Annotated in this window: 89 protein-coding genes, 1 tRNA gene and 3 pseudogenes (2 of these 93 cut by a window edge); 52 read left to right on the top strand and 41 right to left on the bottom strand. The window is 41.2% G+C overall.

Annotated elements, in window-relative coordinates; translation table 11 throughout:
* The 3 genes from QUB80_RS26660 to QUB80_RS26650 all read left to right on the top strand — a co-directional run.
* On the top strand, positions 1 to 222 hold the 3' portion of the coding sequence (locus QUB80_RS26660) for a hypothetical protein (RefSeq protein ID WP_289792499.1). Its footprint begins 219 nt before the window's first position; the window shows 222 of its 441 coding nt (coding positions 220–441); its start codon lies beyond the left edge, outside the window; the stop codon is at positions 220 to 222.
* Between the two features lie 84 nt (positions 223 to 306).
* Positions 307 to 486 carry a 50S ribosomal protein L32 gene (rpmF, locus tag QUB80_RS26655; protein ID WP_289792498.1) on the top strand — a complete coding sequence of 60 codons (180 nt, stop codon included), beginning with the start codon at positions 307 to 309 and terminating at the stop codon, positions 484 to 486.
* A 138-nt stretch (positions 487 to 624) separates the two neighbouring features.
* The gene (locus QUB80_RS26650; RefSeq protein ID WP_289792497.1) at positions 625 to 1,221 is read left to right on the top strand and encodes a sulfite oxidase-like oxidoreductase; all 597 of its coding nucleotides are present in this window, start codon (positions 625 to 627) and stop codon (positions 1,219 to 1,221) included.
* 145 nt (positions 1,222 to 1,366) lie between these two features.
* Here the strand turns inward: QUB80_RS26650 and QUB80_RS26645 are convergent, their stop codons facing one another.
* The 5 genes from QUB80_RS26645 to QUB80_RS26625 all read right to left on the bottom strand — a co-directional run bounded on the left by QUB80_RS26645 (position 1,367) and on the right by QUB80_RS26625 (position 9,355).
* Positions 1,367 to 1,501 carry a hypothetical protein gene (locus QUB80_RS26645; protein WP_289792496.1) on the bottom strand — a complete coding sequence of 45 codons (135 nt, stop codon included), beginning with the start codon at positions 1,499 to 1,501 and terminating at the stop codon, positions 1,367 to 1,369.
* Between the two features lie 47 nt (positions 1,502 to 1,548).
* A complete protein-coding gene (locus QUB80_RS26640; protein ID WP_289792495.1) occupies positions 1,549 to 5,145 on the bottom strand; it encodes a GAF domain-containing sensor histidine kinase in 3,597 nt (1,198 codons plus the stop codon).
* A gap of 423 nt (positions 5,146 to 5,568) precedes the next feature.
* A complete protein-coding gene (locus QUB80_RS26635; protein ID WP_289792494.1) occupies positions 5,569 to 5,997 on the bottom strand; it encodes an FKBP-type peptidyl-prolyl cis-trans isomerase in 429 nt (142 codons plus the stop codon).
* A 701-nt stretch (positions 5,998 to 6,698) separates the two neighbouring features.
* Positions 6,699 to 8,426 carry an NAD(P)H-hydrate dehydratase gene (locus QUB80_RS26630; protein WP_289792493.1) on the bottom strand — a complete coding sequence of 576 codons (1,728 nt, stop codon included), beginning with the start codon at positions 8,424 to 8,426 and terminating at the stop codon, positions 6,699 to 6,701.
* Positions 8,427 to 8,503: 77 nt separating this feature from the next.
* Positions 8,504 to 9,355, bottom strand: coding sequence for an SPOR domain-containing protein (locus tag QUB80_RS26625; RefSeq protein ID WP_289792492.1), 852 nt, complete (start codon positions 9,353 to 9,355; stop codon positions 8,504 to 8,506).
* Positions 9,356 to 9,584: 229 nt separating this feature from the next.
* Between QUB80_RS26625 and mnmA the strand changes: the two genes are divergently transcribed.
* The 5 genes from mnmA (at position 9,585) to QUB80_RS26600 (ending at position 17,948) form a co-directional block, all read left to right on the top strand.
* A complete protein-coding gene (mnmA, locus tag QUB80_RS26620; protein ID WP_289792491.1) occupies positions 9,585 to 10,646 on the top strand; it encodes a tRNA 2-thiouridine(34) synthase MnmA in 1,062 nt (353 codons plus the stop codon).
* Positions 10,647 to 11,266: 620 nt separating this feature from the next.
* On the top strand, positions 11,267 to 12,445 hold the full coding sequence (locus tag QUB80_RS26615; RefSeq protein WP_289792490.1) for a DUF7453 family protein: 1,179 nt from the start codon (positions 11,267 to 11,269) through the stop codon (positions 12,443 to 12,445).
* A 159-nt stretch (positions 12,446 to 12,604) separates the two neighbouring features.
* Positions 12,605 to 13,984 carry a DUF7453 family protein gene (locus QUB80_RS26610; RefSeq protein WP_289792489.1) on the top strand — a complete coding sequence of 460 codons (1,380 nt, stop codon included), beginning with the start codon at positions 12,605 to 12,607 and terminating at the stop codon, positions 13,982 to 13,984.
* Positions 13,985 to 14,463: 479 nt separating this feature from the next.
* Complete coding sequence (gene sat / locus QUB80_RS26605; protein ID WP_289792488.1) at positions 14,464 to 15,642, top strand: sulfate adenylyltransferase; 1,179 nt, start codon at positions 14,464 to 14,466, stop codon at positions 15,640 to 15,642.
* Positions 15,643 to 15,743: 101 nt separating this feature from the next.
* Entirely contained in the window at positions 15,744 to 17,948 is a 2,205-nt protein-coding gene (locus tag QUB80_RS26600) for a caspase family protein (protein WP_289792487.1), read from the top strand.
* A gap of 191 nt (positions 17,949 to 18,139) precedes the next feature.
* Here QUB80_RS26600 and QUB80_RS26595 read toward each other — a convergent pair whose 3' ends face one another.
* Positions 18,140 to 19,012: an S-methyl-5'-thioadenosine phosphorylase gene (locus QUB80_RS26595; protein WP_289792573.1), complete on the bottom strand. Its 873-nt coding sequence runs from the start codon at positions 19,010 to 19,012 to the stop codon at positions 18,140 to 18,142.
* A 204-nt stretch (positions 19,013 to 19,216) separates the two neighbouring features.
* On the opposite strand from QUB80_RS26595, the gene QUB80_RS26590 reads away from it, so the two are divergent.
* Both QUB80_RS26590 and ilvD read left to right on the top strand, forming a co-directional pair.
* Positions 19,217 to 19,636 (top strand): pentapeptide repeat-containing protein, encoded by a 420-nt coding sequence (locus QUB80_RS26590; RefSeq protein ID WP_289792486.1) that lies wholly within the window; start codon positions 19,217 to 19,219, stop codon positions 19,634 to 19,636.
* 789 nt (positions 19,637 to 20,425) lie between these two features.
* Positions 20,426 to 22,111: a dihydroxy-acid dehydratase gene (ilvD, locus tag QUB80_RS26585; protein ID WP_289792485.1), complete on the top strand. Its 1,686-nt coding sequence runs from the start codon at positions 20,426 to 20,428 to the stop codon at positions 22,109 to 22,111.
* Positions 22,112 to 22,232: 121 nt separating this feature from the next.
* On the opposite strand, the gene QUB80_RS26580 is transcribed toward ilvD, so the two are convergent.
* The 3 genes from QUB80_RS26580 to QUB80_RS26570 all read right to left on the bottom strand — a co-directional run bounded on the left by QUB80_RS26580 (position 22,233) and on the right by QUB80_RS26570 (position 25,498).
* Positions 22,233 to 23,618, bottom strand: coding sequence for an AtzE family amidohydrolase (locus tag QUB80_RS26580; RefSeq protein WP_289792484.1), 1,386 nt, complete (start codon positions 23,616 to 23,618; stop codon positions 22,233 to 22,235).
* Positions 23,615 to 23,803, bottom strand: a complete 189-nt coding sequence (locus QUB80_RS26575; protein ID WP_289792483.1) for a DUF4089 domain-containing protein — start codon at positions 23,801 to 23,803, stop codon at positions 23,615 to 23,617. Before QUB80_RS26575 ends, QUB80_RS26580 begins: the two co-directional genes overlap by 4 nt.
* A gap of 258 nt (positions 23,804 to 24,061) precedes the next feature.
* On the bottom strand, positions 24,062 to 25,498 hold the full coding sequence (locus QUB80_RS26570; RefSeq protein WP_289792482.1) for a sodium/glutamate symporter: 1,437 nt from the start codon (positions 25,496 to 25,498) through the stop codon (positions 24,062 to 24,064).
* A gap of 341 nt (positions 25,499 to 25,839) precedes the next feature.
* Between QUB80_RS26570 and QUB80_RS26565 the strand changes: the two genes are divergently transcribed.
* From QUB80_RS26565 to QUB80_RS26535, 7 genes are all read left to right on the top strand, one after another.
* Positions 25,840 to 26,841: a helix-turn-helix transcriptional regulator gene (locus QUB80_RS26565; RefSeq protein ID WP_289792481.1), complete on the top strand. Its 1,002-nt coding sequence runs from the start codon at positions 25,840 to 25,842 to the stop codon at positions 26,839 to 26,841.
* Positions 26,842 to 27,008: 167 nt separating this feature from the next.
* Positions 27,009 to 28,067 carry an ABC transporter substrate-binding protein gene (locus tag QUB80_RS26560; RefSeq protein WP_289792480.1) on the top strand — a complete coding sequence of 353 codons (1,059 nt, stop codon included), beginning with the start codon at positions 27,009 to 27,011 and terminating at the stop codon, positions 28,065 to 28,067.
* A gap of 176 nt (positions 28,068 to 28,243) precedes the next feature.
* Complete coding sequence (locus tag QUB80_RS26555) at positions 28,244 to 28,639, top strand: DUF1636 family protein (RefSeq protein WP_289792479.1); 396 nt, start codon at positions 28,244 to 28,246, stop codon at positions 28,637 to 28,639.
* Positions 28,640 to 28,642: 3 nt separating this feature from the next.
* Complete coding sequence (locus QUB80_RS26550) at positions 28,643 to 29,938, top strand: MFS transporter (RefSeq protein ID WP_289792478.1); 1,296 nt, start codon at positions 28,643 to 28,645, stop codon at positions 29,936 to 29,938.
* 51 nt (positions 29,939 to 29,989) lie between these two features.
* Positions 29,990 to 32,584, top strand: coding sequence for a TonB-dependent siderophore receptor (locus tag QUB80_RS26545; protein WP_289792477.1), 2,595 nt, complete (start codon positions 29,990 to 29,992; stop codon positions 32,582 to 32,584).
* Positions 32,585 to 32,656: 72 nt separating this feature from the next.
* Positions 32,657 to 32,833 carry a DUF559 domain-containing protein gene (locus QUB80_RS26540; protein ID WP_289792476.1) on the top strand — a complete coding sequence of 59 codons (177 nt, stop codon included), beginning with the start codon at positions 32,657 to 32,659 and terminating at the stop codon, positions 32,831 to 32,833.
* 52 nt (positions 32,834 to 32,885) lie between these two features.
* Complete coding sequence (locus QUB80_RS26535; protein WP_289792475.1) at positions 32,886 to 33,917, top strand: iron-siderophore ABC transporter substrate-binding protein; 1,032 nt, start codon at positions 32,886 to 32,888, stop codon at positions 33,915 to 33,917.
* Positions 33,918 to 34,067: 150 nt separating this feature from the next.
* Here QUB80_RS26535 and QUB80_RS26530 read toward each other — a convergent pair.
* The 5 genes and pseudogenes from QUB80_RS26530 to QUB80_RS26510 all read right to left on the bottom strand — a co-directional run.
* Positions 34,068 to 34,211: pseudogene (locus QUB80_RS26530) on the bottom strand (transposase); the annotation flags it as partial.
* 16 nt (positions 34,212 to 34,227) lie between these two features.
* Positions 34,228 to 35,271 (bottom strand): ABC transporter ATP-binding protein, encoded by a 1,044-nt coding sequence (locus QUB80_RS26525; protein ID WP_289792474.1) that lies wholly within the window; start codon positions 35,269 to 35,271, stop codon positions 34,228 to 34,230.
* Positions 35,272 to 35,348: 77 nt separating this feature from the next.
* Positions 35,349 to 36,932, bottom strand: coding sequence for an ABC transporter permease (locus QUB80_RS26520; protein WP_289792473.1), 1,584 nt, complete (start codon positions 36,930 to 36,932; stop codon positions 35,349 to 35,351).
* Between the two features lie 20 nt (positions 36,933 to 36,952).
* Positions 36,953 to 37,165 (bottom strand): annotated as a pseudogene (locus QUB80_RS26515) (iron ABC transporter substrate-binding protein); the annotation flags it as partial.
* 164 nt (positions 37,166 to 37,329) lie between these two features.
* Positions 37,330 to 38,406 carry an iron ABC transporter substrate-binding protein gene (locus QUB80_RS26510; RefSeq protein WP_289792472.1) on the bottom strand — a complete coding sequence of 359 codons (1,077 nt, stop codon included), beginning with the start codon at positions 38,404 to 38,406 and terminating at the stop codon, positions 37,330 to 37,332.
* 779 nt (positions 38,407 to 39,185) lie between these two features.
* Between QUB80_RS26510 and QUB80_RS26505 the strand changes: the two genes are divergently transcribed.
* The gene (locus QUB80_RS26505; protein WP_289792471.1) at positions 39,186 to 40,223 is read left to right on the top strand and encodes a hemolysin family protein; all 1,038 of its coding nucleotides are present in this window, start codon (positions 39,186 to 39,188) and stop codon (positions 40,221 to 40,223) included.
* 104 nt (positions 40,224 to 40,327) lie between these two features.
* Here the strand turns inward: QUB80_RS26505 and QUB80_RS26500 are convergent.
* The 3 genes and pseudogenes from QUB80_RS26500 to QUB80_RS26490 all read right to left on the bottom strand — a co-directional run bounded on the left by QUB80_RS26500 (position 40,328) and on the right by QUB80_RS26490 (position 43,047).
* Positions 40,328 to 40,666: pseudogene (locus tag QUB80_RS26500) on the bottom strand (DUF952 domain-containing protein).
* Positions 40,667 to 40,728: 62 nt separating this feature from the next.
* Positions 40,729 to 41,160, bottom strand: coding sequence for a KGK domain-containing protein (locus QUB80_RS26495; RefSeq protein WP_289792470.1), 432 nt, complete (start codon positions 41,158 to 41,160; stop codon positions 40,729 to 40,731).
* 372 nt (positions 41,161 to 41,532) lie between these two features.
* Positions 41,533 to 43,047 carry a thioredoxin-like domain-containing protein gene (locus tag QUB80_RS26490; RefSeq protein ID WP_289792469.1) on the bottom strand — a complete coding sequence of 505 codons (1,515 nt, stop codon included), beginning with the start codon at positions 43,045 to 43,047 and terminating at the stop codon, positions 41,533 to 41,535.
* A gap of 104 nt (positions 43,048 to 43,151) precedes the next feature.
* Here QUB80_RS26490 and QUB80_RS26485 point away from each other — a divergent pair, with 104 nt between their 5' ends.
* The 8 genes from QUB80_RS26485 to truB all read left to right on the top strand — a co-directional run bounded on the left by QUB80_RS26485 (position 43,152) and on the right by truB (position 54,664).
* Complete coding sequence (locus QUB80_RS26485) at positions 43,152 to 44,069, top strand: glutaminase (protein ID WP_289792468.1); 918 nt, start codon at positions 43,152 to 43,154, stop codon at positions 44,067 to 44,069.
* 351 nt (positions 44,070 to 44,420) lie between these two features.
* Positions 44,421 to 45,482: a vWA domain-containing protein gene (locus QUB80_RS26480; protein WP_289792467.1), complete on the top strand. Its 1,062-nt coding sequence runs from the start codon at positions 44,421 to 44,423 to the stop codon at positions 45,480 to 45,482.
* A 106-nt stretch (positions 45,483 to 45,588) separates the two neighbouring features.
* Entirely contained in the window at positions 45,589 to 47,628 is a 2,040-nt protein-coding gene (ligA, locus tag QUB80_RS26475; RefSeq protein ID WP_289792572.1) for an NAD-dependent DNA ligase LigA, read from the top strand.
* A gap of 280 nt (positions 47,629 to 47,908) precedes the next feature.
* Positions 47,909 to 49,084 (top strand): GNAT family N-acetyltransferase, encoded by a 1,176-nt coding sequence (locus QUB80_RS26470; protein WP_289792466.1) that lies wholly within the window; start codon positions 47,909 to 47,911, stop codon positions 49,082 to 49,084.
* A gap of 73 nt (positions 49,085 to 49,157) precedes the next feature.
* A complete protein-coding gene (locus QUB80_RS26465; protein ID WP_289792465.1) occupies positions 49,158 to 50,180 on the top strand; it encodes a DMT family transporter in 1,023 nt (340 codons plus the stop codon).
* 409 nt (positions 50,181 to 50,589) lie between these two features.
* Positions 50,590 to 52,239, top strand: coding sequence for an alpha/beta hydrolase (locus tag QUB80_RS26460; RefSeq protein WP_289792464.1), 1,650 nt, complete (start codon positions 50,590 to 50,592; stop codon positions 52,237 to 52,239).
* A 618-nt stretch (positions 52,240 to 52,857) separates the two neighbouring features.
* Positions 52,858 to 53,754 carry a DUF1963 domain-containing protein gene (locus QUB80_RS26455; RefSeq protein ID WP_289792463.1) on the top strand — a complete coding sequence of 299 codons (897 nt, stop codon included), beginning with the start codon at positions 52,858 to 52,860 and terminating at the stop codon, positions 53,752 to 53,754.
* Positions 53,755 to 53,782: 28 nt separating this feature from the next.
* Entirely contained in the window at positions 53,783 to 54,664 is an 882-nt protein-coding gene (truB, locus tag QUB80_RS26450) for a tRNA pseudouridine(55) synthase TruB (protein ID WP_289792462.1), read from the top strand.
* Between the two features lie 424 nt (positions 54,665 to 55,088).
* On the opposite strand, the gene QUB80_RS26445 is transcribed toward truB, so the two are convergent.
* From QUB80_RS26445 to QUB80_RS26415, 7 genes are all read right to left on the bottom strand, one after another.
* Positions 55,089 to 55,382 carry a hypothetical protein gene (locus tag QUB80_RS26445; protein ID WP_289792461.1) on the bottom strand — a complete coding sequence of 98 codons (294 nt, stop codon included), beginning with the start codon at positions 55,380 to 55,382 and terminating at the stop codon, positions 55,089 to 55,091.
* 251 nt (positions 55,383 to 55,633) lie between these two features.
* A complete protein-coding gene (locus QUB80_RS26440; RefSeq protein ID WP_289792460.1) occupies positions 55,634 to 59,185 on the bottom strand; it encodes a PAS domain S-box protein in 3,552 nt (1,183 codons plus the stop codon).
* A gap of 122 nt (positions 59,186 to 59,307) precedes the next feature.
* A complete protein-coding gene (locus QUB80_RS26435) occupies positions 59,308 to 59,472 on the bottom strand; it encodes a hypothetical protein (RefSeq protein ID WP_289792459.1) in 165 nt (54 codons plus the stop codon).
* A gap of 346 nt (positions 59,473 to 59,818) precedes the next feature.
* Positions 59,819 to 61,930 carry a TonB-dependent receptor plug domain-containing protein gene (locus QUB80_RS26430; protein ID WP_289792458.1) on the bottom strand — a complete coding sequence of 704 codons (2,112 nt, stop codon included), beginning with the start codon at positions 61,928 to 61,930 and terminating at the stop codon, positions 59,819 to 59,821.
* A gap of 78 nt (positions 61,931 to 62,008) precedes the next feature.
* The gene (locus tag QUB80_RS26425; RefSeq protein ID WP_289792457.1) at positions 62,009 to 62,950 is read right to left on the bottom strand and encodes a tetratricopeptide repeat protein; all 942 of its coding nucleotides are present in this window, start codon (positions 62,948 to 62,950) and stop codon (positions 62,009 to 62,011) included.
* 285 nt (positions 62,951 to 63,235) lie between these two features.
* Positions 63,236 to 63,727, bottom strand: coding sequence for a GNAT family N-acetyltransferase (locus tag QUB80_RS26420; protein ID WP_289792456.1), 492 nt, complete (start codon positions 63,725 to 63,727; stop codon positions 63,236 to 63,238).
* Between the two features lie 121 nt (positions 63,728 to 63,848).
* A complete protein-coding gene (locus QUB80_RS26415) occupies positions 63,849 to 65,027 on the bottom strand; it encodes an RpoD/SigA family RNA polymerase sigma factor (protein WP_289792455.1) in 1,179 nt (392 codons plus the stop codon).
* 847 nt (positions 65,028 to 65,874) lie between these two features.
* Here QUB80_RS26415 and priA point away from each other — a divergent pair.
* Positions 65,875 to 68,541 (top strand): primosomal protein N', encoded by a 2,667-nt coding sequence (gene priA / locus QUB80_RS26410; protein WP_289792454.1) that lies wholly within the window; start codon positions 65,875 to 65,877, stop codon positions 68,539 to 68,541.
* Between the two features lie 257 nt (positions 68,542 to 68,798).
* Here the strand turns inward: priA and QUB80_RS26405 are convergent, their stop codons facing one another.
* A complete protein-coding gene (locus tag QUB80_RS26405; RefSeq protein ID WP_289792453.1) occupies positions 68,799 to 69,014 on the bottom strand; it encodes a hypothetical protein in 216 nt (71 codons plus the stop codon).
* Positions 69,015 to 69,963: 949 nt separating this feature from the next.
* On the opposite strand from QUB80_RS26405, the gene kdpA reads away from it, so the two are divergent.
* The 6 genes from kdpA (at position 69,964) to QUB80_RS26375 (ending at position 77,503) form a co-directional block, all read left to right on the top strand.
* Positions 69,964 to 71,649 carry a potassium-transporting ATPase subunit KdpA gene (kdpA, locus tag QUB80_RS26400; RefSeq protein ID WP_289792452.1) on the top strand — a complete coding sequence of 562 codons (1,686 nt, stop codon included), beginning with the start codon at positions 69,964 to 69,966 and terminating at the stop codon, positions 71,647 to 71,649.
* Positions 71,650 to 71,784: 135 nt separating this feature from the next.
* Positions 71,785 to 73,896 (top strand): potassium-transporting ATPase subunit KdpB, encoded by a 2,112-nt coding sequence (kdpB, locus tag QUB80_RS26395; protein ID WP_289792451.1) that lies wholly within the window; start codon positions 71,785 to 71,787, stop codon positions 73,894 to 73,896.
* A gap of 66 nt (positions 73,897 to 73,962) precedes the next feature.
* Positions 73,963 to 74,232 (top strand): K(+)-transporting ATPase subunit F, encoded by a 270-nt coding sequence (gene kdpF, locus QUB80_RS26390; protein WP_289792450.1) that lies wholly within the window; start codon positions 73,963 to 73,965, stop codon positions 74,230 to 74,232.
* Positions 74,233 to 74,389: 157 nt separating this feature from the next.
* Positions 74,390 to 74,992, top strand: a complete 603-nt coding sequence (kdpC, locus tag QUB80_RS26385) for a K(+)-transporting ATPase subunit C (protein WP_289792449.1) — start codon at positions 74,390 to 74,392, stop codon at positions 74,990 to 74,992.
* A gap of 46 nt (positions 74,993 to 75,038) precedes the next feature.
* Entirely contained in the window at positions 75,039 to 76,211 is a 1,173-nt protein-coding gene (locus QUB80_RS26380) for a universal stress protein (RefSeq protein ID WP_289792448.1), read from the top strand.
* A 77-nt stretch (positions 76,212 to 76,288) separates the two neighbouring features.
* Positions 76,289 to 77,503, top strand: a complete 1,215-nt coding sequence (locus QUB80_RS26375) for an anhydro-N-acetylmuramic acid kinase (protein WP_289792447.1) — start codon at positions 76,289 to 76,291, stop codon at positions 77,501 to 77,503.
* Between the two features lie 63 nt (positions 77,504 to 77,566).
* Here QUB80_RS26375 and QUB80_RS26370 read toward each other — a convergent pair whose 3' ends face one another.
* Positions 77,567 to 77,728, bottom strand: a complete 162-nt coding sequence (locus tag QUB80_RS26370; RefSeq protein WP_289792446.1) for a hypothetical protein — start codon at positions 77,726 to 77,728, stop codon at positions 77,567 to 77,569.
* A 287-nt stretch (positions 77,729 to 78,015) separates the two neighbouring features.
* On the opposite strand from QUB80_RS26370, the gene QUB80_RS26365 reads away from it, so the two are divergent.
* Positions 78,016 to 78,465: a hypothetical protein gene (locus QUB80_RS26365; RefSeq protein WP_289792445.1), complete on the top strand. Its 450-nt coding sequence runs from the start codon at positions 78,016 to 78,018 to the stop codon at positions 78,463 to 78,465.
* A 324-nt stretch (positions 78,466 to 78,789) separates the two neighbouring features.
* Positions 78,790 to 80,358 carry a serine/threonine-protein kinase gene (locus QUB80_RS26360; protein WP_289792444.1) on the top strand — a complete coding sequence of 523 codons (1,569 nt, stop codon included), beginning with the start codon at positions 78,790 to 78,792 and terminating at the stop codon, positions 80,356 to 80,358.
* Positions 80,359 to 80,815: 457 nt separating this feature from the next.
* On the opposite strand, the gene QUB80_RS26355 is transcribed toward QUB80_RS26360, so the two are convergent.
* From QUB80_RS26355 to QUB80_RS26340, 4 genes are all read right to left on the bottom strand, one after another.
* Positions 80,816 to 81,016 (bottom strand): NblA/ycf18 family protein, encoded by a 201-nt coding sequence (locus QUB80_RS26355; RefSeq protein ID WP_289792443.1) that lies wholly within the window; start codon positions 81,014 to 81,016, stop codon positions 80,816 to 80,818.
* A 694-nt stretch (positions 81,017 to 81,710) separates the two neighbouring features.
* Positions 81,711 to 82,436 carry a Stp1/IreP family PP2C-type Ser/Thr phosphatase gene (locus tag QUB80_RS26350; protein WP_289792442.1) on the bottom strand — a complete coding sequence of 242 codons (726 nt, stop codon included), beginning with the start codon at positions 82,434 to 82,436 and terminating at the stop codon, positions 81,711 to 81,713.
* A 15-nt stretch (positions 82,437 to 82,451) separates the two neighbouring features.
* Positions 82,452 to 84,137, bottom strand: coding sequence for an ABC1 kinase family protein (locus tag QUB80_RS26345; RefSeq protein WP_289792441.1), 1,686 nt, complete (start codon positions 84,135 to 84,137; stop codon positions 82,452 to 82,454).
* A gap of 211 nt (positions 84,138 to 84,348) precedes the next feature.
* Positions 84,349 to 84,675, bottom strand: a complete 327-nt coding sequence (locus QUB80_RS26340) for a DUF6825 family protein (protein ID WP_289792440.1) — start codon at positions 84,673 to 84,675, stop codon at positions 84,349 to 84,351.
* 638 nt (positions 84,676 to 85,313) lie between these two features.
* Here QUB80_RS26340 and QUB80_RS26335 point away from each other — a divergent pair.
* Entirely contained in the window at positions 85,314 to 86,264 is a 951-nt protein-coding gene (locus tag QUB80_RS26335; RefSeq protein ID WP_289792439.1) for a LysR family transcriptional regulator, read from the top strand.
* A gap of 133 nt (positions 86,265 to 86,397) precedes the next feature.
* On the opposite strand, the gene abc-f is transcribed toward QUB80_RS26335, so the two are convergent.
* On the bottom strand, positions 86,398 to 88,005 hold the full coding sequence (gene abc-f / locus QUB80_RS26330; RefSeq protein WP_289792438.1) for a ribosomal protection-like ABC-F family protein: 1,608 nt from the start codon (positions 88,003 to 88,005) through the stop codon (positions 86,398 to 86,400).
* Positions 88,006 to 88,628: 623 nt separating this feature from the next.
* Entirely contained in the window at positions 88,629 to 91,346 is a 2,718-nt protein-coding gene (locus tag QUB80_RS26325) for a CBS domain-containing protein (RefSeq protein WP_289792437.1), read from the bottom strand.
* A gap of 164 nt (positions 91,347 to 91,510) precedes the next feature.
* On the opposite strand from QUB80_RS26325, the gene psbZ reads away from it, so the two are divergent.
* The 5 genes from psbZ (at position 91,511) to QUB80_RS26300 (ending at position 94,937) form a co-directional block, all read left to right on the top strand.
* Complete coding sequence (gene psbZ, locus QUB80_RS26320; RefSeq protein WP_289792436.1) at positions 91,511 to 91,699, top strand: photosystem II reaction center protein PsbZ; 189 nt, start codon at positions 91,511 to 91,513, stop codon at positions 91,697 to 91,699.
* 298 nt (positions 91,700 to 91,997) lie between these two features.
* The gene (gene ribH / locus QUB80_RS26315; protein ID WP_289792435.1) at positions 91,998 to 92,576 is read left to right on the top strand and encodes a 6,7-dimethyl-8-ribityllumazine synthase; all 579 of its coding nucleotides are present in this window, start codon (positions 91,998 to 92,000) and stop codon (positions 92,574 to 92,576) included.
* A 173-nt stretch (positions 92,577 to 92,749) separates the two neighbouring features.
* Positions 92,750 to 92,821, top strand: a tRNA-Gly gene (locus QUB80_RS26310).
* 438 nt (positions 92,822 to 93,259) lie between these two features.
* Positions 93,260 to 93,667, top strand: coding sequence for a hypothetical protein (locus QUB80_RS26305; protein WP_016872713.1), 408 nt, complete (start codon positions 93,260 to 93,262; stop codon positions 93,665 to 93,667).
* A gap of 4 nt (positions 93,668 to 93,671) precedes the next feature.
* Positions 93,672 to 94,937: a glutamate-5-semialdehyde dehydrogenase gene (locus QUB80_RS26300; protein ID WP_289792434.1), complete on the top strand. Its 1,266-nt coding sequence runs from the start codon at positions 93,672 to 93,674 to the stop codon at positions 94,935 to 94,937.
* Between the two features lie 277 nt (positions 94,938 to 95,214).
* Here the strand turns inward: QUB80_RS26300 and QUB80_RS26295 are convergent, their stop codons facing one another.
* Entirely contained in the window at positions 95,215 to 96,300 is a 1,086-nt protein-coding gene (locus QUB80_RS26295; protein ID WP_289792433.1) for a fatty acid desaturase, read from the bottom strand.
* 141 nt (positions 96,301 to 96,441) lie between these two features.
* Between QUB80_RS26295 and QUB80_RS26290 the strand changes: the two genes are divergently transcribed.
* On the top strand, positions 96,442 to 96,840 hold the full coding sequence (locus QUB80_RS26290) for a hypothetical protein (protein ID WP_289792432.1): 399 nt from the start codon (positions 96,442 to 96,444) through the stop codon (positions 96,838 to 96,840).
* 124 nt (positions 96,841 to 96,964) lie between these two features.
* Here the strand turns inward: QUB80_RS26290 and QUB80_RS26285 are convergent, their stop codons facing one another.
* Both QUB80_RS26285 and QUB80_RS26280 read right to left on the bottom strand, forming a co-directional pair.
* Positions 96,965 to 98,038, bottom strand: a complete 1,074-nt coding sequence (locus QUB80_RS26285) for a fatty acid desaturase (RefSeq protein WP_289792431.1) — start codon at positions 98,036 to 98,038, stop codon at positions 96,965 to 96,967.
* A gap of 251 nt (positions 98,039 to 98,289) precedes the next feature.
* On the bottom strand, positions 98,290 to 99,108 hold the full coding sequence (locus tag QUB80_RS26280; RefSeq protein ID WP_289792430.1) for an acyl-CoA desaturase: 819 nt from the start codon (positions 99,106 to 99,108) through the stop codon (positions 98,290 to 98,292).
* Positions 99,109 to 99,193: 85 nt separating this feature from the next.
* On the opposite strand from QUB80_RS26280, the gene QUB80_RS26275 reads away from it, so the two are divergent.
* Both QUB80_RS26275 and QUB80_RS26270 read left to right on the top strand, forming a co-directional pair.
* On the top strand, positions 99,194 to 100,423 hold the full coding sequence (locus tag QUB80_RS26275; RefSeq protein WP_289792429.1) for a methionine gamma-lyase family protein: 1,230 nt from the start codon (positions 99,194 to 99,196) through the stop codon (positions 100,421 to 100,423).
* A gap of 519 nt (positions 100,424 to 100,942) precedes the next feature.
* Positions 100,943 to 101,821 (top strand): glycosyltransferase family 2 protein, encoded by an 879-nt coding sequence (locus QUB80_RS26270; RefSeq protein ID WP_289792428.1) that lies wholly within the window; start codon positions 100,943 to 100,945, stop codon positions 101,819 to 101,821.
* A 7-nt stretch (positions 101,822 to 101,828) separates the two neighbouring features.
* Here QUB80_RS26270 and QUB80_RS26265 read toward each other — a convergent pair whose 3' ends face one another.
* The gene (locus QUB80_RS26265; protein WP_289792427.1) at positions 101,829 to 103,022 is read right to left on the bottom strand and encodes a Coenzyme F420 hydrogenase/dehydrogenase, beta subunit C-terminal domain; all 1,194 of its coding nucleotides are present in this window, start codon (positions 103,020 to 103,022) and stop codon (positions 101,829 to 101,831) included.
* 182 nt (positions 103,023 to 103,204) lie between these two features.
* Between QUB80_RS26265 and QUB80_RS26260 the strand changes: the two genes are divergently transcribed.
* The 7 genes from QUB80_RS26260 to QUB80_RS26240 all read left to right on the top strand — a co-directional run bounded on the left by QUB80_RS26260 (position 103,205) and on the right by QUB80_RS26240 (position 109,514).
* Entirely contained in the window at positions 103,205 to 103,522 is a 318-nt protein-coding gene (locus tag QUB80_RS26260) for a PspA/IM30 family protein (RefSeq protein ID WP_289792426.1), read from the top strand.
* Positions 103,523 to 103,834: 312 nt separating this feature from the next.
* Positions 103,835 to 104,050 carry a type II toxin-antitoxin system HicB family antitoxin gene (locus QUB80_RS26255; RefSeq protein WP_289792425.1) on the top strand — a complete coding sequence of 72 codons (216 nt, stop codon included), beginning with the start codon at positions 103,835 to 103,837 and terminating at the stop codon, positions 104,048 to 104,050.
* Positions 104,047 to 104,145 (top strand): type II toxin-antitoxin system HicA family toxin, encoded by a 99-nt coding sequence (locus QUB80_RS35325; protein ID WP_502875332.1) that lies wholly within the window; start codon positions 104,047 to 104,049, stop codon positions 104,143 to 104,145. The genes QUB80_RS26255 and QUB80_RS35325 overlap by 4 nt, the downstream gene beginning before the upstream one ends.
* Positions 104,146 to 104,271: a type II toxin-antitoxin system HicA family toxin gene (locus QUB80_RS35320; RefSeq protein ID WP_502875331.1), complete on the top strand. Its 126-nt coding sequence runs from the start codon at positions 104,146 to 104,148 to the stop codon at positions 104,269 to 104,271.
* Between the two features lie 1,257 nt (positions 104,272 to 105,528).
* Positions 105,529 to 106,965, top strand: a complete 1,437-nt coding sequence (locus tag QUB80_RS26250) for a glycoside hydrolase 100 family protein (RefSeq protein WP_289792424.1) — start codon at positions 105,529 to 105,531, stop codon at positions 106,963 to 106,965.
* Positions 106,966 to 107,209: 244 nt separating this feature from the next.
* Positions 107,210 to 108,595, top strand: coding sequence for an aromatic ring-hydroxylating dioxygenase subunit alpha (locus QUB80_RS26245; protein WP_289792423.1), 1,386 nt, complete (start codon positions 107,210 to 107,212; stop codon positions 108,593 to 108,595).
* 184 nt (positions 108,596 to 108,779) lie between these two features.
* Positions 108,780 to 109,514 (top strand): phosphoadenylyl-sulfate reductase, encoded by a 735-nt coding sequence (locus QUB80_RS26240; RefSeq protein ID WP_289792422.1) that lies wholly within the window; start codon positions 108,780 to 108,782, stop codon positions 109,512 to 109,514.
* A gap of 241 nt (positions 109,515 to 109,755) precedes the next feature.
* Here QUB80_RS26240 and QUB80_RS26235 read toward each other — a convergent pair whose 3' ends face one another.
* The 4 genes from QUB80_RS26235 to QUB80_RS26220 all read right to left on the bottom strand — a co-directional run bounded on the left by QUB80_RS26235 (position 109,756) and on the right by QUB80_RS26220 (position 113,835).
* A complete protein-coding gene (locus QUB80_RS26235) occupies positions 109,756 to 111,090 on the bottom strand; it encodes a DNA double-strand break repair nuclease NurA (RefSeq protein WP_289792421.1) in 1,335 nt (444 codons plus the stop codon).
* A 182-nt stretch (positions 111,091 to 111,272) separates the two neighbouring features.
* Entirely contained in the window at positions 111,273 to 112,070 is a 798-nt protein-coding gene (locus tag QUB80_RS26230; protein ID WP_289792420.1) for an HAD family hydrolase, read from the bottom strand.
* Between the two features lie 95 nt (positions 112,071 to 112,165).
* Positions 112,166 to 113,020, bottom strand: coding sequence for a metal ABC transporter permease (locus QUB80_RS26225; protein ID WP_289792419.1), 855 nt, complete (start codon positions 113,018 to 113,020; stop codon positions 112,166 to 112,168).
* Between the two features lie 47 nt (positions 113,021 to 113,067).
* Entirely contained in the window at positions 113,068 to 113,835 is a 768-nt protein-coding gene (locus QUB80_RS26220) for a metal ABC transporter ATP-binding protein (RefSeq protein ID WP_289792571.1), read from the bottom strand.
* A 144-nt stretch (positions 113,836 to 113,979) separates the two neighbouring features.
* On the opposite strand from QUB80_RS26220, the gene QUB80_RS26215 reads away from it, so the two are divergent.
* Positions 113,980 to 114,990, top strand: a complete 1,011-nt coding sequence (locus QUB80_RS26215; protein ID WP_289792418.1) for a metal ABC transporter substrate-binding protein — start codon at positions 113,980 to 113,982, stop codon at positions 114,988 to 114,990.
* Between the two features lie 72 nt (positions 114,991 to 115,062).
* Here QUB80_RS26215 and tnpB read toward each other — a convergent pair whose 3' ends face one another.
* On the bottom strand, positions 115,063 to 115,343 hold the final stretch of the coding sequence (gene tnpB / locus QUB80_RS26210) for an IS200/IS605 family element RNA-guided endonuclease TnpB (RefSeq protein WP_289792417.1). Its footprint extends 874 nt past the window's final position; only the last 281 of its 1,155 coding nucleotides appear in the window; its start codon lies off the right edge, out of view — the gene reads right to left on this strand; the stop codon is at positions 115,063 to 115,065.

Raw genomic sequence — 115,343 nt, 5'->3', positions numbered from 1 at the left:
GACCAAGATATATTAGTATCAGATGTATCTATATTTGTTTCCGTACAAAATCAAGGAGCGATCGCACCAGTTTTAGAATTAGCAGTCAGTCGTCAACAATGGCGAACTCGCCCCGATCCGCAACGCTGGGCAAGATATTTCAAAACAGCGCGATCGCTATTATTCATGAAAGACAATCTTCCTCCCAATGTAGCTCCAGCCTCCGCTCCCCAAGCCAAATAACCAATCCTAACTCTTCCACCTCTACCGCAGAGGCATTAATGAATTAGAATAATAAGGTTGTCAAAAATTGCGTTATCCGCTACCATGGCTGTTCCAAAGAAGAAAACATCAAAGTCCAAACGCGATCAGCGTCGAGCTACTTGGAGGCGCAAAGCAGCCCTTGAAGCTCAAAAAGCTCTTTCTCTCGGTAAGTCGATTTTAACTGGACGTTCTACATTTGTGTATCCATCAGCAGAGGAAGAAGAGGAAGAAGAGGAATCGTAAAACTGCTAATTTTTAACTGCTAATAGCTAATTGTTTCCTTACCATTAGCTGTTAGCGATTAGCTCTTACCTATTGGCGATAAAAAGTAATCATATAAAAACTAAAGTGTCTTCTTAAGAGCACTTATTTTTCGTAACTATGTTAGGGAAACACTTTCAAAAACCGACTCAGGAAGAAGGCGAACGCGTTCCACCAGGACAATATTTGACTAAGGGCTTCCCTGTATTAACTTATGGTGCCACTCCTCAAGTCAGTACAGATAATTGGGAGTTTCGAGTTTGGGGTTTGGCAAAAGCCAAGACATTTACTTGGCAAGACTTTATGGCACTACCCCAACATGAATTTACTGCTGACTTCCATTGCGTAACTCGCTGGTCTAAGCTGGATGTGAAATGGACTGGCATTAAAGTCACACACTTGATGGAATTAATTGAAGTTGATCCGAAAGCCGCCCATGTCATGGAACATTGCTATGGCGGCTATACTACCAATATTTCCATGCTAGACTTTTTGCGGGAAGAAAACTTCTTTGCTTTTAAATTGTTTGGTGAACCATTACCTGCCGAACATGGCGGGCCGTTGCGGTTAGTTGTTCCCCACCTGTATGCTTGGAAAAGCGCCAAGTGGCTCAACGGCTTAGAGTTTCTCGAAAGTGAAGAATTTGGTTTTTGGGAACGCAATGGCTATCACCAACGAGGCGAACCTTGGGCAGAAGAACGCTATAGCAATTTTTAAAATAGCTAATGGCTAATAGCTACTAGCATACTAAGAGGTCATTTATATCATTGTATAAAGTAGTGGACTGACACAGCTAAATTGGTGCATCAGAAAAATATTGTGGGATGGGCTTCTAGCCCGCACCACAAAACAATTTATTCCATCATTTTAGTCCGGTAACGCCATTAGGGTGGGTTAGCGATCGCATAATCCACCTTGCTTCGATTGTTGATGGTGCGTTACGGACTATCGTCAAGCACGCAACGGCTGTTTTGCGCTCAGAAAATCTACACCGCAAACTGCCTCCTCTACAAATTGGAGATTTTTTTAATTGGAAGTCGCTAACTACATGAGCGCACAAACAGATTGCACAATGGGAATTTCAATCCAAAATTCACAACCCCTGCCAGGTTCAGACAAACACTTAATTTGACCGCCGTGTTTATCTACGATAATTTGGTAGCTAATTGATAGTCCCAAACCAGTGCCTTTACCGGGTTCTTTGGTTGTGAAGAAGGGATCAAAAATGCGCGTTCGCACTTGCTCGATAATACCCGGGCCATTGTCTTGAATGCAAATCAGAATAGAATTATCTGATGTGAGTTGTGTGCGAATCTGAATTTGCGGATTGTTGATGTTGGAGTCTTCTAAAGCATCAATGGCATTACCAAGAATATTCATAAATACCTGATTGAGCCGGGCTGGAAAACATTCTACTAAAGGTAACTCACCATATTCCTTAACAATTTCAATACCAGAAGCATCTACATGATTTTTCAAGCGATGTTGCAAAATCAACAAGGTACTGTCAATGCCTTCATGGATGTCAACTGGCTTCATCTCCGCATGATCGAGGCGCGAGAAAGTGCGTAAAGACATTACTAATTCAGAGATGCGCTCTGCACCTAACATCACTGACTTGAGAATTGTTGGCAAGTCTTCAGCAATGTAGTCTATTTCCATTTTTGCTGCTTGCTCTTGAATTTCTGGTGTGGGATGGGGATAATTTTGCTGGTAGAGATGTAGCATTTTCAGCAAATTCTCTGTGTATTCAGCGACGTAGCTAATGTTACCAAAGATAAAATTAACAGGATTGTTAATTTCATGAGCGATCCCAGCTACTAACTGCCCCAAACCAGCCATTTTTTCACTTTGAATCAACTGTGCTTGAGTCTGCTGTAACTCTTGGAGAGTGTGGGCAAGTTCTTCTTTTTGGTGCTGAGTTTGTTTTAATAGTTCGGCTTGCTGAAGCCCTACTCCTAATTGATTGGCTATGTGTATCAACAAATCTACTTCTTCTTTTTGCCAATCACGGGAACCAATATTTTGGTAGGCTGCTAGCAATCCCCACAACTTCTCTCCTAGAAAAATTGGCACGATCATATATGCTTTGGCTTGTATTTGCTCAATTACAGCCAGGTGAGAACTCGAATTATTTTGACTGTGAATATCGTTAACTACAAGGATATTACCTTGAGCGTAGCGTCCACCTTGGTATTGTTGTAAGTAATCACCAGCAACTACAGGCATCATTTCCTTAACTGGTTTCCAACCCTCAGCTACAGACTCAGCTACAAATTCTCCACTCCAATCAGCCCAGAATCGATAAATTGCGACTCGATCAACTTCTAGTAGCTGCCGTACTTCTTGAGTAGTAGTAGCAAAAATAGTATCTAGATCAAGAGATTGACGAATTTTTTCTACTGTAACGGCTAAAGCTTTTTCGCGTTCGGCAGCTTGTGCCAACTTTTGGGCTTGCTTTTGCACTTGTTTCCAAGCTTCGGCTTGCTGTAATGCCACTCCCAGTTGTATGCCTACTTGTGCCAGCAAGTTGATTTCTTCATCTTGCCAGTAACGGGGTTGAGAGTTTTGATAAGCTACTAGCAATCCCCAAAGTTTCTCTCCTTGGGAAATCGGTACAAAAACTTCATTGCGCGGGTACTTGCCTGCTTGGGCAGATTGTGAAAACAGACGTTCATGCACAGGTTGTGGCTTGGTTATAGGTTGCCAACCATCAACAATAGAATCAGCCACAAATTCTCCACTCCAATCAGGATAGAAGCGATAAATTGCTACCCGTTCTACTTCTAATAGCTGCCGCACTTCTTGAGTAGTGGTTTTAAATATGGTATCTATATCCAATGTTTGACGGATTTTCTCAACCGTTGTCGCCAATGCTCTTTGACGTTCATCGGCTTTTATTAGCTCTGCTGCTTGCGTTTGCATTTGCTGCATGAACTCAGCATGCTGTAAAGCCACACCTAATTGGGTACTGATTTGGGTAAGTAAATATACTTCGTCTTCTTGCCATTTTCGTGGTTTTGAGTTTTGGTAGACTGCAAGCAAGCCCCACAGTTTTTGATGGTGATAAATGGCGACGATCGCATAAGCTCTTGCTTGATAAGTTTCTAAGACTTGAAGGTAACAGTGGTTAAAGCTAGCGTTGTAGATATCATCACAAGTGCGGTAAAGCTCACCTCTGGCGAAACGTCCCCCTTGTGTATCTTGCAAGTAAGTATCTACTACTGGAGGATCAGCTAAATCTTTGGCGCTACATTCGCTAATGTTTCTGCGTATTTCGGGTTGTTGTAACTGCGCTTGTATCAACGAAATCCAACCTTCAGCCGCCGATTCAAATACAAATTCACCGCTCCAATCTGGATTGAAGCGATAAATACCAACGCGATCGGCATTTAGTAGTTGCCTAAGCTCTTGGGTAGTGGTACGAAAAATGGTTTCTAAATCAAGAGACTGACGAATTTTCTCAATGGTTATGGCTGCTGTTCTTTGCCATTCTGCTGTTCTTTCTCGTGCTGCAACTTGTGCCAACTGAGCAGATTGTGCTTTTACTTGTTCTATGTAATCTGCTTGTTGTAGAGCAACTTCCAAATACTCAGCAATTTGTTGGACAAATTCAATTTCTGATGTTTCCCATAAACGGGAATTACTACATTGATGAATACACAATAAGCCCCATATTTCTTTACCTTTGATTAAAGAGGCAACTATATATCCCCGAACTTGAAATTTTTCTAGAATTTGAATATCGCCATCACTAGAATTAGCTTGATAAATATCAGTATTTATCCTCAGCCAACTTTGCTGACACAAGTCTTTAAAATCTACACTTAAACCGTGATGGTGTAGTTCTTTAGTAATTATCGAATTCCATATAGCTTTCCTATCTTCATAGATAAATTGTCCTTCTCCATGCAGTTGTGAGTTAAATCGAAACACTACTACTCGATCTGCACTTAGGAGCTGACGGACTTCAGTGACTGTAGTTTTGAAGATACTATCTAAATCTAAAGATTCTCTCATCCGAGAAATGAGCCGATTTAAAGCTTTTTGCAGTTCTGCTTGATATCTAGCTTGGTTTAGTAATTCGATATGTTGCAGAGCTACTCCCAAATGTTCGGCAATTTGAATGACAAACTCTATTTCAGTATTCTGCCAAGTACGAGGGCTACTACATTGATGAATACATAACAATCCCCAAAGTTGTTCTCCTTTGAGTAAAGGCACAACTATATTGGCACGGACTTGAAATCTTTGTAAAAGTTGAATGTAACATTCACTAAAATTCTGTTGCTCAATATCAGAAATAGCATTAACACGTCCTTGCTGATAGAGTTCGGCAAATTGGACACTGAAGCAATGATCGTGAACTCGTTCAGTAATCACAGAATTCCATTGTGGCGCTACATCTTCAAAGATAAATTCTCCTGCCAATTCCTGATTCGAGAAAAAACGAAATACTACAACGCGATCGGCATTGAGTAACTGACGAATTTCGATGACACTAGTTTTGAAAATATTTTCTATATCTAGAGATTCACGAATATGGGCAATGACTCTAGCTAAGGCTTTTTGTTGCTCTGCTTGATATTCTATATGATTTGAGTTTGATTGTACTGGTTTTATAGTTAATGTATCTTCCATTGCAGCTGAGAATTTTAATAAATACTTCCTGTATGTAATAGTTCCCAGAAACTTAAACTCATTAACAGTGATTCACGGAAAATAGAACTAAATAATTTATTGAAGTATATATTTATTAAGTTTCAAAAAATATTTTTTCTAATTCACTGACTGACTTACTATTTTTTATCGGCGTAAATTAAAATTATATTATTTACTAATGTCAAATTTAATCTAGTTATTTTTAAATAATATTAAAATATTATTAAAGTTAGTATCAAGCAATAAATACAAGTAAGTAAACATCTCAAACAAACTAACATTTCCCAATAACGATAACATCAGTAACCATAAAATAAGAGTGCGTTGCTGTTACTTAACGCACCCTTATCTGTGCTACTATCTATTTGTCAGTTCGTAAGCTGAAGAAAAATGCGATCGCACTTAGTTAATCTCAACTAGCTGGATATCAAAAATCAGTTCTTGTCCTGCTAGGGGATGATTGGCATCTAGAGTGACTTCAGCTTCTGATACATTAGTAACAACGACTGGAATTGCTTGACCACTACTTTGAGAAATTTGCAACAGTTGTCCAACTTCAAGGGCTACATCTGTTGGTATGCGTTGCCGCTCTACTATCATCACTAATTCTGGACGATAAGGGCCATATGCTTGTTCAGCAGAAATGTTTGTAGTTTTGGATTCTCCTGGACTCATGCCAACCACAGCTTCTTCAAAGCCGGGAATAACTATTCCTTCACCAATGGAGAATTGTAAAGGATCTCGACCACTAGAAGAATCAAATACAGTACCATCATCTAATTTGCCCGTATAGTGAACTTTCACAGTATCACCAGTTTTAGCTTGTATCATTTTTATCTCCTTTCTTTTTATAGGGTGGAGCTACTTAGCATTCATCTTTTGGAATAACCTGCTCTACCTTCTTTTTATGGTTGAGCAACCAATCATAAATTTCTGCAATCTGAAATCAATTACTACTTTGTCCTACTCAATTGTAGAGATACTTCTCCATTTCTTCAGGAGATCAGCCCGTAAGCTGAAATGCTTCATTGCTTGAAATTGATTCATCTTTGGGATTACACGCTTACCTACTGTGGCTTAAGCAAGAAAAATTATTTGACAAAGCTTTGAACGTGTTTGGTAAATCATTGGTTTTTAACTTTTGATTCCTTTGTCCTCTCTAGTTTAAGCAGCGATAAATCCAGGTTCACCTATATTAGTCTAGCTAAGGGTTAAAAAACAGATATAACTCCTCATTTAATCTTTGCCCACTACACTTTTCCACCGTAGTACTGCTACGAACAAAGTCATCCTTATTTTGTTATTTATTAATATTTCTATTTTAGTAATTTGAGCCAAAATCCCCTCTTTCTTTCCTCAAATATAAATACTCACGTTGAGGAAAGATTAACTTGGAAGTGGGTAGGTTTTTGCCCACTGATAAAATCCCATGTTTACTTTAAAAGACAGAGCAAACAAAGATTTTGGCGATTTAGGTGCTAACAGACGCTCAAGTACACATACCATTATATAAATAGCGATCGCTAATATCCTCACTCACCTGGCTTTGATGTATTACTTATCACCTTTATCAAATACTCTGTAAGTGTAAATGCATCTACTCCTAACTCTGTCCGTTCTTGGGCTGCTAAAATTCCCGCTTGGGCGTGCCACCAAGCAGCAGTTGCTACCATTTTTTCGATAGGTAATTGGCGCGTTACTGCTTGGGCGATTAGTCCACCCATTAATCCAGTTAAAACATCACCACTACCACCCCGTGCTAGGGCTGGTGTACTTTCGGGATTAATCCAAACTGTACCCTGGGGATCAGCAATGGTAGTTCTTGCTCCTTTCAATAGCACTACTGCCCCACTTTCCTTGGCTGCTGCCCTTACAGCTTTGATTCTGTCTTGCTTGGCATCTGGTAATGCGGGAAATAAACGTTTGAATTCACCTGTATGAGGTGTTAATACTGTCAGTGAGTGTCGTTTTGCCAACATCTGATTAGTCCCCATTGCCGCTAGAATATTCAAACCATCGGCATCGAGAACTAGAGGATTTGCACTTTCTAGGACTTGTTGCATAATGGGGATGGCATCTTTGGTTAAACCAGGGCCACAAGCGATCGCACTAAAAGAATTTAAGTCAGTGTTTTCTGGTAATTGCAGTTTAGCAATCGCGCCTGTTTCGGTTTCTGGACAGCCGACAATTAAAGCTTCTGGTAAATGACTTACCATGATAGATTTTATAGATTCTGGCACGGCAATTGACACCATTCCGACTCCACTTGCCCTTGCTCCTAATCCTGTTAAAATTGCTCCCCCAGAATAGCGACGCGAACCACAAATGAGTAATAAATGTCCTTCTTTATACTTATGGGTGACAGCAGGGCGGGGTATTGGCAAAGTGGAAAATAAAGTTTCTTTGGTGATACGTTTGACTTGAGGGTTCCCTAGAACCGCTTCCACATCCGCCCAGGGAATATCAAAATCGATTAACTCGGTTTTGCCAACATATTCTAAGGCTTGATCTTGCAATAAGCCTTGCTTCCACAAACCGAGACAAAATGTGCGGCTTGCACGGATGGCAGTTCCCAATACTTCACCAGTATCTGTATGCAAACCCGAAGGCACATCAATACTAACAATTGGTGCAGATTTGTCATTTAACTGATTGATGGCACTGGCGACAGGATCTTTTAGTTCTCTTTCTAACCCAAATCCAAATAAGCCATCAACTAATAAATCGCAATCTATTAGATCCTCTATTGATTGATAACACGGAATACCCAAGCTTTGAGCATACTGTAAGTGTTGTGAAGTGAGTTCCTTAAGCTTAGGAAATGGGCAATAAATGCAAACTTCAAGCCCTTGAAAGTGCAATTCACGAGCAACTACTAAAGCATCTCCCCCATTATGACCGGGGCCGACGAGAATTCCAACTTTATTCAGACGCGGAAATGAAGAGGACGCGGTGACACGGTAACGCGGTGAGTCCAGCACTGCGGGAGGGTATCCCTCCGCAGGTGACTGGCGTAGACGCCCGGAGGGCGGCTTCTCGTAGAGTACCCGTAAGGGTGACGCGGGAAATTTTTCTCTCTCCTCATCTTCTAAGATTGTGTCTTCTGAAAGATAAAGTGTTTGAATGCGACGGGCAATCAATCCTGCCACCTTTTCCATCAAAGCCGCTACAGGCATTCCTGCTGCAAAGATACGCGCTTCAATGTCACGCATCTGTTCTGCTGTGACTGCAATTTGCGAAATTTGTTCTTGCCTGTTCATCAATCAGTTTTGGATTTGGGAACTTAAATTTTAGATTAATCCAAAATCCCAAAACCCAAAGCTAAAATTTCAATTTTCTACCTTCCGTAGTAAACTCTAGCATTACTAAATCCTAAACTTTGCAGATAGCGACTCCATTGTTCTGCTAGTGTTCTATTGCTAAAAGGACCAACTGCTACGTGCGAACCACGTGGTTGGTTTCTAGTACTAACTGTTGGTCTTTGTGCAATATTACTACGAATTTGATTGGCAATTGAGGGTATATCTTGCGATTTGGCAGGAATAGCTACGTAGTAATATTTGGAATTTGCTGTTTGCGAATTTTTGATATTCAGGTTGGTTGGAGTTTCCTGTTTGTTAGCAAAGCTAGCAATCCGTCCTTGATTTATACCAGAGGCTGCTAATTGCTGAATGCGCTGTTGGGCATTAGATGCCTTGCTAAATATACCTACTTGAATTACAGAACGTCCTTCAAAATTCCGCATATAAGCTGTGGGTTCAATCAAACGTATTTGTTGGAGTGTTTGGGGATTATTGCTATCAACGTAAACTAAGTAACGCTCAAAATTTTGGCTATCCTGTCTAGTTGGAGGAGAGGGCATAGTTTGGTAGTGCGGATATTCCTGACCATGTGTATATACTGGGGGAGATGGATTTTGTTGAAAAATAGAATAATTTCCATTGTTGATCTGGGGTGGTGGTAATACTTGGTTACTTTCAGGAATAAAGGGCAGGGGTGACTGTGGCGGTACTCCATCATAAACAGTTGGCTGTTGCGCCAATAATTCTCTGGTGATGGGAATTTGCGCTGCGGTGGGGATAGTATGGAATATGTTTGCTAAAAAAGATCCCAACACAGCATGGAGAATTAAAGATGGTTGGGCAAAGCGATGAAATGCTATAAGTTGAATTAGTGATACATTCCACATATTAGCAAGTAAAAGTTGATAGAAAATTTTTTACAGAAACCAACTTGTTGCCAAAATTCCCCCATGAACCTGAAGTAATTTTCGGGCTAAAGACGAAAGTCTTTTATCAGTTGGGAATTTTAATTGATGGTAATATCACGGATACTTTTATAAGTAATCAGTGAATTACCTGTCTTAGTAATTACATAGTGTTAAATTATAAACTAGTCGCCTAGCAATATTTACGGAGATGAAAAAAGTCGTTGTTGGACTTTCTGGCGGCGTTGACAGTTCCACCGCTGCCACAATTTTGCACAATCAAGGCTATGAAGTGATTGGTTTGACCCTTTGGCTGATGAAAGGCAAGGGTCAGTGTTGCTCTGAAGGTATGATTGATGCAGCTTTGATTTGTGAGCAGCTAGGCATTTCCCATCACGTTGTTGATATTCGAGAAGTCTTTCAAACAAATATTGTTGATTATCTCGTTAGCGGTTACAGTGCTGGTATTACGCCATTACCTTGCTCACAGTGCAATAAAACGGTAAAATTTGGGCCGATGTTACAATATGCCCGCGAAAATTTGGGATGCGATCGCATTGCTACCGGTCATTATGCCCGAATTCGCTATAACGAAGAAACTGGGCGTTACGAACTGCTGCGAGCGGTTGATCGCAACAAAGATCAGTCTTATTTTCTCTATGATTTATCTCAAGATTTAGTTGCTGGCTGTGTATTTCCCCTGGGTGAAATCCAAAAGAGTGAAACTCGCCGCATAGCTAGTGAATACAATCTCAAAACTGCTGACAAACCAGAAAGCCAAGATTTATGTTTAGTAGAAGCTAACGGCTCAATGCGGCAATTTTTGGATAAGTATCTGGCTCCCAAAAAGGGTGATATTGTTGACACTAATGGTAAAGTGTTAGGGCAGCATGATGGTGTCCATCATTACACTATAGGACAGCGTAAGGGTTTGGGGATTGCAGCAGCTGAACCATTGTATGTAATTGCTTTAGATGCAGTGAATAACAAGGTGATTGTGGGCGATCGCACTAAGGTAACGCAGCCAGAATGTACGGTGCATCGGGTTAATTGGGTATCTATTGCTGAACCCACAAGCCCAATTCGAGCAGAAGTACAAGTCCGCTATCGTTCTAACCCAGTACCAGTAACAGTCATTCCCTTGGGAAATGACCGCGTGCGGATTGTGTTTGATGAGCCGCAATTCAGCATTACCCCCGGACAGGCGGCGGTGTGGTATGAAGGGGAGAAAGTGTTAGGTGGCGGGATAATTGAGCAGTTTAGTAATTCTTAAATTGGCGCTTGAAGCAGTACCCCGATTTTTCTAAAAATCGGGGTACTTGTTGTGTAAATCAAAAGGGCAAAATTCAAATTTTTCTCCAACTGCACGCTTGATTTTTGAAAGTTGACAGGGTACTATATACATAATGGAATAGGTGTGCACAGATATACTCCCTCTCTCAAAAATTAAGTTGATATTTTCGGAGTTAGCAGTGCAGTAGTGGAAAAGTAATTAAGCTACTCAAAATAAAAAGCAAATATATCCAACGTCTCTGGATAATTTGTATGAGTCTTAAAATAGAGCCACAATTAAAAGCGCGATCGCACTTCCATCATCCTGTGTTCTAGAAAAAGAAGTTTCTGGTAGCCCCCGAATCTCGAAGCTTGGACAGCAGCCCCTACAACGGAGCGCCACATATTTACCATGACTGCGACTTGTAATCGCCAGTATATAAATTTTGTATTTTGTCTTTATTTCTCAAATTACAACACAGAAGCTCGAAAAGTTAATTAGATCTATCTTGACTTGTTGTTATAACCTGTAGTATAAACACGTACATTGTACATAAGTTAGTTAGAATATATACTCTTAAAAACAATAAAGTTTCTGCGAGTAATTCCTGAGCTATCATAATGAACCTGAACATCAGTGTATGTATTAAACTCTTTACTGCATCGGTATTATTGAGTCAGAGTGTAAATTTCTTACTTATAACAAAGGCAGACGCTGCTAGTTTTAAATTTACCAAGATTGCAGATAAAAATACAACTACCCTTAGCGGCATTGGTTATGTTGATAGTACCCCAAGTATAAGTGGTAGCAATGTGGCTTTCAAAGGCTACAAGTATATTAGACTAGGAAACTTTTCTGAAGTCAGGAGTGGAGTATATACCAAGGCAGGAGTTGATGGAGCCTTAATTAAAATTGCAGATACAAATACGCCTATTCCTGGTATTCCTCTTGGTAAAGGTAATTTTGTGTCTGTCAGTCAGCCAAGTATAAGTGGCAACAATGTGGTTTTCGCAGCCCAAGAAACTTATACTCATCATGGGATATACACAAATACAGGAATTGGTGGAGCTTTAATCGAGATTGCAGATGCAAAAACACCTGGTCTTTTTGGTAATAGTAGTTTTAATTACTTACGGGATCCAAGTATAGATGGTCGCAATGTGGTTTTTTCGACTTATAGCACTGGTAAAAGAGGTGTATACACAAATACAGGATTTGATGGTGCCTTAGTCAAAATTGCAGATACAAACACACCTATTCCTGATAGTGCTGGCAATTTTAGTTACTTTTCTTCTCCAACCATAAGTGGTAACAATGTTGCTTTTTACGGTGAGGGTTCTAATACAAGAGGAGTATATGCAAATATCGGTGTTGGTGGAGCCTTAGTTAAAATTGCAGATACAAACACGCCTATTCCTGGTGGCGTTGGTAATTTCGTGTCTGTTTTAGAGCCTAGTATAAGTGGTAATAATGTGGCTTTTTGGAGCGTGAATTATAGGTACCCTGATGAAGATAAATATGGTATTTACTTTTATGCTGATGGCTTTATTAGTAAAGTAGTTGATACTGAAGACACGCTAGTTGCAAATAAAACCCTAGCAAGATTGTTTTTTGGCAGTCATGGACTCGATGGTGAATCGTTGGCATTTTCTGCACATTTTACTGATGGTTCATGGGGAGTTTTTCGGGCAGATAGGATTTATGAGCCTGTACCAGAACCTTTAACCTTGGGAGGAACAGCAGTGGCTGGTGTTGTCGCTTTCTGGTTGAAGAAGAAAAAGAAGAAAGTTGCTGTGTAGAAATATATATCAGTAATAGTCAAAAGATGCGATCGCACTTTTTTGATTGCAATACACAATATGCTTCATCTGGAGACTTTTAGTTATCTTTGTAAATTAGTTACATTTACTACTTTATAGAATTAAAGATTTTCTGTAATCAATACTTGAACTATCACTATGAACTTGAAAATTGGTGTATCTATTAAACTCTTGACTGCATCGATAGTATTGAGTCAAAGTATAAATTTATTGTCTATACAAAAGGTAAATGCTGCTGATTTTAAATTTACTAAGATTGCAGATAAAAACACACCTATTCCTGGTGGTATTGGTAATTTTCAATCATTTGGCAGCCCCAGTTTAAGCGGTCATAATATTGCTTTTCAAGGTTATAATTTTGATAATTATGACAGGATTAAAAACCAAGGCATATACATTAGTACTGGATTAAGTGGAGGCTTAACCAAGATTGCAGATAAAGACACACTTATTCCCGGTGGCATTGGTAATTTTAGAACATTTGGTAGCCAAAGTATAAGTGGTAATAATATAGTCTTTGAAGGCTACGGTTATTACCATTATGGTAATGTTGATCAACAAGGCATATACGTTACTACACCTATAAACAGTGCTTTGACAAACTTTGTAGATAAAAATACACTTATTCCCGATTTCACTAGTAAAAAATACGTTAGAAACCCAAGTATAAGCGGTAGCAATATTGCTTTTACGATTGGTGAAGCTGACGAAACTGGCTACGCTGAAAAACGAGGCATCTATGCTAACACAGGTGAAAATGGAGCCTTAATCAAGATTGCAGGTACAAACACACCTATTCCTGATAGTATTAGTAATTTTGATCTCGTGGATTCCGCAAGTATAAGTGGTAGCAATATAGCTTTTTGGGGCGGTGCCTTAAGCTCTGACATTGTTGATCATCAAGGCATCTATGCTAGTACAGGTGAAAATAGAGCCTTAATCAAGATTGCAGATACAAATACACCTATTCCTGGTAGTGTTGGTAACTTTACATATGTGGAAAGTCCACGTATTAGTGGCCGCAATATAGTTTTTTCGGGAGTTAGTGACGCCGATCAACAAGGCATCTATGCTAACATGGGTGAAAATGGAGCTTTACTCAAGATTGCAGATACAAACACACCTATTCCTGATAGTAACAGTAATTTTCATTACTTTGAAGGAATCAGTATAAGTGGCAGTAATATTGCTTTTGCAGGTATCCTTGAGGACAATTATTATGAAGCTTATCGCGAAATGGGTGTATATTTGTATGCTGATGGTGTTCTTAGTAAAGTAATTAGCAGTACTGATACACTCATTCCAGGTAAAACCATACGTAACATATATATGAGCAATCAGGGACTTGATGGTGAGTCGCTGGCGTTTTTGGCAGCCTTCAACGATAATTCAATCGCTATTTTTCGGGCAGATAGGATTTATGAGCCTGTACCAGAACCTTTAACCTTGGGAGGAACAGCAGTAGCTGGTTTTGTAGGCTTCTGGTTGAAGAAGAAAAAGAAGAAAGTTGTTGTGTAGAAATGCATCTCAGTGTCGCTGTAATGGTGCGATCGCATCCTGAAATCGCAACAAATCATCAGCCCTCATGAACTGCGTCTACCACGATACATGAAAATACCTCTTCACCTGTTCCCCCAACCCTGTTCCGTGTCACCCTTCGGGTACTCTAACGAGAACCCGCTTCGCGTGTACGCAGTCCCCCTACCCTGGCGGGAAGCCGTACCTACGCTCTTGCGCGTTCGCCGTCAGGCGTTGCGTTAGCTAGCGACTTATGTAGACGGGCTTTGCCCGGCTTCCCGTCGGGTAAGTAGCTGCTTTGCATCTACCGCGTCTACGTGACGGAGAGCGCCAAGACGGGGGTTGGTCTCACCTATCTCCTGTCCCCTATATTCCCATACACCCCAAACTCCCTAGACTATCTGTTCTACTTGTCCTATGGTTTGGTAAATTATTAACATAGTTTAAAAAAACTGTAGTTAGGCAAACAAGGGGCAAACTTGAGTTACTATCCGGATGGTATTCCTCCTCACGGTGGGCAGTTGGTGAATCGCATTGCTACACCAGAACAAAGAGAAGTATTTCTCTCCAAAGCCGAGTTTTTGCCGCGAGTGCAACTTGATGCGCGGGCTGTTTCCGATCTAGAAATGATTGCGATCGGTGGTTTTAGTCCCCTAACAGGTTTTATGAACCAAGAGGACTACAATCGCGTTGTTGCCGAAATGCGGCTGGCTAATGGTACTGTGTGGTCAATTCCAATTACCCTATCAGTAACAGAAGAAGTAGCAGCCCCACTGACTGAAGGTGGTTTGATTCGTCTAGATAACCCCGAAGGACAATTTATCGGGGTGTTAGAACTCACACAAAAGTATACCTACGACAAGAAGTACGAAGTCATCAATGTCTACCGCACTGATGATGAAAACCATCCTGGTGTACAGGTAGTATACAATCAGGGTTCGGTAAATCTTGCAGGTGACGTGTGGTTATTAGAACGCGCTCCTCATCCCCAATTCCCTGCTTATCAAATCGATCCGGCTGAGTCTCGGAAATTATTCAAGCTCAGAGGATGGAAAACCATTGTTGGTTTCCAAACTCGCAACCCTATTCATCGCGCTCATGAATACATCCAAAAGTGCGCAATGGAAACTGTAGATGGACTATTTTTACATCCGTTGGTAGGAGCAACAAAAGACGATGATATTCCTGCTGATGTACGGATGCAGTGCTATGAAATTTTGCTAGAAAAATACTATCCCCAAGACAGAGTAATTCTAGCCATCAATCCCTCGGCAATGCGTTATGCTGGGCCTCGTGAGGCTATTTTCCATGCTCTTATTCGTAAGAACTATGGCTGTACTCACTTTATTGTGGGACGGGATCACGCAGGTGTGGGAAATTACTACGGTACTTATGATGCTCAATACATCTTCGATGAGTTTTCTCAAGCAGAAATTGGCATTGTGCCGATGAAGTTTGAACACGCCTTTTACTGTACCCGCACCAAGCAAATGGCGACAACTAAAACTAGTCCCAGTAAACCCGAAGAACGGATTCACCTGTCGGGTACAAAAGTGCGGGAAATGCTGCGCCAGGGCGAATTACCCCCTCCAGAATTTTCCCGCCCAGAAGTGGCGGCAGAGTTGGCACGAGCAATGCGAGTACCTGTCAACGTTTAATGTTTATCTACATTCACAAACAGTCTCAAACCAAACTTTACACTACAGTCCTCAGCCCGATAAGCTTAATAAGCTGATGGACTGAGTGCTGGTGGCTAATTATGAAGCGGCGAACGTTTTTACAACGGTTTGGCTCCCTACTCGCGGTATTGGGTTTAACAGAGGCTGAGTGGTTTAGCTTAGGAAATCGCTATCAGCAGGCGTTAGCGCAACCCAGTCCGCGTAAATTAGCTTTAATAATAGGTATTAATCAGTACCAGCAAAGCCAGATTCTCAATGGTTGTCTGACGGATGTAGAACTACAAAAAGAACTTTTGATTCACCGTTTTGGTTTTCAGCCGTCAGATATTTTGGCTTTGACTGATGAACAAGCAAGCAGAGAATTTATTGAGTCTGCTTTTGTAGAACACTTAGTTAAGCAAGCAAAACTAGGTGATATAGTTCTGTTCCACTTTAGTGGCTATGGCAGTCGTGTCAGGTTGGGAACCTCGTTAGAAGCGGTGCAAAATGCTTTGGTTACCGCAGATAGCGCAGAGAATAAATCACAGGCAACAAAAATTGTTAACTACTTGTTGGAAGAGACGCTGATGTTGATGTTGCGATCGCTTCCCACAGAACGAGCAACAGCAGTACTAGACACTAGTTACTACACTCCCACCACCTTCTTGCCCACAGGTTTACGAATTCGCAGCCGCCAAATGACAACAGAAGCGATTGTGGCAGCAGCAGAACTCGACTTGCAAAAACAGCTGCGAGAAAAAGCTGCAACAGAACTATCGGCAGTAGTGTTGTCTGCAACCACCGATCCCAATCAGGTAGCGCAGGAGGTACAGTTATCTGGTTTTAGTGCCGGGTTATTTACTTATGCTTTGACGCAGTATCTATGGGAGGCTACGCCAGCAACAACAATTCCGATCTCAATCTCCCGTGTAGGAAGTGTGATGCAGCAGTTTGGTAGCACACAACAACCAAGCTTACTCATGGGTAAGAAAAATCAACAGCGAGTTACCTTGAGTGAGGCTTTTGTTCCCCCATTTACCCAGAGTGCAGAAGGAGTAGTAACAGCCGTTGAAGATGAGGGCAAAACAATACATCTGTGGTTGGCAGGATTACCTGTACAAGTGCTGGAATACTATGGAGCCAATTCTCGATTGACTTTGGTGAGTCAAGAGGGAGCAACTGCACAGTTAGTGTTGCGATCGCGCAATGGATTGACAGCAAAAGCCCAACTTGCTTCTGGCTCTGAAAATAAAATTATTCCACAGATGGGACAACTAGTTCAGGAAACAGTACGAGTCTTACCGCGTAATATTAATTTAACCGTTGCTCTGGATGGGGGATTAGAGAGAATTGAGCGGGTAGATGCTACTAGCGCCTTTGCAACAGTTGAACACGTGAGCAGTGTAGTGGCAGGAGAACAACCAGCTGATTATGTATTTGGCGAGCTTCCAGATGGCAAAACAAAAGATTTGATCGCCTCGACTGCATTGATAGTCTCTCCCAGTCGTTATGGTTTATTTTCTTTGGGCAGTGAACTTATTCCCAGCACCATTGGTGAAGCCGGAGAAGCGGTAAAAGTCGCAGTACAACGCCTCAAACCAACTTTGCAAACTTTGCTGGCAGCAAAATTATGGCGACTCACAGACAATGAAGGTTCTTCCTGCTTAAGCGTGAAAGCAACTCTAGAGATAGTGAATGGCATCACACCTCGCGTGGTGATGCAACGCGAAACGATGCGAACTCTGGGTGCAGAAACTGTAAGTAAAAAACAAGTAAATACTGAACCCGGACGTATCCCAATTGTGCCAATCGGTAGTAAGATACACTACCGTATCCAAAATATGGGTACGCAGCCAGTATATTTGATGCTGTTGGGATTAAATAGTGCCAAGAATGCGATCGCCCTTTACCCGTGGCAAAAAGAAACTGAAAGCGAAGATGGCACCAATAATGCATCACTTGAGGATATTGTCATTGCTCCGGGAGAAACCCTGACTTTGCCACAATCTACCACTGGTTTTGAATGGGTGATCCAAGGGCCTGCCTTTTTTAGTGAAAATCAATTAATCTTTAGTACATCTCCATTTACCCAAACTCGCAACGCTTTAGAAACTACTAAACACCCGCGAGCAGATAGACAACGCATTCAACCATTGCTTAACCCCTTAGAAGTTGCCAATGCTCTACTACAGGACTTACACAATGTTAGTCCGGTGAAAGCCGAGATGAATATCTCAACTGCTGAGTCTTATGTGTTGGATGTAAATAATTGGGCAAGTCTAGCCTTTATGTATCAGGTTATTTGAGTAGTTGACAATATAGGGAACTCTTAACAGGGTTGGGGCAAAACAATAGCGTTCACTCTTCTTGCAGATACACTATCATATCATGTTCGGTTAATCAAACTGAATCAAAATGTTTGCTCGTAGTGAAGACTTTAGCCCTCAAGCCGCGACTGAAGTCCTCACTACAAATTGCCGCCTATTACAGTCTTGGTTCAAATATACTTCTTCAATAACAACCCCAATTTTTCCTTCGTTGCCATAGGAACTTTATCTAAGGGTGTCAAAATTGCATACTTCAAAGCTGAATGAGCTGCACTAGGCGGTGGATTTTCGCTCAATCGCCGTACGGTTTCTTGAATTACTTTCTGTGCATTTACAGCATTACGCTGCAAATTATTGACTATCATATCTACTGTCACGCTGTCATGATCTGAATGCCAGCAATCATAATCTGTTGCTAGTGCCAAAGTTGCATAGGCTATTTCTGCCTCCCGTGCTAACTTTGCCTCCGGTAAATTCGTCATCCCGATTACCGTTGCACCCCAACTGCGGTAAAGATTTGATTCTGCTTTGGTAGAAAATGCTGGCCCTTCCATGCACACATAGGTGCCACCTTGATGTAGAGTAACATCTGGTAGGTTGAGAGAAGCGATCGCATCTGTTAACACCCCTGCCAAATTCCGGCAAATTGGATCGCCAAAAGCAATGTGAGCAATAATTCCTTCCCCAAAAAATGTAGATACCCGATTTTTAGTTCTATCAATAAATTGATCGGGAACTACCATATCTAGTGGTTTTACTTCTTCCTTTAAGGAACCAACTGCACTCGCCGATATTAGATACTTTACACCCAATTGTTTCATCGCATAGATGTTAGCACGAAAAGGCAACTCCGTAGGTAAAAGTGTATGATTGCGACCATGACGTGCTAAAAAAGCTACTCGGGTTCCCTCTAAATTTCCCAAAATTAAAGCATCAGATGGATAACCAAAAGGTGTCTGAATTTGCACTTCTTCTACATCTTTTAGGGCATCCATCTTATATAAGCCGCTACCACCAATGATCCCAATTTGAGCTTCAGCCATCATTTTTAACCTCTAGCTTTGTGCAATGCCAAGTTATTTTACTGGCAAATGCGTGCATAACTAAATCGAAGCTCCTATCTCTCTACGCGACAAATTACTAATCAAACATAATATTGTGTTTAGCAAAATTATTAAGTAACGCAAATAACTGATACATTTTGTGATGTGAGCCACACTAAATAAAGGAGTTTTGAAGCGATCGCAATGGATGTAGATGAACTTCTCATACGCTATCAAGCAGGAGAGAGGAATTTTAAAGGCGCTAACCTTATTGGTGGTTATTTGTATGGAGTCGATCTGAGTGGAGCAAATTTACAAGGAGCATCTCTGAGCGAAGTAGATTTGAGCAAAGCTAATTTAGAGGGAGTTAATCTCAAAGAAGCTTCTCTGAATGGAGCTAATCTTACAGGGGCTAACTTAACTAGAGCTAACTTAAGTGGAGCCAATCTTTACGAAGCAAAGCTTACAGGAGCCATTCTCGACGGTGCACATCTGAAGATGGCAGACTTAATTGATGCTGACTTCACTGCTGCTAACTTACAGGGAGCAAATTTGTACGGAGCATATCTCAATGGCACCCTGTTGCAAGGTGCAATCATGCCAGATGGCACAATTCATGAGTGAACAGTTATTAGTTACTACTCGATTATTACTCACTGTCATTAGACCTAGAACTTTTCAAGTTAGACAGGGTGTGGAGTGTAGGGGAGCCACTGGGTGGTGAGGCAGTGCGCCTTTGCGTCTCGACTTGTAGCGACTGGCATGAAGCGGCATTTTAGGATGTAGGGAAGAGATTTATGATTTTTTGGACGGTTGAACTACAGTAGCCACTCATGATTGCAAATTTTCTCTATACCCTACACCCCATAATGCTAGTTAGACGTCTCTCTATGACACTGGCTACTCTACACCTATTCTCAGCAGATAACTTTGGGTGTACTGACTATTCGCTATCTCCCCAACCTTGGTAACTGATGTCACGTTTCTAAAAATTTTGAAATAATCAATAGACCGATTCAGAAATAGAAAGTTATACACAACAAATGGTAGACTCAAAGGTTGAGCATCTAAAGTTAGCCTACCACAATGAACAATCCACTTCATTCTCACGCTACGGCAGTAAAGTAACACAGGTGTCACCAAAAGACGACGGGGAAGCCCGTTCCTTTAAGGGGCGCTCAGAATCGTCGTCCGTCGTCTTGGGGCAAGGGGCAAGGGGCATTCATGCATTGGCCAATGCCCAATTCCCAATTCACTTCGGCCCGCTTTCATCCCCCGACTGAAGTCTGGGGGTGAGCTTAAATTTCCATAAATTTGATATTTTAAAAGTTTCAATTAGCAACAAATATATATTGGACATCTGAAAAATCACTATCTTATGATGCTCATACAAAAGCCTTTCAGGAATCCATAATGTCAGAAAATTTTAGAAGTAAAGTTGTCACCCAAGGAGTGCAGCGATCGCCTAATCGTGCCATGCTCCGTGCTGTTGGTTTTAAAGATGAGGATTTCATTAAACCAATTGTTGGTATTGCCAACGGTTACAGCACCATCACCCCTTGCAATATGGGGATCAATAAATTAGCGCAACGGGCAGAAAATGGTGTTAAAAACGCTCTCGCAATGCCGCAACTATTTGGCACAATTACAATCAGTGATGGCATTTCGATGGGAACCGAGGGGATGAAATACTCCTTGGTGTCGCGGGAAGTAATTGCCGATTCAATAGAAACCGCCTGCAACGGGCAAAGCATGGATGGAGTACTGGCGATTGGTGGCTGTGATAAAAATATGCCAGGCGCAATGCTGGCGATCGCTCGCATGAACATTCCCGCGATTTTTGTTTACGGTGGTACGATTAAACCCGGACATTACAACGGACGTGATTTAACTGTCGTCAGTTCTTTTGAAGCAGTGGGAGAATATAGCGCCGGGAAAATAGACGATAACGAGCTTTTGGAAGTTGAGCGTCGCGCTTGCCCCGGTGCTGGTTCTTGTGGGGGAATGTACACAGCTAACACTATGTCTTCTGCGTTTGAGGCAATGGGGATGAGTTTGCCCTATTCTTCAACAATGGCAGCAGAAGATGAAGAAAAAGCCGATAGTACGGAAAAATCGGCATTCGTCTTAGTAGAAGCAATTCGCAAGCAAATTTTACCTCGTCAAATTATCACTCGCAAATCAATCGAAAATGCGATTTCGGTAATTATGGCAGTGGGTGGTTCCACAAATGCCGTCTTGCATTTTTTGGCGATCGCTCGTGCTGCTGGTGTCGAACTTTGCCTTGATGACTTTGAAGCGATTCGCGCCCGTGTTCCGGTTTTGTGCGATTTAAAACCTAGTGGTAAGTATGTAGCTACGGATTTGCACAAGGCTGGTGGCATTCCTCAAGTGATGAAAATGCTAATAGTGCATGATTTATTACACGGTGATTGCCTCACTATCACTGGTCAAACAATCGCCGAAGTATTGGAAAATATACCAGATGAGCCATCACCGAATCAAGATGTCATCCGTCCTTGGCATATCCCAATGTATCCTCAAGGACACTTAGCTATTCTCAAAGGTAATTTGGCAACGGAAGGGGCAGTAGCAAAAATTACTGGCGTAAAAGTACCAAAAATTACTGGCCCGGCAAGAGTATTTGAATCTGAAGAATCTTGTTTAGATGCGATTTTGGCTAAGAAAATTAATGCTGGTGATATAATTATTATCCGCTACGAAGGGCCAAAAGGAGGCCCCGGTATGCGGGAAATGCTGGCTCCCACCTCAGCTATTATCGGGGCTGGCTTGGGTGATTCTGTGGGATTGATTACCGATGGACGTTTCTCTGGCGGTACTTACGGTATGGTAGTAGGACACGTTGCCCCAGAAGCGGCAGTTGGAGGTGCGATCGCTTTAGTCGAAGAAGGCGATACTATCACCATTGATGCCCATACTCGCTCGTTACAGTTGCACGTATCCGATGAAGAATTAGCTCGTCGTCGTCAAAATTGGCAACCCCGCCCACCTCGTTATACCAAGGGTGTATTGGCGAAGTATGCCAAGTTAGTTTCTTCTAGTAGTTTGGGTGCGGTAACTGATTTGGATTTATTTTAGTTTTAGATTTTTATAGAGACGTGTCATGGCACGTCTCTACTTTTTAGCGTATAAATCGTAGTGTTTTCAAACGCTGAGGAACGCAGAGTAAGCGCAAAGGTGCGTGGAGTAAGCATCGCAATTAAACTATTGGTGCTGATATTAAACCTTCCGCCTCTAGTACCGTCGCCACCCGTAAAATCAGCACTTCATTATATGGTGCAGCTATTAATTGCACTCCCAAAGGTAAAGCATTTGAACTTTGAATTGGCACTGATAAAACGGGCAAGCCAATGAATGATAACGGTTGAGTGAATAATCCTAAATGAGGGCGGACAAGAATTTCTTCTCCATCTAAAATCATGGTTTGTTGCCCTATTAAGGGTGCAGAAATGGGGGTTGTGGGGGCAAGAATGACATCTACTTTTTGAAAAACTTCACGAACTTGATCTCGATACCACCTTCTAAAACGCTGGGCTTGAATGTACCAATGACTGGGAATTAAGGCACCCGCCAAAAAGCGATCGCGTGTGGCTGGATCGAAATCTTGAGGACGTTGACGCAATTTTTCTAAATGCAGATTTGCTCCTTCGCAGGCTGTAATCACAAATGCTGCGGCACGGGCGCGATGAGCTTCGGGTATAGTGACGTATTCAGTGATATTTAAAGCATCAGCTACTTTTTGTACTGCTTCTAGTGCTTCTGGATTTGCCCCTTTGCGGAAATAATCACCTGCAATGGCAATTCGCAAGCCATCAATACCTTGATTTATTTGTGACAAGCAAAATTCAGGAGGGCGTTTAGTACAAACTGGATCGCGTTCATCTTCTCCTTGAAGTACATCAAAAGCTGTGGCAATGTCTCGTACAGAACGCGCAAAGGGGCCAATGTGGTCAAAACTGCTGGAAAATAAAGCTACACCAGCACGGGATAATCTTCCATAAGTGGGTTTAAAACCAAAAACGCCACACAAAGCAGCAGGTACGCGAATGGAACCGTTAGTATCAGAACCCAGTGTCAAGGGAACCAATCCAGCTGCCACCGCCGCTGCCGAACCACCCGATGAACCACCAGCTACTCGTTGTAAATCGTGGGGGTTGTGAGTTACACCGTAATGGGCATTTTCCGTCACGAATCCGTAGGCGTACTCATCCATATTCAACGCACCTACGAGTACTGCACCCGCTTGTTTTAACCGCGCCACTGCCGTTGCATCTTGGGTAGCTGGAGGATTGTCGGCATTGATTTTTGCACCTGCTAGCGTTGTTAAACCAGCAATATCAAAAAGATTTTTCACTGCAAAGGGAACACCAGCAAGTAAACCGGGGTTTTTACCTTGGGCAATTTCTCTGTCTATCTTTTGTGCATCTGTTAAAGCCGTTTCAGCAGTCACAGCCGTAAAACAGTTCAATTCATGATCCCGCCCTGCAATCCGCTTGAGGGCAGCTTGCGTAACTTCGATGGCGCTAACTTTGCCTGCACGTACAGCATTGGCGATTGTGACTGCATCGGCTGAGTTGAGATTCATGGTTCAAATACAGTTGCGGCTTCAATTTCTTCGGGTAGGGGAAATGAATTTACTAGTTGAGCGATCGCACTAATTCTCTCAAAATTTGCTACCACCCCATCTCTATATTGATCCCTAAGATCCAAATCCAATAAGCATACTATCTGATCAACATATTCACCTACATTCAACTCCTTCTTTTCCATCTTTGCGTCCTTTACATAAATTGGGTAGTTTCATTCTTGCATCTTTACTTTTGTCCACCAAGAAATACATTTTAAGGGCTTTAAGCTAAGTCTGATAGAGCAGACTAAGTAAGATTTGCAGTCAGTTTTAACTGACAGTAGCTCTAAGAGAGGTACTTCAGTTCCAGGCGTTTTAGAAGGTACAAGAGTGAATAGCTTGTTTCCCAATTCTCAATCACAGTTAAAGATTTTTCCACCCATCCAGATTTGTTCTTTTTACTAAACTTTTCCGGGTAAGTTATGCTTGCGTAGTTGCTTATAGTTATAAAAACCAAAAACCAGCCAGAATATTAGAATGAAAGATGTCAGTAACAAAATTGGAATAGAGCCAAACTTAACGATTAAAGGCGGTGCAGCAGCAGTAAATAAGCCTCCACCAACAATAGGCTCAAAAAGTAATTGTTTGTAAGCAAAACTCTCAAAAGCACTGGAGCGATTATCTGGATCAACCATTCGCAATAATAATAATCCAGTAGAAGTCACACCCATAGATTGTCCCATATCACCAATGCCACGTTCAAACCAGTAGAAAGGTAGCAAGCGAGGCGCTAAAAATACAAAAGCACACACATTCCAAGCAATACCAGCAACTGACAAAACGACAAAAGGAGCAAAATTATCACCAAGTACAGATAGGGAAATTGTTGCTAGTGCTGTGATAATTGTGATATCTAATGCCAACCCACCAATGCGTTCCATCAGAGGGCGACTAATTAAATAAGTTCGTTTTGTACGGATGAGTATATATTGCACAATAATTCCGCCAATTAGGGCGATGGGGAATAGCGGCACGTAAGCCATCAATAGTAATCCGCCTCTACCCCAAGTTACTGATTCAATCCAGCGCAACGCTTCTAATATTAGCCAGCCGAAAGCGATCGCTAATCCAACAAAACCAAAATTCAGTGATAGAGGATCAATTAGTAATTCGCGGAATAAATTTTCTCTAGCAATTGTAATACTTGGGTGTTCCTCTGGAAGATGGCTGTCTTGTATTTCCAAGTCAGGTGAAGGTTCGCGATTGACTTGGATGCGTTCTGTGCGTCGTCCCCAATGTATCAAAAATGTACCTGCAACTACACCCGAAACTAGTCCCACCGTCGCTAAAGCCAAAGATAAATCAGCACCAGCAGCAAACCCTAATTCAGTGAAAGTTGGTGCCATACCTGCTGCTGTACCGTGTCCACCTTCAAAGGCAACTTCGATTAAACAAGCCGCGATCGGAGGTAAGCCAAAAACTGGTGTTAATACGGTTATAGCCAGTAGCAATCCTACTACATATTGTCCCCAGGCGATCGTTTGACCGAAAGCCACTTGTGGGGAAGCTTTACGCCAAAATTCTCGCCACCCTGGAACGTAAAGTCCAAGAAATATAGTGGCAAAAACGACATTTATAAAAATACTGGGAGACTGCGCCCACACCGCCTGCACAGTTTCCGGAAATATACCTTTGACAAGAGGAGATTCTGGATTTACTGCTTTGACAACAGCACCAAAAGCACCCGAACCCAGTAGCAAGGCTAAAATACCAGCTACAACTGAACTAGGTATGTACAGCGATCGCAAAATCCAAAGGCGTTGTCTTATTAACCGCCCCATCAAGATTAATATAGCAATGAGAATATAAGCCCAAAATACGTCTATGAGTTTAAACATGGCGTTGTTTAGCAGTTGCCTTTAGCAGCTTTGCTCAATTAAAGAATAGATTTTTATCTTTGATTCTCTAGGAGTCTTGGCATATTGGCAACGGGGAAACATACACGGCGATCAATCAAGGAGAGAACTCTGGGTTCTTGATGAAAACCTCTCTTCTCTAGCCCTTAGTCCCTATTCTCCAACTAGCGCTCTAGAACAGCAGCATTGCAAAAGCTAAGTTTTTCATAATATAGTTTAATTAATAAGAATATTCTCAATAATAATATTTGCATGACAGCGAATAAATCCCTATATTTTTAGCAATTTTTGTAAAACTACAATTTTATTAAGCTTTAACAGAAATGACAATAAGTATCAATATTAGAGAGTTTGAGGATCTCCGAGACGAACTGATTGAGAACGGTGAGTCAGTTTATCGCTCAGACGGTTTTGACTGCGTTATGGAGTGGAACCACCCATTTGGTTTAGCTAAATGGCGTGAAATTCAGTTGCGTCCTGGACTGATTATTTGGATTTATGATGAGGAACACCACGTTAGCTGGAGTTTGCAAGAGCAGCATCGCGAGATTCGTTACATAACACTTGCTTTCCAGTTGTTAGGAAATTACCAGGTGTTACAGGAAGGCATAAAGGATAATTTCTACAAGGAAGAGACAGGAAAAACTTATTTGTACAGTGTGCCTGGAGCTAAAGAAGTTGAATCTTACTCAGCCCGATCCCGATTGCTCAGAGCTAGAATTCATCTCGATCTAGATTTTTTAAGCACAATTAGCAGTGATCAATCTAATGCTTTACCTTGTGAATTGCAGTTATTGCTAGATGGTAAAGAGGGAAGACGTTTTTACCTCACAGCCGGAGAGATAACCTCTGCAATGCAAGTTGCTTGGTCTCAATTTTTGAATTGTCCTTATCAGGGAATGATGAAGCGGCTTTATTTGGAAAGTAAAGCCTTGGAATTAATCACCTTGCAGTTTGTCCAATTAATGGAGAATAACACAGAAAAATGCTTGTGTGATGGTTTGCGAGCCACCGATATCGATCGCATTCATCAAGCAAAAGATATCTTAATTCGCAATCTTGAGAATCCACCGTCGCTGATTGGATTAGCTCGACAAGTGGGATTGAATGATTACAAGCTAAAAATCGGCTTTCGTTACCTGTTTGGGACAACAGTATTTGGTTACTTGCACCAATATCGGATGGAGCGATCGCAACAGTTGCTGCGAGAAACCCAAATGAGTGTAACTGAAGTAGCACACACGGTTGGTTATGCTTGTCCAACATCTTTCAGTACTGCATTTCGCAAAAAATTCGGGGTAAATCCCCGTTCCTATCGAGCCTGAGCTAGCTCTTTTGAGAAGAGCAGAAACTTGATTTTAGAGAAACTTTAACAAAAAGATCCGTGTAGCAAAGAAAAGATCCGGCTAGAAAAGGACAGGTTTGCCTAAAATATCGTATTGTCATATCTAACTTCTTGAGAGTAATTCTCAAGTTTTTTAGGTGTGTGACAATGAGTGTGAATCAACAACAAGTCTTAAATCGAGTTAAGTTAGTGATCGCCTTAGCTCAATACTACTTAAGACGTGTTTTCTTTTGGCGATCGAGATCTGTGTGTCACATCATAAGTTTGTTCCTGTTAGGAACTTTTACTTTTCTGATGATTACTGCTTGTAGCAATAATGTTGCTCACAAAATGACATCTCACGCTCTACAAGCAAACATTTCTCAATGTCGAGTAGTGACTCACATCCAGAGTCAAATATGTATTCCCCTGAATCCACAAAAGGTAGTTGCGATCGGGATGTTAGAGGAATTACTGGCTTTGAATATTAAGCCTGTTGGTGCTGCTTTTTGGAGAGCTAGTGGTGGAGACGATGATTTTCCATTGTTTGTTCAAGATAAAACCGCAGGAATTATAAAACTTGGCAATGAATCTCAACCAAACCTAGAACGTATCTTGTTACTTAAGCCTGACTTAGTAATAGGGCGCAAATGGGCAATAGAATCAATTTACTCAAAATTGTCACAAATTGCCCCAACTGTAGTCATTGATACAGAATACGAGGATTGGAAAACTCGTCTGAGATTAGTGGCTGAGGTGTTCGGGAAAACAGAAAAAGCTGAAAACCTGCTTAATGAATACAACCAACGTCTACAAGTATTCCAGCAAAAAATGGGCGATCGCCTGTCAATTACTCAGGTTTCGATAGTTCGAGTCTCTCCTAGCCTTTTAAGACTCTATCTGAAAAAGTCATACAGTGGCGCTATTGTACAAGATGCGGGTTTGTCTCGTCCGCCAGTTCAGAATCAGCAGGACAGATGGGAAGATATATCTGCCGAATCTATTAATCGAGTGAACAGCGACATCATTTTTGTTGCTTATGATCATCCTAAAGACTCGTTTTTAGATTCTTTTAAAAGTAATCCTTTGTGGTTAAATTTGCAAGCTGTTAAGCAAAATCAAGTATATGAAGTTGATAGTCAATATTGGATTGGTGGCTCCAGTATTATTGGTGCAAACTGCATTATTGATGACTTATTTAAGTATCTAATTGCAAAAAATAAATAAAAAAGCACTTTTATATAAATTGTAAATTTTACTTTTCCCAATAAATACAAAATTATAACTTATGTAAAAACTCCTAAAAAATATTTCTCCGTTTCCTTTGTGTTCTCTGTGGTTAATCTTTCAGTAATAAGTGCGCAAGACTTGAAAATTATAAATAATTCAAACTGGACAAGTTTATGATGTCAAAACACATCCTATATATCTGCAAATCATGCAATACTCAATCTAATGAAGAAAAAAATCATAAACAGTCAGAAGGTCTTTGTTTGTTCAATCAATTACAACTTCTACATCAAAATTGGTCAAAAAATTCAGAGCTAGAAATTCAATCTGTTGATTGTTTGTGGGCTTGCGGTCACCCGTGTGTCGTTGCTTTCTCTGGTGCTGATAAGTTTACATACTTGTTGATGGATTTGCCTTTATCAGAGAGTGCTGTTGCCCTCTTACAATTGAGCGAACTTTATCTTGATAGCAACGATGGAGTTATTCCTTGGAATAAATTTCCTAAAGTTCTCAAATCAGATACAGTGGCTCGGATTCCATCTTTTTCAATTTCAAAGCCTAACCTCTAACTCATGCGTACTTTTATTATTATCTGGTTAGGTCAATTGGTTTCCACTATTGGTAGCCGCTTAACTGATTTTGCTATTGAAATTTGGGTTTGGGAAAATACAGGTCAAGCAACTGCTCTATCTTTAATTGGTTTTTTTTACTTTTTACCTAACATTTTCATTAGCCTAATTGCTGGAGCTATTACAGACCGTTGGAACCGTAAATTATTGATGATTGTGGGCGATATCGGTGCTGTTTTCGCAACCTTAATAATGGTTGTTCTCTACTTAGGTGGTCATTTACACATTTGGCAAGTCTATGTTATCGGCACTATCAAAGGAAGTTTTTCGCAACTTCAAGGCTTATCCTATTCTGCCTCAATTGGATTGCTTGTGCCTAAACAACAATACACCCGTGCCAGCAGTATGGGATTTTTCTCCTATTACGGTTCAGAAATGATTGCTCCGGCGCTGGCTGGTTTTTTGTATTATGTAATTCCCTTTTTCGGCATCGCATTCATTGATTTCCTGACCTTTTTATTTGCAATTACGACTGTATTGCTTGTGCATATTCCTCAACCCATTCTGACAGAAACAACACCATACAACCGCCTCAATATTTGGCAAGATATGCAATTCGGTTGGAAACATATCAAAGGCTATCCCAGCTTACTCTTGCTTTTGGTTCTATCGTCTCTTTTTTGGTTATTTCTCTCTATTAGCGACGCGATTTATTCACCGCTGATTCTCGCTCGTACAGGAAATAATGCTCAAGTTTTGGGTTATGTCTTAGCTGCTGCTGGCTTCGGAGGTGTAACCAGCGCTGTCATTCTCAGTACTTGGGGAGGTTTAAGAAGTCGAATCGACGGAGTGTTGCTTGGCATGATTAGCACTGGTTTGAGTAAAGCTATTTTTGGCTACGGTCAGGTGCTATGGATTTGGTTTCCGTCTCAGTTTTGCTCCTCTGCAAGTATAACTTTGAGAGGCAGTAGTAACCAGGCAATTTGGTTGAGTAAGGTGATCCCGCAAATGCAGGGACGGGTATTTGCAACTGAGAATATGATTCAGCAAATGATGGGGGCAAGCGCTTACCTGATTGCGGGGCCTCTTGCCGATCGCATATTTGAACCTGCGATGAGTCCTGGTGGTTATCTTGCTCCTATTTTCGGTAATTTCCTGGGTGTAAATGAGGGTGCGGGGATTGCACTTTTGTTCTCATCGTGTGCGATCGCTATGTTGCTAGTTGGAATCTGTGGATATTTCTTACAACCCATACGAGAGGTGGAGTTGATTGTGCCTGATCATAACTCAGTTCTGTAGGTTGTATCTAGTTTGACATAGCAATTTAGTTTAAAAATGGTCTTTAGAAAAATGAAATTGGATAAATTGTTTCAAAGCCTGCTGCTGACAAGTGCGATCGCCCTTTTGCTCGGCACTCCTGCAAAAGGTGAGAAAGTAGGAGAGGATGTTCGAGAAACCAACAAAAATATTCCCCAACTGAGCGAAATCGAACTTCCTGCAACAAGTGCAATTATGTTGGTACAAACACCAACTAACTCCCCAGCACAGGGGGATATTATCCAAGTTACGGGAGTGCAAGCTAAACCGACGGATAAAGGTGTGGAAATTATTTTACAAACAACTGGTGGAGAACAACTGCAAATCACAAATCACAGTGCCGATAATAACTTTATTGCTGACATTCCCAATGCTCAACTGCGTTTACCCAGTGGTGAGGTATTCACATTCCGTTCGGAAAAACCAATTACGGGAATTACTGAGATAACGGTCACAAATTTAGATGCTAAAACTGTTCGGGTGACGGTAACGGGTGAGGCAGGATTGCCGACCGTTGAGTTATTTGACAGTGATGAGGGTTTAATTTTTGGCTTCATACCTGCGGCAACAGCGACGCAGCCTCAGCCAGAGCAGCCGACGACTGAAACACCGCCGGAGACACCATCGGCAGAGGCGGATGAGCCAATTGAGTTAGTGGTGACGGGAGAGCAAGATGGGTATCGCGTACCGAATACTTCAACTGTAACGCGGACAGATACCCCCCTGCGCGATATTCCCCAATCGATTCAAATCATTCCTCAAGAAGTGCTACGCGATCAACGCGCCAACATTACTAGTGCGCTCCTTAATGCCCCAAGCGTCCGCAACTCAGCTCCTACTAACTTTGACGCATTGCGGTTGCGGGTTCGGGGATTTGTTAGCACTCCTACGCTGAATGGGTTCAAAGAGTCTAATGTCAGAGTTTCTAACGTTGGATCTGAGCTTACAGGAATTGAAAGAATCGAAATCCTCCAAGGCCCAAACTCGATTCTATTTGGTGCATCCTCACCAGGCGGGACTGTTAATTTTGTCACTAAGCAGCCACTTCGCGATCCCTTCTACTTCATTGAAGCAACCGTTGGAAGTTTTAACTTTTATCGTGGTGAAGTGGATCTATCTGGGCCATTAAATGAGTCTAAGAAGATACTGTATCGGCTGAATGCATCCTACAGAGATCAGGAGTTTTTCACCGACTTTAGCAGAACCACAAACCTGGTGATTGCTCCGGTTGTGAGTTTTGAGCTTGGCGAGAATACAAATCTGACCATTGAAGGAACATATAAGACCATAGACCAAGATAGGTATAACTTGGGCTTGCCAGCAGTTGGGACGATATTTCCTAACCCAAATGGCGACATACCCCGTACCCGGATGACCAACGAAGGCAAGGTTGGTGTCACGGCTGCAAGGATTGAATATCGATTAGAGCATAAATTTAGTGAGAATTGGTCGTTAAGCAATGCGTTTCGATATGGGAATCTTGTCTATGATGGTGATGGAATTAACCTTGGCACTCGACTTTTGCCCGATAATCGTACCCTGCTGAGAGCATTTGAGGATTTTGATAGCCAGTATAGTGACTATAGACTTATGACCAATATTGTTGGCAGGTTTTCGACTGGTTCGATCAAGCATCAATTATTATTTGGTATCGATCTAGGAAGGTTGGAGAACAGTGATAATTTTACGAGTAGAACGGGTGCGCCAATCGACTTATTCAATCCAATCTACGGTCAACCACCTGGAGCGATTACATCTAGAGGCGATACAAATACCTTGACCGATGAACTTGGTATATTGGTGCAAGATCAGGTGACGATCGCAGATAATTTGAAGTTGCTCCTAAGCGGTCGATTTGATACCTTTACGCAAACCAACAGGGACTTTCTCTCCGATACAAAAACAAGTCAATCAGGGAACGCCTTTAGTCCCCGTGTGGGAATTGTGTATCAGCCGATACCGCCCATTTCTCTCTATGCCAACTACAGCCGATCGTTCGAGCCAGCGATTGGCAGAGCCTTTGATGGCAGCGAATTTGAGCCTACCAGGGGTACCCAATATGAAGTTGGGGTGAAAGCAGATTTGAATGACAGCCTTTCAACTACACTGGCTTTCTACGATATTACCCAATCGAATGTTCTAACCGATGATCCAGATAATATAGGCTTCTCTATTCAAACTGGAGAACAGCGCAGCCAAGGAATTGAACTTAGCGTTGCAGGTGAAATTTTACCGGGGTGGAATATCTTTGCCAGCTACGCTTACAACGATGCCCGCGTCACCAAAGATAATAGCATTCCAGTCGGCAATCGCGTACTACAGACGACTCCTCATGCTGCTAGCTTATGGACAACCTATGAAATTCAACAAGGAGACTTGCAAGGTTTGGGGTTTGGTTTGGGACTTTTCTATGTGGGCGATCGCACCGGAGATACTGGAAATACATTTGAAGTACCCAGCTATTTAACAACAGATGCTGCTATTTTCTACAAGCGAAACGGGTTCCGTGCTGCTCTCAATATCAAAAACCTCTTCGACGTGGACTACTTTGAAAATGCCTTTAATCGATTGCGGGTCTCTTATGGTGCACCATTCACAGTACAAGGAACTATTTCCTTTGAGTTTTGATTTTCCCCAACCTTACAACCCTTGTCAATGACGACAATAACCTAAACTGGTACGTTTGTGGTTGACTTCTAAGTGCCTGAACTCAAATTAGACATTGAAACTGATGGTGATAGTCACTTTAAATCCGTAGAAACCAAATATGACCAACAGTGGCAACTGTTTGTTGAAGGGAAGGGAATTTGTGTAGCAAGGTTTACGAATGAACAGGTGGATCAACAAGTGGATGAAGTATTACAGGCGATCGCGTAGCGTCTCCTTTGGAGAGTCGCTCAGAAGATTCGTCAGTTGCTGCCTTGAACCAATGCTAGCTTCCCTGCTTTGCAAACGGGAATGGAGGGGCGTAAGTCAACGGCTATTCCTATCACTACTCACAGTCGCGATCGTCTCAGCCTGTAGCAGCACAGTTGTTGATCGTAGCGAAATGCTAACTGCTAAACTAACCTCAACTCCCTGTCGAGTTGTACAGCATATCAGGGGAGAGACTTGCATCCCTCTGAATCCACAACGAATTATAGCTTTGTCTCAAACTGACCTTGGTCATCTACTTGCTTTAAATAGCAAACCTGTTGGAGCGTTTCTACAATATGAAAGTGTAGATAATATGCTTTACCTTGGGGAAAAACGAGATGGAGTTGAGCTGATGTACGGCTCACAACTCAATTTAGAACAAGTTGTATTACTCCATCCCGACCTAATTATTGTTATTTCTTATGGGACATTTAACGGCATCTACAACCAGTTGTCACAAATTGCGCCTACAGTAGTTTTGCCCTGGATGGAAACCAAAGGCGATTGGAAGCAACACCTCAAAGATGTTGCCAGGGTGCTTGAAAAAACAGAATTAGCCACTCAACTTCTAAATGACTACGATCACCATGTTCAGAATTTGAAGCAAGTATTGAGCGTAAGTTCTGCGGCAGATCATAAAGGAGCAGCCTCTACAAAAGAGAGTCGCCAACAACCCATTCGAGCATCACTTTTGTATATTTCCGGTGGTCAACTCCGTTACACACGCAAAACTTTTGGGAATAGAATTTTGGACGAACTGGGATTACTAAAACCGATATCTGGAATATTGGATATCCCAAATTCTATGATTTCTGAAGAAACTCTACCAGAAATTGATAGCGATATTCTTTTTATTGCAACTTATAGTGACAATGACCGCTCTGTTCTAAAACAACTTCAACGGAAACCCTTATGGTTCAAGCTCAAAGCAGTGCAGCAAAATCAAGTGTATTTTGTGAATTCCAAAGTCTGGTATGGATTTAATATCCTTGCGGCTCATGCGGTGCTGGATGACATCGAGAAGTACTTAGTTAACACTCCCTGAACCTATGTAGCTGTTTTTAGCCTTGAAAAATCCACCTATTCTTGGGAATTTTGGACGCGGATTAAAACGTCACCCTACGGGTACTCTAACGAGAACCCGCTTCGCGTGTACGCAGTCGCTACAACGGGGGGAACCCCCAAGGGCGCGCTGCTCACTTTCTCGGCTAATCCACTGGAATTCGGAGTTGAGAATTTCACTGACTACAAGGTTAGGAATTTGGGTTACCCATCTTACCCAGTTATCGGGTGCGAGACTGATTAACCTTTTGGTGCTGACATCTGCGGGTTTTGTCATCGGCATAACTTTGCCATTATTTACTTGGAAAAATTCGCACCGCATCATCTGCAATCGATAATTGTACCCGTGTTCCTTCGGGTATGGCTGTATCAATCATTGTTCGAGCGTGTAGTTCTTTCCCTGAAGGAGTTTGCAAACAATAGCGATACTCACGTCCTAAAAATCGCCGCGCGCGGATTACTACGGGAGCATCCGTAGCTGGCTTTAAGATAAAGTCTTCTTGGCGAATCATCATTTCGCCAATTTCATGGCTATGACTAGCTTTAACGGCGAAACAACCAATTTCTGTTTCCCATAAATTACCTTGACGGCGGGCAGGCAAAAAATTAGCTTGAGTGACAAATTCAGCAACAAATCGGGAGGCGGGATGTGTATAAATTTCTTCTGGCGTACCAATTTGTTCTAAATGCCCCTGCCGCATCACACCCACAATATCAGACACAGCCAGTGCTTCTTCTTGATCGTGGGTAACAAAAATAGCCGAAGTCCCCGCAGCTTTGAGAATATCTCGTATTTCTTCTCGCAGCTGTAACCTAACTTGGATATCAAGATTGCTCAAGGGTTCATCCAAGAGCATGAGTTTTGGTTGGGGTGCTAAAGCGCGGGCGAGGGCAACGCGTTGTTGCTGCCCGCCAGAAAGTTCGTAAGGGTAGCGTTTTTCAAAGCCTTCGAGTCTGACAAGGGCAAGGGCTTGTGCTACACGTTTTTGTATTTGTTGTTTACCATAGCCTTTCAACCCAAAGGCAACATTTTCTGTAACTGTCAAATGGGGAAACAAGGCATAATCTTGAAAAACAATGCCAATGTCACGTTTTTCCGGCGGTATCCAAGTAGTGCGATCGCCAACTATCTGCCCGTCTATTTCTACCATTCCCGTTTGTGGACGTTCAAAACCACCAATGATTCGCAGTAGTGTAGTTTTACCACAACCAGATGGGCCGAGTAATCCCAACACATCTCCTGTTTGTAATGCCAAAGATACGTTCTTAACAGCAGGAGCTGTATTTTCAGAAAATTGCTTAGTTACGTCCTGTAAACGTAGAATTACTTTTTGCATAACTAAAATAATGTCAAAACAAGCAAATACACTCTGAGCAAAGATGAGAAAATTTCTTATTTCTATAATTTTAAAATTTAAGTTTTATTATTGAGTTTTTCTTGCGATAATACTAATAAAGTAGAACCGACGGAAACTAACAGCATAGCGAGTGATGCAGCAGCAGCATCGGCAAAATCAACATTTTCTGTTGCTTGCCAGATTTGCACTGCTAAAGTATTAAAGCCAATTGGTGCCAATAGCATAGTTGCGGGTAGCTCTTTAATTGCCGTTATAAACACCAGTACTGCTCCACTTAAAACTCCTGGGCGGACTAAAGGTAGAGTAACTTCTGTTAGTGTTTGCCAAGCCGATCTGCCTAAGCTGCGCGCCGATTCTTCAATTTGGGGATTGACTTGTAAGAGCGAGCTGCGAACAGTACCAACTGACTGCGGTAAAAATAATACTAAATACGCAAATATCAACATAGGTAAAGTTTGGTACAGCAGTGGTAGATAATTGGCACCAAAAAAAACCAACGATAAGGCAACTACGATTCCCGGTACGCCAAACCCAATATAAGAACAGCGTTCAATGATCGCAGTGATGAGACTGGGAAAGCGGACTGAGAGAATGGCGATTGGTAAGGCGAATATAATAGTAGCTGCGGCTGCGAGTCCTGCTGCTAAAACTGAATTGAGAACTGCTGGTAGCAAATTGGGAAAACTATAGCCACTATTTAATCCCCGAATCAGCCAAAATAAAGTAATACCGACTGGTAACGCTACACCCAAACCACAAATCAAAACACAAAAAGCAAAAGCAGGCCATTTCCAAATTCCCAATTTAACAATTTTTGGTGAACGCCCAGAAGCAGAGCCACGACTGTAGTAAGCAGCGCGCGATCGCACTCGATACTCTAACCATAAAATCAACAGCACTAGCGCTACTAACATCAAAGACAAAGCGGCTGCTGAGTTACGGTTAAAACTGGCTTTGTACTGCACAAAAATTGCCCGCGTAAAGGCATCAAACCGCATTAGAGAAGGTGTGCCAAAATCTCGCAAGGCATACAATGCTACCAATAATCCGCCGGCGATCGCCGATGGATTCAACTGCGGCAAAATCACCCGAAAAAAAGTTTCTCTGCCGTTGTAACCCATACCGCGAGCGGCTTCTTCCAAGGAGGGATCTAAACCTTGTAAACCAGAACGCACACTCAACAGCATATAGGGATAGGTAAATAATGTAATTGCTAATATTACTCCTGGCCAACCATAGATAGAAGGCAACTCTTTAACGCCTAAAGGTTCGAGTAATATCTGCAAAAAACTGCCGCGTGGCGCTAAAGTCGCAATTAGTGTAAAACTTCCCACATAGCTAGGTACTGCTAAGGGCAACGTAGTTAACAATAACCACAAGCGCCGTCCTGGTAAATCTGTCCGCACAGTTAAAAATGCTAGTGGTACGGCAATCAGGGCAGAGAAAAATGTTACAATTGCCGCCATCACTGCACTGTTGACAAAAATCATCAGATTGCGTGGGCGAGAAAGCAATTGCCACAATTCTTCCCCACCAATACCTGCGGTGCGAATGACTAAGTAAACTAATGGCAAGGCAATGGCAACTGCCACTATTGCTGCCGCTAGTGTGAGAAATAATGGAGGGCGAACCGCTTTCAACTCCTACAATACTCCTGCCTGCCTGCATCTTGGGCAAAAGATAGATCGGCACGACTATTTTTGCCTTCTTCTAAAAGTGCGATCGCCAATTCTGCTGTATCGTCGTAACGCACTTGAATATCCAAATTTAAGTCCTTTTTAGCTTTTTCAATCAAAGGCTTTGCCTGTACTTCTACAGCCAGCCCTACTCCCCAGCAGAGTATCCATGCCAACACACCTGTTGCCAATTTCACCAATGGCATTTTTTTCAACTCACACCCTCACTTTCTGAAAAGGTATTTATTGCAATTATTTTTTATTTTCAACCTTTACCATTAACTTACTATTTCAAGCAATAAACCTTCTCAAAAAGTTTAGGTATCTCCATCTTTACATTCAACTGCTAGTTAATAACCAGTTAAATGACTTGTACTTGCTGCAACAGTTTAAGTGTGGCATCTAGATCGCTGAGGTTACTCAAATCAATTGCTTTAGCTTGCTTGGGAAGTTGATCTAGCGATTTTAAGTTTCCTTTGGGAACAACTCCTGAAGCGAGTGGGTATTCAAAAGTTTTATTTGCAAAGTAGTCTTGCCCATTTTTACTGAGCAAAAATTCGACAAATCTTTGAGCAATATTAGGATGTTTGGCTGTGTTTAAAATTGCCACTCCTGCCACATTTACCAAGGAACCTACATCATTCGTAAAATGATGCTGTACAGGAACTTGAGCATTTTTTTGTTTGAATTGCTCTAAATAGTAATGATTAACAAAACCGACACCAACTTCACCACGACTTAGAGCTTCTACGATCGCAAGATTGTTGGGATAAACTTTAGCATTATTGGCTTTTATTCCTTCCAACCATTTCCTAGCTCGTTCCTCTCCTTCAGAAATCCGCAAGGCAGTCACAAAAGATTGAAAAGAGCCATTTGTAGGCGCCCAGCCAATTCTATTTTTCCATTTCGGTTCAGTAAAGCCAAAGATGGATGTTGGCAATTCTGCTGGCTTCACTAAATTCGTGTTGTAATCTACAACACGTACTCTGCCACTTACACCTACCCATCTACCTTGTGGTGAACGGTAAGATTGAGCGACTTGATTCAGAATTGAGGATGGTAACTCTATAGCTTTACCAGCTTTTTGGATAGCTCCTAATGCACCAGCGTCTTGAGCAAAAAATACATCTGCCGGGCTATTTGCTCCTTCTTCCAAAATTGCTGCTGCCAATTCGGCTGTATCACCATAACGAACTTGCAACTTAGTATTAGTTTGCTGTTCAAACTGTTTAACTAATTCGCCAATTAGTTTTTCGTTGCGCCCTGAGTAAATTACTAACTCTTTTTCTAATGCACCACCCGTGTTTCCTGCTGGGGTAGCTTGTGGGGATGTTGCCTCGTCACCAGCCGTAGGAGTCTGATTCCCATCACAAGCGATCGCTAATCCACCACTAACAGTGGCTAATCCAGTTAAATAGACAAACTGTCGCCGCTTCATCAACCATAACCTCCAGTTCAAACTTAGCTTTGAAAAAGCTACTAAATCAAGTAATCGAATATAATTCTTATCAAACGCGAGGCTTTTATTGCCAAAAACTTATTGTATCAGGAGAGGGCTTTCTTTATCACTCAGTTATAATAATCATTTAATTACTGTAAAAACTTTACTTTTAGCTTGATATTATTGAGAATGATATCAATTATCTTTGAAGAATCCTAAAGCAAATTTTCGTCAAACTAAAAAATTGTCTCAAAGTAACCGCTTTATTTTCTTGTCCCTTGTCTTTCCTCTTTCCCAGGCTTCAGCCAGAGAAAGCTATTGATTGAGGCTCCAGCCTCTAATTTTCATCACCATACAGAGCATATGGTAATGAGAAATTTAGAGTTAAGAGTTCCCTTTTTTTTGTACGAGCAGTTAACAACCACTAGAAAATAAATAACTCACAGCGCCAGTCCTCTCAAGAGGACTAAATACTTACTCACGAAGGTTTTCAGTCTATTAAAATGGACTTAAGCTATTAACCTCAAACTCCAATCCTAAGCGTAATAATGGCGAGGTACAAGATTTGAGTTACACTTCTACTCCACATAAAGCTTATAGCGCTCAATTCGTAAATACAGGATTCGGATTTAATTTTTGAAAAAACTTAGTATACTCTTATTCTTCCTTTTTTGTTCCCTATCCCCTAGCCCTTGTTTTTACGAGTGATTCAGTAATCAAATTGGATTGCTGATGTCTATTTCCTCAATTTTCTCTTCCCATTTCTGGGAAAAAATATGCTACAGCTAATTTTTGTGATATTTTCTGTTCTTTTCGGTTCAGCGCTTTGTTCTAGTTCAGAAACGGCGCTGTTTTCTGTTTCTATACTCAGAGTCAGACAATTAGCTCAATCAAATCACCAGAGCGCGATCGCGCTCTTGGCAATTCGTGAAAATATGAATCGTCCGATCGCTACTATTGTCATCCTGAATAATACTTTCAATATCATTGGCAGTATTCTTACAGGTAATATTGCCACTAGAGTATTGGGAAATGCTTGGCTAGGTGTGTTTTCTGGAGTTTTGACTTTCCTAATTATCGTCTTTGGTGAAATTATCCCCAAGACAGTTGGTGAACGCTACGCAGAACGAATCGCTTTATTTGTCGCATTACCTGTAACTGCGCTATCGATTGCTTTTACACCTCTTGTTTGGATTCTAGAAACTGTAACTGCACCTTTTACAAAAGGTAAAAAGCCACCAACAACAAATGAGGCTGAAATCAAACTTTTAGCAAATATCGGTCAACAGGAAGGGATAATTGAAAGCAATGAAGCAGAAATGATCCAAAGGATATTTCGATTAAACGATTTAACAGCATCTGATTTGATGACACCTCGAATTATACTGACATATCTATATGGGGATTTGACTTTAGCAGAGGCAAAACAAGATATTATCAACTCACAGCATACGCGAATTATTGTGATTGATAACTCGATTGATCAAGTTATTGGATTTGCTTTAAAACAAGAATTACTAGCAGCAATTGTTGAAGGTAAAAATGACCAAAAAATTGTTACTATAACTCGGAAAGTCCGCTTCGTTCCAGAATTAATTAGAGCCGATCTACTGTTGAAAGATTTTATTGAAGCCCATCAGCATTTAGCCGTAGTCGTAGATGAATACGGAAATGTTGCTGGTGTGATTACCTTAGAAGATGTGCTTGAGGTGATAACGGGTGAAATCGTTGATGAAACTGACAAGAGTATTGATTTAAGAGAAATTGCACGCAAGAAACGAGAAAGAATTTTGCAGTCTATGGGAATTTCGTGAGGATACCTAAGAAGGCAGAAGGAAATTAGGACAAGGAGCAAGAACGTGCTGATCGATTCTCCTTTTTCCCGTTCCTGTTTCCTGTTCCCTATTCCCTTTGATTTTTAGACTTCTTTTGGTAGTTGAAATAATCCATCTTCATTTGGTTCAAAATCTACAATTTTGAAGACAGCATCAGTATTCAGAGCACCATAAATATGAGGAAATAGTTCGTCTAATTCAGTATTTTCATAACGAATTTCTGCTTTCACTTTTTCAGGATTAATAAAAAGAAGTACTAATCCTGTTTGATTGGCAAAAATATAGTTAGCCACTCTAGTGATTTGCTGTGGTGTCGAACAATGAATAAAGCCTTCAGTCTTGAGACTATCATTATGGTAGATGCCAGCAAGTTTTGCTTGCTCCCACTGTTTGTGTTACGTAATGTGGAGGATGGTGTTCATGGAAATTTATAAGCTAGAGCAGGTACTACCTATCTGGTAATTCTAACTGCTAGTTTGCCCAACTAGTTTTCAGATAATATTTTATATATATCATCTAAAAGTGGATCAGGTTCTGTTATCTCTTCAGGATGAAACTCTAAATAAACTTGATTTAGATTAGAATCGATAACTGATATACATACCTCAATTTTTAGCTTTCCTTTTTGCCATCCTTGGCTACCAAGTCTTAAAACATAACCATTAATACTATAATTGTATTGAATTTCATTGAGATTAATTTGGTGTTCAGCTAAAGAAATTAAACTAAATAGCTCAACTATAGAAACACCAGGCTCAAGACTATTAGATTCATAAATACATCGTTGTAATCTCTGTTTAATGTGTTGCTCAACTAAATCTTTTAATCTACTAACTTTAAATGTATCTTTACCCAAAAGTACAACATCATCACAGTCTAGTGGTATAAATTTATCAGTCATAATAGTTTCAGGCACAAAAATTTATGATGACCAATATTCATCATAATTTAAACTAGTTTAATAGCATAATCTGCCATTTATTTAACATCAACTTAAGTTAAAGTATTTATAAAATAACCTCATAATCAAGCTAATTTTATAAATATTTTTATACAAATTATCTTAAAATAACTCAGTATGATTTCTGTACAAATAGCTGATGAGTGAAGGTTGTACTATTTCTATACAAGGGTGCGCCAAATTAAAAATGGCACAAATAAAAGTTAAATGATGGGAGTCGTTTCGAGATAGAGATTTTAGAAAGTCAGAATTAGACAATTTACTCAAATACCTTTGCTGCCTATTACACGAGAATGTATATCCTTTAAAATCATAGCGATCGCCTCTTTACGACAGTGGGATACATACATCTGGAGCACACAATCCTGTCAATTCCAATGTTGTCACCACCAGCGTATTTAAATCTACGCGTCGAATCACATGGTTATTTGTATCAGCAATGTATAGCAAAGAATTAATTACACTCAATCCTGAAGGTTCATAAAAGCGGCTATTCTTCCCCTGCCCATCTTCCAAACCAGCCACACCATCTCCCAATATAGTTTGACAGTTACCTGTATTGGAACTAACTAATTTAATTTTATGATTGTAGGTATCGGCAACCCACAGGTAATTCTGAGCATATTCTACTCCCAAGCAGTGCTGCAATCGAACTGCAAAACCTTGCCCATCTGTATCACCAAAGCCAAATAACGCCCCACTACCGCAAACGGTTCGCACTGTTTTTGGTTCTACAAGTTTCACACCTCGAATGGAGCTAACTTCACTATCAGCAATATATAGTTCTTTTCCATCAGTAGTGATGCCACTAGGTTGGGCAAAGGCAGATTCGTGAAGCAAACCATCTACACAAGCTTCTGCACCTGTTCCAGCATAGGTTTTCACAGTGCCGCTTTCTAAGTTCATTTCCCAAATTTGATGCGGCCCTGCCATAGCTATAAATAGGTTATTTTCCACCTTTTGTAAATCCCAAGGAGAATTTAGCGCTATTTCCAAAGCAACGCCACTGTGAGGATGAAGATTACGGCTTTGTTTGCCTGTTCCAGCAATAGTTTCTACTACCTGACGCTGCAAATTTACGCGACGCAAGGCATGATTTTCTGTATCTGCAACATATAAAATTTGATTTTCTGCATCAAATGTAATTCCCTGGGGTGCAAAAAATTGAGCTTCGTGAAAGGAACCATCAACTAACCCAGGTTTTCCAGTGCCAATCGTATGCAAAATTTCTCCGTCTAAGGTACTCAGAACCAAACGGTGATGCCCAGAATCGGCAATGAACAATCCTGCTATTGTTGCCAAAACTTTACCGGGAAAAGCTAGCGGTGTAATTAAGGGTTTTTGCTGTTTCTCTAAAGTGAGTTGAAGTTCTTGAAAATTGATAGTGCCTTTTTCTTGGTGTTGGTGAATTAACTTTTCTACCAATTCATCTAAAATATCAAGATTTCCTTCCCCGGATAGGGAGCCAACTACGTATCCTTCTGGATCAATTACGATCAAGGTAGGCCAAGCACGCACAGTATAATCTTGCCAGACTTTAAAACCATTGTCTATTAATACTGGGTGTTCAATGTCGTAGCGTAAGATAGCTTGGCGGATATTCTCGGTTTCCTTTTCGTGATCAAATTTGGCACTGTGTACACCAATAACTGTAAGGCTGTCTTTGTATTTTTGTTCTAAATCTTTCAGTTCTGGTAAGATGTGCAAACAGTTGATACAACAGTATGTCCAGAAGTCTAAAATAATGATTCTGCTCCGGAGTTGTTTCACAGAAAAGGGTTTTTCTGTGTTGAGCCAAGGGTAATTTTGCGGTAATTCTGGCGCTCTGACGCGGGGAGTCATAACAATTAAAATTTAAAAATTAAAAATTTTTAGGGTAGCGATCGCTTACTCTTGACGGTACATCTTTTACATTAGCTATAAATGCTTCAATCGCCATAGCAGCTTTGAGAAAACTAGAAACACTCACCACCACCGAGTTATCAACTTGGATACAACAAGCCAAATTGCAAGCATATCAAGGACAAGTGACTGAACGCATTCCTCAGTTGGCTGTAGCTAATTCTGATTGGTTTGCTGTTTCCATTTGCTGTGCATCGGGGGAAAGTTTCTCAGCAGGGGATAGGGCTTGCTTATTTCCACTGATGAGTGCAATTAAGCCGTTTTCGCTACTGTACTTGTTAGAGCATTTGGGAGCAAAGACGGTTTTGGATTGGGTTGGAGTTGCACCATCGCTTTTAAGATTTAATTCTCTTGAACAGCTACTTGCTGATGACAGACGCCCCCGCAATCCAATGATTAATAGTGGTGCAATTACTCTCGCTGATAAATTACCTGGAGATAATGCCCGCGATCGCACTCAGCGTTTATGCGATTGGCTAAATCAACTGGCAGGTTGTCAACTCAAGTTAGATGAGGTGATGCTTGCTTCTGTACGTTCAGCACCTTCTCAAATTAATCAAGCAATTACCGAAAATCTTGCCCAAGCTAGGTATGTGAAAAATCCAAAAATAGCTCTTGATACTTACGAGCAAATCTGCTGTTTATCTGGGAGAGTTGAGGATTTAGCGCTGCTAGGAAAGCTTTTGGCGTGTGAAAGTAAATTGATTGCACCACAGCACCGCCGCATCGTCAATGCACTCATGTTTACCTGCGGGATGTATGAAGCTTCTTTCCAATATGCTCTAGAGATTGGGCTACCGATGAAATCAGGTATCAGTGGAACACTTTTAGCTGTAGTACCTCATCAAGGAGGAGTCTCTTGCTACAGCCCTCCCTTGGATAATACAGGTAATTCTCCAGGAGCGATCGCTTTTGTTAAGGCTTTATCTAGCGGTTTGGGATTAAGTATTTTTGGGGGCTAGTACAAGAAAGTAGAAGATAATAAGGGTATTTTTTCGGGTTTCTAGTGAAATAATTAATACAAACTGAATTCAATAAATATGCTGGAACAGTATATTTTTTCACTGTGTAAAATTTATATTATTTTCACTTAAGCTGATTTTTTTACAATAATCAAGGATGCGCTGATTAAGCTATTGAATTGATACTTACTAAAGTAGGTATCATAAGCAGAATTTTTTGAATTATCTGTATGCATCTTTGATTGTAAATACTGTTTTTGCTTGCAACATCAAGAGATTTTGCAAGTTGATTTAGGGAATTTTTATCTTTGGTTTATAACCTCTAAACAATTCTAATTTGAATTAACCTTTATGAACACCAACATTGAAGTAGTTTTCAGCTTTGATACTACTGGCAGTATGTATCCTTGCCTAACTCAAGTAAGAAGAAAAATCAAAGAAACAGTGACACGACTGATAGGCGAAATTCCCCATATAAAAATTGGGATCATAGCTCACGGAGATTATTGCGATCAAGGCTCTACTTATGTAATTAAAAACTTTGACCTTTCTAGTGATGTAGATGCCATTTGCGATTTTGTCCAAAATGTAGAACCAACTGGTGGTGGTGATGCACCAGAATGTTACGAACTAGTATTACATGAAGCACAAGATTTAAATTGGTCAGATGCAGCCTCAAAATCACTGGTTTTAATTGGAGATGATATTCCTCATCCACCAGCGCATAATCCCAAAAAATTGAATTGGCGGGAGGAGATTGATAAGTTAGCCAAGCAAGGAATTATGGTTTATGGAGTACAAGCTCTTAACCGTTCCCACGCCACTCCTTTTTATAAAGAACTAGCTGAAAAATCAGGTGGTTTTCATATTAATCTTGACCAATTTTCTTACATTACTGACTTATTTTTAGCAGTTTGCTATCAACAATCTTCTGATGAACAACTACAAGCCTACGAACAAGAAGTAATTAATCAAGGGCGTATGAGTCGTGGATTAAATCAGATATTTAATTCCATGATGAAGCGAGAGGGGACATCTTATTACGAAGCAGCAGATTTACGAGCAGTTTCTCCAGGGCGTTTTCAAGTTTTAGAAGTTGACAAAGATATTTCAATTAAAGTTTTTGTTTTAGAAAATGGTTTAAATTTTAAAGTCGGGCGCGGTTTCTATGAATTCACGAAAACTGAAACTATCCAAGGTTATAAAGAAATAATTTTAATGGAGAGGACGACGGGTGATTTATTTGAAGGGGAAGCAGCGCGAGAAATGTTAGGGCTACCTGTTGGAGGAACAGTTCGGATCAAACCCAGCAACCTGGAAAAATATGCTGTTTTTGTCCAAAGCACCTCTGCTAATCGCAAATTGATGGGCAAAACACGTTTCCTCTATGAAGTAGAGGACTGGCATCGGTAAATTTGATTAAGCTATTAGCTGGAAGTCACTATGCATTAGGGTGCGTTAACGTGGTGTAACGCACCTGTTTGCTGATATTGATTGTTGATGGAGGAGATAGATTTTGGTGGAAGCAATCGCATTGGAAGTCAAACAGCGAATCCAGGAACTCAGACAACTATTGCAGAAGGCAAGCTACGCCTACTATGTCCTTGATTCTCCAATTATGGAGGACACTGTTTACGATCGCCTGTATCGAGAATTGCAAGATCTGGAAACCAAGTATCCAGAATTGGTGACACCGGATAGCCCTACTCAACGAGTGGGCGAAAAACCAGCAACACAGTTTACTTCGGTGCGCCACAATATCCCACTCTACAGTTTAGAAAATGCCTTTAGTGTTGATGAATTACGGACTTGGGATCAACGCTGGCGGCGACAAGTACCTGCTCAAACAGAGGCAGAATATGTCTGCGAACTGAAAATTGATGGCAATGCCCTGGCTTTAACTTACGAAAATGGCGTTTTAACCAGAGGTGCAACCAGGGGTGACGGGGTGATGGGTGAAGATATCACTCAGAATGTGCGGACAATTCGTTCCATTCCTTTACGGTTAAATTTAGAAGGGCTAAAAAATTTTGAACGGGTAGAAGTGCGGGGCGAAGCATTTTTACCTCTGGATGTGTTTAAACAAATTAACGAAGAAAGACAAAAAGCGGGAGAATCTGCCTTTGCCAATCCTCGCAATGCTGCTGCTGGCACACTCAGACAGTTAGACTCTCGGATTGTGGCACAAAGAAGACTAGATTTTTTTACCTATACGTTGCACATTCCCGGTATGGATGATGCAAGTATCGCCAATACCCAGTGGGAAGCTCTAGAGTTGTTACAAAAGATGGGTTTTAAGGTTAATCCTAACCAGCGTTTGTGTTCTTCTGTAGAAGAAGTTGCCCAATATTACCAATACTGGGATACAGAGCGGCTGAATTTACCCTACATGACTGATGGGGTTGTAGTGAAGATAAATTCCTTTAAGCTCCAAGAACAGTTGGGATTTACACAGAAGTTTCCCCGTTGGGCAGTGGCGCTAAAATATGCTGCGGAAGAAGCACCCACCCGCGTAGAAAATATTGCAGTGAATGTGGGAAGAACAGGAGCGCTTACCCCTCTAGCAGAAATGCGCCCCGTGCAACTGGCAGGAACAACCGTTTCCCGCGCTACTTTACACAATGCCGATCGCATTGCTCAGTTAGATATCCGCATTGGTGATACAGTTATTGTTCGTAAAGCTGGGGAAATTATCCCAGAAGTCGTGCGCGTACTTACAGAGTTGCGCCCCCCAGAGACAAAACCCTTTATCATGCCCAGCCATTGCCCCGTGTGCGGGCAACCTGTAGTGCGGGAGATGGGTGAAGCGGTAACTCGCTGTGTCAATGCTTCCTGTGCTGCTATTCTCAAGGGAGCAATTGAACATTGGGTGAGCCGTGATGCTTTGGATATTCGCGGTATTGGCGAAAAATTAGTGCATCAGCTTGTGGATAAAGGTTTAGTGCATTCCGTTGCCGATTTGTATGATTTGAGTGCCGAACAATTGTGTGACTTGGAACGAATGGGCAAAAAGTCGGCAGAAAAATTGGTGGATGTGATCGCTCAATCAAAAAGTCAAACTTGGGCAAGGGTATTGTATGGTTTAGGCATCCGTCATGTTGGTAGTGTTACTGCTCAAACATTGACAGAAAAGTTTAAAAGTGTCGAACAATTAAAGGCAGCACGAATTTCTGATATTGAAGGTATTTACGGTATTGGTGCCGAAATAGCCGAGTCTGTCTATCAGTGGTTCCACATTGATGCAAATCTAACTTTGATTGAACGCTTGCAAGTCGCTGGATTGCAATTTGCCAATAAAGAAGACGATGCAAAAGTGAAGAATGGTAATCAAAAATTAGCTGGTAAAATTTTTGTAATTACAGGTACTTTGCCAACTTTAAAAAGAGATGAAGCAAAAGCATTAATTCAAAAAGCTGGTGGGAAAGTTACTGATTCTGTCAGTAAAAAAACAGATTATTTAGTTGTAGGGGAAGATGCAGGCTCTAAGTTAGAGAAAGCTCAAACTTTGGGAGTTGAGCAGTTGAGTGAAGCTCAATTTTTGGAGATTTTGGAGGGATAATAAAAACACCAGATGCACAAAAGACTCTAGGAGAATAAATTCTGTGGTAAAACTTATTCAACCGTAGGAGTGCAAGTCTTGCGCTCTTACAAATATATTCATGGATATTAATCAACAAAAAGAACAATTTAGCATCACCTATATTAGAGCCAGAAGTTGATAACGACAGTGTAGATTTAAAAATTTACTTCCTCCATTTGGGTGAATCAATCGGGTGATGTACCATGTTACCGTTTTTTGTAGTATGTTTGTAGTTTAGTTGCGCTAGGCGGTAGGTGCGATGACGCTTGAATTTGAATACAGCATACTTGCCAATTCAGAAGATGTGAAACGGTTCGGGAAAATCCTCGAACAGTGTTTTATTGGCACACCAGAAGATGAGAATATCTATATCAACAAAATAGGTGTGGAAAATTTCCGTGTTCTTCATCGACAAGGGCAAGTTGTTGGCGGGTTGGCTCATCTTCCTATGGCTCAGTGGTGGGGTAATCAGAAAGTACCGATGACAGGAATTGCCGCAGTTGGTGTTGCTCCAGAATATCGCGGTACAGGGGCAGCTATTACCTTGATGCGGCAGACAGTTCAAGAACTTTATGCCAAGGATGTACCAATCTCCGTGCTTTTTCCAGCCACACAACGCCTATACCGCAAAGCAGGATATGAGCAAGGAGGTGCTTTTTGTAGTTGGGAAATTACTGCTAAGAGTATTCAATCAACAGAGCAGCCACTTCCTGTTGTAGCTGTTCCGTTTGAGCTTGAGTTATTTAATGATATTTATCAACAACAAGCAAAACTCAACAACGGAAACCTAGACAGATATAAAGCTATTTGGCAGAGAATCATCGAGCCAGACGAGAAGGAAGCAACCTACATTTATGCGATCGCTTCGGCAGATGCTCCTCAAGGCTATATTATCTTCAGTCAACATAGTGCAGAAAATGACACAATCTTGAGAGTCAAAGATTGGGTAATTCTCACAGCTGATGCAGCACGAACTTTCTGGAGTTTTATGTCCAATCATCGATCACAAATTGATAAGGTGCGCTGGAGAGGATCTACAATTGATGCCTTAACATTGTTATTACCAGAGCAAACAGCCAAAATTAGATCTACAAATTACTGGATGTTGCGCGTGCTCAATGTAGTCAAGGCATTAGAAAAGCGGGGTTATTCACCAGGTGTTGAAGCCGAACTGCACTTAGAAATTCAAGATGACTTGTTAGCACAAAACAATGGTAAGTATATCCTTTCTGTTGCCAATGGACGTGGTGAAGTCACAAGCGGTGGTAAGGGTGAGTTGCAAATAGACATTAGAAGATTAGCGCCTCTATATACAGGCTTGTTTACACCAGTGCAGTTACAGCTAGCAGGAAAACTAGATGCGACAGAAACAGCACTGTTTGCAGCCACGCAAATATTTACAGGTGCATCTCCTTGGATGCCAGATTTCTTTTAAAGATTGTTAATTGCTAATTGTTAATTGTTTTTTTGATTAGCTATTAGCCATTAGCCATTAGCCATTAACTTTTATGACTAAAATACATCAAACTTCTGGGCGCTGGCGTTTGGGATTAGCGCTATCAATATTAACTGTTTTATTGTGGGGAATTCTACCAATAGCACTAACGGTAACATTACAAGTACTAGATGTATATACCCTTACTTGGTTCCGCTTTTTTATTTCCTTCGTTTTGCTCGCAATTTATTTAGGTTGGCGAGGAAAATTGCCAACATTGGTACAATTGCGTTTAACTTCTTGGAAGTTGTTAGTTATTGCAACCGTCTTCTTGGCGAGCAATTATATTCTCTATCTCCAAGGATTAGCGCTCACTTCACCCTCCAATGCTCAAGTAATTATTCAATTAGCACCTTTCTTGATGGGTTTGGGAGGTTTAGTAATTTTCCGGGAACGTTACACATTGAGTCAGTGGATTGGTGTAACTATTTTAATTGCTGGTTTTATTCTCTTTTTTCACGACCAACTATTTCAGTCTTTAATCAAAGTTTCCCAATATACTAATTTGCCTATGACAAATACGTCTATACAAGTAAGTAAATTTTTTATATCTCATAACAAAACTATTATTTTTAATGCATCCAAACAATATTTGCTAGGTAGTAGTTTAATTGTATTAGCAGCAGTAACATGGGCAATTTATGCCTTAGCGCAAAAACAGTTATTACAATCTTTATCTTCTACCAGTATCATGCTGATAATTTACGGAGGATGTACTTTATGTTTCTCTTTATTAGCTAAACCACAAATAATTTTTACACTTGATTTGTTTCACTGGGGAATGTTAATTTTTTGTGGTTTAAATACTTTAATTGCTTATGGTGCTTTTGCTGAAGCATTAGAACATTGGGAGGCATCGCGAGTTAGCGCAGTATTAGCTTCGACTCCGATTGTTACCTTCTTATCAGTTTGGATTGTATCAGTTATATCACCTAATTTAATTAATTCTGAGCAAACCACATTTGTAGGAATAATCGGAGCATTTTTAGTTGTAGCTGGTTCGATAGCGATCGCCTTGAGAAGAAAAACTAAATAATTGAAAATTTTTCTGTTATTTTATAGCTATTTCTAGCAAAAAAATAATATTTTTTATATTCATTTTTTATCTGTATAAGCATATATTTTCTTACATTTGTTATGATGTTATTGTTAGTGAAAATTAATTGATTTAAGTGAAAAATAATAAGTAATTAAACTTAGTTATTGCACTAGTCACAAGAACCTGGAGGCAAAGCCTCAGAACCCTTGTTACCAGGTTCAACCTGGTAATAAAAATTAGAGCCTTTTGCTCTCTCAATCTCAGCAGAAAGGTTATTAGTAAGCTTACTTCATTAACTCTGCTGAAGTTCAAATTTTGAGGCGCATGAGATTAATAAAGCCAGGGTGTAAGATTAACTACCAAAATGCACGCCTCGTCCAACAAAATCCACTTGCATAGTTGAACGATGAACAGCTTTTTTGGTAAGTGGACTAGTATCCTAAAAAAAAGTTGGGTATTGCTAGTTCTCTCAATGCTGCTGCCAACTTTTGGATTAAGTTATTCAGCCCTGACAGCACAGCGCATTTATGCATCTTACTCTGTCTTAGAATATTCTATTCCTGTGGCAGATTTGGAAAAATTCGCCAAACATGGTGTAGTTGACGAGGAGTTGGCCTTTTATTTACAGTTTCTCAAGCCCAAACAGATTCAGGAATTACGGCAGGCATTAATTACTCCAATTAAAGTTCATCCGGTAGCGGTTTCGCAATTTCTTTACACGCCGCTCGGAGAATTTTTACTACACAGATTGACAGAAGCAATCAAAACCAAATCTCGTAAACCAAAAGCAGGATTTGCAGCTTTACGGTCAGCGTTAATCTTAGCAGCCAAGGAGCCAGATGGCTTAACGCTCATGAATTTAGTGCGTAAGTATCCTAGTTCCAGCATTCAAATTGATTTAGCGCGCACTCTCAATATAGTAACGGAAGTGGGAAAAATGCTCGCTCAAACCAATCGGGCTGTTGCAGCAGTTTCCGAACAGGAAGCAAAAGAAGCCGCTACAATTCCATCATTATCTAATCTCTCCCACTTACCTGATTTAACAGCTCAGGGAAGATTTGAATTGACAAAACAGACACTAAAGTTTTTCGATCCAGCACGCACAAGACTGCTAGTGACTGATATTTATCTTCCCAACATCCTGACTAAAATACCTGTCATCCTGATTTCTCACGGTTTGGGTACAGACAGCAGTAACTTTCAATATTTAGCTACTCACCTAGCTTCTCACGGTTTTGCCGTTATTGTTCCCAACCACTCAGGTAGCGACACTGAACAATTGCGATCGCTCTCAGATGCCAAAGCTGCTGATGTAGCAATGTCCGCAGAAATTTACCAGCAGCCTCTGGATGTGAAATACATATTAAATCAGTTGCAAGCTGATTCTCGGTTTAACAATCGGCTAAACTTACAACAGGTTGGGGTATTTGGTCAATCTTTAGGCGCTCATACAGCTTTAACCTTAGCTGGTGCAAAAATTAACTTTGAGCAATTAAAAAGAGATTGTAATCAAAAGGTACTCAAACAAACTTGGAATCTGTCGTTGCTACTTCAATGTCGCGCCTTAGCAATACGCGATCGCAACGGCGAAGAACATAACCTGTACGATGAGCGAGTCAAAGCCGTAATTGCAGTTAATCCTATTACTAGCAGTATTTTTGGTGAAGCAGGCTTACGTCAAATTCAAGCTCCAGTCATGATTGTCGCCAGCAGCGATGATGCGATCGCGCCTGCTGCTTACGAACAAATTTTGCCTTTCTCCTGGATTGCCAATTCACAAAAATATCTTGTTCTACTTAGAGGTGGAACACATTTTTCCGTCATTGGTGAGGGTAAAGCAAGCACTGAGCAAGCGACATTTCCTCTAGGTTTGGTTGGAGACAATCCCCAGCAGGCACATCGCTACATAAATGCTTTAAGCTTGCCTTTCTTTAAAAATTATGTGGCTGGAATACCAAAATATTCTCCCTATCTAAATGCCACCTACGCTAAATCTATTTCTAACCAAGCTATGGGTTTGAGCTTGATTCAATCTTTGACGTTTGATGGAAAGTAGAAAGCAAGCAGCTCCTTACAGAAGTCACTACGCGCAAGTGCGTAGATATGGCGTGTTCGTTGTTGGCTTGTTGAGGAAAGAATTCTTCTTCATGCTTGGTAATGAGGCAACGTGCTGCTGTGTGCCTTTCTCTTGATAAAAACTTTATATAAATTCTGGGCAACCGCCTGTATTTTAGGATGCTAAAAGCTTTATCTTAGCGACTGGCAACAGGAATTTGTAGTTAATTTGACAAGAGGACATTTTTTAAGATTTGAAAAAGAATATATCGTTGCTCTCAATTGCTTACGCTCATGTAGCCAACCAACGATATACTTTGCTGTTAAATACACATAAACTTTGATTTTGACTAGATTAACTATGAAGGCAGTCAGCCTAACTGCTTTGTTGCACTTATATGAGAAAGTGCTATATTGAGCTATTGCAAAATCCTCCAAACCGCAAAATTAAATATTAACCCATAAAATTTATATAAAGTTTCAAGTTTGCAGTTCGGAACTTTAACTCTTTTTAACTGAGTTTAGTGCCTTGCAAGAACTCTTGAAGCTTAATTCCTTCGCTCGCTGCCGTCGTTTAATTAAGATATGAGCCGATAGTTGATGTGGTGGAGAAGAGTTCATGCATTTGAAAGTAAAAGAGCAGTTCAAACAAAAGTTAAGCGGTGTTAAACGTTTGGCATTCAAGCCAATAATTCAACCAGGAGATGGAAGTTTAACTGCATCAAAATTCGCCGGAAAACCGTGGCTGAATGCAGATGAAAAATGGCCTGTTTGCCCAAACTGTAATCAGCCTATGCAGTTTTTTCTGCAAATCAATCTTGACGAACTTCCTCAAAATGCAAAAAATATCTTTGGAACTGGAATTTTACAATTATTTTATTGTACTAATGTAATTGAAATTAAGCATGATACAGGATTGTTTGGCACAACAATTGAAGAATGTGAAAAATTAAAGGAATATGCAACCAAAAATCTGCCACTACCACAGGGAATTGCAGGCACTGTAGTAGATTGGGAAGGAGATATCGGAAAAATCAAATTTGTCGTCTATAAAGATTGTGTTTCTGACTATGACGGTTGGTCTCCATTTTCCCAGTGTCAATTGGCTAGAATTGTACAGCCAAATCAGCCACCAGCAGCATATGAAATACCAGAATTAGAAGATTTATTTCCCGCTAAATTAATTGTTGATTGGAAAGAGGTAGATGACTATCCCAATTGGTTGGAAATAGATGATTTTAAAATTCCATTAGATGAGGATGAAGAGGACATATTAGATGATATTTTAATGGAAGAATTGCATCAAGGTGGAGATAAATTAGCAGGTTGGCCTGATTGGGTTCAATATCCTGAATATCCAAAGTGTCCTACTTGTAATCAACCAATGAATCAATTGGTATTTCAGATCCAATCAAATGATAATATACCCTATACATGGGGCGATAGAGGAGTAGGCTATATTCTTCAATGCCCACAACATAAAGAAGAAGTTGCTTTTTTGTGGCAATGCACTTAAATTAGCAACTGACCTCAATTATTTTCCCGTGCTAGGCTTTCTTAATCTCAACAAACCATTTGACTGGACTTCTCACGACTGTGTGGCGAAGACAAGAAAACTTTTACAATTAAAGCGAGTAGGACACGCTGGCACTTTAGATCCAGCTGCTACCGGAGTTTTGCCGATCGCAGTTGGCAAAGCAACTCGCCTTTTACAATATCTTCCCACAGACAAAGCATACAAAGCCACTATCAAGCTGGGTGTGCGTACCACAACCGATGATTTACAAGGAGAAATCATCACCCAACAACCAGTCACAAACTTGAGTTTAGAAACAGTTAAACTCGCACTGCGACAATTTGAAGGGAAAATAGAGCAAATCCCACCCAGTTACAGCGCTATTCAAGTACAAGGAAAACGCCTGTATGAGTTGGCACGCAAAGGCAAAACGGTAGAAGTACCAGTGCGAACGGTGGAAGTATTCAAAATAGAAATTTTAGACTGGCGAGAGGGAGAATTTCCTGAAGTTGATGTAGCGATCGCCTGCGGTACAGGAACTTATATCCGAGCGATCGCTCGCGATTTGGGTACAGTCTTAAACACTGGTGGTACCCTAGCTGCTTTGCAACGTACTGCTAGCAGTGGCTTCTTCCTCGCAGATAGCCTCACTTTTACTGACTTAGAAGCACAACTGCAAACCGGAACTTTTCAACTTCTTCCCCCCGATGTAGCTTTAGGGCATTTGCAATCTACTCATTTAAATCCAACAGATGCACTAAAATGGTGTCAAGGTCAGAGAATAGCTGCTCAAGAAAATTCTGATTATGAAATATTGCGAGTGTATGCTGAAGACGGGCGCTTTTTAGGTATTGGACAATCACAAGATGACTTATTGATTCCTCTACTTGTATTGGAAGCGATTTCATAACAGCTACTTATTAGCTCACAAAGAATAATTGCTGCAATGACTTAAGCATTTCTTATCCATGGAAGAGCATTTGTTGCAAATGCTTCAATAAATGCTGTAATTGCTTATATACTTCCTACAATGGCTTAAGCATTTCTTATCAATGGAAGAACATTTGCTGTAAACGCTTCAACAAAAGCTGTAATTGCTTATATACTTCCTACAATGGCTTAAGCATTTCTTATCAATGGAAGAACATTTGCTGTAAACGCTTCAACAAAAGCTGTAATTGCTTATATACTTCCTACAATGACTTAAGCATTTCTTATCCATGGAAGAACATTTGTTGCAAAAAAGAAAGTATTTGCTGCAACTACTTATAGCTAATACCCTCTTCCCTTCTGCCTCCTGCCTCCAGCATAGCTGCCTTCTTTCTGCCTTCTGCTCATTCCCAAGTTGATACATCTCGCAGCACTTCTGGAATTTCTACAGAAGAGGGAAACTCCAACACAGTTTCTCGAAAACCCAAATACCCAGACTCAGTAAACGACATTAGCATTCTCGCCAGTGCTAGCCAAACTTCTGATTCGTATTCCCAATCACCATATCGTGACGCCTTACCCGCAATTGAACGCAGCGCCCAAAAATAACTATTTCTTACCACAGAACCACCTTTTTTAAACTCTGGTAAGTCTTCGTGGTGCAAGAAAAGTACGTCGTTTTCAATACTGGCTCTCATAAAGGTGAATAATACTTATACTATTTCACGAAAAGGCTGATATGGATGTACCCCACCGCCTACGGCACCTCCCCTTACTAAGGGGAGGTTGGGAGGGGTTGAATATGAATCACTCAAAAAGTGAAATGGTATTAGACACTAATCTTGGGCAGCAGCTCATAAACCCTCGTTACTAGGTTCAACCTGATCACGAGAATAGTTTTAATCTAAAATCCAAAACTTGTACTGAGCTTGTCGAAGTATCCAAAATTTTACGGCACGCTCAAAACATCATTAATAGTGTCCAATAATTCCTTAATCGTGTAAGGTTTTGGTAAAAATGCTTGCACATGAATACTACTAGCTTCTAAAAGCTTGTGATTGGAAGTAAGCCCGCTGATGACAATAATTTTGACAGAAGGATTGATTTGTTGCAGAATGCGAATAGCTTGAAACCCATCTATCGACGGCATTTGTATATCCATCAATACTAGACTGATTTCATCTTTGTGTTGGGCGTAGAGTGAGAATGCTTCAATACCATCACTGGCAATCAGAACTCTGTAACCGAACTCTTCTAGTGAGGTTTTAGCAATATCTCGAATAAATTTTTCATCATCCACAACCAGAATTAATTCGCCGTTGCCTCTTACTGCCTGTGAGTCATTAGCTTCCTGTGTTGTCGAGGTGTTAATGGCGCTCAAGAACAGCTTAAATTGGCTGCCTTTACCCACTTCGCTATACACGCTGACAAAACCACCGTGGTTTTTGATAATCCCAATCACAGTGGAAAGCCCCAATCCAGTACCTTTGCCCGGTTCTTTAGTTGTAAAAAAGGGTTCAAAAATTCGCTCTAATAAATCTGGTGGAATACCACATCCTGTATCCGACACAGTTACAAGCACGTAGTTACCAGCTTTTGCCTCCAAATTCATCCTGGCATAGTTTTCATCTACATGGAAATTTTTAGCAGAAAGACTGAGGGTACCTCCATTAGCCATAGCATCACGAGCATTTACACACAGGTTCATCAACACCTGATGTATTTGCGTCGGATCTGCCAAGATTGTCCAAAGATTTGACGTTGGTATATGAATGCAGATTTCAATTGATTTGGGAAATGTACTTTTGACAACCTGCTCAATTTCCTTTAGCAAGTGTCTTGGTTGGAGAGGAATGCGCCTTCCTTCGGCTCCGCGTGCAAATGCTGTAATTTGCTTGACGAGATCTGCACCACGTTTAGAATTGTCTTCTAGGATTTTCAACAGTTGCCGATTTTGCCCATCCAGATTGGGAACTTTCAGTGGTAGCAGTTGAGCAACAGCTATAATTGGTGTCAGTATATTATTTAAATCATGGGCAATACCACTTGCTAGGGTACCCAAACTCTCTAACCGTTGTGCTCGATAAAACTGAGCTTGGAGTTGTTTTTTCTCGGTGATGTCAGTATCGACGCTGAGGATGGATTTTGGTTTTCCTGCTTCGTCGCGCATGAGTGTCCATCTGGTTTGAGCGATAATCTCTTGTCCAGATTTGGCGAGCTGATTTAGCTCTCCCTGCCATTCTCCTTGCTCAACAACGGTTCTGAAAGCCTCTTCCGTTTGAGGTGATATTTGCTTATATAAAAACTCACAACAGTTTCTACCAATTACTTCTGCTGCCAGCCAGCCGTACAAGCGTTCGGCACCAGAATTCCAGTATAAGATACGATAACTTAAATCGCGGACAAAAATAGCATCAGTAGTGATATCAAGCAAAGCAGCCTGTTCGCGGATTTTCTGTTCTGCTTGTTTGCGTTCACGAAGCGCGGCTTGCCGTTCGCTGATGTCTTTCATAAAGCAATAGTGTCCAACAAATTGCTTGTGCTTGTTAAGAGTAGGGATCATAGTAAGTTGCTTGTAAAAGATGGAGCTGTCTTTGCGAATACCCCTAGCCTCAACTTCCACCTTGCCAGCACTCAGTATTTGTTGATAAGCACTCATTACCATTTCAATGTCTTCGGGATGCACAGTTTGCTGCCATGCCATGCCGATCATTTCTTCAGGCTGATAACCAACCGCATTTGCGTAAGCCTGATTGACCATCATATAACGTCCTTGAACGTCTAGCTGCGAAATTCCCTCCACAGCATTGCTCAAGGCAGCACTCATTTTTTTGAGTTCATCCTCTGCCTGTTTTAAGTCGTTAACATCTGTACAAGAACCAATCCACGCCACAACCTGGTTTTCACTATCACGCATCGGCAATGCCCGCACCAGATGCCAACGGTAAACCCCATCTGCCCGTCGTAAGCGATACTCTACATTATAAGGTGTACTATTTTGCAGCGCCTCTTGCCACAATGTCATCACTGACTGCACATGAGCGGGATGAACAGCACTCAACCAGCCATGCCCTCGGATTTCCTCGATTGTCATTCCTAGATATGTCTGGAATTGCTCGTTGAAGTCGTAGCTAAATCCATCGGCATCTGCCACCCAGATCATTTGTGGGATCGCTTCGGCTAGTGTCCGATACCTAGCTTCACTCTGCTTGAGTGCCTCTTCTGATTGCTTGCGATCGCTAATATCAAAAAGCATCCCTATCATTCGCACTGCTTGATTGGACTCATTGTAAAGTCCTCTACCCCTAGCCATTAGCCAGTGATGGCTACCATCAGGATGAACAACGCGATATTCGGCTTCGTACTCAGTCTGAGTATCAAGAGCATAGTGAATTGCTTGCTCAACTCGCTCTATGTCATCAGGATGCACGCGATCGCGCCACATCTGATAGTTAACCTCAACCTGATTCGGTACTAAACCAAGTAAATGATAGTGGTTATCATTCCAGAATATTTCTCCTGTAGTCAGATTCCAGTTCCAAAAACCCGTGTTAGTCAAGTCTAAGACAAGCCTGCGCTGCTCTTCACTCTGGCACAGATGTTCTTCTGCTTGTTTGCGTTCTTTAATTTCCTGTTGTAATCGCGAATTTGCCTGAACAAGCTCAGTTGTACGTTTTGCTACTCGCTGTTCTAATTCTTCATTCGTGTGGTGTAGAGCTTCCTCCAACTGTTTGCGTTCGCTGATATCTTGAATTACAAAGATAAAATTCTTTAACTCCCCAGAGGGTTTGCGAACTAAGGAGACAGTCAAATTAATCCAAATATAGGCTTTGTCTTTACGAATGTAGCGTTTCTCCACCGAATAAGTTTGAATTTCATTAGCCAATATCTGGCGAACATATTCCAAATCGGCATTAATATCATCAGGATATGTTATGTCTTCTAAGGTTAGCCGATTCAGTTCCTCAGGGCTATAACCCACAATATCGCAAAACTTCTGGTTAACCAGCAACCATTGTCCATTTTGTCCTACGTGAGCGATACCAACAGCTGCTTGGTTAAAAGTCGCCTGGAAACGTGCTTCACTCTCCTCCAATTGCCCACTCAGGCGAGTTCTTTCTAAAACATTTTGAATCGCAAGACGGAGGCTCTCTGAGGTTGTATTTCTTTTAACTAAGTAGTCAGCAGCACCACTTTTCATCACCTGTACTGCTACCTGTTCATCCCCCTGACCTGTTAATACTATAATTGGGAGTTTTGTTTGACCTAATTGAGTCGTCAACTCGTTCAGAAACTCCAGCCCATTCACATCCGGCAGTAAATAATCAAGTAAAATTACGTCCGGAAATTGCTGCCGGCACAGAAATAGAGCCTCTTCCCCAGTCGTAGCCTCTAAAATTCTGTATGTGTATTGCTGATCTCGCTGTAGGTAGCGGCGATAAGTTTCTCGATCTTCTTGGCAATCATCGACAAGCAAAACTCTCGGTGTAACTATAGTCACTTATCTCCCTCCGGTTTGTACCAAGAAAACCAAGAAAATCAATTAGCGATCGAGGACAGCTTGACAGGGATGAAAGTAGAATTTGAAAGCTTTTATTAGATTTTTACACTTTTGTAAAGACTTCAGTTTGGTTTGCTTTCTTGGGTTTTAGCTTTCTCTAAACCATCCTGAATCAATATGCGAATTTTCTGAGCCAGAGATAGTTGACACCAGAATTTATCGTTTGAGTATGCTCGTTCAATTTCTTCCCTTAAGCCTTCAATATCTACTGAAATTCGCTTTGCCATAGCATATTTTTCTAGCTTTTTATAAATTACCTAGAAAAGTACACCTTGAGTTTAATTGCTTCAATATGATTCACATAAGTTCATGTTGCTTCAAGTCAGGATACTGAAAAAGGCAGAAGGCAGAGAGAGGACAAGGAGAGGGGGAGAAAAGGGGACACGGGGCAGAGGGGGAGATGAGAGAGATGGGGAAATGAGGAAGATGGGGAAGATGGGGGAGAAACAGACAATAACCACTAACCACTAACTACTAACCACTGTACGGGCGGGTTTTAGGTGCGATCTCTCTAGTTTGACAAAATATCATAAATAAACCCGCCCCTACGAATGACTAATGACTAATGACAAATTACAAATTCGAGGTTAAACCAATCCGAAAAGTAAAGCCAGGGCTATAAGTACGATTCACTCGCTCGTATTGTTCATCTAATAAATTTTCTAAGTAAACAGTAATTCCTAAAGTTTGGGTGATTGGTACACGAGCGCTGAAATCTAAATTAAAGAAAGATGGAACAAAATCAGTTGTCGTATTTCCAGGATTAGTAAAGAAGGCTCTGCGAGCGCCACTATTATAAGTAGTATATAAATTCGCCTGCCATCCTCCGCTTGCATAACTAATGCCAGCTTGAGCAACGGAGTAAGGAATCATGCCCAACTGTAAACCTTTTTCTATTCCTGTTTTAATTTGGGCATCTGTATAAGTATAGTTAACAAAAGTAGACCAACGAGAAGCGATTTTCCACCGCAATGCCGCCTCAAATCCATTAGTATCTACAAGTCCAATATTTTCCCATCTACCATTAATTATTCCTAAGCGATTATCTAAGCTACTACCAAAGTAAGTAAACTGCCCGATTAAATTCTCAGAAAAATTAACATCAACTCCCGCAGTCCAAGATGAGCCTGTTTCTGGTTCCAAATCTGGATTAGGCAACCATCCATGTACTGTATCATAAACGTATAATTGATCTAACCCCGGATTGCGCTGTCCCCCTGTCCAACTTCCGCGCACTGCGAGGCTTGGTGTCACAGCATAACGCAATCCTGCACTGGGATTCAAATAATTTCCAAACTGACTATCGAAGCTTTGCCTCAAGCCAAAATCTAGCTGAAAAGCATTAGTAATATTCCAAGTATTAACAGCAAATAATCCTGTATTGAATACGTTCCTATCTTCGATTTCATTTAAGGCAATGCGATCGGGACGTGTACTATCAGTCTCACTATTTAAATCAGTATTTTTTAAATCTAATCCCCAGCGCAATTTATTATTCGGGGTGAGTTGCCACTCATGATCAATTCTTGCTGTCAATTGTTGTGTATCTAAAACACCTGTACGATAATACTCTACACCTCTAAAAACTGTGGGGCCATAGGTACTAAAGTAATCTTGATTGTAACCGAGCGTAGTTGTCAGAACAGAATTTTCTCCATTACCTAACAGAGTTTTCCAAGATAAACCCAGATTTAATCCATCATGATCTAATCTGTCTTTTTGTAGCGGGAAACCAAAATAAACTAAACCCCGGCGACTGCTGAGTTTAGTTACATCTAAACTGAGAGTATTTTTGGCATTTAAATCAAATACTAAATTACCAAAGTAAGTACTAGTAGCAGTATCTGCATTGAATAAATAACCATCAGCATCACGATTTGCTGCTCCTTCTGGAACTCGGTAACGGTTATCAGTAAAAAACCTTTCAAAACTGAAATTATATCTAACAGAACCAAAGGCACCAGCGTAACTAGCTTGTTGATTATTTAAACTTAAGGAGCCAAATTCAGCAGTAGCATTCAATTTAGGAATACTGCTGCCTTCTTTAGTGATAATATTAACAACTCCACCAAAACTTGATGAACCATACAAAATAGAAGCTGCACCACTGTATAGTTCCACTCGTTCAATTGCTTCTGTGGGAATACTATTTAAATCAGTCGCACCATGATAGGTATTAATATTAGTATTAATTGGTCTACCATTAATGAGGAATATCGATTGATTTATTGAAGCTCCCCGGTAATATGTACCAGTGTGAATATCTGCTCCTGGCCCTACATCATTGATAGCAAATCCTGGCATTCTTTTCAAAATATCAGCAACACTTGTAGAACCTTGCTTTTCAATTTCTTCTTTCTCAATCACGTAAGTGGGAGTAGATAAAGGCAGTGTGTCTTTTTCGCCTGTTACTTCTATTTCTATGTCTCCCTCATTAGTAGAATCTTCGTTGATAGATGGCTTTGTTTCTGCTGGTGTTGCTGACTCGTCCGTTTCAGACTCTTGAGTTAATAATTGAGCTTCGGTAGCAGGTAATTCTATTTCACTTAAATCAGGAATTTCTACAAGATTTTGGGGCAATTTGTGAGTGTGTTGTTGATTTTTTTCAGTCTCAACAGCTAATGTAGGATATGCTATTAACAGACTAGGTACAGCAAATGAAAGCAGAAACAGGCAAATTTTCACTTTTAATTGATCACTGCTCGTAAAAATACTCAGTGATATTTTTAGGGTTTCTGCAACTTGCTGTCAAAAGACAAGCTGTCATACTTTTACTTCCACAAGAGCAATTTCTACTGTCGATGGAATTTGTTGTTGCACAGTCTTAATTAGAGACAAAGTTTTTTCATAGGCAAGTCTCTGTCCCTGGTATCCAAAGTATTTAGCTGCCTTGTGTAAGTCAGCTAGGGCAGATTGTTCATAACCAAGGCGATGAAAGGCTATTCCTCGGTTCATATAAGCATGACCATCACTAGAGTTTAATTGGATTGCCTCAGTAAAATTACGTACTGCACTGGCATAATCTTCATTTTTAGCACAAGCACAACCTCGGTTGAAAAAAGCTCTATCATCGGCGGCATTCAAACGAATTGCCATATTAAAGTCATACATAGCCGCTTGTAGGTTTGTTAATTGTAAACGCGCTAATCCTCGATCATTGTAGATATCAGCAACTAAAGGATTAGGTAGCTGGGGGGTTTGACTCAAGGCGAGATTATAGTCAGCAACTGCTTGCTGGTAATTTTTTAAAGAAGCTTGGGCTACCCCTCGGTTGTAATAAGCCCGAAAATCATAAGGTTTGAGTACGATCGCCTTCTCATCATCAGCGATCGCTGCTTGATAATTTCCTTGTCTGTAGTAGGCAAGCCCTCGGTTGAGGTAAGCATCTGCCTTGTTGGGTGCTAAATTTATTACTTGCGTGCAGTCGGCGATCGCATTTTGATAAGCTTCTATTTTGAGATTGGCAAGACAACGATTACTATAAGCCGCGACAAAATCTTTTTTCTCCTCAATTGCCTGTTGGAAATCTTGAATTGCTTCATCATAATTACCATGCAGCATATTCTCTACGCCCAATTGAAAGAAGTCCTTCGCAGCAACTTGGGTAAAAGATGTAGCTAGTGAATGGGCAGGTGGAGCAAGAAAAAAACAGGTAAGTGTCAGGGCAATAATTAAATTGCCAATCAATCGATAGCAGTAATTCATAAAATTTAATTAGATTGGTATAAATAATAAAAGTATTTTTTGTAGTAGGGGTGGATTTACATAGAAAATATTTAAACTATTTAGAGAAATTAATTCAGACGTTTTTGGTGCAATACCATCCTTAATTTTTAGGTTCACAGTCTTTTCTCGTCAAAAGACAAGTTGTCAAAGTTAGTCATTAGTCAGTGGTTAGGGGTTAGTAGTTCTCCCCTGCCCCCCTGCTCCCCTGCTCTGTTTGTCCCCTTATCTCCCCTGTTTTTGTCCGCTTGTCCCCTTGTCTTTCTATCACCCATTCCCTAACTCAGCAAGCGTCTCTCCTGTAACACGGCAAATCCGCCACTCTTCTAAAATCACTGCTCCCATGCGGCGATAAAATTTAATAGCTGGCTCGTTCCAATCTAGAACACTCCACTCTAACCTTCCACAATTTCTCTCTACAGTAACTTGAGCAACTTTAGTTAAAAGAGCTTTGCCAATCCCTTGGCGGCGGTACTCTGGTAGAACGAATATATCTTCTAGATAAATTCCTGGCTTGGTCAAAAAAGTTGAATAATTATGAAAAAACAGAGCAAATCCAACCGCTTGCCCTGTATATTCTGCTAATATTGCTTCAACATATTTTACGGAACCGAATAAGTGCTCCTTAAGTGCTAAAGGGCTCCCAGTAACAGCATCAGATAGCTTTTCATACTCTGCTAGGGCTTTAATTAATTCAAATAAGGTGTTACAGTCTTCTGGTTCAGCAAAACGCAATGTTAAATCGCTATGCGATGTCATTAATCATTAGTCCTTGGTCATTAATCATTAAGTCATTAGCCCATAGTTTATATTCCCTAGTCAATATTTCAGGATCATTAAATTCTGGAAAAATGACAAATGACAAATAACAAATGACTAATTACACTAACCAACCCTTCAAGCGTTTGGCTATATGGGGACGGCGCAATTTTCGCATAGCTTTGCTTTGAATTTGTCGAACACGCTCGCGCGATAGATTGAACATATTGCCAACCTCTTCCAAAGTGCAGGGTTCACTGGTTGTCAAGCCATATCGCAGCGAAATCACATCTTTCTCCCGTGGGGTTAGTACGTCACCCAATACTTCCCAAATCTCCTGCCGCATCATGCTTTCGTTCATTTTTGCTTCTGGAGATTGGTTATCTTCATCTTCTAGCAAATCCATCAATTCCGTGTCTTCTTCTTTACCAACACGGTGGTTGAGGGAAAGTGCTTGACGCCGCAGTTGCTGGAGCTGGCGTAATTGTTGTGCCGGAATTTCCAATGCTTCAGCCATTTCTGCTTCACTGGGATTCCGCCCTAATCTTTGTTTTAGCTCTCGTTGAGCTTTTTTCAATTTATTGAGTTTTTCAACTATGTGAATCGGCAAGCGAATTGTTCGTGCATCGTTAGCGATCGCCCTTGTGATTGCTTGTCTGATCCACCAATAAGCATACGTAGAAAACTTATATCCTTTATCTGGATCAAATTTTTCGGTAGCACGATTCAAACCCATTGCTCCTTCCTGAATTAAATCCAAAAAAGGCACTCCCCGATTTAAATATCGTTTGGCAATTGATACTACAAGACGCAAGTTAGAGCGAATCATTTTCCGTTTCGCCACCCGCCCTTGATACAAACGATGTTCTAACTGCTTTTCTGTTATCTCTAAATGTGTTGCTATATTTTCCTTGGTAGGCTGCTGTCCCAGTTTTTTTTCTAAGGAAGTATATAGTTCGTTTACTTCTTCTAGAAATCGCACTCGCCGCGCTAGTTCAACCTCTTCATCAGGTTTGAGTAATGGATAACGCGCCATTTCTTTAAAAAATGCGCCCACAGCATCATCATATTCGGTTTTGTTATATCCCGAAGGGCGTGCTGCCGCCATCTCATCCCCAACGCGATCATCTATTTCCAGATTTTCTAAGTTTTCGATAATAGGGGATTCTTCATCTGCCACTGCTTCTAAATTATCAAGAGTTGGTTCTTCATTATCAGCAGCATTTTCTATCATCGTCATTGTTCCCAATTCAGCAATATTCATAGCTTCCTTCAGGGATTGTTGCTTGGTTTGGTACATAAGTTAGTGACAGCTGCTCTAAGATACTTTCCAGTTTTTATATGTGACAAATGCACCTGTCTCTTAGCAAAACTTTTTTCTGCTAATTCAAAGTTGATCCCGAACTTAAATTTTCATATATCATGGCTAAAGTTCACCAGAGATAATTAGTTTTCGATACTGCTGGCGACTTTAACTGTTGGTTACACCTGGATACACTTCCTCACAAACACGATACTCTTACTATTCCAACTTTCATGATTTAGTTCGGCAATCCATATATTTTTCATCTTTTTTTTAATTACAAAATATGTCAAACCCCCTCAAATAAAATTGCTTAAACTTAACAAATATAAAACTTTTCCTTAGAATTTGCCAATTTCTTAAATCTTCACATATATTTAATGACTTTATAATCTCTATGCATTGCAACCCTCAAAACTAATCAGCAAAATGCTGATTAAGTTATACATAACTTAAAAACTTACAATCAATGATATAAACTTGACAGCACAAGGTGTCGCAACCTATTGCCTGGTAAAAAGGATCTCATATACTGACAGTAATTAATATCTATCAATAGGGAGAAAAGCTCTATTACCTAGTTAGTATGCAAAGAAAACTTACGCAAAACGGCAGATTGATGAGTTGTATCGAGTTTAAATTAAAGATGCATTACCTCATATAGATAATCTTGATTCCGGTATTGGAATTACATAAGAGGAAACTTATCAAGTATTATGTCTGATGACAGTATTGCGAACTACATTTTTAGTGAGGCAAGACAGGCGGTTATAGTTGAATGAGTAAGGTTAGATTTCAGCAACTAGCAGAGGAAAATATTTATCTATAAATATATTGAGGAACTATGTATATTAATGATGTAAGTTTGACTCCTTTAGCTGTTGCTGAACCAGGTAGCTCCTACGACTCAAGCAGAAATGGAAATCGGTGGGTTGAAGTTCTAGTAGACTGTCCGGGAATTGGAAAAGAAGCCGCAACACAACTAGAAGAAGGATATAAAGAAGAAAAACTATATACCTATCGATTACCAGTAGGTTTAGAAGTAAAACCAGGGGATATTTTAAGTGTGCCATTTAAATGGCAACAGGTAGGAGGGATAGCTGTTCGTTTACTGGCTCAACCTCCTGCTCACCTTGTAGCCGCAGAAATTAGAGATGTGGAAGATGTAATCCACCCAAAATTTTTTAGAGAAACGTACTGGCAGTTAATAGAAAGGGTGTCACAGTACTATTACACCTCCCTAATTCAAGTCATACGCACTGCTTTACCACCAGGATTGTTAGGGCGATCGCAGGCTCGTCTTCGCCTCAAACCAGAAAATATTCCCAACGGTGCAAATGAATTTGTCAGTTTGGCAGCCCGTGAAATCCTCAAAATTCTTCAATCCCAAGTCGATGGGGACTATAGCTTCAAATTCCTCAAACGTCAGGTAAAAGGATTTTATCAGGCAAAAAAACAACTACTCCAACGCGGATGGGTAGAAACTTATGTACAAATGCCTAGATACTCTCGACCTCAGACAAAACCAGTAGTCACCTTGACTGTTAGTGTACCGCCTATCGACCTCAACAAGCGTCAAAGAGAAATTTTAGAAGTCTTGAGGCGGCACGGTGGTGAGTTGTGGCTTTCAGAGTTTCTACAAATTTGCAATACAACTACCCCTACTTTGAAGAAGCTAGAGGAGAAGGGCTGTGTTGTGATTGCAGAAAGGGAAATATTACGAAGTGAACGCGCTTTTACAGTCACGGCAGATCAACCCAAATCTTTAAATCCTGCTCAGTCTCAGGCATTATCTACCATCAAAGGAGTGGAAGGCTATGGAACTGTACTGCTGCATGGGGTGACTGGCTCCGGAAAAACAGAAGTTTATTTGCAAGCGATCGCTCCTTTATTAACCCAAGGCAAATCCGCCCTTGTTTTAGTACCAGAAATTGGACTCACACCCCAGCTAACCGATCGTTTCCGAGCCAGATTTGGCAACAAAATTAGCGTTTATCACAGCGCCCTCTCCGACGGAGAACGTTACGACACTTGGCGACAAATGCTGACAGGAGAACCCCAAGTCGTTATCGGTACGCGCAGTGCAATTTTCGCTCCTCTGCCTCATTTGGGTTTAATTATCTTAGACGAAGAACACGACAGCAGCTTTAAACAAGACTCCCCCATCCCCACCTACAACGCTCGTAATGTTGCTCAGTGGCGCGCCCAATTAGAAAATTGTCCCCTAGTTTTGGGTTCAGCAACACCCTCATTGGAGAGTTGGATCAGCGTGAGGACAAGTGAAGACACAAAGACGCAGAGACTGGGAGACGCGGAGAAATTATCAGAAACTTTTCCCGTATCTCCATCTTCTCGCCTCCCCGTGTCCCCGCGTCCCCGTGTCCCCGTGTCCTCTTCTTTCTCCCCTCCCCCCCTCCCCCACTCCTCTTACTACCTCTCCCTCCCCGAACGCATCAACTCTCGCCCTTTGCCGCCTGTAGAAGTAGTAGATATGCGGCAAGAATTCCATCAGGGTAATCGCTCCATATTTAGTAAATCTCTACAAACAGCCTTACAACAACTCAAACAACAGAATCAGCAGGGAATTTTATTTATCCATCGGCGCGGGCATAGTACATTTGTATCTTGCCGTAGCTGTGGATATGTGCTGGAGTGTCCCCACTGTGATGTCTCTTTGTCATATCACCACACCGAGGAGGGAGCGCCACAAATTTTGCGCTGTCATTACTGTAATTATGGGCGATCGCACCCGCGCCAATGTCCTGAATGTGGCTCCCCTTACCTCAAATTCTTTGGTAGCGGTACGCAACGAGTTGCCCAAGAATTAACAAAACAATTTCCCGAACTGCGCTTGATCCGCTTTGATAGCGATACTACACGCACTAAGGGGGCGCATCGAACGTTACTTACCAGATTTGCCAATGGTGAAGCAGATTTATTAGTGGGTACGCAAATGCTCACCAAAGGGTTGGATCTACCACAGGTAACATTGGTAGGAGTTGTGGCTGCTGATGGACTTTTACATTTATCTGATTATCGTGCCAGTGAACGAGCGTTTCAAACTTTAACTCAGGTAGCTGGGCGTGCTGGCAGAGGCGAAGATCCAGGTAAGGTAATCGTGCAAACTTACACCCCAGAGCATCCGGTGATTGAGGCGGTACGAAATCATGATTATCCGTCCTTTATTCATGCTGAATTAGAACAACGCCAGGCACTAAATTATCCTCCCTATGGCAGGTTGATTCTATTGCGCTTAAGTAGCAATGATCCCACAGAAGTGCAGAACACTGCCCAATTGATAGTAACTGCTTTGCCGCAACAAGAAGGTTTAGACATCATGGGGCCAGCACCAGCTAACATATTACGAGTAGCAAATCGTTATCGCTGGCAAATACTGTTGAAGTTTACCCCTGATGCGCTGCCACAGTTACCTGATTGGGAGGAAGTGCGTCAACTTTGTCCGGTATCTGTGAGTTTAACAATAGATGTTGATCCCTTAAATATGATGTGATCTAGAAAACCAGAAGCTTTTGTCACCAAAACTGTATCTAGGATTAGCTAATTCATCAGCGCATTAATTCAGTTCTGTTGCAGGTATCAACATACTCAGTAATGTGAATCCACAAGCTGCTAGCGTCACAGCCAACACAGCAGTACGATTCTAATCAAGAATTTGCTAACAAAATCATGCCATTGTGCAAATAGCCGAACACATACTCTGGCGGTATTAAGTATTCCAGCGCTATAACTACAGCAAGAGAAAACCTATTAACTGAGTAAGCGTTTTTCTTTTGTCACAATTAAATATAGCAGGGAACTCTTAACAGGAACAGGGTAAAAACTTGCTTGCTGTAATACCATTTCTATATGAAGACACATAGAAATAACCCCACCGCCTGCGGCACCTTCCCTTGGCAAGGGGAGGTTGGGAGGAGTCAAAATAAAGTGCAGCCTTACAGAGAATTGGTATAAGGTTTTTATCATCAGTTGATGTCCTAAACTATCTAGCAGCTGCTAGAGTTTAATTTTTGGAAAACTTTTCTCAATATAGAACTAAATTTATCAACACTATTCAATGAATAATTGGAGGTATTTATAATAATTAGTTTGGCCAATATATACATAAATAATATTAGCTATATATTTTCTGATATATTCTGCTTACTCTTGATGGATTTAATCATATATATATAAATACAAAAAATAAGTTAGATAAATTTCTAACTCAAACTTGATTAAATTAGCAGATGTTTAATGTACAACATATTTATGTGTTTTCAAAAGTTAATAAGTTTTGATTGCTTGTGCATATATCTAAAAAAAGTAATGACAATTTAATTGTTTTCTTGACTAACTTACAGGATTGGCAAAAACATAGCTTGAATTATTCAAAAAGTCTTATATATACAATATAATCTTGTCTACACTTCTTTGACTCCTGAGCAGCTACTAATTCCTAATTAAAAGCCTGACCTTCTCAACTATCCAAATCTCATAGTCTAGATAAATTTAATATATGTCTACTGAACAATTGAAACTTATGTTTGTGTATAAAGCTATACTTACAATTTAATGCTTCTGGTAGGATAATCTTTAAGGAGAGATTCTGACAAGAGTTAAGTATAAATAATATATATAGATTGCAAGTGAAAATTATGATTCTAAAATTCAGGAGAAATGAATGAAATATAAAAAGAATTACATTCGTTAGAAGGTTTTAAGTAGATAGGTTCAAATTGAGTAATTAGTTATAGTTCAATAGTAATAGCTCCAATCAATTTGATTTTATTTATAACCTATTTACTGACTATAACTATCTGGAATTTATACAAAAAAAATGAAGAGTCCAGATTGAGAAAATGAAGCAAATGAATTAGTCAAGTTTTAGCAATAAAGCTAAACAAAAGCAAAATCCATAATTCAGTTAAAATATATGGGACAAGGCTTTTTGCAAATTGGGTTAACGCTTTGTATCTTAATAGCGATCGCTCCGTTTTTCGGTAGATACATAGCACGTATTTTCTTAGGTGAAAGAACTTTGCTCGATCCAATCATGAATCCGATTGAGCGAATTATCTACGTAGTAGCAGGTGTGCGTGGCAAGCAAGAAATGACAGGTTGGCAGTATGCGCGAGCTGTTCTTGTCAGCAATCTAATCATGGGCAGTGCTGTCTACTTGATTTTTGAGTTTCAGGGAATTCTGCCTCTAAATCCTAATACTTTTAATGCCCCCAGTTGGGATTTAGCACTACACACAACAATTTCATTTCTCACAAATACCGATCAACAACACTACGTTCCCGAAATAACTCTCAGTTATTTTAGCCAAACAGCAGCTTTAGGTTTTTTGATGTTCACCTCAGCTGCGACTGGCTTGGCAGTAGGCATCGCCTTTCTTCGTGGTTTAACAGGTAGAGTGCTGGGAAACTTTTACGTAGATCTTACCCGTGCCATTACACGAATCTTGCTACCTATTTCCATAATTGGGGCGATCGCCTTAATTATCTTAGGTGTACCGCAAACATTTCTAGGCCCCGAAATTGTCACAACAATCGAAGGCTCTACTCAGTATATTCCCAGAGGCCCAGTAGCTTCTTTTGAAATGATTAAGCAATTGGGTGAAAACGGTGGTGGCTTTTTTGCCACTAACTCTGCCCACCCCTTTGAAAATCCCAATGGTGCTTCTAATCTAATCGAAATGCTCGCTATGATTTCGATTCCAGCAGCGTTGATTCACACCTACGGTATTTTTGCCAACAATAGCAAACAAGCATGGCTGCTGTTCTGGATGGTATTTGTGATTTTTGTTATTTTAGTGGGCATTACAGCTAATGGAGAATATCAAGGCAATCCTCTAATTAATAGTGCTTTAGGTATTGAACAGCCAAATTTAGAGGGTAAAGAAGTTCGCTTTGGCTCTGTACTAACTGCATTTTGGGCAGTCATGACTACTAGTACTATGACTGGCGCTGTCAACGGTATGCACGATTCTCTGATGCCGACAGGAGGTTTTTCTACCTTATTAAATATGTTTTTGCAAATAGTTTGGGGTGGGCAAGGAACAGGAACTGCATACCTATTAATCTATGTAATTCTGACTGTCTTCTTAACTGGTTTGATGGTAGGGCGTACTCCAGAGTTTATGGGGCGGAAAATTGAGAAGCGAGAAATTGTTCTCGCCAGTGTTGTGCTATTAATTCATCCAATAGCAGTTTTAATTCCCAGTGCCATTACTTTTTATCTTCCAGAAGCGATCGCTGGAATTACGAATCCTACCTTTCACAAAGTTTCTCAAGTAGTTTATGAATATACTTCAGCAAGTGCAAACAATGGCTCTGGCTTTGAGGGTTTAGTAGATAACACTCTCTGGTGGAATTTAAGTACAATTCCCAGCTTACTGCTAGGGCGTTACGTTCCCATTATTGCCATCTTGCTATTAGCTGACAGCATGGCTAACAAACAAACAGTTCCAGAAACCCCAGCCACTCTCAAAACTGATACTCTCCTATTTACCAGCATTACAGCTGGAGTCATTCTGATTTTAGGAGTACTAACTTTCTTCCCTGTTTTAGCATTAGGCCCGATCGCCGAAGGTTTTAAAATTGCCACTGGCAGTTAAGGGGACAGGGGATAGGAATAAGGATTCTTTTTATCTCCCCCACAGCCCCTAACCCCAGAGGGCGCCCCTAGCTCTCACTCTCCCCACTCTCCCCCTCCCCAACCCTATTCCCTGTTCCCCGTTCCCTTACATAATATGAATCCAGTTGCAACTACCCCCAAACCACCTAATAAACCCCAACGTTTTCGCCCATACGATCGCCGTCATGCCCGTAAACAAGCAAAGGTAAACACTAAAGGAATTTATCAAAGAGCCATTAAGGACGCCTTTGTCAAGCTTAATCCTAAAGATGCAGTGAAAAACCCAGTTATGTTTTTAGTCTGGGTTGGTACACTTGTCACTCTTGCAGCCACAATTGATCCTGAATTATTTGGTTCTGTTCCCGGTGATAACCCACGCTTGATCAATGGCTTAATTACATTGATTTTATTCTTCACTGTTTGGTTTGCCAATTTTGCCGAAGCAGTAGCAGAAGGACGTGGTAAAGCGCAAGCCGACGCCTTACGCTCAACCAAATCAGAAACCATAGCGAAAAAACTTTCTCCTGATGGCACGATCACAGAAGTTCCTTCCACCAGCTTGCAACGAGGTGATACTGTCTACGTCGTCGCAGGTGATATTATTCCCGCCGATGGGGAAGTGATTATGGGTGCCGCCAGTGTTGATGAATCGGCAATTACAGGAGAATCGGCACCAGTATTAAAAGAAACAGGCTCTGATGTTGCTAGCTCCGTGACAGGCGGTACGCGGATTATTTCTGACGAGTTGATTGTTCGGATCACTGCCGATCCCGGCAAAGGCTTCATTGATCGGATGATTGCTCTGGTAGAAGGAGCAGATCGCAGCAAAACACCAAATGAAATTGCCCTGACAGTGTTATTGGCAGTCCTCAGCTTAGTCTTTTTATTTGTCGTTGTTACCATATCACCTATTGCCAACACAGTTGGCAGTCCAGTCAGTGTATCAATTTTGGTAGCTCTGTTGGTAGCACTGATTCCTACAACTATTGGCGGCTTACTGAGTGCCATTGGTATTGCTGGAATGGATCGGGTTGCTCAATTTAACGTCATTGCTACCTCAGGGCGAGCAGTAGAAGCTTGTGGCGATGTTAACACTCTGGTTCTCGATAAAACAGGTACGATCACCTTGGGTAATCGTTTGGCAGAAGGTTTTATTCCAATCAACGGACACTCTATGGAGCAAGTTGCTTATGTAGCCTTGGCAGCGAGTGTATTCGATGAGACGCCAGAGGGAAAATCGATAGTCCGATTGGCAGAAAAATTAGGAGCAAGGATTAATTTTGACATTGACAGATCTGAAGGAATTGAGTTTTCAGCCAGAACTCGCATGAGCGGAACAAACTTACCCAATGGGCAACAGGCGCGTAAAGGAGCGGTAGATGCAATTAAGGGATTTGTACGTTCTCGTAACGGCAACACCTCACCGGAATTGGATAGCGCCTACGAAATGGTTTCCCAACAGGGAGGTACACCTTTAGCAGTTTGCTTTGATAACGAAATTTTCGGTGTGATTTATCTCAAGGATATTGTCAAGCCAGGAATACGCGATCGCTTCGAGCAACTGCGACGGATGGGAGTACGTACCATCATGTTGACTGGTGACAACCGCATCACCGCTTCTGTCATTGCCAAAGAAGCTGGAGTAGACGATTTCATTGCTGAAGCCAACCCAGAAGACAAAATAGCCGTAATTCAAAAAGAACAGAAAGAAGGCAAAATAGTGGCAATGACTGGAGATGGTACTAATGATGCCCCCGCCTTAGCACAAGCTAATGTTGGAGTAGCAATGAATACTGGTACTCAAGCTGCTAAAGAAGCAGCTAACATGGTGGATTTAGACTCAGACCCTACAAAACTAATCGATATAGTTAGTATTGGCAAACAATTACTGATCACTCGCGGAGCATTAACAACATTTTCGATTGCCAATGATATTGCTAAATACTTTGCGATTATTCCAGTCTTATTTGCTTCTGCTAACCTACAAGGTTTAAATATTATGAGGCTAACCAGCACTAATTCAGCTGTGCTGTCAGCACTTATTTATAATGCTTTGATTATTCCAGCTTTGATTCCCTTAGCACTTAAGGGTGTAAAGTTTAGACCACTAACATCTAATCAACTGCTACAACGCAATATTTTAATTTATGGCTTAGGTGGTGTAATTGCACCATTTATTGCAATTAAATTGATTGATTTAATTATTACGGTAGTGGGGTTGGCATAAGAAGACAGAAGGCAAAAGGAATAAATAAGCAATTAAGGGTATAAGCACAAGAGAAGGTAAAAAGTTATGAAACCAGTTAATTTATCGCGCAAATTTTTATTAGCAGATATGATTGAGGCAATTTCCTTTGTTTGGTTGCAATGGCGCAAGCATAAATTGCCATTGATTCTTTTTATTGCATTGTCTGTAAATTTAATTATTGCCCCAGTTGTTTATGCCACTGCTGAAGGTACATTAGAACGTCGCTCTGCATGGGCGATTGGTATTTTGGGATTAGTAACACTGGCACTGATAATTTACTTATTTTTTGTTGTTTTTCAGCCAGAACGTTTCTAATTCAATCAATTAAGTAGGTGGACACAATTAAATGTAAAATGGCAACTTCACTGAAAGCAGTTGGAAACAGCCTTTTACCTGTTACCTTTTGCCATCTGCCTTTTACTTAAAAGATAAACACCTTTATCGGTAACTCAGGCAACTAAGGACAGTTTTTATGTCTATTATTCGAGAAATAGCTAGAGCTATTCGTATTACTATACTTCTTTGGTTGGTAACCGCAATTATCTATCCTCTTATAATCTTGGGAGTAGGCCAAACTGCCTTCAAGTTTCACGCTAATGGCAGCATTATGCAAAATATTCAAGGAGAAGCAATTGGTTCGGCTTTGATTGGGCAACAGTTCCGCTCAGATCGCTATTTCCAAGGACGCCCTAGTACTGTTAGGTATAGCCAAGGAAAAATAGGCAAACCATATGGGATATCAGGTGCCAGCAACCTTGCTCCTAGCAGTCCAGATTTACTTAATCGGATTGTAGAACGAGCCAATGAATTCACAGATGAGAATATTCAACCCTTTGCGGATCTCATTTATACCTCTGGTTCTGGCTTAGATCCTCATATTACGGTGAGAACAGCCCAGGAGCAACTCTCTCTAGTTGCTCGTGCGCGTGGGATTAACCGAGAAGAAATATTACCGTTACTAAGACAGTATACAGATGGGAAATTTTTAGGAGTTTTTGGAGAGCCTGGCGTGAATATTTTGAAATTAAATTATGCACTTGATCTTCAAGAAATTAACCGTAGAGAAAATCAGTAATTTGGAATAGATATAAACTCACTTTTAAGATACTACTAAAGGTGAAATGTTGGACGAAGATAACCTCAATTTAGCAAATACTACACCATTAGTTACTACTAATCTCCCTATTCATCCAGCACGGCGCGGTAAACATAAAATATTTATCGGTATGGCTCCAGGAGTTGGCAAAACCTACCGAATGCTAGAAGAAGCCCATTTGCTCAAAGAAGAAGGCATTGATGTTGTGATTGGGTTGTTAGAAACCCACGGACGCAAAGAAACAGCAGAAAGAGCGGAAGGTTTAGAAATAGTACCTCGTCAAAAAATTCCACGCGGCAATTTGATGCTGATGGAAATGGACACGGACGCAATTTTAGCGCGATCGCCTCAATTAGTCTTAGTCGATGAACTAGCACATACTAATGCCCCTGGTTTACCCCACGAAAAACGCTACCAAGATGTAGAAGTCATTTTGCACAACGGCATTGATGTCTACTCCACTATGAATATTCAGCATTTGGAGAGTCTTAATGACTTAGTAGCAAGAATTACTGGAGTGGTAGTACGAGAGCGCATACCTGACCGTATTCTGGATGAAGCAGATGAAGTTGTAGTAGTAGATGTTACACCAGAGACACTGCAAGAAAGGTTACTAGAGGGTAAAATCTATGCCCAGCCAAAAATTCACCAAGCACTCAATAACTTTTTCCAGCGCCGTAACTTAATTGCTTTACGAGAATTAGCATTGCGAGAGATAGCAGATAACGTTGAAGAAGACGCAAGAGAACTCAATGCTAGTCTCCCTAGCGGCAACCTCAATGGTGAAGTATGTAACATACACGAACGGGTATTGGTATGTGTTTCCACTTATCCAAACTCATTACAATTATTGCGTCGAGGAGCAAGGTTAGCTAACTACATGAACGCTCCTGTTTTTGCTTTATTTGTAGCCGATCCAGACCGTTTTCTCACAAAAGAAGAAAGTCTGCACATAGATATGTGTGAGAAGCTTTGTCAAGAATTTGAAGGTACTTTTATTCGTGTTACCAGCAGTAATATCGCTAAAGCGATCGCCGAAGTTGCTCATCAATACCACATTACCCAGATTATCATCGGCGAAAGTCAGCGCTCTCGCTGGCAAATACTCCTCAAAGGCTCTTTAACTCAAAAATTAGTTAGATTGCTCAAAAACGTTGATTTGCATATAATCGCTACCGAGAAAAGAAAAGAGGAGTAACAGACGCGGGGACAAGGGGAGCAAAGGGGCAGAACAGAGCAATTAACCACTAACTACTAACTACTAACCAATAAAAAATGACTCGTGTTATCGGCTTAATGAGCGGGACATCTGTAGATGGTATAGACGCCGCCTTGGTAGACATTTCCGGCACAGATTTTGATTTAAAAGTGGAATTGATAGCTGGGGCAACCTATCCTTACTCAAAGGAACTGAGAGAACGTATCTTGGCTGTTTGTAGTGGACAAGCTATCTCCATGCAAGAATTTGCAGAATTAGATGATGCGATCGCTCAAGCCTTTGCCCAAGCTGCACAAAATATTCAAAATGGTCACGAAACAGCTAGTTTAATTGGCTCCCACGGTCAAACAGTTTACCATCGACCACCAAAAAATAAGGACACGGGGACACGGGGAGGGGGAGACACGGGGACATTTTCTTTCTCCGTGTCTCCGCGTCTGGGCGCCTTTGCATCCTCTTTAGGTTACAGCCTTCAACTTGGTCGTGGTGCTGTAATTGCTAACTTAACAGGTATTACGACAGTCAGTAACTTCCGTGTAGCAGATATTGCTGTTGGTGGGCATGGTGCGCCCCTTGTACCTCGTGTAGATGCAGCTTTACTCAGTCACCCTCAAGAGGCTCGTTGTATTCAAAATATTGGCGGAATTGGTAATGTTACTTATATGCCAGCGCATCAAGACAACTGGCTAGAAAAGATTCGCGGTTGGGATACTGGGCCGGGAAATAGCCTGTTGGATCTGGCAGTACAATATTTAACAAATAATACTAAAACCTACGATGAAAACGGTGCTTGGGCAGCAAGTGGTACTCCCTGCCATGCACTAGTAGAACAATGGCTTGAGCAAGATTATTTTCATCTGCCACCACCCAAATCTACAGGTCGAGAATTATTTGGTGTTACTTATCTGCAACAGTGTGTAAAAGACGCCGAATCCTACCAAATAAGTCCTGCTGACTTGCTCGCGACTCTTACGGAACTGACAGCAGCTTCGATTGTTCATAGTTATCGCACTTTTTTACCGCAAATGCCACAACGGGTATTTTTATGTGGTGGTGGCAATCGCAATCTCTATTTAAAATATCGTCTTCAGGAAATTTTAGCACCTACACCAGTTTTAACAACAGATGAAGCAGGATTGAGCGCAGATTTCAAAGAAGCGATCGCTTTTGCAGTCTTAGCTTACTGGCGAAAATTAGGTACTCCAGGTAACCTCCCATCAGTTACCGGAGCACCTCAAGAAGTACTTTTGGGAGAAGTTCACGAACCGTAATTAGTCATTAGTTAACAGTCATTGGTTATTGATAGGGGCGGGTTTTGCTGATGATCTTTGGGTTTAAACAGATAATTTATCTTTTAAACCCGCACGGCAGTCGCACTCGACGCGCTTAACCCGACGCCAGGTGACGCCAGGTGCTACCCTGCAAGAAGCCGCCCTCTGGGCGTCTACAACGCGCTTAACCCGATGCCAGGTGACGCCAGGTGACGCCAGTCGCACTCGACGCGCTTAACCCGCAAGGGCGCACTGGCTCCTTTATGCCAGGGAACCCTTACTTTCACTTATCCGCCTTCGGCGTCTACGCCAGTCGCTACAAGTCGGCACTAGACGCGTTCGCCGTCAGGCGTTGCGTTAGCTAGCGGCTTCCCGGAGGGTAGCCACAAGGGCGCGCTGCCTCCCGTACAGTGGTTGGTGGTTTGTGTCTCCCCCTGTCCCCTGTCCCCTGTCCCCCTCCCCAACCAAGGGCTATACTGTTGGCGATACTCGATCAATAGCAGGGTGACAAGGTGGATCATACATTTTTACTGGAACCAGGACGCTGGACGTTGCAAGGAAGTTGGCTAGAACGTAATGGTACTCCAATTAACGTTAAGGGTATGACCTTGGTGGCTTGGAATCGAGATAATTGGTTTACAATGGCAACAAAATTAATATTTCCAGGCAGCGATCTTGCGGACATTGCTTTGCAATACAAAGGGCGTATGGATCGGGGAAATAAACAGTATAATTTTTTACTTCAACATAATATTTTAGGACAGATCGAAGGAGAGGGTTGGATTGGTATAGATACTATTGTCCAGCGTTACTGGGTATTAAGCGATCGCGAACGTCGTAGTGGTTTTGAGACTTTGCACCGCATCAATAATGATACCTATTACCTCACTAGTGGCATTATGGTTGGTCACTACCTAAGTAGCACAATGGAAGCTAACATAGAGCGTCAACGGGTCAACTGAGCGATTAGTGTTGAGTAAATAGTAGTACGCAACAAATGTACAGACGTGCCATGGTACTTCTGTACTAACCAATGACGAATGACGATCTTAAAACTTTCTTTGTACTCACGACTAACAATTTTCCTTACCAAAGTTAATTAAACGTGGCAAAAATGGGCAAAATAAATCAGACACAAAGTTAGGAATGCTACAAGCTATTACACTAAATTAGCCATTCCCATTTATTAGGGGCCAACTTTCCCACTCACACAATTATCACCAGCCTTCAGAAATAGGGTGGTGAAATTCGCTCTTTTTCAATATTAAATTGGAGTCGAAGTTTCTATGTCAGACCCCAATGTTGGTCGCTTACTCAGCAATCGCTATCAGCTTCAAGATTTAATTGGTACAGGAGCAATGGGACGAGTCTATCGTGCCAAGGACATATTGTTGGGAGGCGTACCCGTTGCCGTTAAATTTCTTGCTTTATCTGTCCAAAATAACAAAATGCGATTACAGGAGCGTTTTGAGCGAGAAGCGAAAACTTGTGCGTTATTAGGACAAAAAAGCATTCATGTTGTCCGAGTTATGGATTATGGCGTAGACGAAAATAATACCCCGTTCTACGTTATGGAATACTTACAAGGAGTTAGTCTCAGTGATGTTATTCGCAAGCAGCACCTATCTTTACCAAGATTCCTAAGTTTTGTACGTCAAATCAGCTTAGGATTACAGGCTGCTCACAATGGCATTATGGTAGATGGCAAAATCTGTCCGATTATCCATCGCGATATCAAGCCCAGCAATATGCTGGTAATTCAAGATGCCAGTTTTGGAGAATTAGTCAAAGTTTTAGACTTTGGTATCGCTAAATTGTTACAAGCAGATAATAATTATACAAACTACTATTTGGGTACGCTGGCTTATTCTTCACCCGAACAAATGGATGGTAAGGAATTAGACAATCGTTCTGATATTTATAGTTTGGGTGTAATGATGTTTGAAATGCTCACAGGGAAAATGCCCTTAGTAGCACCAACACATTCATTCGGAGCATGGTATAAAACACATCACCAAAAAGCACCACGTTCTTTTTCGGAAGCTGCCCCGACTTTGCAACTACCAAATGAAGTAAAAAATTTGGTCATGAGTTGTCTAGCTAAAGCACCAGGCGATCGCCCTCAAACTGTTGGTGAAATTCTTAAAGTTTTAACATCCCTGGAGCAAATTGAGGTTGCTCATACTCAACAGCCAAACATTAGCGCGTCGGCTTCTGGATCGCTTTTGGTACCCCCAACCATAAAAGCAGAGTTTGAGCACAAACCCAAGCTCGATTCTACAATCACACCATCCAATAGTGAAATTACTCAACGATTCTCCTGGCCGCAAAATAAACCCATCGCTAACATTGTTTTCCCTCATCCCATCCGTATCGAGGCAGAACTAATTCCTGCTTTGTGGATTATGCTTCCTCAAGAAGAAATTCAAAAGCGTTTAGTTTGTAGCCGCTACAACCAATTTCTTTTCATCACTACTCCTCACCCCATGTTGCTATGGATTACTGTTGTCTACAACCGCAAACATGGCGCTAAATGGCTGCCTTACTACCTTGACCTTAAAACAAATATCGGTCAAGAAATAGCTCGCCTATTGTCACAAAAGGGTTTCTACCACTTACTTTTTTTTGCTAGAGAGACACCAAATCGCTGTAGTAAGATGCTACTTTCTACTATTGCTCCTTTTCAACGTCAATATTTGCAACAATGGGTAACAATAAGCAATACATCGGCGTCTGCTTGCGAACCCCAACTTAGCAAAAGTTTACTTAAGGTCGAATACGAAAATTTGAAACCTCAAATTCTAGCGAAGTTAGAAGGGCTTAATACTGATTTACCCTTCGACCTCTCTGCCTAAATGCAAATAACATCACACTATAGAACGCTAGTACTAAGATTTTATTTAGATATTAAGTATTGTTAAGGGAGTCTATCGAAAGTTACAAAATAAAGTTATAAAAAATATAAATGACTCCTTACAAGAGTATTGAAGGTTGAGTTAACTTTATACTGTACAGATTGCTTTCTGTGCAGTTTTGCATTGTGACAAAATACAGACAAGCTTAAGTAAGCTTGATTTCTATAAAGTATTTTGTGAATACAAGCGCAATATTGATTCTCAACACCAAAATTTAGTTTGAGACTTTGTTTTCCAGACTTGCTAATAAACAAGTTTTTGTACTCTAGGTCTCTGTGTGTAGAGTGTGATGTCTTTTAAAGAGTAACTCGTTAAAGTTGACGCCCCGGCATCCCCAGCTCCTTTCCTCATTGGAACCGAGCAAGAGAAGGAGGTCGCCCACTGCGACACAAGACTTCTACGCTGCCCAAGAAGAGCCGGCATCTAATCCCCACTGGTGCTTAAGAAGTTCTTTATAGGTAGCTTCCCGTACAACCATTTGCTCATAAAGTTTAACTAAGAAGTCTTTAGCTTGATCGTGACTCATGTTTTGTACTTGAGTAGCGAAAGAGCGGATGCTAAATTGCTGTTCCAAAGTGAGTTCGATTGGCTTATCCATGATTAACTCCTAAAAAATATAAGTAAAGGTGATCTTAGTGACTCGACCCCAAAAGCGGCTTATTTATGGGGTAGCACTTTGTCATATATTTGTTCCTCCTATTTTAAGAAAGATAACAAAGGTTTGACAAATTTGCCCATAATCTTTTGGAGTGTTTTTTGCTAGGTGACATTCTGTATTTTCAGTCTACTGATATAAACCTCAAGTCTACCGTTGCTAATTTCGGTGAGTTTAAGGGTTTTTTAAGCCCTTGAGCTTGAGTTTCTTCTCCCTGTAACAGGTAGGTTAATTTCCTACTTTATCAAAGCCAGTCAGTTATTTTTGTGTTGTTGTTATCTGCTGTTTGATTTTACAGATAGCAACCGATTTGCTGTAACTGCAAAAAGAGGGAGGAGTGTAAACGTGAATTATATTGCTATACTCTATCAGTTGCAAGATGTCAACCTGCCAAATAATGTAAATTCAACCTCCGTAGATGACTTACTGCGGAGGTTAAATGTATTTTTATCAAGTTGTAAAAGGGAAAAATGCTCAATCTGAACAAAACGATGAGTATATTTACTGCAAAAACAATATAAAGGCAGAAGGCAGCTATGCTGGAGGCAGGAGAAAAGATAGTTTTCGCATCAGCCTCTGAACCTTTTTTCTATTGGATAGTTATTTCTGCTAAACTCCACTACAGACTTATTGGAGGTTAATCAGCAGCAACAATGACGACAGTAATATTATCGTGTCCACCTTGCTGTTTAGCGGCTTCAACTAGGGAAATAGCGGCTTTTGCTACCGAGGGGCTTTCTTGGAGATAGCAAGCTATATTTTCATCAACAAGTTCTTCTGTTAAACCATCACTGCATAACAGCAAGCGATCGCCTACTTTGATATCTAGTTGCTGCACTTCAACCTGATTTAGATCTTCACGTCCCAAACAACGAGACAAGACATGACGAAAAGGATGAATTCGTGCTTCTTCTAGAGAAATATCACCCATCTTCAGAGCGCGTGCTACCCAAGTGTGATCTTCGGTAATTTGCTCTAATTGAGAATCTCGAAAACGATACAGTCTAGAGTCACCAACGTGAGCACACCAAGGTGACTCTCCGGGGCGAAAAATTACCACCACAACTGTAGTCCCCATGTCAGCACGTTCGGGATGATTGTGCTGATCTTGTAAAATCGCTTCATTTGCTTTGAATAAAGCTTCCTCTAAAAGCTGGGAGGAAGATTTAGAACCATTCCAATTCTCAATTAAATATTTGTGAATTTCCTGGGTAGCGATGTGGCTTGCCTGCTCACCTCCTGCATGTCCACCCATACCATCAGCAACAATGAAAAAGCGTCCTTCTGGATCGGTATAGTAAGAATCTTGATTATTAGAACGAATAAGTCCCGAATCACTAAGACCGGTAAAATGAAGTTTCATATATTCTTGCATCAATTAATACATACGGTCATAACGGTCGAGGCGCATCACCAGTCTAATCAGCAGCCAGGATATAACCACTGCGATTAAAGCGATAAATATTGCCAGCCACAGATAATGGTTAACGAATAAAATCGTTGCTGAAACTGTAAAAGCACTGACTAATAGGGCATAGGTTGTCCCTAACTGAATATTACTCTGTCTGCGCAACAGACGCTCTGTTTCTATAGACCGGAAGCGAAGACGTACATCTCCGCGCTCTAGTTTTTCTAACGTATCTTCCAGTCTACGTGGTAGTCCCAGCGCTGTACTACTTACTTGAACAGCTTGCTTGCCTAATTCATTGAAAAAGCTGTTCGTATCAGAACCATTCATATTAGTCATAAGCTGCATTGCATACGGTTTAGCAACTTCCATAAAGTTAAATTCAGGATCTAAGCCTTTGCCCACGCCTTCTAGAGTCGAGAAGGCTCGCATCACGAAAGTGAACGTCGCTGGAAATCTAAAAGGCTGATTATAAGCTATCTCGTACAAATCGTCACTAATAGCAGCTACGGACTGATTTTCAAAAGGCTTATCCATGAAATGATCCAGCATATACTGGACAGAGCGTCGCACTGGCCCCATATCTTCTGCTGGTGCTAATGCGCCCAAATCAACTAAGGATTTGACAACGCGATCGCCATCTTTGGAAGCGATGCCAAACAAAGTTTCCATCAGCCCTTCACGGATATTAGATTTAATCCGCCCCATCATGCCGAAATCGTAGAATATTAAAGCACCTTCAGGATCAACAGCAATATTACCAGGATGGGGATCGGCGTGGAAAAAGCCATCATTTAGTAGCTGAAGCAGGTAAGCTTGAGCGCCCTGACGGGCAATTTGTTTACGATCTAAGCCCGCAGCCTCTAAAGCTTCGTATTGGCTAATTTTAATACCAGGAACATATTCGAGTGTTAGCACTCGTGAGGAGGTATAGCGCCAATAAACACGCGGCACTTTCACCCAATCGAAAGCACGAAAATTGCGACGAAAAGTATCAGCATTACGTCCTTCGTTCAGATAATCTATCTCTTCCCAAAGAATGCGGCAACACTCTTCATAGATACCAATCCAATCTCGTCCTCGTCCCCATTCAGGATGATTTTGAAAATAGCGAGCAATGCCCCTGAGAATTTTTAAATCTATTTCAAATAGCTTTTTTAGCCCAGGGCGTTGCACCTTAACAACAACTGCTTCCCCCGAATGCAGTACCGCTTTGTGTACTTGCCCCAAACTAGCTGCGGCTAAAGGAATTGGTTCAAAACTCTCAAAGAGTTCGGGAATTTTTTTGCCCAGTTCTTGTGCAACGATCGCTTCTACCTGCTCATAGCTAAAAGCAGGTACTTTGTCTTGTAGCTTGGCAAGTTCTTCGACATATTCACCGGGGAATATATCGGCACGGGTAGAAAAAAGTTGCCCTACTTTAATGAAAGTTGGCCCCAGGTCTAGTAGAGTATTACGAATCCAGACTGCTTGAGTTTTACGTCTAGCAGTTTGCTTTACTTCGGTAACTCCACCTGGGTAACTCCAAGACTTTTTGTAAAGCCAAAGCTTGAACAATAAGGTCAATACAAATGACCAAATATCTACAAAACGCCGTCTACTGGAATAGTTTTCGCGATTCCAACGGTATGCTTTATCTGTATAACCTTGTTCCATAAGTTTTGCGTACCGCTGGTTTTTAACCGAGTCAGTGGGGATAGTGGGGATAGAAGACACTCTTAACCCTAATTGGTTGTTGGTTGTTATTTGTTGTTAGCTGTTGGTTATTTACAACTCACCACTGTACGGGCGGGTTTTAGGGACAATCTCTCTAAACTTTATAAAATATTTTCTACATAAACCCGCCTTAACTATGGGTTTATTTTTATCAGCCTTTACTGCTGCGATAACGTTGTAATTCTGTTCGCAGGAGGGCGATTTCTGCTCGCAGTTCATCAATCATTGCTTGCAAATCAATAGGTTCGGAAGCTGTTTGCCCAACTACTGTAGTGTTAACACCACTGGCAGTTGCATCAGCTGCTCGATTTGCACGCTCCATGACTTCTTCTGTAAACTGGCGCATTTCTTCTCTAAGTTCAGCATCAAGTTTGCCTAGTTCACTCAAAGCATCGGTAAAGGCATTTTCTAAACGTTCAGAAAGAACTTCAGCTACTGCTCTGCCGACAAAAAATGCTTGTACAAGGGGGTTACTCATAAATTTTTGTTACGCCTATCCGCAAAAAAATTATAACTTGCCCGTCTGCTTTGCTGCTTCTGCTTTTTTGTTGGCAATAGAAATATATAGACTTGCGATTTAGTGATTTTATTGCACCCCATAGCCACATATTCATCGTGATTAAGAGATGATTTATAAAATAAATCTTAAATTCTAGGTGTAAGTGTAGGGTGCATTACAGCTAACTTCTACTCTCTACGACGCTCAAATCCTTACATAGCCGTAACACAACTGTAATAAAACGAGAACTCAGATCGACGGAAGCCACCACTCTGAAGTTCGGTGGGCAGAACATTTGACCGTTTTTTACCTCCCCTACTTAATATTTACTTTATAAATGACCTCCAAGTACCTACGAATAAATATTTAGCCATTTTTCAACACAACTAAAATTCCTGTATTCCTTCCCTGTGAAGAGCTAACTGCCGACAGTACTAACTTTGAGGGATTGATTAAAACCGGGTTTATGACTTGGAGTATTACACTGCTCGACTTAAACAACATAAATGTTGTTAAACTACTGTATATTAAGATTAAGCAACACTCATGTTGTTAAACTTCTCTACGCAGAGAGCCAGAAAGCGCTGGTAAGTTATCTATTTAGTAAACGTGTCTCCATGAAAAGTTCTTTAGGGGAAATCAGACAAAAGGATATGTTCCTGAAGTCTATTACGCTCGATCAGTTACAGGCTTTTGAAGCAGCAGCAAGGCACAGTAGCTTCACCCGTGCGGCAGAAGAGTTGTTCGTAACTCAGCCTACAGTGTCTATGCAAGTTAAGCATTTAACACAGGCTATTGGCATGCCCCTATTTGAACAAGTAGGTAAGCGTGTCTTCCTTACAGAAGCTGGAAAAGAAGTTTTAAGTACCTGTCAAGAAATTTTTCAGTGCTTAGGACGATTAGAAACAACTATAGATGACTTGAAGGGAATGAAACAGGGACGCCTGCGACTAGCGGCAGTAACTACGACTAAGTATTTCATTCCTAAACTATTAAAACCATTTTGCGAACTTTATCCTGGTGTTAGTGTTTCTCTGGAGGTTACCAATCATGAAGCATTATTGGCAAGGCTGAACGACAACCTTGACGATTTATATATTCTCAGCTGTCCACCAGAGAGAGACGATATAGAGGCAAAGCAATTTTTAGATAATCCACTAGTTGCGATCGCTCCTGCCAATCATCCCTTAGCAAAGCAGCGTAACTTACCTCTGGAGTGTTTAGCAGAGGAACCGTTGATTGTGCGAGAAGAGGGTTCGGGAACGCGCAAGGTGATACAAAAGTTTTTTGAGCGGCATGGAATCTCACCCCGAATCAACCTAGAACTCGGCAGTAATGAAGCTATTCACCAAGCTGTAATTGACGGTTTAGGTCTTTCAGTAATATCACTGCACACCTTAAAGTTTACAGAAGTGAAAAATCAACTGGCAATTTTGGATATTGAGGGATTGCCAATTCGTTGCCAATGGCAGGTAATATATCCGAAGAAAAAGCAGCTTTCGATTACTGCTAATACTTTCTTAGAATATTTACTCGCGACAAGTCAGCAATTTTCTGTTGAGAAATAAAATTAATACCATTGGGGAGAACTTAGAATATCCCCAAGGAAAAATAATAGGGGATAGGGAACAGGAAACAGGTGACAGGGAATAGGAAATAGGGAACAGGATATCTTGTCAATAATTCATACTAAGTTCTAAGTTATGAATTATTAAGTAATTCTTGATAGTATTGTTCAGATTCCTCTGGTAAATATGTTGTCATTTGCATCACTTGCTGACTCAACTTAAATGCTTTGGTAATATTGATTCGACTCAAAAAATCTAAATCATGGGAAATAACCCAAAGTGTGCCTTGATATTCATTGATCCCTTCTACTAATTGATTAACAGTTTCGATATCTAGGTTATTAGTTGGTTCATCAAGAATTAGCAAGTCAATTTCTGAGATGCTAATCATAGCTAACGCTAATCTCGCCAACTCACCTCCACTTAACACTGATGCAGATTTATTGACATCATCATATTTAAATAAGAAGTGTCCTAACTGCTGACGTAAAAGCTGGTAATTAAGGCTGGAATTAGCAGCTTGCATATTTTCCAGAATAGTTTTTTCTCGATTGATTAGTGCATAAGTTTGATCCAAGTACACAGTTTTCATGGATGGAGATAGCAAAATTTCTCCTGACTCAAAAAATACTTCTTCTGAAGAATCTAAAATTGCCTTAGCGAGACTAGATTTGCCAGAACCATTTGCCCCTGCGATCGCCACTCTATCACCAGAAGATATATGCAGATTGATGTTCTTAATTAGTAGGCGATTTGATACCCAGAGATTTGCACCTTGAATATCAATTAGATTTTTTGATTTTTGACTTTTTTCTTCAAGTTGAACGCTGGTAATTTTTTTTGTTTTGATTTTTGTTTCAGCCACTTTTTGAGTTGCCTTAGCTAATGCAACTTCATTTTTCTTTTTCAGATTTCCTGCTGATGATTCTGCTTTGGTTTTAATTAGCCCTGCTGCTGTTCTACCTATACTGCCATCTAAAAACTTACCACGACCACTTTTACGAGATTGAACTGCTCGTTCTTGTTCTTTGAGAGCAGTTTCTTTGGCTCGTTTCAGTTCTTTTCTTGCAACCTCATGAGTTCTCATGGCTGCTTCCAGTTCTATTTCTTTCTGTTCTCGATATAAAGAAAAATTACCTCCATATACTTTTATCCCTGCGGGCGTAAGTTCCCAAGTAATATCTACTACCCGATCCAGAAAAAAAGGTTTATGAGAGACAATAATAAATGCTCCATTAAAATCATTGAGAAAACATCTCAAACTTTCTAGTGCTGCAAGATCCATGTGATTTGTTGGCTCATCCAAAAGCAGCAGATTTGGCTGTTGAAATAAACCAATAGCCAAAAATAGTTTCGTTAATTCTCCTCCACTTAAATTTGCTATTGGTAGAGATAGGTCAATGTTTGTTGTGAACCTAGTGTGTAAAATCTCCTCAATCTGCCACCACTCTTCAGAGATAGAACTTAACAATTCAAGTACTGTATTAGCTTTAATTTGCTCTTTGATAGTACTAATTTGTGGCAAATAGTAAATAACTCCATTCCGCTTAATAGAACCAAAATTTGGACAAACCTGCCCCGCAATAATCCTCAGAAGAGTTGATTTACCTGTACCGTTACTACCAACTAAAGCAATGCGATCGCCTTGCTCAATGCTCAAATTAACTCCTTTAAATAAAGTTATATTTGCGTTGATTTTGTAGGCTAAATTTTCAGCTATTAGTATTGTTTTTTTCGACATTCTCAACCCTTTATCACGTTTAATAGCGCCCACCTGTTAGCTTGCAAACCTCTTAGTACCGTTTCTCCAAAAATGGCTACAAATGTTATTTGCTTGTAGCGAGCACTTATGCTATTTCACAAAAAATCTGATACAAATACAGAGCGTGTACCAGACACGATATATCGCGTCTCTACTTTCGTTGAGGGCTGAATATGCAAAAAATACCCAGCCGCATTCTTGCAAGAGCGACTTGATATAAATATGAATTGAGAGGAATTTTTTTTACTTAAAACATAGCTTTTTGACAGCGAACTAGCCGTAGTTATCGTGCTGATTTTTCTTTCACACCTACTGCGTTTGCACAACGCCTTCTTACTACTACTTCATTGTGGCTATGTTGGTTGAGAGATTTGATATTATTTACAGTCTAGCAGAAAACAATTCCGCAAATGGATAAAAATTTTGGCGATCGCTTGGAGTATTATGATTTTCGCTACCTGGAGCTAAACAGCCTCAAGTTTAGAAAATATCCCCGACTTCTAGTAAGAAGTCGGGGATCTTGTAGGACGAATTTTACTTTTAAGTTGGTTGTTTTACTTAATATTTACGATATGGTTAAAATTTTCTCTACCTCAACGCAATTACTTAGGATAATGCTGTGCCAAAAAGTTCTCTGCTTCTGTTCTATCTTTAATCTCTCCATCCAAAGTAACTGCTAGTAAATCATCCAGTATATGGCGATATTGTGGCCCAGGTTTGTAACCTAATTTCTTCAAGTCATTACCATTGAGAATTGGCTGAACGTTAGCCCAAACTGTTAAGTAATGCCATATCTGCTGTCTAATTACTCGTGAACTGTGCAGGGCAATTAAAATCAACATGGGTAAGTCGCACTGGCGTAGTAACTTCACTACCTGGCTAGGGCGCTGGCACGTAGGCAAAGATTCTCTCACCTCAGCTTGCACCTGAGCTAAATTCTGCAAGCGCTCGATACTGTCTTCTTGCATTTGCAGATTTTTTGCGACTTTGGCACGATATTCTGGAGCTAAATGAGCAACGATCGCTTCTAGACGCATTTGCCAATGAACAATCAAAGTTTGCTGGGGATCGAATCTTCGCAAACAGCGTTCTAACAACCGTAACAACCGCAGCAAATCTTCATCTAGCTTTAGGGTGGGATGAATGCACTGTAAGGCTCCCAAGTCTCCCAGTAGCTGTAACGCCCTTTTCCAATAAGGCGCTTCTAAAATGTGCTTTAATTCTGCTTTCAGTCGTGTTTGTAGTGCAGGTGCGCGATTATTTTCTCTGGCAGTGCGATCATAAACGCCACTGTTAATGGCATAGCGAACATATTCTTCAGTTTGCGGTTCAATTTTAAATCCGAAGCGTACAGCAAAACGTACACCACGATAAATGCGGGTAGGATCTTCGATAAAGCTGTTGGCGTGTAAAACGCGAATTTGCTTTGCTTGTAAATCTAATAAACCACCAAAGAAATCAAGCAATTTACCAGCATGAGGAGGTGTGAGTCGCAGTGCCAAGGCATTAATTGTAAAATCTCGCCGATATAAATCTTGACGAATCGAACTGGCTTCAACTTCCGGATTAGCAGCTGGGTAAGGATAAAATTCGGTTCTGGCAGTGGCAATATCTACCCATAGAGAATCTAATTCTGGATCTTTGTGCCACAGTAAGGCAGCAGTTTGAAAAGCACCATGAATTTCTAACCGCCCTGCCGGATAAATTTGTTGAAGTGCCTTTGCTAACTCCACCCCAGCACCAACATCCGCAGCTTTGTGGAAGCCATCGACTACTAAATCGATATCTTGAATCATCAAGGTGCCAGAAGCTTCTTTGGCTAGTAGTAAGTCGCGTACTGCTCCACCCACTAAATACAAATGCCAACCCCGTTGTTTAGCTTGTACAGACGCTTTGGTAAGTAATTCCCAAAGTTTAGGATCGAGGCGATCGCGCAACTCTGCCAAGTTAGGAACCTCAACATCTTCTCCCTCTCGCTCCTTCTCTAGCTCTCCCCCTCTTTTATTCCCCTCTCTTTCCTGATGCAGTTCCCGCAACACATCAGTGCGGGTAACAATTCCTACCAATTGCCCATTATCTAACACGGGTAAGCGCCCGATATCATAAGTCACCATCAACGATTCAATTTCTGGGAGTGTGGTATCTGGAGTAATTGTTTTGGGATTGATAGTCATGTAGCCTTTGACAGGCGCGTGACTAAAACCGTGGTGCAAGGCAATATCAAGATCTCGACGGGAAATAATACCTAATAACTTTCCTTGGGCATCCACGACAGATAAACCTGAATGCCCGTAGCGCAACAAAATTCGCTGTGCTTCCTCAATAGTTGTATCTGGGCGAATGGTACGAACTGGAGAAGACATTAAATCTCGTGCCGTTGGTGGATGGGGAACTTGAGCTTTTAAACCTTCTAAGAGTTGATTTAAAACTTCTTCGTAGTTGGCTCCCCTTAGATTTAAAGATGTGGCTTGAGAATGCCCCCCACCACCGAGTGGTTGAAATATTTGATTGAGATTGACACCAGGAATTTGCGATCGCCCAATGATAGTTAAACGCGATTCACCACCTCCTAAAGGATATTCATCAGCTAGCAACAAGGCATTGATTTCTGTTAGCTCCATCAACTCGGAAGCAAGACTTGACAAGCCTGGCACAAAAGCATTGGTTTGCAACCTTACCCAAGCTAATGTATATCCTCTAATGCACAAATACTGCAAATTATCAAGAGCCTCTGATAATAACTGCTGCAATTGGGGAGACAAGCCTGGTTCAACATACTCTGCTACTACCGATAAACTTGCTTTTTGTTGCATTAACCAAGCCAACGCCAGAGCATCCCGTGGTGTAGCGTTGTCATAAGTAAGGGAACCAGTATCAACGTGGATACCCAAAGCCATCGCTGTTGCTTCCGCAGAAGAAAGAAAAATATTTTGTTTTTGCAATTCCTCAACAATGAGAGTTGTAATTGCTCCTACTGGCGAAATATGTACTTGTGTAGCGGGGATATCACCATTTTGTTCGAGGTGATGATCATAAACTACGATTTTCTTTAGGTGGGGTAAATCTATCCATTCAGCAGCTTTACCTAGGCGATCGCGGTGTTGCGTATCCACCACAGTCAAAGAACGAATTTTTTTTGGATTTACCGAACGCCGTTCAATCAGCGCATATTCGTCTCGATGCAATGCCAAAAAATCTCGCACAGGTGGGTGAGCACCACCAGTTAGCACAATCTTACTTCCAGGCAGCAAGCGTGTCAGTCCTATCGCCGCCCCCAGGGCGTCAAAATCAGCTGTCGTGTGGCACAAAATTAAGTCCATAGTGATTTAGTCATGAGCATTAGTCATTGGTATTCAGACAGAGGACACATGACTAATGACTAAAGTGTTGCAAATTCTGCTAGCTTAACAATAAGGAAAAACTATCTGTTTTGCCCTGTAAATATTCTATCTTTAGTATTTTCGCTGTCTTGGGAGAAGGGAAAATGAGTATCATATTCCAATTTGCTTTGCTCGCTTTAGTCCTCCTGTCTTTTGTGATGGTAATTGGCGTTCCCGTTGCCTATGCCACTCCACAAAATTGGAATGACTCTAAAAAATTGCTGTGGCTCGGATCTGGAGCTTGGATTGCCTTGGTACTTGTAGTCGCAGCATTAAGCTTTTTCGTAGTTTAGACAAAAACCGCAATAACAAAGCAGGTTAATAACATAGCAGAACACGCAACTGACGCGGAGACACACCTGACACGGGGACGCGGGGACGTGGGGACACGGAGACTCCGGGAGGTAGAGACACGGGGAATGCAAATGAAAATTTCTTTCCCCCTTTAGGGCAGGCACAAGGCACTGCCCCTACTCTCTCTCCGCGTCACCGCGTCTCTCTTTCTCCACGTCTTATTATCTGTGCTGCTCCTGTTGTCTTTAAAGAAGAAATGTATATATTTGCAAGAGTATAGTTGATTTAGAGGCGGTCATGGCAGTTTTCGAGGGAACTTTTACGCAGACAGAGCCTTTGCGGTTTGCGCTGGTAATAGGTCGATTCAATGACTTAGTTACCACCAAATTGTTAGAGGGTTGTCAAGATTGCTTGAAACGCCACGGCGTCGATGTCGATCCTCATGGCTCTCAAGTCGATTACATTTGGGTACCGGGGAGTTTTGAAGTTCCGGTGGTAGCTCGCCAACTTGCACTTTCAGGTCGCTACGATGCCATAATTTGCCTAGGCGCTGTCATTAGAGGACAAACGCCTCATTTCGATTATGTTTCATCTGAGGTAGCAAAAGGTATTGCTGCTGCTTCCTTTCAAACTGGCGTACCCGTGATTTTTGGCATTTTAACCACCGATAGTATGCAGCAAGCTCTAGAACGAGCCGGCATTAAAAGCAATCACGGTTGGGATTATGCCATGAATGCTCTGGAAATGGGCAGCTTGATGCGGAAATTACGCTCTAACCTTAATCAGCCCTATCCGAGTGATTCGCAATCGTTACCACCTTCACTCAAAAGTGCCAGCGTAGGCGATTTCTCAACAGCTGGAGAAGAACTAGCTTAAGGAGCTAGGGCATAGGGCATAGGGCATAGGGCATAGGGCATAGGGCATAGGGCATAAGAAAAATACAATACCCAATACCCTATCACCTGTCCCCTATCACCTGTCCCCTCAAAATTTATTACCACCCCTTGACAACCAGCGATTATTCTGACATATTTATATATGTGGCGTTTGCGGGTATAGCTCAGTGGTAGAGCGTCACCTTGCCAAGGTGAATGTCGCGCGTTCGAATCGCGTTACCCGCTTTAAAGATTAGAAGTATAATATACCTGTATTAACCCATGTAAAAACTTAGATGTTGAACTTAAAACATCTGAGTGTGATATTCGTAGTTTTGATCTGTCTCCATTTTTTAATTCTCAGGCTAACAGTAAAAATTAAAAAGTCTTTTGTGAAGAAAAAGGCTATCTTGCAAAGTGTTAAGGAAATAGAAGTCTTCTTAGATGTAACTTAGATGCAACAAAAAGGATTGATGTAGGATTGGCTACATAACTAGATTCTCAGGTGCAGATTCTATTCGATGCTGAATTGAGCCAAAATATATCTGTGGTGAACAGACACACAAACTGACTGAAATTGCTATAAAAAGAGTGCATAGGTAAAGTAACTAGCCCCAAAAACCTTAACAAGGGGATAGTGTTTTCCCTGCTTTTTATAAACACGCTCAAGTTATAAGACCGCTTGTGCAATCACAAAAACCAGAAAAACTTGATTTCAATAGCGAGTACCCCTGTCCCTGTCGTCGTCGGGGACGGTTAGTTCCGATTACCCTGACAGAAGCATTTGGATGCGATCGCTGTCAGCAAATATTTGTAGTAGAAGATAATGGTTATGTGCTGGAGCAGCTTTCCACTACCTATCCATACAAACGCGCTTGGCGCTGGAATGGTTCTAGCTGGCAAGTTGTTCATCCTCGTTTAGGAGAAAGCTATCTACCAGTAGCGCTTGGTATTATTTTCGTGTTAGTGATTATATGGTTGCCACTAGCACTGCGATTGGCAAGTGGATCGAGCATCATAGCTTGGGCAATGGTAGCGGTGCTGCTGGCGATTCTACCCGCACTAATGGTCTGGCTTACCTACAGACGTTAATTCAATGATAGTGGATGTTTTAGATGATAACCTCGAACCTATTGCCAGCGCTAGACGTGCATATGGCGCTTCCTTCAAGCTGGGAATTACCAAAGGAGCAGATCGCAGTCGTGCTGTATTGGCAATGGCAGAGGCATTAAGGCAGTCTTTTGACGATATTCTGGAAGCCAATACCTTGGATTTAGAAGCCAGCAGGGAAATGGCTGTACCGGATTTAATTTTGGATTGGCTGAAGCTAACGCCAAAACGACTAGAAGCGGCTGTAGAAACTTTGCAAAGGTTAGGGGAGTTATCAGATCCGCTGCGACGGGTACGGAGTGCTGATTACCAACTCGAAGACTCTCAAACTTATACACAGTTAATGCCTTTGGGAGTGATTGCTTTTATTTATGAAGCCTTCCCAGAATTAGCTGCGATCGCAGCTGGTTTGTGTATCAAAACTGGCAACTCTTTGATTCTCAAAGGCAGCACCGAAGCTAGTCACTCTAACGAGGCGATCGCCAATGCCCTACAAAATGCCATTATCGATGCAGGGTTGCCCTCTGGCTGCATCGAACTTATCAAAGCAGAACATGGCGCTTCCATCCGCGATTTGGTTAGCCAAGATCAGTACCTGAATTTAGTTATTCCCTACGGGCGTTCAAGCTTAATCCAGCAGGTAGTGCGGCAGTCCACAGCACCAGTTTTAAAGTCAGCAATGGGTAATTGTTACCTATATTGGTCGTTAAGTGGCAGTTTAGAAATGGTGCGCTGGATGATCGTTGATAGCCATTGTAGTGAGCCAGATCCTGTTAACGCCATTGAAAAAGTACTAATTCATCGCCAAGCGATGCCATCATCCCTAATTACCTTGTGGAATAGCTTACAGGAAAAAGGCTTTGAAATCAAAGCAGATGCGGAATTAGTAGAAGCTTTTCCGCAGCTGCACTTAGCTAAGGATGGAGAATGGGGAAGCGCTTATTTAAACAATACAGTAGCTTTCAAACTTGTAGATAGCTTAGAAGCAGCGATCGCCTGGATTAATCATTATAGTAGCGGTCATGCCGACTGTATTGTCACAGAATCTTACCAAGAAAGCCGACAATTTGCCCTGGGAGTTAACAGCGCTTCCAGCTACATTAATGCTTCCCCGCGCTTTAATCGCAATCCAGCGCGAGGAGATGGGGTATTTCTAGGTATGTCTAATCAAAGAGGTCATCGACGCGGTTTAATTAGCTTAGAAAGTTTAACTACTGTCAAGCACATTGTGCAAGGCAATGGCAGGTTTTAATCATCAATAGAATGCGGCTCTGATTCCCCTACCAAATATTCTGATTGGTGGGTACTGGGTACTGGGTACTGGGTACTGGTGATTAGGGATTGGGAAGAAGAGGACACACCGGACGCGGGGACACGGTGAAAGAGGATAGGGGGGACAAGGGGAAGATTGTGACTCACGTCTTATCCCCAAGTCTTGTTGTCTCCCATGCTCCTTGTCCTGTTTCTAGTCCCCAATACCTTTTGCAGCCCCTTCCTAATTTTTCCGCTTTGAACCCAATCCCCAGTCCCTAATCACCAATCCCTAATCCCTTTCTGGGGCTGGTGTAGTAAACTTTTCTGCCAGTATCCGGTACAAAATGGCAACTTCTACAAGAACGCCATAAAGCACTTAAAATTGGTTCTTCAGATTTACGGAAGTAATCACCTAAAACAGGTTTAATTGCCTCAGTTGCCTGCTTCAAATTGTAGTGAGGGATATTCAGGAAAATATGGTGAGCAACATGAGTACCAATATCGTGATGGATGTGATTGATAAAACCATAATCCCTGTCAACAGTTGACAAAGCACCTTTGAGAAAATACCAATCGTTTCCGCGATACCAAGGGATATCAGGTTCAGTATGGTGCAAAAATGTGACTAAATCAAGCCAAATAATAAATACGATATATGGCCCAACGTAGTATTTCAGCAACCACATCCAACCCCATTCATAGGTGAGAAACCCTAACAAAGCGAGCATCAAAGTCCAAAGTGTAGTGCTGGTAATAACATCCCATTTTTCTGAAGGTTTAAAAAGTGGGCTGCTAGGTAAAAAGTGTGAACCTGACTTGTTAGGAGAGCGCTTGAACAAATACACCGGGTAAGCTAACAAAAACAAATAATAACGCCCAATTTTTTGCACCAAGGGCATTGCCTTATACTGTGATTCCGTCACGGGATACCAGCTTTCATCATCATCGATGTTACCAGTATTTTTATGATGGGTTCTATGGCTAATTCGCCAGCCATGATAAGGAACAAGTATTGGCGTGTGAGATAAATGTCCAATTAAATCATTGAGCCATTTGTGTTTAGAAAATGATTGATGTCCGCAGTCATGCCCCACTACGAACAAAGCCCAAAACATCGTTCCTTGCATTACCCAAAAAATCGGCATGAAAAACCAAGAATCCCAAGTGAGAGCGATCGCATACAGAAGGCTAATGCACAAAATGTCACGAAAGAAATAATATAAAGATTTTCCCGTGTGAGGACGAAAACATTCTGCTGGAATTGCAGTTTTCAAATCACCAAGAGAAAACGGTAACGTGGTTGCTTCATAGGATGATTCGCAGCTAGAAGGATTGCTTAACTGAGTAACTTTGGATTGCACTGTCTTTTGTTGTTGGATATAAATCGGACATTTTGTTTGTCGTCCCAATTTGAAAAAGGATTGTGACAGATAGAAATCTGAAACGCTTATCTAATAAATGTTTCATCATCCAAAATCCGTCATGAAAAGCTTTGAGCCTCCATGTGGAGGAGCAACGCTTTCGGAGGAAACCTCCCTCCGGGTACTCTAACGAGAACCCGCTTCGCGTGTACGCAGTCGCCACAAGTCGGGGTTTCAGAAGCCACTACTCTGCGAGAAGCCGGACTACGTCCGTCTCGTGTCTACGCCAGTCGCCTGTGGAGGAGGACAGTCCGTTGCCAAGAGAAGCGCCGTGCGGGGGTTTCCCCCCAACCCCACTCCGTGGGGGCCCCAAAGCCCCCCGTTGGGGCGACTTCGGAGGCTCCGCTCCGTTGTAGGAACTGTCCGTTGGAAACCCTACCAAGAGCACTGGCTCACCACGGCGCTGCTCACCGCACCCTTACGGGAAGCCACTCCGCGTCTACAAACTTTTCGCAAAATCCAAAATCCAAAATGGTATAAGGTATTGTCGTCTTAAATCTGCAATACCCAAGAGAATATACTGGCAATTCTCCACGCATTTGAATAGTGAATTGCCAGCATCGGTTTAGATGGACACAACTATCAACGCTTGCTTGGCTTTAGATCAAACCGAACGAGAAGCCGTTGATTGCGCTGCATGATAATCCTTAAAGGATTGATACCCAACATTAGTTGTGTATAGATGACACTTGTCTGTAATCTTTGTGATTAAAGACCAAGAAAATCGACATTCAGGATATAGATAATTCCCCCAATTTTCTTTCAGGCTGCGATGAGCTAGCCGCAAATTATAAGAAGGAATGGCTGTAGAAATATGATGAGGAACGTGGACATTGATATCATGGCAAAGAAATTCTACCCAGCGCGGGTAATCGCAGTGAACTGTGCCAGACAATTGTGCTAAAGCAGGATTCCACTTTGTTGATTCCACAAAAGGAATCTCTGGAGCAGTATGGTGAACCAAAGTAAAAGTACTCATCCAGAAATGGAAAACCAGCCAAGGAATAAACCAAAATTTAATAAATCCCCAGATTCCAATAGTGGCAAACATTAAGGGGAAAGCTATGACTGCAAACAGCAAAACTACAGCTACAGACAGCTTAACGCTGGATTGGTCTTTACTACGGAATTTAGTCCAATCAAAGTGCAAAGCTACCCAATGTAAAATTGAGGCTATCCACCATAAGCGCTTACCCATGAGCAGCTGAAAACCCCACTTTGAGAGTTTCCCCCAACTTTCATATTCTTTTGGTCTGATTGGATGCCAAGCGTTGTCTTCTTCCAATTCATTGGTGTGAGCATGGTGATAATTATGCTGAATTCGCCAACTATGGAAAGGATAAATTAAGGGCATCATTATTAAATGCCCCACCAAATCGTTTACCCAACGGCGTTTAGCAAACGAACGATGACCGCAATCATGGCCGATGACAAAAAAACCTGTCAAGGCAGTGCCAGTAAAAATCCAGGCTATGGGCAAGAGAAACCAAGGAGCAATAGCGAGACTCCAATAGCCTAAGCCAACCATTAACACATTAGTCAGAACTCCTATCCAAGCTTTGCGACGATCCTTGACAAAGCATTCTTTAGGTAGGCTTTTGATAATATCTTTGAGCTGGAAGTTGGAAGTTCCAAGGTCGTTAGCTGGCTTTAGGGTGTTTATTGTTGTTGTTGTCATGAATAACTCAAAACAAAAAACCTCACACTCAAGTCACTCAAAAAAGTGGCTTGTCGCAAAGTTCCGTAACATTAGCGCTTTGGATTATATCAACCTAATGCCTCTCAATGCACGTACATACTGCCCTGTTTCTAAAATTTTAAGATTAAAAACCCCCGCTTATTCTGGGGCTATTACCCAGAAGCGAGGGTAGCTAAAAATCGCACACAGCGCTACTTCATCACTTAATGATTGACGACTAAGTCATTTAACTACTTTTTCTCTGCCAGCTTGACATTCGTAGCCAGGCCAAGTACTTGTAGCAATTGAATAGTCATCCAGGTGAGGTCAATTTCCCACCATTCCAAACCGTGGCGAGCCGAGTATTGATAGGCATGGTGATTATTGTGCCAACCCTCACCAAACACGAGTAGGGCTACCCACCAGCAGTTAGTTGAGTTATCACCAGATTCGTGACTGCGATAGCCAAATTTATGGGTGGCACTGTTCACCAACCAAGTGCAGTGCCAAACGAAAACAATGCGGGCAAAAATTCCCCAAACAACAAACGACCAACCACCCAAAAGCAACAGTACTACACCCAGAGCAATCTGGATGAAAATCATATTGTTGTCTAAAAACTGATAAACTGGGTCGTCGGCAATGTCTTTAGTAAAGCGAGGAATTTCTGCTTCATCTTCGTCTCTTTTGTAAATCAACCAACCCATGTGGCTCCACCAAAAGCCCTTATTGGAATCGTGGGGATCTTTTTCTTGATCTGAGTACAGATGGTGTATACGGTGTGTACCAATCCACTCGATTGGCCCACCCTGACAAGCAAGTGTGCCACAAAATACGAGAAAATATTCCAACCACTTAGGAGCTTGAAAACTGCGGTGGGTGACAAGGCGATGAAATCCCAGGGTAATACCTAAGCCGCCGGTAATCCAGTAAAGAAGTAGCGCCACACCTACTGCTTTCCAGTTCCAATTACTAGGCAGTAGGACAAGCAAAGCTCCGAGATGCACACCAACGAAGAATAGGGTGTTAACCCAGTGAATTTGAGGTTTGGTTGAGGTAGCAATTGTCATGCAGTAACCTGAATAAAATTTGTTCAGCCTGAGAAAGCGTGATTTTTAAATCCGCATAATTATTATTTTTGCGAATGGGGGACTAATGAACAGCTTGGAACAGCTGCGGCAAGCAGAACAGGCACTGTTACAGATTTTTTCTGGAATTGACACTCAGGTCAAGCAAAATCTTCAACGAGTGTTACATTCTTTTCGCCATCACAGAGTTGGCGCACACCATTTTGCAGGTGTCACAGGATATGGACACGATGATTTGGGGCGAGAAACCTTAGATAAAGTCTTTGCCGAAGTCATGGGAGCTGAAGCTGCAGTAGTACGAGTGCAATTCGTTTCGGGAACTCACGCGATCGCAGCTGCCTTATTCGGTGTCCTTCGTCCTGGTGACGAAATGCTAGCGGTGGCAGGCGCACCCTACGACACATTAGAAGAAGTCATTGGTTTAAGAGGTCATAGTCAAGGCTCCCTGATCGAGTTTGGCATTAGCTACCGCCAATTGGATCTTACTCCAGAAGGAACAGTAGATTGGCAAGCTTTAAGCCATGCGATAGGCGATCGCACCCGTTTAGTATTAATTCAGCGCTCTTGTGGCTATTCTTGGCGTTCTAGTTTATCAATTGCTGAAATTGAAAAAATTGTTCACACAGTCAAACAGCAAAACCCCAACACCATTTGCTTTGTTGACAACTGCTACGGTGAATTCATCGATACTCGTGAACCCACCCACGTCGGTGCTGATTTGATGGCGGGTTCTTTGATCAAAAATCCAGGTGGAACCATTGCCACGGCTGGAGGTTACGTTGCCGGTCATGCTGACTTGGTAGAAGCTGCTGCTTGTCGTCTCACCGCTCCTGGTATAGGTAGTTATGGTGGTGCTACTTTTGACCAAAATCGCTTGCTTTTCCAAGGTTTATTTTTAGCGCCCCAGATGGTAGGGGAAGCGATGAAAGGCACTCATTTAACTGGTTACATTTTTGACAAACTTGGTTATCCAGTTAATCCCGCACCCCTCGCTCCTCGCCGCGATGTCATCCAGGCAATTAAACTCGGTTCCAAAGAAAAGCTCATTGCTTTTTGTCGGGCAATACAACAGCATTCTCCGATTGGTTCCTACCTAGATCCTGAACCGGCAGAAATGCCAGGGTATGAGAGCAAAGTAGTCATGGCTGGTGGGACATTTATTGAGGGTAGTACCCTAGAATTTTCAGCCGATGGCCCTTTGCGGGAACCGTATATTGTTTACTGCCAAGGCGGAACCCATTGGACTCATATAGCGATCGCCCTGGAAGCAGCAATAGAAGCGGTGGGGGTGGCTTAATATTTCGACATAATAAGGTGTGTTTTCAAACTAGTCGGCACCCTACAAGGGTGCAGCTAAACGGACAAAGCCTGCGGAGGCAGGCTAGTCGAACTCACGCTTATATAGAGTTGGTATCAGTTAAATAAAAAAGAATCTATCAGGCGTTTGCTTGCTGTACATCCGTTGCATATTTGTTGCATATCTATTCACAATATTTTTTTGACTACATTACTATTTCATCAAGTTCTGAATTGATTTTCACTTTTATCAATTAACTATCTAAACAAGACGATTACTGCCTCACCTTGTTGCAAATTCTGCAATCATATTTTCTATCACTAAATAAATTTACTAGTGGCTAGAAGTATGTGGATTTTTTGCAGCTAAATCTGATGAGATAATTTAAAAATTTGCCGACAATTTACTAATTTTAGTAGTAAACAATAACAGTTTGCTACCAAGTTTCCTCATCATAAAATTTTTATTTGTTCGTAATTTGCGTGATTAAGTAGTTTTTCTCTAAGGAAGTCAACTGGTATGAATTTGAGCGTAATTATAGCCTGTTATAACGCAGGCGATACAATTGTCATGCAATTAGAAGCACTGGCTCAACAAAAATGGTCTGAACCCTGGGAAATTATTTTTGCAGATAATGGTTCTACTGATGAAACAATTGCAAGTATAGAAAAATTTCAGAATAAGATACCTAATCTGAGATTGGTTGATGCTTCCAAAAAAAGAGGAGCAGCACACGCGCGTAATGTGGGTGTAAGTATTGCTAAAGGAAAGGCATTAGCATTTTGTGATGCAGACGATATCATTGCTCCTAGTTGGGTAGCAGCGATGGGAGAAGCACTCAAAAAGTATGACTTTGTTGCTGGGCAAAAGGATTATAAAAAACTCAACGAACCTTGGGTATTTGAATGCTTTGGCATCCAAGAAACTGGACTACACGAAGCCGCAGGTTATTTACCATTTGCGGGTGCCAATAATCTTGGAGTCAAGCGTTCTATTCATGAAGCGATCGGTGGTTTTGATGAATCAATTCTAGGCATTGAAGATGTTGATTATTGTTGGAGAATACAGCAATCAGGAACAAAACTACACTATATTCCAGAAGCTTTGATATATTTCCGATTTCGTCACACTTTAAAAGGAATGTATCTGCGCAGCTGGAACATGGGTTGTCAAGAACCATTGTTGTATAGAAAGCATTTACCAAAAGGTATGCCTAGACTAATCACATGGAAAACTTTTGTCAAAGCAGCAGTAGTACTTCCGTTACACCTTCTACTCAAAGTACGTGACAAAAAAAGTTTGGGTAGGTGGCTAATGGATTTTGCTTGGCGTACAGGACAATTTAAGGGTTGCATTCAGTATGGATACAACCCCTTTACACAACTCAATTTTGGATAATTTTGTATCACTCAGGCAATTTGTACTGCCCAACTATCCGCTTGGCAAACTCTGGCACATGCTCTTCTAACTTCTGTGGATGATTCCGCTTCACATACAAGTAATTGCGGGTGAAGTGAGAATCAATCGAGAAACGAGCATATTCTAAACCTTTGGGGCCGATTTTTTCAATTACCACCCCCATGAGTTTTGCTGCCCACATCGGCAGAGTTACACCTTTGTCGTAAGCTGGTATACTTTGTTGCACCGCAGCTTTGCGATCGCCTTTGGACATCACTGGCTGAGTTTCGATCTGATCTTTTACCAATTCCAGCATTTCTTTTCCGCGTTCGTTTCTAACCAAAATCCACTGCCAGCCAAAAGGCGCACCCATATAACCCACAACCAAATCAGCCAAAGAATTTACGTAATCAAAGCAACTCATGCACGAAGGGGCAAACACATCCTTAAGCTGGTTTGTCTTCAAGCCAAAGAAAGGCACAGTCTCTGTTGATCCATCCTCGTGCTTAAAGTGAACCCGAAAATCTTGCATAAACTCGTAATACACAACTGTATTGGGAGATTTGCTTGTGGTTTCTAGGAATTTTTTTAGCCCAGCCCGATTCACATTGTCTACACAAGGCGTACCCAAAACGTAGAGCTTTTCTAAACCCAGTTTTTTTTCCACGGCACGCAACGCCTGAATTTGGCAGCCAACACCAATCACCAACAGCCGCTTCATCCCTGATTTTTCCACCTGTTCCAATACGGAAAGATTCGGGGAAAGCGTTGGTTTATTTACCCGTGCTGCCAGTATTTCTTCTGGAGTACGAGCAATAATCGGCATCGGTTGAAAGCGATCTTCCTTAGTATTTTGGACACAGACAACACCTTCTACCATGCCGCGATTTAGCATTTCAATCGCGATCGTGCTAACAATACCCGTCCACTGAGCACCAGGAATTGGTTCAGTTTTCCGTGCCGCCATCATCTCTTGATGAACACCAAAATAGAGTTCATCAGGGTTATCCAAATTGCGGGAGCGAGTATGGGTTTGTTCTTCAAGATCATCTATCTGTTGATTAATAAAAGCGCAAGCTTCCTTGACATAGTGAATATAGTATGTATCGCATAGACCGCATTCACTACATAGTTCCTTGGCAGGACGACGGCTATTAGGTTTGAGGGCTTTGGCTTTTTTGTGAGGAAGCGTAGAAGTCATATTAAGAGCATTTTGTTAACTAAAAAAATAAGATAGCTTAAGGCCGGGCTTTATACAAAATTTAAGTATCGTCAAGGAATATTTCATTGCTTTTTACGAGGCGATACAAGTTTACGTTTCATAGACTGATAGTAGTAATTCTCACTATTAAATTTCTAACTAGCACAAGAAAATATAAAGCGATGGAAAAACAGTTGTACCGTATAAGCCTAATAATTCAAGCTATTCAAAATTATGTTCCAAATGAAATTGACATTAATCTAGAAAAATTACTAGACCTTGCTATTGAGGATATGCAGGAAGAGTTACTCCAGTTGCGTCAATCTCTCATTCCTGTAATGGTGCGTCAAAAAAGAACCCAGCAACAGTACGAACAAGTACAAGCCGAGGTAAATAAGTGGCAGAAACGTGCCAGATTAGCAGTGCAAAAGAACTACGATCATCTGGCAAGGCAAGCGCTAGAACAAAAAATTTTTTTGCCGAAAATGCCAAGACTTTAAAGCTTGATCTGGATGAGCAAACCTCCTTGGTAGATAGCCTTAAGGTTAATTTAATAGCCTTTGACAACAAAATTTCTGAGGCTAAAGCCTTAAAGAGTCAAATCAAATCTGCTAGGGTCTAAGAATAAGCTTCCCAGCATAGTGAGTGAAACTAATATTAATAGTGCAATGACCGTTTTCGAGCAGATAGAAGAAAAAGTACTGATGCAAGCAAATTATGCTTGATGCGCATTAGAGTTACTTGGTACAAACTTAGACAGCTAAACTCAGCTACTCTCAAGTTACATATTTTTACAAAATAGCAATCTCAAAATGAGCAAAGAATTCAACGTCATCATAGAACGTGATTCTGAGGGCTACTTTGTTGCTTCTGTGCCTAGTCTTCCTGGATGCCATACTCAAGCAAAGTCCTTAGATGAACTTATGGAACGCATCAGAGAAGCTATCGAGCTATGTTTAGAAGTAGAGGAAGACCAAACCGAAAAACTCGAATTTGTTGGCGTACAGAGAGTTTCGGTTGAGGTATGAGCAAATTACCGAGTTTAACTGGGCGAGAATTAATTGCTGCCCTTAAAAAAGCAGGCTTTGAAGTACTCAGAGTGCTTGGTAGTCATCATTTTTGAATGCACAGTGATGGTCGTCGAACTGTTATACCAGTACATTCAGGTGAAACAATTGGTTCAGGTCTATTAACACAGATACTCCGTGATTGTCAAATCAGCCGTGAAGATTTCAGAGGACTATTGTAAGACTTTGGTTTAGGCAAGGTAGAAACCACTTAAGCCTCTCTTTGTGTTCTATCCTGCAGGAAGCCGTACCTACCCTACCCTGCGGGAACCCTCTACGAGGGAACGGGAACAGCAAAGACTGCGGGAAGGGCTACTCTGCAAGAAGCCGCTTTGCGTCTACGCCCAACGCTGAACGGAAGTCGCTAGCTAACGCAACGCCTGACGGCGAACGCGCCTACCGCGTCTATGTGGTTCGTTTTTCAAAATCTTTTCAGCAAAGCCAGATAATAGTACTAATGCACTCTCCAATCACATCAACCAACTAGGCAAATTTCCCTTTCCCAAACACGATCGCTCTTAATAATTTGTATATTGTGCGATCGCCTTGAATATACACTATTCCGATAGAAAGATCCTATTATTAGCCTGCCTTTGCAGGCTTGGTTTGTTTAGCCGTATACGCCCTGACAGGCGTCTACAAGTCGGGAAACCCGCCCACGGCGCTGCCTCCTCCGTGGGGGCCAAAGCCCCCGTTGTAGCAACTGCCGTCCAGGCTTTCAGCCTGAGAGTGTTAATGTGCCGCTTTACAAAGCGTCTCAATCCCGATCTTGCATAGTTACTATTCTTTGACGTCATTTAATAATTATTTTAATGTTTTAAAAATTACTTGATTATTTTATGATTTTGGATAGCATCACTTGGAAACGTTGCCCATAGATACTTTCATTAAGTAACTAAGCAAAATCGAGCAGTATAAAATACTTTTTATCAAAAGGAACAAAAGATAATTTTTTAAGTCTATGTTGCGTAATGTGAAAATTCGTTATAATTTTTTATTATGAGGTTCAGTTCATTTCATCTACAGCCTCAGCTATCCATCTAAAATTCAAGTAAAATTACTTAAACGAGTCTTGTATTGACACAAAAACTTCAATCGTAACGAGATATGTTTTTGTATTGTCAAGTAAACTCATGGACTCTTAAGCATAGCAACTCATGATTGCTAGATAGATTTGCTCTGACTAAAATCAGCAATTATCTAACTGAATATGGTGGAGAAATACTAAATTTCATTCACTGTATAAAGACTAAATACAAGTAATTAAATGTCAATCAGCCTGTTTAAATAGGCATTTGTTTCAATTCAATTTATGCTAATTATTCCCACAATTATCATTCATAAAGATGGGATTGTTATGATGATAAAAGTGGGATCAATAAAGCATTATGCGTCTACCAAAAAATCTAAATCTAAACTTATAGGGAGCGGTTCTGGCAATGCAACTAGAAGACTTGGTTACAATTAAATCTCTAGAAAATGAAGCATGGGAAGCACTAGAAAAAACAATTATGTACTATCAAGGGCGTCCTGTTGGAACAGTAGCTGCTCTTGATGGAACAGTAGACGCGCTCAATTACGATCAATGCTTTATTAGAGATTTTGTTTCTTCTGGCATACTATTTCTGATCAAAGGCAGAACAGATATTGTTCGTAACTTTCTCGAAGAAACTTTAAAGTTACAGCCTAAAGAGGATCAGTTAGATGCCTACAAACCAGGTCGAGGCATGATACCAGCTAGCTTCAAAGCAGTTTCTCATAATGGTGAAGAATATTTAGAAGCTGACTTTGGTGAACACGCGATCGCCAGAGTCACACCAGTAGATTCTTGTTTGTGGTGGATGATTTTATTAAAAGCTTATGTTGCCGCCACCAAAGATTACTCGTTAGCATATCAACCTGATTTTCAATACGGTATCAGGTTAATTATGGAGCTATGCTTGGCGACACGTTTTGATATGTATCCCACTTTGCTAGTTCCAGATGGTGCCTGTATGATTGACCGTCGTTTAGGAATTTATGGGCATCCGTTAGAAATTCAATCTCTCTTTTATGCAGCATTACGTGCTGCTCGTGACCTTTTAATTTGTAATGGTAATCAAGATATTGTTAACGCTATTGATAATCGCTTACCAGTTCTGCGCGCTCACATTCGCAAACATTATTGGATAGATTTAGCTCGCCTCAATGCTATTTATCGGTATAAAGGTGAAGAATATGGCAAGGGAGCAGTAAACCAGTTCAACATCTACGTAGACTCACTTCCCTATTATGAATTAGATAGGTGGCTGCCAAAAACAGGTGGTTATTTAGCAGGAAATGTTGGCCCATCACAGCTAGATACCCGCTTTTTTGCACTAGGAAATTTAATGGCAATTATTTCAGATCTTGCAAGCGAAGAGCAATCACAAGCTATTATGAATTTAATTGAAAAACGCTGGCAAGACCTAGTTGGAGATATGCCAATGAAAATCGTTTTCCCAGCATTGGAAAACGAAGAATATAGAATGATTACCGGCTGCGATCCCAAAAATATACCTTGGTCGTATCATAATGGCGGTAATTGGCCTGTCTTGATGTGGATGTTGGCTGCTGCTGCTGTAAAAACTAACAGAATGTGCCTGGCAGAAAAGGCTATTGAAATTGCCCAAGCACGCCTTAGAGATGATGAATGGCCAGAGTATTACGATGGTAAGAAGGGACGACTAATTGGCAAACAAGCCAGAAAATATCAAACCTGGACAATTACTGGATTATTACTGGCAAAAGAATTGATAAACAATCCTTCAATGTTACCTTTAGTTAGTTTTGAACCATTTACAGCAGAACAGGTTTCTAGAGCTTGTGAATTTGAAATTGACAGTTTTGATAGCTAGAACCTGAATTAGACAATTACAATAAAATTTTAAGAACTCGGTTCTTCAAAAAACTGGGTTCTTTTGCAATATGCGATCGCCTGATACGCAAATTGCATTCATACAGGTAAATTTCTCTTTTTCTTCTCTCTGCGTTCCCCGCGCCTCAGTGGTTCATTACTTTATCTCTGAACGCGATTTAGTATTAAGCTAAAAATTAAAATGCACAAAAAGCGTTTGTGACCAACAATTGAGTAAATTTTTTATGGAAACTCAATTTTCATGGACTAAACAGTGGTATCCAATTAGCCCATTAAGCTATCTAGATCCTGATTCTCCAAATTCTGTCACACTTTTGGGCAAAAAACTGGTGATTTGGAGAGATAAAAATCAAAAGTGGGTAGTAATGGATGATTTTTGTCCTCACAAACTAGCACAGCTATCTCTGGGAAGTATCAATGAAGATGGCAACTTAATGTGCAGACACCACGGATGGTGTTTTAACACAGAAGGTGAATGCACCAGAATTCCGATGTTAACTGGTAGCGCAGAAGAAACTGCTTGCCATAGTTTAAAATCCCACGTTACTACCTATCCCACACAAATTGCTCAAGAACTTCTTTGGGTTTGGCCAGATGATAGTACAACAGCCTTTGAGGATTGTATCTTAAAGCATCCGGCTACCATCCCAGAATGCGAATTGGACACATCTTCTGGAGCATGGCACATGACAGAAGTTCCCGTTGGCTATACAGTATCTGTTGAAAGCACCTTTGATCCATCTCATGCTCAATTTCTGCACGAAGGAATTGGCTACTTTTCTCCCAAAACAACAGTGCCAATCCAAAATTTTGCAGTTATGGGAGAAATGTCTGCCGAAGAAGGTTTTACCCTTAAGCACTCAGGCTACAATCTCCTCAACAAAGATATGGACGCCACACGGAAGTTTACTCCGCCTTGTGCTAACACAACAATATATCGTTATCCGAATGGGAAAATTACTCTATTTCAGTTGTACTTTGTTCCCACGCAACCGGGTTACTGTAGATATATTGGCAAGTTTATTTCTGATGGCGCTGCGGCTCCAAAAAACTTTTTATTGGAGATTCTGCCAAAATATCTCCGCATCGGGTTACAACATTTATCTACATACAAGCTGAGTGACCAAGATTTAACAGTGATGCACTCTCAAGAGAGTATTGAGTCATCATTACACAAAAAATGGCAAAAGGCATACTTTATGCCTTCCCCTGCTGATATCGGTATTGTTACTTTCAGAAAATGGCTAGATGAATTTGCTGGAGGTAGCCCTGGTTGGGCAGTTTCTCTAGAAAGCAGTGCAAAAGACTTGAATAATGAACAGCTATATGACAGATGGCACAGACATACAAAGCTTTGTTCCCATTGCCGTAATTCTGTGCTGTTTATCGAAAAAGCGCGAACATATTGTCAGCTAGGTACTGGATTTTTGGCATTGTTAACATTGGTTTTCCTCTTAGTAGGTATTCCTATAAAGCTCGTGTTGACAAGCACAATTATTGGAGTTTTGAGTTTGTTATCCTCATATATTTTGGACGATTTCAAGCAACTTTTCTTGAGCAGTATCCCAACAAGAGGCTTACCTTGGGTGAAACCCTATCAGAGCAATTAAAAACGCGATCGCCATCTACTTCCAAAAAACCCAATTGCTCACAAGCAAATCTTGCTAGAGATATCTAACCCATAACCCACCTACAAAATTTGGTAACGCTCCAGAAGAGCCGCCCCAAGAGCAATCACACGAAAGCATCTTAAATTGGTAAAATTCAGGGTGAGCAAGAGGAGAACATTCAAACATGGTAGTCGCCCAAAATAATTTAAATATTGCCGCCTTAGAAGCAGAATATAATCAAAAAACACCACGAGAAATTCTCAAATTTGCCCTGGAAACCTTTAACAATATCTCGATTTCCTTTAGTGGTGCAGAGGATGTTGTCCTCATTGATATGGCATCAAAAATTACCAATAACTTCCGCGTTTTTACCCTTGATACTGGACGCTTGCATTCAGAAACCTATCAGTTTTTGGATAAAGTAAGAGAACATTATGGTATTAAATTAGAAGTAATGTTCCCGGATGCAGCAGAAGTACAAGCCCTAGTAGAAGAAAAGGGATTATTTAGCTTTTATCAGGATGGTCACAAAGAATGCTGTGGTATACGGAAAGTAAAGCCCCTGCGCCGCAAACTTAATACCCTTGATGCCTGGATCACAGGTCAACGCAAAGACCAAAGCCCCAGTACCCGTAATTATATCCCTGTAATTGAAGTTGACACCGCTTTCTCTACCGAAGACCATCAATTAATTAAGTTCAATCCTTTAGCAAATTGGTCTTCTGCACAGGTGTGGGAATATATACGTGCTTTAGATGTGCCTTACAATAAATTACACGAACGCGGTTTTATCAGCATTGGTTGCGAACCCTGCACAAGACCTGTATTACCCAACCAGCACGAGCGTGAAGGGCGCTGGTGGTGGGAAGAATCCACAGCCAAAGAATGCGGTTTACACATAGGTAACTTACAAAAGTAGTATCAAAGCGTACCTAAAATTTTAAAAAAGACTGCTAAAAAGCTAATGGCTAACTACCTGAATATAGTTCATTAACTGTAGTAGTCTGTCACGCAAATTATGAGAGATTGTAGATCCCCGACTTGTTAAAAAAAGTTGGGGATCTCAATACCTGAGTCTCATATTTTTGACTCAACCGAGATTGTCGCATACATAACGTATATGTAGCTTTGCCTTCAACTAATTGTGGAAGTTTTGAGTTTTATGCAATACTCCCTCGCTTGCGTGCTTCTTTGAAAGAAGTTCCCACATTCCTTAAACCAGCTTTAATCATCTGTCTTTCTAAAAGAGCAAAGAAACGTGTTCTATCTCCACCACGCACCACTGCCTGATTATGCGCTTCGGCTATAGCCACTGGATAACCGTATCCTTTTTGTACTTGTGCCAACATCAATCCTAGTGATTCGTCAAATAAAGGTTTGTTTTCAGCTACCCAAGCAGGCACTTCGATTCGGGCAATTTCTGCACCAACGTGAACATAACAAAAGTAAACCTGTTCTCCTTGATATAAGTCGAGAATACGGGCATTACTACGCCACAGAGGGCTACGTTGCCCCGGTTTAAGTTGTGTTGCCCAAAGGGTAGAATCCCGGAGTGGTTCAAATACCTTGCAAGGAACCTTATCCAGTTGATTTGGACAAAAACTCATGCAGTCGGGTGCGGGATGGGTACAGGCTAAAAGACGTAAAAAGTTTATTCCTTCTATATTGCGAGAAGCACTCAGATAGCCCATGAGGGGAATTTGAGCATCACGCATTTGCCGCCAAGCTTCGAGGATAGGGGGTAAGATGCGATCGCGTGCATCAAAGGGTAATTGTTCTAAAAACCAGTAAATTAACGAACCATCCACCATTGCGAGGGTAGGGATTCGGGATGGGGTGTTTGGAGATGGGGAAGATAGGGAAGATGGGGAAGTTAGGGTATTATCTTCCCTTGTCCCCTTGTTCTCTTCATTCCCCGTGTCTCCGTGTCCCTGTGTCCCTTTGTCCTCTTGATTCTCCGTGTCTCCGTGTCCCCGTGTCTCCGTGTCCTCTACTACACTACAGGCTAGTTCTGCCAACACCATTGCTTCACTAGCAGTACGGCGATAACTCATCCACTCTTCAGTTCTGATTCCCCATTGACGAGAAACGTATAAATCCTCTGGACGATAAAATACCTCTGGCAAACTATCTAGAAGCGGGTGTTTATTTTGTCCATAGTGTAAGACGACTCTGCCAATATTGAGGAGGTAGCAATAGGCGATTTCGTGGTGGTTGGGAGCAATTTGAGAACCGTCGGTAGCGATGACAGTATGAACTTTAGGAGGAACGGGAATATCAATGCAGGTATTAAGTGGTTCGAGGGGGGTGGCATTGGCAAAGAGAATGCGATCGCGCCATTTTTCCTGTTGCTGTACTAATTCCGCTTGAGAATCATAAGCTTTGCAGAGATATTGTTGGGCTAATTCTAAACGTTGGCGACTAGCAGCAGCTTCTAGCGTCAGATGTTGGCTCAAACCCTGCATTTGGCGGGCGAGTTTGTTAAGGTCAAGCATAGAATTTAGTTATTAGTCATTAGTCATTAGTCATTTGCAGGGGCGGGTTTATTTAGATATTTCGTCATCCTAGAGAGATTGTTGTTAAAACCCGCCCTTACAGTAGTTAGTACAGACGCGATTAATCGCGTCTGTATAATTGAGTAGTCAGTAGGTAGTAATAGGTAGTTACTTGTTCACCACTAACCACTAACCACTATCCATTCTGAAAAATCTTTAGCAAACTCCGAAAGTGATAGTAGCTGGATGCGCGGATCGTTTTGGGCTGTTACCTTTTCTGATGGAGTATTGTAACCCCAATCTGCAAGGAATAGTTTCACCTGTTGCAAGTCTATTTGTTTGTCTACTACTTGTAATGTTTTTAGTCTATCTTCTACAAACCACACTGCATCTGCTGTAATGTTATGCAATTTAATTAATTCTCGTAATATTTCGTACTTAGGACGCTTCACTTCTTTGCCAAAAATTACTTCTGATGTTAGATAAACATCTTCTTGTTGTAACAGCTTTTGTACGAAACGTCCTTCTTTTGTAGTAATAATATATAGCTTAGTTGAACTAGCATTAGTTGCTTTTATTTTCTCAATTACACCTGGATAAAATTTATGCAGACTCAACCATCCATCTAAATCTGTAGCTATCCACTCATCTCGTAACTTATCTAATTTCGTACCAATTTCTTTAAAATTCAGATTTTCTTTTAATAAGATTTCTTTAACAATACTTCCCCATTCTTGAAGAATTTTTTCTTCTACTATTTCTTCTAACAAAGCTCTGATTAAAACAGGCATTTCCCAGCCTGTTTCAATTACAGGTCTAAGCCGATAAAATTTAGAAGCTAAAACATCTGGTGGTGTTTCATTAGTCGGTAACCAAACTTGGCAATAGGTACGCCATGCCACCTCAAAATATTCAATTAGTCCGTCGCAAATTACACCATCAAAATCCAGGGCGAGAATTTTAGGACTATTTGCGTTCATTGTTTTGATTATGAAACTGCTTTTTTAGATTACTTTATCAAGTTATGTCTATTCAGTAATCATTGTTAGTCTTCAAGCTTATCTCCAATCACCCTTTACTCCTTCATTCCCTGTAGCTGCTTAATTCTTAAAACACCATGTTGAGGACTAAAGAGTAATGCCAATACAAATAGCCCTGATACTACTAACACAATTGCTGGCCCAGAGGGTAAATTATAAAAATAGCTGATATACATACCGCTAATACTAGAAATTACTCCTATTATTGCTCCCAAAATCATCACTTGATGCAGGCGTTTAACTAACAAATAAGCAGTTGCCCCTGGTGTAATTAACAGAGATAGTACTAAAATGACACCAACGGCTTTCATACTAGCGACAATTGTTAATGCAATCAACAACATAAGTCCTAAGTTGAGCCGATTTACTGGTAAACCTGCTGCTTGCGCCCCTAAAGGATCAAATGTATAAAATAACAATTCTTTATATAAGAAAAAAACTACTATTAAGACTATGGCAGCAATGATGGCAGTGTCGCGCACATCTTGTACAGTGACGCCAAGAATGTTACCAAATAAGAAGTGATTGAGGTCGATTTTATTTTCTTTTTGAATTGTGGTAATTAATGTGATGCCAAGGGCAAAGAATGCAGAAAAAACTATCCCCATCGCAGCGTCTTCTTTGATGGGCGATCGCGTTCTGATTAAGGCAATGCACATGGTACTCACCACGCCCGCGATAAACGCCCCAATAAAGATATTAGCCCCTAACAGAAAAGCGATCGCAAGTCCCGGCAAAACCGAGTGACTGATTGCATCACCCAACAAAGCTAGTCGCTGTACCATCAAGTAGCTACCAACAACCGCACACAACAAACCCACTAAAATGGCAATAACGAGCGATCGCTGCATAAAGCCGTATTGTAAAGGCTCAATTAACGCTTCTAACATAGTTTATACTTTGTCATTTGCCCTTTGTAATAATGACTAATGACTAATTACGCTGCCTCTTTCCAAAACATTACATTACCACCGTAAGCAGTGGACAAATTATCTTCGGTTAAGACTTGCTGTCGGGAACCTGTAGCGATTAACTCCTTATTTAATAAAATCAACTCATCAAAATGAGAAATAGACTCACCCAAGTCGTGGTTGACAACCAAGACTATTTTCCCGGCGGCAGTGAGTTCACTAAAGACTTCAAAAATTACTGACTGAGTTTTCTGATCTATTCCTACAAATGGTTCATCAAAGTAAAAAATTTCTGCTTCCTGTGCTAGCGCACGCGCTAAAAATACGCGTTGTTGCTGTCCCCCCGAAAGCTGTCCAATTGGGCGGTTACGGTACTCGCTCATGCCTACTCTTTCTAGTGCAGCTTTGGCAACTTGGCGGCTAACTGCACTAAAATTACGCAACCATCCTGTTTTTTTTACCCTTCCCATCATCACTACATCCCAAACAGTGGCAGGGTAAGTCCAATCTATTTGGCTGCGCTGTGGTACATAGGCAACTTTTTCAAGTTGCTGCATCAAAGGTTTTCCTTGATATAAAACTGTACCACGACTAGGAACTAATCCTAGCATCGCTTTCATAAGCGTACTTTTCCCAGCGCCATTAGGGCCAAAAATACCTGTTAGTTTCCCTGGTTTAATAATGCAGTTAACATCTCGCAGCGCTTCTACTTCTCGATAATGCACTCCTAAATGGGCAATGTAAATTGCTTCCGTTGCATTTGTATTAGTAAGCTTACTTACGGGAACTGGCATTTCAACTTTTTTCTGAAATGGAATTGAGTTTGGCTGAAAAAATAAGGTTTTCACAATAGTGTTTTCATACTGATTGGCTTCAGTTTACTATAAAAATGAAAGAAAAATGAAAACATCTATAGCCGGGAGTAATCTTCTTCATCAATGAAACTAATACCGAAGGCAGAGACTACTATTGCCAATAAGTGGAAGTCAAAAGTCTTTTTTTCTGTTGCTTTTGACAAGATATTTGTGGGAGTACTTTTAGGGTTTGCTTTACTTGGCTGTACAGAAACGAACTCTTCTAGGGCAACTATAGATGGCAAGCCTCAAGTTGTAGCAACTAGTACGATTATTACCGATCTCACCGAAGAAGTTGGAGGAGACGAAATTCAGCTGACAGGAATTCTCCAACCAGGCACCGATCCGCACGTTTATGAACCCACACCAAAAGACAGCAGGGTTTTAGAAGAAGCGGATTTGATTTTGTATAACGGCTATAACTTGGAACCCGGATTAATTAGGTTAATGAATGCATCTGGCACAAAAGCGCGAAAGGTAGCAGTAGGAGAAGCCGCCAAATCTTTACAACTAGATAAGGGTAAAGGCGAAGTAGTTCCAGATCCGCACGTTTGGGGTGATGTGAAGAATGCGATCGCTATGGTAAACGCAATTCGGGATGCTTTGATTGAGTTATCACCAGAAGATAAAGAAGAATTTACCCAGAGAGCGCAGCAACTTACCACAGAATTAAAACAGTTAGATAGCTGGGTTGCCCAACAAATCCAGACAATTCCACCTGCCCAGCGCAAACTCGTGACAACTCACGATGCCTTTCAATATTACGGACGCGCTTATGGAATACCAATTGCAGGTACACTAATTGGCATTAGTACCGAAGAACAACCAAGCGCCCAAACTGTGCAGAGATTGGTAGAGTCAATTAAAAAAATTGGTGTTCCGGCAATTTTTGCAGAAACAACTATTAACCCAGCCTTAATTAAGACAGTTGCCGAAGAAGCAGGTGTGAACTTAGCACCGCGTCAACTTTATTCGGATTCGATTGGTGCGCCTGGAAGTGAGGGCGATTCTTATATCAAAATGATTGAGTCTAATACACGGACAATTGTTGAAGCATTAGGTGGAAAGTACACGCCGTTTCAGGCTAGCAAGTGAAGTACCACAGGTTACGCTACGCTACACCTGTGGCTTCCTGTCCTGAACCAGTATCCCGGTTCATCCCTAGTCTTACCCTACGGGAAGCCGCCCACAAGGGGCGTCTACAACTAGCTGATCAGGCGTAGATTTCCCTTCTTCCAAGGGTATTTTTGATTCAGAGAACAGCATCAAGTTCAGGGCAGCGTTAATATCTTTGTCCCAAAAACTTTTGCACTCTGGACACTCCCATTCACGAATGGCTAGTGTTAAATCTTGCTTGATGTATCCACAGTGGGAACATCTCTTAGAACTAGGGAAAAATCTGTCTACATAGTGCATTTCGCATCCGTACATATCCCCTTTGTATTCCA

This window comes from Chlorogloeopsis sp. ULAP01 (assembly GCF_030381805.1).
GTDB lineage: Bacteria > Cyanobacteriota > Cyanobacteriia > Cyanobacteriales > Nostocaceae > Chlorogloeopsis.
This window is presented reverse-complemented; position numbering and strand designations above follow the sequence as displayed.

Bases quoted from the DNA above. Each gene is read 5' to 3' on its own strand.
- QUB80_RS26350 (WP_289792442.1), bottom strand. From the start codon at position 82,436: ATGAAACTTCATTTTACCGGTCTTAGTGATTCGGGACTTATTCGTTCT.
- QUB80_RS26265 (WP_289792427.1), bottom strand. From the start codon at position 103,022: ATGACTTCTACGCTTCCTCACAAAAAAGCCAAAGCCCTCAAACCTAAT.
- QUB80_RS26555 (WP_289792479.1), top strand. From the start codon at position 28,244: ATGATGTCAAAACACATCCTATATATCTGCAAATCATGCAATACTCAA.
- QUB80_RS26535 (WP_289792475.1), top strand. From the start codon at position 32,886: ATGCTAGCTTCCCTGCTTTGCAAACGGGAATGGAGGGGCGTAAGTCAA.
- QUB80_RS26575 (WP_289792483.1), bottom strand. From the start codon at position 23,803: ATGGAAAAGAAGGAGTTGAATGTAGGTGAATATGTTGATCAGATAGTA.
- QUB80_RS26255 (WP_289792425.1), top strand. From the start codon at position 103,835: ATGAGCAAAGAATTCAACGTCATCATAGAACGTGATTCTGAGGGCTAC.
- QUB80_RS26640 (WP_289792495.1), bottom strand. From the start codon at position 5,145: ATGGAAGATACATTAACTATAAAACCAGTACAATCAAACTCAAATCAT.
- ilvD (WP_289792485.1), top strand. From the start codon at position 20,426: ATGTCAGAAAATTTTAGAAGTAAAGTTGTCACCCAAGGAGTGCAGCGA.
- QUB80_RS26635 (WP_289792494.1), bottom strand. From the start codon at position 5,997: ATGATACAAGCTAAAACTGGTGATACTGTGAAAGTTCACTATACGGGC.
- QUB80_RS26615 (WP_289792490.1), top strand. From the start codon at position 11,267: ATGAACCTGAACATCAGTGTATGTATTAAACTCTTTACTGCATCGGTA.
- QUB80_RS26510 (WP_289792472.1), bottom strand. From the start codon at position 38,406: ATGAAGCGGCGACAGTTTGTCTATTTAACTGGATTAGCCACTGTTAGT.
- QUB80_RS26405 (WP_289792453.1), bottom strand. From the start codon at position 69,014: ATGATAAAAACCTTATACCAATTCTCTGTAAGGCTGCACTTTATTTTG.
- QUB80_RS26300 (WP_289792434.1), top strand. From the start codon at position 93,672: ATGATAGTGGATGTTTTAGATGATAACCTCGAACCTATTGCCAGCGCT.
- QUB80_RS26375 (WP_289792447.1), top strand. From the start codon at position 76,289: ATGACTCGTGTTATCGGCTTAATGAGCGGGACATCTGTAGATGGTATA.
- QUB80_RS26250 (WP_289792424.1), top strand. From the start codon at position 105,529: ATGCAACTAGAAGACTTGGTTACAATTAAATCTCTAGAAAATGAAGCA.
- kdpF (WP_289792450.1), top strand. From the start codon at position 73,963: ATGAAACCAGTTAATTTATCGCGCAAATTTTTATTAGCAGATATGATT.
- QUB80_RS26345 (WP_289792441.1), bottom strand. From the start codon at position 84,137: ATGGAACAAGGTTATACAGATAAAGCATACCGTTGGAATCGCGAAAAC.
- ribH (WP_289792435.1), top strand. From the start codon at position 91,998: ATGGCAGTTTTCGAGGGAACTTTTACGCAGACAGAGCCTTTGCGGTTT.
- QUB80_RS26360 (WP_289792444.1), top strand. From the start codon at position 78,790: ATGTCAGACCCCAATGTTGGTCGCTTACTCAGCAATCGCTATCAGCTT.
- QUB80_RS26245 (WP_289792423.1), top strand. From the start codon at position 107,210: ATGGAAACTCAATTTTCATGGACTAAACAGTGGTATCCAATTAGCCCA.
- QUB80_RS26220 (WP_289792571.1), bottom strand. From the start codon at position 113,835: ATGCCAGTTCCCGTAAGTAAGCTTACTAATACAAATGCAACGGAAGCA.
- QUB80_RS26610 (WP_289792489.1), top strand. From the start codon at position 12,605: ATGAACTTGAAAATTGGTGTATCTATTAAACTCTTGACTGCATCGATA.
- QUB80_RS26525 (WP_289792474.1), bottom strand. From the start codon at position 35,271: ATGCAAAAAGTAATTCTACGTTTACAGGACGTAACTAAGCAATTTTCT.
- QUB80_RS26285 (WP_289792431.1), bottom strand. From the start codon at position 98,038: ATGACAACAACAACAATAAACACCCTAAAGCCAGCTAACGACCTTGGA.
- QUB80_RS26380 (WP_289792448.1), top strand. From the start codon at position 75,039: ATGTTGGACGAAGATAACCTCAATTTAGCAAATACTACACCATTAGTT.
- QUB80_RS26230 (WP_289792420.1), bottom strand. From the start codon at position 112,070: ATGAACGCAAATAGTCCTAAAATTCTCGCCCTGGATTTTGATGGTGTA.
- kdpB (WP_289792451.1), top strand. From the start codon at position 71,785: ATGAATCCAGTTGCAACTACCCCCAAACCACCTAATAAACCCCAACGT.
- QUB80_RS26435 (WP_289792459.1), bottom strand. From the start codon at position 59,472: ATGGCAAAGCGAATTTCAGTAGATATTGAAGGCTTAAGGGAAGAAATT.
- rpmF (WP_289792498.1), top strand. From the start codon at position 307: ATGGCTGTTCCAAAGAAGAAAACATCAAAGTCCAAACGCGATCAGCGT.
- QUB80_RS35320 (WP_502875331.1), top strand. From the start codon at position 104,146: ATGCACAGTGATGGTCGTCGAACTGTTATACCAGTACATTCAGGTGAA.
- kdpA (WP_289792452.1), top strand. From the start codon at position 69,964: ATGGGACAAGGCTTTTTGCAAATTGGGTTAACGCTTTGTATCTTAATA.
- abc-f (WP_289792438.1), bottom strand. From the start codon at position 88,005: ATGTCGAAAAAAACAATACTAATAGCTGAAAATTTAGCCTACAAAATC.
- QUB80_RS26630 (WP_289792493.1), bottom strand. From the start codon at position 8,426: ATGAACAGGCAAGAACAAATTTCGCAAATTGCAGTCACAGCAGAACAG.
- QUB80_RS26490 (WP_289792469.1), bottom strand. From the start codon at position 43,047: ATGACTCCCCGCGTCAGAGCGCCAGAATTACCGCAAAATTACCCTTGG.
- QUB80_RS26580 (WP_289792484.1), bottom strand. From the start codon at position 23,618: ATGAATCTCAACTCAGCCGATGCAGTCACAATCGCCAATGCTGTACGT.
- QUB80_RS26590 (WP_289792486.1), top strand. From the start codon at position 19,217: ATGGATGTAGATGAACTTCTCATACGCTATCAAGCAGGAGAGAGGAAT.
- QUB80_RS26275 (WP_289792429.1), top strand. From the start codon at position 99,194: ATGAACAGCTTGGAACAGCTGCGGCAAGCAGAACAGGCACTGTTACAG.
- QUB80_RS26460 (WP_289792464.1), top strand. From the start codon at position 50,590: ATGAACAGCTTTTTTGGTAAGTGGACTAGTATCCTAAAAAAAAGTTGG.
- QUB80_RS26505 (WP_289792471.1), top strand. From the start codon at position 39,186: ATGCTACAGCTAATTTTTGTGATATTTTCTGTTCTTTTCGGTTCAGCG.
- mnmA (WP_289792491.1), top strand. From the start codon at position 9,585: ATGAAAAAAGTCGTTGTTGGACTTTCTGGCGGCGTTGACAGTTCCACC.
- QUB80_RS26280 (WP_289792430.1), bottom strand. From the start codon at position 99,108: ATGACAATTGCTACCTCAACCAAACCTCAAATTCACTGGGTTAACACC.
- kdpC (WP_289792449.1), top strand. From the start codon at position 74,390: ATGTCTATTATTCGAGAAATAGCTAGAGCTATTCGTATTACTATACTT.
- QUB80_RS26560 (WP_289792480.1), top strand. From the start codon at position 27,009: ATGAGTGTGAATCAACAACAAGTCTTAAATCGAGTTAAGTTAGTGATC.
- QUB80_RS26290 (WP_289792432.1), top strand. From the start codon at position 96,442: ATGTGGAGGAGCAACGCTTTCGGAGGAAACCTCCCTCCGGGTACTCTA.
- QUB80_RS26355 (WP_289792443.1), bottom strand. From the start codon at position 81,016: ATGGATAAGCCAATCGAACTCACTTTGGAACAGCAATTTAGCATCCGC.
- QUB80_RS26595 (WP_289792573.1), bottom strand. From the start codon at position 19,012: ATGGCTGAAGCTCAAATTGGGATCATTGGTGGTAGCGGCTTATATAAG.
- QUB80_RS26570 (WP_289792482.1), bottom strand. From the start codon at position 25,498: ATGTTTAAACTCATAGACGTATTTTGGGCTTATATTCTCATTGCTATA.
- QUB80_RS26340 (WP_289792440.1), bottom strand. From the start codon at position 84,675: ATGAGTAACCCCCTTGTACAAGCATTTTTTGTCGGCAGAGCAGTAGCT.
- QUB80_RS26625 (WP_289792492.1), bottom strand. From the start codon at position 9,355: ATGTGGAATGTATCACTAATTCAACTTATAGCATTTCATCGCTTTGCC.
- QUB80_RS26550 (WP_289792478.1), top strand. From the start codon at position 28,643: ATGCGTACTTTTATTATTATCTGGTTAGGTCAATTGGTTTCCACTATT.
- priA (WP_289792454.1), top strand. From the start codon at position 65,875: ATGTATATTAATGATGTAAGTTTGACTCCTTTAGCTGTTGCTGAACCA.
- QUB80_RS26325 (WP_289792437.1), bottom strand. From the start codon at position 91,346: ATGGACTTAATTTTGTGCCACACGACAGCTGATTTTGACGCCCTGGGG.
- QUB80_RS26240 (WP_289792422.1), top strand. From the start codon at position 108,780: ATGGTAGTCGCCCAAAATAATTTAAATATTGCCGCCTTAGAAGCAGAA.
- QUB80_RS26415 (WP_289792455.1), bottom strand. From the start codon at position 65,027: ATGTACCAAACCAAGCAACAATCCCTGAAGGAAGCTATGAATATTGCT.
- QUB80_RS26455 (WP_289792463.1), top strand. From the start codon at position 52,858: ATGCATTTGAAAGTAAAAGAGCAGTTCAAACAAAAGTTAAGCGGTGTT.
- QUB80_RS26565 (WP_289792481.1), top strand. From the start codon at position 25,840: ATGACAATAAGTATCAATATTAGAGAGTTTGAGGATCTCCGAGACGAA.
- QUB80_RS26650 (WP_289792497.1), top strand. From the start codon at position 625: ATGTTAGGGAAACACTTTCAAAAACCGACTCAGGAAGAAGGCGAACGC.
- QUB80_RS26480 (WP_289792467.1), top strand. From the start codon at position 44,421: ATGAACACCAACATTGAAGTAGTTTTCAGCTTTGATACTACTGGCAGT.
- QUB80_RS35325 (WP_502875332.1), top strand. From the start codon at position 104,047: ATGAGCAAATTACCGAGTTTAACTGGGCGAGAATTAATTGCTGCCCTT.
- QUB80_RS26600 (WP_289792487.1), top strand. From the start codon at position 15,744: ATGAAGCGGCGAACGTTTTTACAACGGTTTGGCTCCCTACTCGCGGTA.
- QUB80_RS26445 (WP_289792461.1), bottom strand. From the start codon at position 55,382: ATGAGAGCCAGTATTGAAAACGACGTACTTTTCTTGCACCACGAAGAC.
- QUB80_RS26465 (WP_289792465.1), top strand. From the start codon at position 49,158: ATGACTAAAATACATCAAACTTCTGGGCGCTGGCGTTTGGGATTAGCG.
- psbZ (WP_289792436.1), top strand. From the start codon at position 91,511: ATGAGTATCATATTCCAATTTGCTTTGCTCGCTTTAGTCCTCCTGTCT.
- QUB80_RS26215 (WP_289792418.1), top strand. From the start codon at position 113,980: ATGAAACTAATACCGAAGGCAGAGACTACTATTGCCAATAAGTGGAAG.
- QUB80_RS26545 (WP_289792477.1), top strand. From the start codon at position 29,990: ATGAAATTGGATAAATTGTTTCAAAGCCTGCTGCTGACAAGTGCGATC.
- QUB80_RS26235 (WP_289792421.1), bottom strand. From the start codon at position 111,090: ATGCTTGACCTTAACAAACTCGCCCGCCAAATGCAGGGTTTGAGCCAA.
- QUB80_RS26260 (WP_289792426.1), top strand. From the start codon at position 103,205: ATGGAAAAACAGTTGTACCGTATAAGCCTAATAATTCAAGCTATTCAA.
- QUB80_RS26270 (WP_289792428.1), top strand. From the start codon at position 100,943: ATGAATTTGAGCGTAATTATAGCCTGTTATAACGCAGGCGATACAATT.
- QUB80_RS26470 (WP_289792466.1), top strand. From the start codon at position 47,909: ATGACGCTTGAATTTGAATACAGCATACTTGCCAATTCAGAAGATGTG.
- QUB80_RS26420 (WP_289792456.1), bottom strand. From the start codon at position 63,727: ATGACATCGCATAGCGATTTAACATTGCGTTTTGCTGAACCAGAAGAC.
- QUB80_RS26335 (WP_289792439.1), top strand. From the start codon at position 85,314: ATGAAAAGTTCTTTAGGGGAAATCAGACAAAAGGATATGTTCCTGAAG.
- QUB80_RS26425 (WP_289792457.1), bottom strand. From the start codon at position 62,950: ATGAATTACTGCTATCGATTGATTGGCAATTTAATTATTGCCCTGACA.
- QUB80_RS26225 (WP_289792419.1), bottom strand. From the start codon at position 113,020: ATGTTAGAAGCGTTAATTGAGCCTTTACAATACGGCTTTATGCAGCGA.